Genomic DNA, 111,199 nt, shown 5'->3' with positions numbered 1-111,199 from the left:
CGTCGCCATGGCCCGGCTCTCCGGCCTGGTGCCGCTGGTGGGCGTCGTCTCCGGTCGCTGCTTCGCCGGCAACGCCGCGTTGCTGGGCTGCTGCGACGTGATCATCGCCACCCGCAACGCCAGCATCGGCATGGCCGGCCCGGCGATGATCGAGGGCGGCGGCCTGGGCAGCTTCAAGGCCGAGGACGTCGGCCCCACCTCGGTGCAGGGCCCCAACGGCGTGATCGACGTGCTGGTGGAGGACGAAGCCGAAGCGGTGGCCGTGGCCAAGCGCTACCTGGCCTACTTCCAGGGCACGGCCAGCGATTGGCGATGCGCCGACCAGCGCGAACTGCGCCATGCCATCCCCGAGAACCGCCTGCGCGTCTACGACATCCGCACGGTGATCGGCCTGCTGGCGGACGAAGGCTCGGTGCTGGAGCTGCGCCGCCAGTTCGCCCCGGGGATGATCACCGCCTTCGTCCGCATCGAGGGCAAGCCCTTCGGCCTGCTGGCCAACAACCCCATGCACCTGGGTGGCGCCATCGACGCCCAGGCCGGCGACAAGGCCGCGCGCTTCATGCAGCTGTGCGACGCCTTCGACATCCCCATGCTCTCGCTCTGCGACACCCCCGGCTTCATGGTCGGCCCGGAGTCGGAGAAACAGGCCACGGTGCGCCATGTCTCGCGCATGTTCGTCGCCGCCGCCAGCCTCTCGGTGCCCTTCTTCACCGTGGTGCTGCGCAAGGGCTACGGCCTCGGCGCCCAGGCCATGGCGGCGGGCAGCTTCCACTCGCCGATGTTCACCATCGCCTGGCCCAGCGGCGAGTTCGGCGCCATGGGCCTGGAGGGCGCGGTACGCCTGGGTTTTGCCAAGGAACTGGCCGCCGTGGAAGACCTCGGAGAGCGGCAGAAGCTGTTCGACAAGATGGTCGCCAAGGCCTACCAGAACGGCAAAGCCATCAACATGGCCAGCTTCCTGGAGATCGACGCCGTCATCGACCCGGAGCAGACCCGCGCCTGGCTCCTGCGCGGCCTCAACGCCGCGCCGAAACCCGCCCCCCGGGAAGGCCGCAAGCGCCCGTTCGTGGATACCTGGTAGGCCGCGCCAACCCATCGCGAATGAATTCGCTCCCACAGATACGCACCGCCTTTTGTGGGAGCGGATTCATCCGCGAAAAGCCCTCACACGCGGCCCCAAATGCAGCCGTAGGATGGCGTAGAGCGAAGCGAAACCCATCGATTCGAGGCTCCGACCTGACACCGGTGTCGCCCCCAGCATGGTTTCGCACGGCTCGCGGAACGCCGCCCGCCCCATCCAACGTGTCACCGCGATCCCTCGATCGCGAATGAATTGGCTCTGTCTGCGTTAAAGGTTGCTAGAAGAGTTGAGCCCAGCTGATTGCCGAGCTTTGCTGATGCTTTTGGTTTCGCCCACCCGGGCGAGTCCCTTTTCCAGTCGTTGAAAAGGAACCAAAAAACTTGCCCCTCCATACGGGTCTGGCTTCGCCAGACTTCCCTCGCTCCATCATCGTTTCAGGGGTACGCCGCGAAGGGCCATCCCTGGCCCATCGCGGCTCTCGCGACATCCATGTCGCTCAACCCCTGAAACGACGATTGCGCTCGGCCTCCTGAAAGGGGCGTTTGGCGGCTGCTCCAACTTTCTTCGTTCGAATCCTCACATTGATGTACGCACCGCCCCAGCGCGCACGTGGCGGGGCTTTCGTAGGATGGCGTAGAGCGAAGCGAAACCCATCGATTCGAGGCTCCGACCTGACGCTGGCGCCGGACCGGCAGCATGGGTTTCGCGGAGCTCTACCCATCCTACGGGCGCCCCACGTGCCGCGCGGAAATTTCCCAAACCCGCCGCAACCCCTTGTTCGCCTCCCACCCGCTCCCTAAGTTCGCCCGGTCGCGGTCAATCCCGCGGCCGGGTTTGACGACCTGAATCATGCGCGCGCTATGCCTACGGTGCCGGCGGGAAACGACGGACGCTTCCCGTGGCACCGGTCTAGCGTGCAGTTTCTTAAACTGCACGCCCTCTATGGCAGACCGCGCGGGGAGACCTTAGCGGTCTGCCGGTGCATGATCCGGTTCGTCAACCCCGTTGCGGTCTGCCACCCCTTCGAATGACGACGAAGCCGGCAGCTCCCTGACCAACTACGGGAGTTACACATCATGCATGACGCACTCACCCCCACCTTCTTCCACCGCCACGGCCGCCCGCTGCGCGGCGTGATGATCGACGACCAACCCTGGTTCTGCGCCTACGACTTCGCCCGCCTGCTGGGGCTGCACCACCCCCAGGCGCTGCACCGTCGCCTGCGTCCCTATCAGGTTCGCAAGGCCCGCTTCACCTACGCCACGGGCAGCGAGGAGGAGGTCCAGCTCGTCAGCGAAGGGGGCCTGTACCAGGCCATGCTCCGCTTCGGCCATCCCGAGCTCCGGCACCTGGAGGAATGGCTCGCCCGCGACGTGATCCCCACCCTGCGCGACCAGTACATCAGCGCGCGCCAGCAGCCACGGCGGGTGATGCTCGATTGGCAGTCCCGCTGCCTGGTGCTGCTGGATTGGCAAGGCGAGCTGTGGATGCAGTGGGAAAAGGTGCCGCGCTACCGGGGGCTCTGAAACACCCGGGCAGGGTGCCGCCCCCAGCATGGGTTTCGCTTCGCTCTACACCATCCTACGAAAACCGCCAGCCGCGGCGTTCACCCGGTGGTGATGCGCACATCAATGTGAAGTCGTGAGCCTCGACGTTGGAGCAGCCGCCAAACGCCCCTTTCAGGAGGCCGAGCGCAATCGTCGTTTCAGGGGTTGAGCGACATGGATGTCGCGAAAGGCGTACCGGGCCATGGATGGCCCGTTACGCCGTGCCCCTGAAATGATGATGGAGCGAGGGAAGTCTGGCGAAGCCAGACCCGTATGGAGGGGCAAGCGCTTTTGGTTACTTTTCTGGCGATTGAGAAAAGTGACTCGCCCGGCAAGGCGAAACAGAAACCATCAGCAAAACTCGGCAATCAACCGGGCTACAAATCTGCTAGCAACACTTAACGCCAACAGAGCCAATTAATTCGCTCCCACGTCCTGCGGCTCGGTCAACCCGCCGCGACCTCGACCTTGTGCACGCGGGTGTCGGCGGCGCTGACGGGGCGGCCATTGGCGTCGCGGACTTCCAGCCGTGCCAGGGGCTGGCCAGCGGGATCGAGCAGCTCGGAGTGCACCTCGCCGGGGGCGAAGCAATGCGCCTCGCCCCATTGGCGCAGGCTGACGATCAGGGTGAACAGGTCGCGCCCCTTGGCCGTCAGGGCGTAGGCCTGGTAGGCGCTGCCGTCGGCGGCCGGCTCGATGCACAGGATGCCCTCGGCCACCAGCCGGCGCAGGCGGTCGCTGAGGATGTTCTTGGCCACGCCGAGGCTCTTCTGCAACTCGCCGAAGCGCTGCAGGCCGTCGAACAGGTCGCGCACGATCATCAGTGACCAGCGGTCACCCACGAGCTCCAGCGCCCGGGCCACCGGGCAGTGCTCGACGGTTGCGTCGTGGTTCATCACTCCTCTCCCCATCGCGAAAACTGGTTGCAGTTTAAAACCACCGCCATTAGCCTTCAAATGGTTTCATTTTGAAACCAGAAGGATCGCACCATGCCCACCAAAGGTTCCCTGTCACCAGCCCGGGTCTGGCTGCTGGCCGTCGCCTGCGGCCTCAGCGTCGCCAATGTCTACTACGCCCACCCGCTGCTGGATGCGATGGCCAGCGACCTGGGCATCAGCCGTGCCGCCATCGGCGGGGTGATCAGCGTGACCCAGGCGGGCAGCGCCCTGGCCCTCCTCGTGCTGGTGCCGCTGGGCGACCTGCTGGAGCGGCGCCGGCTGATGGCCACGCAGTTGCTCCTGCTGGTCGGCTCGCTGCTGCTGGTCGCCCTCGCCCGCCAGCCGTGGCTGATCCTGCTGGGCATGCTCGGCCTCGGCCTGCTCGGCACGGCCATGACCCAGGGCCTCTTGGCCTTCGCCGCCAGCCTGGCCGGCGATGCGGAGCGCGGGCGCGTGCTGGGGACGGTGCAGGGGGGCGTGGTGGTCGGCCTGCTGCTGGCGCGCAGCCTGTCCGGGGCGATGGCGGACCTGGGCGGCTGGCGCGCGGTGTACCTGCTCTCGGCGCTGCTGATGGCGGCGTTGCTGCCGGTGCTCTGGCGGTGCCTGCCGGCGCTGCGCAGCGACGCCGGCCTGGGCTACCCGGCGCTGCTGCGCTCGATGTTCGTGCTGCTGCGCGAGGACCGCGTGCTGCAGGTGCGCGGCGTGCTGGCCCTGTTGCTGTTCACGGTGTTCAACCTGTTCTGGGCCGCGTTGGTGATGCCGCTGAGCGCTCCGCCCCTGTCGCTGAGCCCCGGGGCCATCGGCGCCTTCGGCCTGGTCGGGGCGGTGGGCGCGCTGGCGGCGGCACGCGCCGGGCGCTGGGCCGATCGCGGCCAGGCGCAGCGTGCCAGCGGCCTGGCCCTGGCGCTGCTGGCGCTGGCCTGGGTGCCGCTGGCCTTCACCGGGCAATCGCTCTGGGCGCTGCTGCTCGGCATCCTCCTGCTGGACGCCGCCGGCCAGGCGCTGCACGTGCTCAACCAGAGCCTGGTGCTGGGCGGCGGCAACCCCGCCCACGCCCGCCTGATCAGCCTCTACATGCTGTTCTACGCCGCCGGCAGCGCCCTCGGCGGGTTCGCCGCCACCTACCTCCATGCCCGGGCCGGCTGGCACGGCGTGTGCCTGGCCGGCGGGGCGCTCAGCCTGCTCGCCCTGGCCTTCTGGTGGGCGACCCTGCCGGGCCGCAACGGCATCCGACACCATGTCTTGGGCAGGCAAAGCGGCATCAGGTAAACTGCCGCATCTTTTTGCACCCATAACGACTAGCCTGATGCCCACGACGTTCCACGAGATTCCCCGCGAGCGCCCGCTCACGCCCCTGCTCGACCGCGCGACGACGCCGGACGAGCTGCGCCGGCTGGGCGAAGCCGAGCTGGAAACCCTGGCCGACGAACTGCGCCAGTACCTGCTCTATACCGTCGGCCAGACCGGCGGGCATTTCGGCGCCGGTCTGGGCGTGGTCGAGCTGACCATCGCCCTGCACTACGTCTTCGATACGCCCGATGACCGGCTGGTCTGGGACGTGGGCCACCAGGCCTACCCGCACAAGATCCTCACCGGTCGCCGCGAGCAGATGAGCAGCCTGCGCCAGAAGGACGGCGTCGCCGCCTTCCCGCGCCGCAGCGAGAGCGAGTACGACACCTTCGGCGTCGGCCACTCCAGCACCTCCATCAGCGCCGCGCTGGGCATGGCCATCGCCGCCCGCATGCAGGGCTCGGGGCGCAAGTCCATCGCCGTGATCGGCGACGGCGCGCTCACCGCAGGCATGGCCTTCGAGGCGCTGAACCACGCCTCCGACGTGCAGGCCGACATGCTGGTGATCCTCAACGACAACGACATGTCGATCTCGCGCAACGTCGGGGGCCTGTCCAACTACCTGGCCAAGATCCTCTCCAGCCGCACCTACGCGAGCATGCGCGAGGGCAGCAAGAAGGTGCTCTCGCGCCTGCCCGGCGCCTGGGAGATCGCCCGTCGCACCGAGGAGTACGCCAAGGGCATGCTGGTTCCCGGCACCCTGTTCGAGGAACTCGGCTGGAACTACATCGGCCCCATCGACGGCCACGACCTGCCCACCCTGGTCGCCACCCTGCGCAACATGCGCGACCTCAAGGGCCCGCAGTTCCTCCACGTGGTGACCAAGAAGGGCAAGGGCTTCGCCCCGGCCGAGGCCGACCCCATCGGCTACCACGCCATCACCAAGCTGGAGCCGATCAACGCGCCGGCCGCGCCGAAGAAAGCCTCCGGGCCCAAGTACTCCAACGTCTTCGGCCAGTGGCTGTGCGACATGGCGTCCCAGGACCCGCGCCTGGTGGGCATCACCCCGGCGATGAAGGAAGGCTCGGACCTGGTGGCCTTCGCCGAGCGCTTCCCCGATCGCTACTTCGACGTCGCCATCGCCGAGCAGCACGCCGTGACCCTGGCGGCCGGCATGGCCTGCGACGGCGCCAAGCCGGTGGTGGCGATCTACTCCACCTTCCTCCAGCGCGGTTATGACCAGCTGATCCACGATGTCGCGGTGCAGAACCTCGACGTGCTGTTCGCCATCGACCGCGCCGGCCTGGTGGGCGAGGACGGCCCGACCCACGCGGGCAGCTTCGACCTCTCCTACCTGCGCTGCATCCCCGGCATGCTGGTGATGACCCCGAGCGACGAGAACGAACTGCGTCTGCTGCTGACCACCGGGCACCACTTCCCGGGCCCGGCGGCGGTGCGCTACCCGCGCGGCAGCGGCCCCAACGCCAGCATCGACAAGGAGCTGGTGCCGGTGGAGATCGGCAAGGCCGTGGTTCGCCGCCAGGGTGCCCGCGTCGCCATCCTCGCCTTCGGCGTGCAGCTGGCCGAGGCCCTGCAGGTGGGCGAGACGCTGGGCGCCACCGTGGTCGACATGCGCTTCGTCAAGCCGCTGGACGAGGCCCTGGTGCGTGAACTGGCCGGCAGCCACACGCTGCTGGTGACGGTCGAGGAGAACAGCGTGATGGGTGGTGCCGGCGCCGCCGTCAGCGAGTTCCTCGCCCGCGAGAACATCCTGCTGCCCGTGCTGCACCTGGGCCTGCCGGATTACTACGTCGAGCACGCCAAGCCGGCGCAGATGCTCGCCGAGTGCGGCCTGGATGCCAGCGGCATCGAAGCCTCGATCCGCGAACGCCTGGCCTTGCTGGATCGCAACGCCGGCTAGACTGCCAGAAGTGTTTCGCCGCGCCACCGGGCGCGGCGCTTGTTAGCCCGAGACACCCGGGCCCGGTCCCAGGCCGCCGCAGAGCGACCAGGCGAGCCCACCACGGGGAGCCCGCGACAGGCGGTGCCGGCTCCCGGCCCCAGGTGCAGGATGTCGTCGAACGGCCCGAGAGTCGTCGACGCGGTGCGGGGCTGCGTGGCAACGGTGTCTCGTCGTACGACGTGTGTTGCGGAGGGGCTGCACCGTCAAGCACAGGCGATCACCGGTCGCGCAGTCGTTCTTGTCCCGCCCTTCTCGAAAGTCATGGATCTTTTGAGGAGACATCGATCATGCGTTCCCGTCTGGCCCTGGCCATCGCCATGGCTCCCTGCCTCGCGGCAGCCGAAGAAATCCCCCTGGACAGCCTCGACGCGCTGAAGAGCCCCTATGTGGTGGCCACTTCGGGCAACGCGCTGGAGCCCCGCTCCCAGGCCACCGCCGCCACCAGCATCTTCACCCGCAAGGACATCTCCCGGCTGAAGGTAAAGAGCGTGCCGGACCTGCTGGCCCGCGTGCCGGGCATGTCGGTCGAGCAGAGCGGCGGGCGCGGCAGCTCTGCCAACCTCTACCTGCGCGGCAGCAATGCCAACCAGACGCTGGTGCTGATCGACGGCGTGCGCATCGGCTCGCTGGTGGACGGCCTGCCACGCCTGCAATACCTGGGCATGGAGCAGATCGAGCGGGTCGAGGTCACCCGGGGCGGGCGCTCCAGCCTGTACGGCTCGGGCGCGATGGGCGGCGTCATCCAGGTCTTCACCCGCCGTGGCGAGGGCGCCGGCCTGGAGCCGCGCTTCGACTTCAGCCTCGGCGACAGCGACACCAACGAGAACAGCGTGGGCCTGTCCGGCGGTGACGAACGCACCCGCTTCGACCTCAACGCCAGCCTCGAAGAGCTGCGCATGGATCGCAGCGACGACATCGACGGCGCCAACACCGACGACGACACCTACCGCAACCGCGGCCTGAGCATGAGCCTGGAGCACCGCATCACCGAGCAGTGGCGCACCGGCCTCAACGTGCTCGACCAGCGCGGCAAGAGCGACATGGACGGCGACTCCGTCTGGTTCCCCGGCCAGCCCACCGACGAGTTCACCCTGAGCAGCACCTCCGCCTACCTGGAGGCGGAGCTCGACCCGCGCTGGACCAGCCGCCTGCAGGCCGGCCACGCCGAGGAAAAGAGCCACCTCGACACCGTCTACAACTTCATCACCGCCCTTGAGGAATACGCCACCTACCGCGACTCCCTGGAGTGGCAGAACACCCTGCGCCTGGACGAGCACCAGCAGGTGCTGCTGGGCGCCGAATGGTACGAGGAACGCCTGCGCGCCAACGTGCCCTTCGAGGAAACCGAGCGCCGCAACCAGGCCTGGTTCGCCCAGCATCGCTTCCGCGCCGCGCCCTTCGGCACCGAGCTGGGCTGGCGCCACGACAAGAACGAGCAATACGGCAGCGAGGACAGCCTCAACGCTGCCCTGGACTTCGACCTGCCGCTGAACACCCAACTGGTGCTGAGCTACGCCGAAGGCTTCCGCGTACCCACCTTCACCGAGCTCTATGTGCCGGACATGTTCTTCCCCAGCGGCAACCCGAACCTCGAACCCGAGCATTCCAAGACCTGGGAAGCCCAGCTGCGCGGTGCGCACTACGACACCGACTGGAGCTTCGGCGTCTACCGCACCGATGTGCAAGACCTGATCACCGACGTGATGGAGTTCGACCCCGTCTTCGTCCACGAGATGCGCAACGTCGGCAAGGCCCGCATCAATGGCCTGGACCTCAGCGCCTCGCGGGACTTCATGGGCTGGACCACCCGCCTCAACCTGGGCCTGGTCGACCCGCGCGACCGCGACACCGGCCACACCCTGCCTGGCCGCTCGCGGCGCAACCTGGCCCTGGACGTGGACAAGCAGTTCGGTGACTACAGCTTCGGCTTCAGCTGGCTGGGCGTCTCCAGCCGCTACGTGGACGCCGCCAATACCCAGAAATCACCGGGCTACGGGCGCATCGACATCCGCGCCGGCTGGGGCTTCCTCAAGGGCCTGAAGGTGGAGACGCGGGTGGAGAACATCGCCAACAAGCAGTACTCGCAGAAGTACTACGGCAGCGGCTCCAGCTTCTCCTCCAACCCCTTCGGCGACGGAGTCCCTTACGTCGACAACGACGTGGACATCCCCGACCCGACCATCGAGGAGAACACCGGCTTCCAGGAAGAAGGCCGCAAGGTGGTGATGACCCTCAAGTGGTCGCCGCAGTTCTAGTCAGGCCGCCTCGCCCGCACTCACCCGCAGGCTGCCCTCCCGGCGCGCCGCCACCAGGCGGGTCGCGCCGGGGGACGCCAGCAGGCACTCGGCCAGCGCCGGCTCCAGCAGCACCCGCACGCGCCGCCCCAGGTCACGGGCGCCGTAGCGCGGGTCATGGCCGAGGCAGAGCAGCTCGCGGGCGCTCTCGTCCAGCACCAGCGTCCGCCCCTGGCGTGCCAGGCGCTGGTTGAGGCGCGCCAGTTCGATGTCGAGCAAGGCCTCCAGGTGGTCCTCGCCGATGCGCTCGAAGCAGACGACGCGGTCCAGCCGGTTGAGGAACTCCGGGTCGAAGTGGCGTTGCAACGCCGCCTCCAGCACCCGCGCCTCATTGCGCGGGGAGACCCCGAACAGGCGCCGCCAGCTACGCGAATAGCGCTCGCGGAACTGCCAGGCCTCCTGGGCGCCGATATTGCTGGTGAGGAAGATCAGGCTGTTGCGGAAGTCGATGCGCCGGCTGCCGGCGCTCAAGGTCAGCTGGCCGTTCTCCAGCACGCCGAGCAGGCTGCGCACCACCTCCTTGCCGGCTTTCTCCAGCTCATCGAAGAGCACGATGCCGGGGCGGCCGAAGCTGCCCTGGATGGCCTCGGCGTCGAACAGCGTGGCGCCCTCCTTGCTGCCCACGTAGCCCGGCGGCGCGCCGGTGAGCGCGGCGGCGTAGTGTTCCTGGGCCAGGGTCTGCATGTCGATGCGGCAGAAGGCGTCGGCGCGGCCGTGGATGGCCAGCGCCAGCAGGCGCACCAGCTCGGTCTTGCCGACGCCGGTGGGGCCCATGAACAGGTTCACCGCCAGGGGCCGCTCGCGGTCGCCGATGTCCGCCTTGACCACCTTGAGCAGGGCCTCCACCGCCTCCAGCGCGGCGTCCTGGCCGACGATGCGCGTGCGCAGGAGGGCCATGACGGTGTCGGGCTCGAAGAGAAAGCGCGACTGCAAGCGCGCCACCGGCACCTCGCCGCGCCCCAGGTGCTCGCGGTTGTGCTCGATCAGGTCGTTGACGAAGGGCATCCGGGCTCCTCGGTTCAGGGAATCACGGTCGGTGGGCCGCCCCGCTCACGGAGCGCCGTCGCGCTAGCCCGCGACCTGCTCGCGCCCGCCGTGGGGCAACTCGCCCACCGGGCAGTCGGCGACACCGATGGTGCGGCGGGTGATCTTTTCCACATCGTCCCGGGCCTTCTCCGCATCCAGCACCCAGGTGCGGTAGAACTCGAAGGGGCAATCGGCCACGCCACGGTCGCCATCGCCGGAGTTGTAGACGCCGGTGTAGCCCCGGTGCAGCAGCTTGAACAGGTGGTTCTGCGACTGGTCGTTGGCCCGTGCGTCGCGGATCTGCGAGACCGACAGCTGGGCGTACTGGATGCCCATCTCCTCTTCGCCGCATTCGCCCAGGGTGCGGCCGTCGAAGCCGATGATCGCGGAGTGGCCGAAGTAGCTGTAGACGCCATCGAATCCGGCGGCGTTGGCCACCGCCACGTAGCAGTTGTTGGCCCAGGCCATGGTCTTGGCCATCAGCACCTGCTGTTCCTTGGCCGGGTACATGTAGCCCTGGCAGCGCACGATCAGCTCGGCGCCCTTCATCGCGCAGTCGCGCCAGATCTCGGGGTAGTTGCCGTCGTCGCAGATGATCAGGCTGATCTTCAGGCCCTTGGGCCCTTCGCTGACGTAGGTGCGGTCACCCGGGTACCAGCCCTCGATGGGGCACCAGGGGATGCACTTGCGGTACTTCTGCACGATCTCGCCACGGTCGTCGATCAGCACCAGGGTGTTGTAGGGCGCCTTGTGCGGGTGTTCCTCGTGGCGCTCGCCGGTGAGGGAGAAGATGCCCCAGGTCCCGGCCTCGCGGCAGGCGGCGGAGAAGATCGCCGTCTCCTCGCCGGGGATGGTGGCGGCGGTGGCCATCATCTCGTCGTGGTCGTACATGATCCCCATGGTGCTGTACTCGGGGAACACCACCAGGTCCATGCCGGGCAGGCCGAGCTTCATGCCCTTGATCATCTCGGCGATGCGCCGGGCGTTGTCGAGCACCTCGGCCTTGCTGTGCAGGCGCGGCATCCTGTAGTTGACGACGGCGACGCCGACGGTATCCGGGCTGCTGGAAATATCACCGTGACGCATGGGCTTCTCCTTCCGTTCAGTGGCTGATCATCCAGGGCCGCGCGCCGGGCTTGGTCTTCAGCGCGTGGGGGTTGGCCCTGGTCGGTGCCAGGGGCTTGTTCGGCGTGCAGCAACCGCAGCCTTTCGGGTGCTTGCGGTTCTCGCGGTACTCCTCGACGGTCTGCGGGGCGTTGGCGCTGCGCTCGTTGGCCGCGATGGCGCGGCGCTGGCTGCCGGCCAGGGTGGCCAGGCCGGGGGCGGAGAGGATGACCCTCGGCGCCGGCTCGTCGCACAGCGGGCAGGCGCAGGGGGCCTCGCGCTCGGCCATGGGGCGCAGGGCGGTGAAGTCGCCGCAGGTGGCGCAGTCGTATTCGTAGATGGGCATGCTGGGCTCCTCGTCTTCGCTCGATGTCCGCCGTCCCGGCGGGAGGTACGCCGTCCAGAGCAACCTCCCGCCGGGGCGGTGGAACTCACTTGTCCGGCGCGATGGGCAGGTCGACGCTGCCATCGAGGAAGCGGGTCGGGCCGGAGGCGTTGGGGTTGATGTCGAAGTCGAAGATTTCCGTCGGCAGCCACAGCGTGGCGCAGGCGTTGGGGATGTCCACCACCCCGCTGATGTGCCCCTGCACCGGCGCCGAGCCGAGCAGCGCGTAGCCCTGGGCGGGCGAGTAGCCGAACTTGGTCAGGTAGTTGATGGCGTTGAGGCAGGCCTGCTTGTAGGCGATGTTGACGTCCAGGTAGTGCTGCTTGCCGGACTCGTCCACCGAGATGCCTTCGAAGATCAGGTAGTTCTTGTAGTTGGGCACGATGGGGCTGGGCTTGAACACCGGGTTCCTGATGCCGTACTTGGCCATGCCGCCCTTGATCAGCTCGACCTTCATGTGCACCCAGCCGGCCATCTCGATGGCGCCGCAGAAGGTGATCTCGCCGTCGCCCTGGCTGAAGTGCAGGTCGCCCACCGAGAGGCCGGCGCCGTCGACGTAGACCGGGAAGAAGATCTTCGAGCCGCGGGACAGGTCCTTGATGTCGCAGTTGCCGCCGTGCTCGCGCGGCGGCACGGTGCGCGCGCCGGTCATGGCCGCCTTGTCGCGGGCCTCGCCGCGCAGCTTGCCCATGTGCGCGGTGGGCGCCATGGGCGGGTTGGCCAGGGGCGGCACGCGGGTCGGGTTGGTGTCGATCAGCGCCTGCTCGCGGCTGTTCCAGTCGGCGAGCATCTTGTGGTCCGGCAGGCAGCCGATCAGCCCGGGGTGGATCAGCCCGGCGAACTGCACGCCGGGGATGTGCCGGGAGCTGGTGAACATGCCGTGGAAGTCCCAGATGGCCTTCTGCGCCATGGGGAAGTGGTCGGTGAGGAAGCCGCCGCCGTTCTGCCGCGAGAAGAAGCCGTTGAAGCCCCACAGGGAATCTGGCTTGGCGCCGATGTCCAGCAGGTCCACCACCAGCAGGTCGCCCGGCTCGGCGCCCTTCACGCCCACCGGGCCGGAGAGGTAGTGCACGGTGGAGAGGTCGACGTCGCGCACGTCCGAGGCGTCGTCGTCGTTCTTGATCGCGCCGGCGGTCCAGTCGTAGGTCTCGAGGATGAAGTCGTCGCCCGGGTTGACCCAGCAGGCCATGGGGATGTCGGGATGCCAGCGGTTGTGGATCTGTTCGTTCTCGGTGGCGGCCTGGTTGAGGTCGACCTTGATCAGCGTTTCGGTCATGACGGTGCTCCTTGGCTCCTGGTGTTGGACGGGCGGTCTGGGCCGCGCTGGGAGCTAGTCTTGGCCGCCTGGCCGGGATCGGGAATACGTCGAATTACGTAGGTGGGAAGCGGCCGGGCGGGCGCGCGAAAGCCGTCGCCCGTGCGCGGGCACGGGGACGGCGTGGCGGGGACTCCCGGGCTGGAATCCGACGAGCCAGGTGATGGGTTTCGCTGCGCTCTACCCATCCTACGGGTGCCCTGGACTACACCGAGAGGTAGCGGCTGATGGTGGCCTCGTCGACCCGGTCGCGGGTTTCCTCGATCACGAAGCGGCCCTTCTCGATCACCAGGAAGCGGTCGGCGATCTCCATGGTGAAGGACAGCACCTGCTCGGAGACGACGATGGTCAGGTCGCGCAGGTTGCGGATCTCCTTCAGGCTGCGGGCGATGTCCTTGATGATCGACGGCTGGATGCCCTCGGTGGGTTCGTCCAGCAGCAGCACCTTGGGGTTGGTGGCCAGGGCGCGGGCGATGGCCAGCTGTTGCTGCTGGCCGCCGGAGAGGTTGCCGCCCTTGCGCGCGCGCATTTCGTGGAGCACCGGGAACAGGGCGTAGAGATCGTCCGGAACCTGGCCGTTGGCCGAGGCCGGCAGGCCGGTCTGGATGTTCTCCAGCACCGTCATGTGGGAGAAGATCATCCGCCCCTGGGGCACGTAGGCGATGCCGCGCTCGACGCGCTGGTGGGTCTCCAGGGCCGACACGTCCTGGCCGTCGACGCGCACCTCGCCGCCCCATTGCGGGAGGATGCCCATCAGGCTCTTGAACAGGGTGGTCTTGCCCATGCCGTTGCGCCCCATGACGGCGACGATCTCCTGCCTGGCCACGTTCAGGTCGAGGTCGTGGAGGATCTGGCTCTGGCCGTAGCCCGAGGTGAGCTTGCTGATCTGGAACATGCTGGACTCCTGATTGATGGCGAGGCCCGGGGCTCAATGCCCCAGGTACACCTCGATCACCTTCGGGTTGCTCTGCACCGCCTCCATGCTGCCTTCGGCCAGGACCTTGCCCTGGTGCAGCACGGTGACCTTGTGGGCGATGCTCTTGACGAACTCCATGTCGTGCTCGATGACCAGCACCGAGCGCCCCTGGCTGATGCGCTTGAGCAGCTCGGCGGTCTGCGCGCGCTCGCTGACGCTCATGCCCGCCACCGGCTCGTCGAGCATCAGCAGCTCCGGGTCCTGCATCAGCAGCATGCCGATCTCCAGCCACTGCTTCTGCCCATGGGAGAGCAGGTCGGCCTGGCGGTGCAGGTGCTCGCTGAGGAAGATTTCCCCGGCCACCTCCTCGACCCGGGCGATGACCTCGGCACTGCGCTTGAAGAACAGCGCGCCGAGCACCTTGCGCCCGGCCGGGTAGGACATCTCCAGGTTCTCGAACACGGTGAGGTTCTCGTAGATGGAGGGGTTCTGGAACTTGCGCCCGACGCCGGCGCGGACGATGTCGTACTCGCGCATGCGGGTCAGTTCGCGGCCGTCGAACTGGATGCTGCCGGCGGTGGCGCGGGTCTTGCCGCAGATCAGGTCGAGCACCGTGGTCTTGCCGGCGCCGTTGGGGCCGATCACCACCCGCACCTCGTTGCGGTCCAGGTAGAGGTTGAGGTCGTTGACCGCCTTGAAGCCGTCGAAGGACACCGTCAGGCCCTCGATGGCCAGCACCGGCTTGGGGCTTTCGAATCCGCTCGGGCTCATGGTGTGCGCTCCAGTTCACGGGTGTGGCTCGGGGCCGGGCTGGCGCTCGCCGCAGGCTTGGCGACAGGGGCTGCGGGCGCCTTGGCACGCTTGGCCAGCAGGCGCTCCAGGCGCGGGCGGCCGTGGCTCTGCCAGAGCCCGGCGAGGCCGTTGGGGAAGTACATGACCACGGCGATGAACAGGCCGCCCATCAGGTACAGCCACAGCTCGGGGAAGCTCTCGGAGAAGTAGGTCTTGCCGTAGTTCACCAGCAGCGCGCCGTACACCGCGCCGAGCAGCGACATGCGCCCGCCGACGGCGGCGAAGATGACCATCTCGATGGACGGCACGATGCCGACGAAGCTCGGCGACATGAAGCCCACCTGCAGGGCGAACATGGCCCCGCCTATGGCCGAGAAGCCGGCGGCCACGCAGAACACGAATATCTTGAAGCTGGCCACGTCGTAGCCGGAGAAGCGCACCCGTTCCTCCTTGTCGCGCATGGCCATGAGCAGGCGGCCGAGCTTGGAGGCGAGGATGAACTTGCCGATGACGATGCAGCCCAGCAGCAGGAAGGCGCTGATGAAGTAGAGGATCAGCTTGGCGCCGTCGGTGCGGATGTCCCAGCCCATCAGGGTCTTCAGGTCGGTGATGCCGTTGACCCCGCCGGTGAGTCCCTGCTGGCCGATGATCAGCACCGTGAGGATCATCGCGATGGCCTGGGTGACGATGGAGAAGTACACGTCGCCCACGCGCCGCTTGAACATCGCCAGGCCGATCACCGCCGCCAGCAGCATGGGCACCGCCAGCACCGCGACGAGGGTGAAGCCGAAGCTGTGGAAGGGCTGCCAGAGCAGCGGCAGCTCGGTGATCTGGTTCCAGTCCATGAAGTCCGGGATGCCGGGGGTGGACTGGATCCTGGTGCTCTCCGGGTCGGAGGCCTCCAGCTTGAGGAACATCGCCATGCAGTAGCCGCCGAGGCCGAAGAACACCCCCTGGCCGAGGCTGAGGATGCCGCCGTAGCCCCAGCACAGCACCAGGCCGACGGCGACGAAGGCGTAGGTGAGGTACTTGCCGACCATGTTCAGGCGGAAGGCATCCAGCACCAGCGGGAACACCACCAGGATCAGCGCGGCGAGGATCAGCAGGCCGATGGTGCCCTGCCGCCCGCCGAGGAGTTTGTCGATTGCGTTCATCTGCCGCCCCTCATTTACGGACTTTGATGGAGAAGAGCCCCTGGGGGCGCAGCATCAGGATCAGGATCACCGCCGACAGGGTCAGCACCTTGGCCATCGAGCCGCTCATGAAGAACTCGGAGATGGACTGCGTCTGGGCGATGGTGAAGGCCGAGGCGATGGTGCCGAACAGGCTCTGCGCGCCGCCGAAGACCACCACCAGGAAGGTGTCGACGATGTACAGCGAGCCGGCCGTCGGGCCGGTGGAGCCGATGGTGGTGAAGGCCGCGCCAGCCACCCCGGCGACACCGCAGCCGAGGGCGAAGGTCATGCGGTCGACCCTTTTGGTGTTGATGCCCACCGCGCGGCTCATCACCCGGTTGAGCATGGTGGCGCGCACCTGCAGGCCCCAGCGCGAGCGGTAGAGCATGAGGAAGAGCGTGGCGGTGAGCAGCACCGTGAGGCCCATGACGAACAGGCCGTTGCGCGGGATGTCGATGCTCTCGGTGGGGTTGAACGAGCCCATCAGCCATTCCGGCAGGGTGGCGCTGACCTCGCGCGCGCCGAAGATCGAGCGGAACGCCTGCTGCATCACCAGGGACAGGCCCCAGGTGGCCAGCAGCGTATCCAGCGGACGCTGGTAGAGCTTGCTGATCATCGCCCACTCCACCAGCCAGCCGATGGCCCCGGCGATGAAGAACGACAGCACGATGGCGAAGAAGAAGTAATAGGGCTGCATCGCCGGCGCGTAGTGGGTGGTCAGTGCCGACAGCAGGTAGGTGGTGTAGGCACCGATGGTGAGGAACTCGCCGTGGGCCATGTTGATCACGCCCATCTGGCCGAAGATGATCGCCAGCCCCAGGGCCATCAGCAGCAGGACGCAGAACACCGACAGCCCGTTGAAGCCCTGCATGGCCGCAATGGCGCCGAACTCAGATAGCCATTCCATAAGGTTCTCCGGAAGCGGGCGACGGCCTTCGCCGCCCGCCGGGGTTTGGGTTCAGGGTGAGGCGTGCCCCCGTATCCGGGGGCCCTTCAGGCTTCAAGCTTCAAGCTGCTTCTCGCTTGCCTCTTGCAGCTTGAAGCTTGCCGCTTGCAGCTCCCCGCTCACTGATACCCCTTGGGGAAGGGATTGGGTTCGATCAGGCCGGACTCGTAGACCACCTTGAACTGGCCGTCGGCCTGGACCTCGCCGATGCGGGTCTTGCTCCACAGGTGGTGGTTGTCGTGGACCTTCACGTAGCCTTCCGGCGCGGTGGTCAGCTCGATGCCCGGGGAGGCGGCGACCACCTTGTCGACATCGAAGCTGCCGGCCTTCTCCACGGCGGCCTTCCACAGCCAGGGGCCGAGGTAGGCGGCCTGGGTCACGTCGCCGATCACCGCGTCCTTGCCGTACTTGGCCTTGAAGGCTTCGACGAAGGCCTTGTTGTTGGGGTTGTCCAGGCTCTGGAAGTACTTCATGGAGGCGTAGAAGCCGGCCATGTTCTCGCCACCGATGCCGAGCAGTTCATCCTCGGTCACCGAGAGGGTCAGCAGGGTCTGCTTGGCGGCGGTGACGCCGGCGGCCTTCATCTGCTTGTAGAAGGCGACGTTGGAGCCCCCGACCACGGCGGCGAAGACCACGTCGGGCTTCTTCAGCTTGACCTTGTTGATCAGCGAGCCGAACTGGGTGTTGCCCAGCGGGTAGTACTCCTCGCCCACCACCTTGCCGCCGAGCACGTTCTCGATGTGCTTGCGGGCGATCTTCATCGAGGTGCGCGGCCAGATGTAGTCCGAGCCGATCAGGTAGAAGGTCTTGGCGCCCTTCTCCTTGGCCACCCAGTCCAGGCCCGCGAGGATCTGCTGGGTCGCCTCCTGGCCGGTGTAGATGACGTTCTTCGACTGCTCCAGGCCTTCGTAGAAGGTCGGGTAGTAGAGCAGGCCGTTCTCCTTCTCGAACACCGGCAGCACGGCCTTGCGCGAGGCCGAGGTCCAGCAGCCGAAGACGGTGGCGACCTTGTCGTTCACCAGCAGCTTCTTGGCCTTCTCGGCGAAGGTCGGCCAGTCGGAGGCGCCGTCTTCCTGGATGATCTTGATCTGCCGCCCGAGGATGCCGCCGGAGGCGTTGATCTGCTCGATGGCCAGGCGCTCGGCCTGGATCGAGCCGGTCTCGGAGATGGCCATGGTGCCGGTGGCCGAGTGCAGCTGGCCCACGGTCACTTCGGTGTCGGTCACGGCCAGGCCGGTGGTGTTGGCGTCGGCGGCCACCGCCAGTTGGCCGAATACCGCTGCGGCCATCAGCGACAGCGCGGCGGCGCCCAGCGCCAGCCGGCGCGGAAGAAAGCGTTTCGCACCCGTCATCAAGCTTGAATCCATGGTCCTGCTCCTCTGGTGGTTGGCGTGGTCGGCTCGCCTTGCGGGTACCGGCCTCGGTTCGGGGCAAGGATGCGTTCGGCCAGGGGGCGGGGGTATACGCACATTGACGTAGCGGCATACGTCATCTGACGTAGTGGCCGCTGCGCCAGCTTGGGGCATGCTGCGCTCGCAGACAGGCGCAAGGACGCGCGCGACCGCCCGGGAAGGCCGTGCCAGAGCGGTGCGCCCCCGGGGCCGGGGCGGGGCATGGAAGTTGCTGCACACGCCCATCGCCGCCCAGGAGCGCCGCCGTGCAACAGACCGGTACGCAACGCATCGCCAAGATCCGCCGCGACTACAACAGCTGGGTCGCCGACGAGACGCTGGAGGACTACGCGCTGCGCTATACGCCGCGCTCCTTCCGCAAATGGTCGGAACTGCGCATCGCCAACACCGCCCTCGGCGCCGTGTCCTTCCTCGCCCTGGAAGCCATCGGCGGCGCCCTGGCCATCAGCTACGGCTTCACCAACACCCTGTGGGCGGTGCTGGCGGTGAGCCTGGTGATCTTCCTCACCGGCCTGCCCATCAGCTACTACGCCGCACGCTACGGCGTGGACATGGACCTGCTCACCCGGGGCGCCGGCTTCGGCTACATCGGCTCGACCATCACCTCGCTGATCTACGCCAGCTTCACCTTCCTGTTCTTCGCCCTGGAGGCGGCGATCATGGCGCTGGCCCTGGAGCTGTACTTCGGCATCCCGCTGGCGCTGGCCTACGTCATCTGCTCGGTGATCATCATTCCCCTGGTGGCCTTCGGCATCACCCTGATCAACCGCCTGCAGATGTGGACGCAGCCGGTGTGGCTGGTGCTGCTGTTGCTGCCCTACGTCTTCGTCATCGCCAGGAATCCCGGGGCGCTCGGCGACCTGGCCAGCTTCGCCGGGCGCGACGGCGAGGCTGGTGTCTTCAACCCGCTGCACTTCGGCGCCGCCTGCACCGTGGCCCTGGCGCTGGTGACGCAGATCGGCGAGCAGGTGGACTACCTGCGCTTCCTGCCACAGAAGACCCGCGCCAACCGCAAGCGCTGGTGGGCGGCGATGCTCCTGGCCGGCCCCGGCTGGATCATCCCCGGCGCGCTGAAGATGCTCGGCGGCGCCTTCCTCGCCTTCCTCGCCCTGCAGCACGAGATCCCCCTGGATCGCGCCGCCGAGCCGACGCAGATGTACCTGGTGGCCTTCAACTACGTGTTCGCCTCGCCGCAGTGGGCGCTCGGCGCGATGGTGCTGTTCGTCATCGTCAGCCAGGTGAAGATCAACGTCACCAACGCCTACGCCGGCTCCCTGGCCTGGTCGAACTTCTTCGCCCGCATCACCCACAGCCACCCCGGCCGCGTGGTCTGGCTGGTGTTCAACGTGGCCATCGCGCTGATGCTGATGGAGCTGGGGGTGTTCGAGGCCATCGAGCAGGTGCTGGGGCTCTACGCCAACATCGCCATCGCCTGGATCGGCGCCCTGGTGGCGGACCTGGTGATCAACAAGCCGCTGGGCCTGTCGCCGCGCCACATCGAGTTCAAGCGCGCGCACCTCTACGACATCAACCCGGTGGGCGTCGGCGCCATGCTGATCGCCTCGCTGCTCTCGGTGCTGGCCCATGCCGGGCTGCTCGGCAGCATCGCCCAGGCGGCCTCGCCCATGGTGGCGCTGGTCTCGGCGATGGCGGTGGCGCCGCTGCTGGCCTGGCTCACCGGCGGGCGCTACTACATCGCCCGGGAAAGCGACCCGGCGCTGCTGCATCCGCTGCGGGAGAAGGTCGCCTGCACCCTGTGCAGCAACGATTTCGAGCGCGAGGACACCGCCTTCTGCCCGGCCTACGGCGCGCCCATCTGCTCCCTGTGCTGCTCGCTGGACGCCCGCTGCGGCGATGCCTGCAAGCCCCGGGCGCGGCTCTCGGAGCAGTTCGACGACCTGGTGCGCTGGCTGCTGCCCAACGCCTCGGTGCCACGCCTGCACACGCGCCTGGCCCATTACCTGGGGGTGCTGGCGGTGATCGTGATCCTGCTGTTCTGCGCCCTGGCGCTGATCTACAGCCAGGTTTCCCAGGGCCTTGAACACGCCCCGGCGGACGCCGCGCAAACGCTCTACCAGGCCTTCCTCAAGGCCTTCCTGACCCTCTCGCTGTTCGCCGCGATACTCGCCTGGTGGGTGGTGCTGACCCGCGAGAGCCGCCATGTGGCGCTGGAGGAGTCGAACCGCCAGACCACCCTGCTGATGCAGGAGATCGAGGCCCACCGCAAGACCGACGAGGCGCTGCAGAAGGCCAAGGAAGCCTCGGAGGCGGCCAACGCGGCGAAGAGCCGCTACGTCACCGGGCTTTCCCACGAGTTGCGCACGCCGCTCAACAGCATCCTCGGCTACACCCAGATCCTGCAGCGCGACGGCCTCACCCCGGAGCCGCACAAGGAGGCCCTGGCGACCATCTTCCGCAGCGGCTCGCACCTGTTGTCGCTGATCGACGGGCTGCTCGACGTGGCCAAGATCGAGGCCGGCAAGCTGCAACTGGAGCCGAGCGAGATCCCCTTCCCCGAATTCCTCCAGCAGTTGCAGCACATGTTCAGCCCGCAGGCCGAGGAGAAGGGCCTGGCCTTCCGCTACGAGCCCAGCGGGCGCCTGCCGGTGGTGGTGCGCGGCGACGAGAAGCGCATCCGCCAGATCCTCATCAACCTGCTGGGCAATGCCGTGCGCTTCACCGACAGCGGCGAGGTGCGGCTGCGGGTCAGCTACCTGCGCGAGACCGCCACCTTCGAGATCATCGACACCGGCATCGGCATCGCGCCGGACCAGATCGAGCGCATCTTCCAGCCCTTCGAACGGGGCGACCCGCTGCGCCAGGACAACGGCGTCGGGCTCGGCCTGACCATCACCCGCATGCTCATCGCGCTGATGGGCGGCGACATCCGCGTGCAAAGCCGGCCGGGCCAGGGCACCTCGTTCCAGGTGCGCCTGTTCCTGTCCGAGGTGCGCGTGCCGCAGGCGGTGGTGCACGTCGAGCACGACATCATCGGCTACCAGGGCGCGCGCCGCCGCGTGCTGCTGGTGGACGACCATATCGAGCACCGCCGGGTGCTGGCCGGCATGCTGGAGCCGCTGGGCTTCGAGATCGTCCAGGCCGCCGATGGCCAGGAGGCGGTGCGCCAGGTGGCCCTGCTGCACCCGGACCTGATCCTCATGGACCTGTCGATGCCGCACATGGACGGCTGGGAGACCAGCCGCCTGATCCGCCGCAACGTGCAATCGTGGGCGCCGATCATCGTCATTTCCGCCAACGCCTTCGCCGACGACCGCGAGCGCAGCGTGGCCGCCGGCTGCAACGACTACCTGGCCAAGCCGGTGCACACCCCGGCCCTGCTGGAGAAGATCAAGGAGCACCTGGGCCTGGAATGGCTCAAGCGCCCGCTCGAGGACACCCGCGCCGAACGGGACGGCGAGCGGCCCTCGCCCGCCGCCCTGGAGGCGCTGCGCGAGCTGAGCGAGCTGGGCCACGTGAAGGGCATCCTCGAACGCCTGGACGCCATCGAGCGCGAGGAACCTCGCAGCGCCGCCTTCCTCGCCGGCCTGCGCCAGCGCGCGCGGCGCTTCCAGCTCAACGAGTTCAATGCGCTGCTGAAAGCGGCCGGCAGCCCCACCCCCCGCGTCGACCTGGCGCGCGAATAGACAGGAGGAGACCATGCACAGCCCGAGCCGTGACAGCGCCGTGGTGCTGATCGTCGACGACACCCCGGACAACCTCGCCCTGCTCAGCGATGCCCTCGACGCCGCCGGCTACATGGTGCTGGTGGCGCTGGACGGCGCCAGCGCCCTGGAGCGTGCCCAGCGCAGCCAGCCGGACGTGATCCTGCTGGACGCGATGATGCCGGGCATGGACGGCTTCGAGACCTGCCGCCGGCTCAAGGCCAGCGGCGAGACGGCGGACATCCCGGTGCTGTTCATGACCGCGCTGACCGAGAGCGAGCACGTGGTGGAAGGCTTCGCTGCCGGCGGCATCGACTACGTGACCAAGCCGATCAAGCCCGACGAGGTGCTCGCCCGCGTCGCCGCCCACCTGCGCACCGCCCGCGCCCTGCAGGCCGTGCGCAACGCCCCGGCGCCACGCCCGGCCCTGGACGACGAGCAGACCCAGGAGGCGCTGGCCTCGCGCTTCCAGCTCACCGGCAGGGAAATGGAGGTGCTGCACTGGGTGGCCTGCGGCAAGACCAACCGCGACATCGGCGACATCCTCGGCCTCAGCCCGCGCACGGTGAACAAGCACCTGGAGCACGTCTACGTGAAGCTGGGCGTCGAAACCCGCACCGCCGCGGCGGCGGTGGCGATGTCGGCGGGACGTTGATGCTCCTTTTGAAGCCAGGCGATGCAAGGGTGGGTGACGCTCTTTTCATCCGCCATCGAGGTGCCGACCAGCCTCGGTGCCAAACCCATCGATCCCTGCCTGCCCATGGTGGATGGGTGAAGCGTCATCCACCCTACAGCCCGCTGGGTGCTCGCTGCGGATGGCGTCGTTCGTAGGCTGCGTCGGGCGGCGCTCAACGAGCGCTGGCGAGGCGCTCGCAGAGCTTCCGGGTGGCGTCGAGCATCTGGAAGCTGGGGCGCTCCAGGCCGCGGTCGGGCACCGGCCACACCTGGCCGGCGGCGACGGCGGGGATCTGCGGCCAGGCCTGCCAGGCGGCGGCCTGGGCCGGTTCGCTGACGAGGATGACGCGGGGCTGGCGCTGCAGGACGGATTCGATGCTGACCTGGGGCGCGGGCAGGCGCTGGTCGGCGAAGACGTTCTCGGCGCCGCAGATGCGCAGGGCATCGCTGACGATCTGCCGCCCGCCGAGGGTGTACAGCGGTTTGTCCCACACCTGGTAGAACACCGGCAGCGGCACGTCGCGGCGGTACGTACCGCGCAGCTCGGCGAGCCCGGCGGCGAAGCGCCGGCTGAGCTCCCGGCCGCGTTCGGCTCGCCCTACCCGCTCGCCGACTTCGGCGAACAGCCCGGCGAGTTCGTCGAGTTCGCGCGGTTCCACCTGCAACTGTGCGATGGGGGTGCGGCGCAACTGTTCACGCCCGGCGGCACCGACGCTGTCGGGCCACAGCAGCACGAGGTCGGGCTCGAGTGCCAGCAGGCTTTCGATCTCCAGCTGGCCGTAGCGGCCGACGCTGGGCAGGTCGGCCAGCAAGGCCGGACGCTCGCCGCCATCGAGCACGCCCACCAGCAGGTCGCCGGCGTCGAGTTCGAGCATGATTTCGGTCAGGGAGGGGGCGAGGCTGACGATGCGCAGCTGCGCCGTCGCCGACAAGGCCAGGCACAGCAGCAAAGCACCGAGCAGGCCGCGCATCAGGCCAGTTGGCGGGGTATGCGGTAGAGGCTGAAGATCACCACGCTGCCGAGGGCCAGCAGCACCAGGGCCACGGCGTTGAGGCCGGCGAACACGGCCACCGCACCGATCCAGGCCGGCAGGCCGGCGCCGAGGAAGGCGACGCGACGGGCGCTGGCCAGGGCAATCCAGGCGGCGGGCTCTTCTTCGCTGTCGAGGGCTTCCTCGGTGGCGATCAGGGCGCGCTTGTAGCCGCGGAACAGCGGCAGGCTGATGAACATGGAGATCATCGCCGCCAGGAACAACGGCATCTCCAGGGCGGGGAACACCGGCTCGCCGGAGCCGAACAGCAGGTTGAGCACGAACAGCGGGGCCAGGGCGATGGCGAGGTAGGCCCACCATTCCAGGCCCAGCTTGCGGCGCACCTGGTTGCGGGTCATAGCTCGACTTCACCCTGGTGCAGGCTGCCGAGCATGTGGCCGAGCTTGCCGGCCTTGGTCGCCAGGTACTTCTTGTTGTGCGGGTTGAGGCCGGTCTGCAGCGGCACGCGTTCGGCGACGCGGATGCCGAAGCCTTCCAGAGCCTTCACCTTGCGCGGGTTGTTGGTCATCAGCTTGATACCGGAGATGCCCAGGTGGTCGAGCATCGGCAGGCAGATGGCGTAGTCGCGCTGGTCGGCACCGAAGCCCAGGCGCTCGTTGGCTTCGACCGTGTCGGCGCCGCCGTCCTGCAGTTCGTAGGCGCGGATCTTGTTCAGGAGGCCGATGCCACGGCCTTCCTGGCGCAGGTAGAGCAGCACGCCACGGCCTTCCTCGGCGATGGCGCGTAGGGCGGCCTCGAGCTGGAAGCCGCAGTCGCAGCGCAGGCTGAACAGGGCGTCGCCGGTCAGGCATTCGGAATGCAGGCGGCCGAGCACCGGGGCGCCGTCGGCGAATTCGCCCATGGTCAGGGCGACGTGTTCCTTGCCGCTGGCCTGGTCGAGGAAGCCGTGCATGGTGAACAGGCCGAAGGGCGTGGGCAGTTGGGAGGCGGCGACGAAGACGACGGACACCACGGATCTCCTGGGGTTTCGAAAGGCCGGCATTGTATCAGCAGCATTAACCGGCCGGTCAGACTGAATAGTTGGGGATAAGGATCGAAACGCTAGGACCATCGCGCCCGCGAGGCCCGCCGAACCTCACCTAGATCTTCGATTCCAGCAGCAGCACGCCCTGGTCCTCGCGCCAGCGCACGCGGTTGAGGAAGCTCATGCCCAGCAGCACGTCGACGGGCGCGTCGCCCTCGACCACGGCGCCTTCGACGCCGAGCACTTCCAGCGGCCCGACCTTGACCCGGTCGAAGACCACCCGCCAGGCACGCACGGTGCCGGAGGCGGTGCTGGCGGTCATCGGCTTGCCGGTGACGCGGTAGTCGATGCCGAGGATGCGCGCCTGGTTCTCGCTCATGGCGACGGTGGAGGCACCGGTGTCGACCATGAACTGCACGGGATGGCCTTCGATGGCGCCGGCCACCATGAAGTGGCCGTTGTTGCCACGGGCGATGCTCATCTGGGTCTTCTGCGGGGCGCTGGCGCCGGCCTGGTTGTACTCGCGGGACAGTTCGTAGGTGCGCTCGATGCCGCCGACGCGCAACACGGCGCCACGGCTGCTGGCGCTGACCACCTCGACGCCGCCGGGGCCGGTCTGGCCGACCTTCACCAGCTTGCGCTGGCCGTCGACGCTGATCACCGCGGCGTTGGGGAAGAGGCCGACCACCTGCACCTGGGGTTCGGCGTGGAGGGCGCCGCAGTACGCCAGCAGCAGGCCGGCGCAGAGCAGATCAGGGCGACGCATGGGTGTTCTCCGGTTCCGGGTCGAAGGGATAGGGCTGGCCCCAGTGGGCGAATACGGCGCGCAGTTCGCCGCTGTGCACCAGGCGCGCCATGCGCTCGTCGAACAGCGCGGCGAACTCGCGCCCCCGGGCCGTGTCGCCGAAGCCGACGTACAGCTTGAGCTGGGTCAGGTAGGTGACGCGGTACTTATCGGGGGTCGAGCTCTGGCGCAGTACATCGTCGATCTCGGTGCGCGCGTCGATGTAGTAGTCGGCGTGACCGAGGTCGAGCATCGAAAGGATACCGCCCCGGCGCTCGATTTCCTTGAAGTGGGTCAGGTTCGGCAGATAGCGCTCGTATCCGTAGCCACGCATCCATACCAGGCGGTACTGCCCGAGCCCGGCCAGGTTCGGCAACGGCGAGCCGCGCAGGGCCAGTGCGCTGATGCGATCGGCATCGTAGTTCCAGCGGGGGTAGAGGGCCCAGGGCACTTCGTCGCGGTAGGAGCCGACCCAGGCGTCCGCCTCGCCACGCTTCACCAGGCCGATGGAGCGGGTATAGGGCACGGAGCGGATGCGCAGGCGCACGCCGACCGGCTCGAAGACCTTGCGCAAGACGTCCCAGCCGAGCCCGGTACCGTCGGAGTCGGTGTGCGCGGCCCAGACCTCCGCGGCGATGACCACTTCCGCCGGGCCCGCCCCGGGCACATCGCCCGGCCCGTCCGTGGCAAGCACCCAGGGCGCCGCCATCATCGCCAGCAGACCGATCAACCAGCCGCGCATCATCACTCCCGCTCCGCTCCTGCCAAATGCCCGCCTGGCCGGACTAGCCCAGGCCCCAGACGATCAGTTGCATCGCCAGCCAGGCGAAGACGCCGGCCAGCACGTCGTCGAGCATGATGCCGACGCCGCCATGGACATGCCGGTCGATCCAGCGGATCGGCCAGGGTTTGAGGATGTCCATGAACCTGAATACCAGGAAGCCTAGCAGCAGCCACTGCCATCCCTCGGGCACCAGCCAGAGGGTGATCCACATGCCGACCATCTCGTCCCAGACGATGCCCTCGTGGTCGTGCACGCGCAGGTCGTCGGCGACCTTGCCGCACAGCCAGAAGCCGAACAGCATGGTCAGCCCGAGCATCAGCCAGTAGCCCCAGTCGGGCAGCATCTGCCAGAGCGGAATGAACGGCAGCGCCACCAGCGAGCCCCAGGTGCCGGGGGCCTTGGGCAGGGTCCCGGAGCCGAAGCCGAAGGCGAGGAAATGCCAGGGGTTGCGCCAGACCGAGGGCGGGACCGGCTGGGCCGGCGCTTGCTGCGGATGATCAGTCACCTTGACTCCCGAAGTGTTGAAAGCCCCGTGCCGGCGGCAGGATTTCCCCACCGTCGGCATCGAGCAGGTGCACGCCCACGCCCGTTTCGACGCGGCCGATGACGGTTACGCCGGGCCAGGCGGCCTGCAGGCTCGCCAGGTGTTGCGGCGGCAGGGTGAAGACCAGGCGGTAGTCGTCGCCGCCGGCCAGTGCATGGTTCAGGGCGGGCTCGCGCGGGTAGAGCGCGCGCAGCCCGGCAGATAGCGGCAGGCGCTCGCGCTCCACCATCAGCGCGACAGCGGAGGCGACGGCGATGTGCCCGCAATCGGCGAGCAGGCCATCGGAAATGTCCAGCGCCGCGCTGGCCTTGCCGCGCAGGGCGAGGCCGAGGCCGATCTGCGGCGGTGGCGACCAGTAGTGAGCGAGCAGCGCACGGGCCTCGTGGCTGTCGTCGTCGCGCTCGCCGAGCACCAGGGGCAAGGCGCCGGCGCCGTCGCCCAGGCTGCCGCCGACGCAGAGCAGGTCGCCGGGACGGGCGCCGGCACGGGTCAGGGCCTGGCCGGCGGGCACGCGGCCGAACACGGTGAGGGTCAGGCTCAGCGGTCCACGGGTGGTGTCGCCGCCGATCAGGGCGATGGCGCAGTCGCGGGCCATGGCGTCGAGGCCACGGGCGAGCCCCTGCAGCCAGTCCGCATCGGCGGTCGGCAGGGTCAGGGCGAGGGTGAAGCCGACGGGCGTGGCGCCCATCGCGGCCAGATCGCTGACGGAAACCGCCAGGGCGCGCTGGCCGAGCAGGAAAGGGTCGCAGTCCAGGGGGAAGTGCACCCCGGCGACCAATGTATCGGTGGAGACCGCCAGTTGCTCACCGGCTGGGAGTTGCAACAGGGCGCAGTCGTCGCCGATGCCGAGCGCGATGCCCTCGCCAGCCGCTGCGCAGGCAGCGGTGGCGAAGTAGCGACGGATCAGCTCGAACTCACCCATTCATCGAGGGCGCGGGCGCTCAGCGCTTGGCGCCACGGACCTCGGCGGCACGCAGCAGCGGTGCCAGCTTGTCCAGCACGCCATTGACGAACTTGTGCCCGTCGGTGGCGCCGAACACCTTGGCCAACTCGATACCTTCGTTGATCACCACGCGGTAGGGCACGTCGATGCGGTTGCGCAGCTCGTAGGTGGAGAGGCGCAGCACGGCGAGCTCGACCGGATCGACCTCCGCCAGGGGCCGGTCCAGGCAAGGCGTGAAGACCTCGTCGATCTCGGTCACCTGGCGCGGTACGCCGTGGAGGATCTCGTGGAAGTAGGCACCGTCGACGGCCGCGAAATCGTTGTCGACGCGGAACTGCGCCTCGATCTCGTTGAGCGGCTGGCGGGCGATGTGCCACTGGTACAGGGCCTGGACGGCCAGGCTGCGGGCCTGGCGACGGGCCGCGGTCTTGCCCTTGGCTACGGGCTTCTTGCCTTCGTCCGGGTTGTCGATGTCGCTGTTGAAACTCACTTGGCCTCCAAGGCCGCCAGCAGGCTGACCATTTCGAGGGCGGACAGGGCGGCTTCGGCGCCCTTGTTGCCGGCCTTGGTGCCGGAGCGTTCGATGGCCTGCTCGATGGAGTCGACCGTCAGCACGCCGAAGGCGACCGGTACGCCGAACTCCATGGACACCTGGGCCAGGCCCTTGGTGCACTCACCGGCGACGTATTCGAAGTGCGGGGTGCCGCCACGGATCACGGCGCCGAGGGCGATGATCGCTGCGTATTCGCCGCGCTGGGCGACTTTCTGCGCCACCAGCGGGATCTCGAAGGCACCCGGTGCACGGATGATGGTGATGTCGCTTTCATTCACGCCGTGGCGTACCAGGGCGTCTACGGCGCCGCTCACCAGGCTTTCTACGACGAAGCTGTTGAAGCGGCCGACCACCAGGGCGAAGCGGCCTTTGGGGGCGATGAAGGTACCTTCGATGGTCTTCAGGGTCATGGCGAGTTCTCGTTCATTAAAGAGCGAGGGCGCGTTCACGGCAGGTGACGCGCCCTACGGGTCATTCAGCGGGCAGGTATTCTACAACTTCCAGGTCGAAACCGGATATCGCATTGAACTTCATCGGCGAACTCATCAGGCGCATCTTGCGCACACCGAGATCGCGAAGAATCTGCGAGCCGGCCCCGACGGTGCTGTAGGTCGCGGGGTTGGTGACCTTGGCATCGCTGCCCAGCTGGCGTTCCAGGTGCGCCAGCAGCTGCGGGCCGGTCAGCGGGTTGCCCAGCAGCAGCACGACGCCGCTGCCGGCCTTGGCCACTTCCTTCATCGCCGCGCGCAGGCTCCAGCGACCTTCCTGGTTGACCATGAACAGGTCGCGCAGCGGGTCCATGTTGTGCACGCGCACCAGGGTCGGCTCTTCCGGGCTGATGGTGCCCAGGGTCAGGGCCATGTGCACGTCGCCTTCGACGGCGTCGCGGTAGGTCACCAGGTTGAACTGGCCCAGCTCGCTGTCCAGCGGCTGCTCGGCGATGCGCTCGACGGTGCGTTCGTGGATGAGGCGGTAGTGGATGAGGTCGGCGATGGTGCCGATCTTGATCCCGTGCTCGGCGGCGAAGGCCTCCAGCTCGGGACGACGGGACATGGTGCCGTCGTCGTTCATCACCTCGCAGATCACCCCGGACGGCTCGAAGCCGGCCATGCGCGCCAGGTCGCAGGCCGCCTCGGTGTGGCCGGCGCGGGCCAGCACGCCGCCGGGCTGGGCCATCAGCGGGAAGATGTGGCCTGGGCTGACGATGTCGTCGGCCTTGGCGTTCTTGGCGGCGGCGGCCTGCACGGTGCGCGCGCGGTCGGCGGCGGAGATGCCGGTGGTGACGCCCTCGGCGGCCTCGATGGAGACGGTGAACTTGGTACCGAAGCCGGAGCCGTTGCGCGGCGCCATTAGCGGCAGCTTGAGGGTCTCGCAGCGTTCGCGGGTCATGGGCATGCAGATCAGGCCACGGGCGAAGCGCGCCATGAAGTTGATGTGCTCGGCCTGCACGCACTCGGAGGCCATGATCAGGTCGCCTTCGTTCTCGCGGTCCTCGTCATCCATGAGGATGACCATCTTGCCCTGGCGGATGTCTTCGATCAGTTCGTCAACGGTATTGAGAGCCATGGGCCCTCCTTAATGGATTCAGTGTTTGAGGTAGCCGTGTTCGGCGAGGAAGCTTTCGGTCAGGCCCGAGGCGGCGGGCTCGGCGGCCTTGTCGCCGAGCAGCAGGCGTTCCAGGTAGCGCGCCAGGAGGTCGACCTCGAGGTTGACCTGCCGACCCGGCCGGTAGTCGGCCATGATGGTCTCGTCCAGGGTGTGCGGGACGATGGTCAGCTCGAATTCGGCGCCATTGACCGCGTTCACCGTCAGGCTCGTGCCGTCGACGGTGATCGACCCCTTCAGGGCTATGTATTTCGCCAGTTCACGCGGTGCACGGATCCGAAATTGCACGGCACGGGCGTTGTCTTCCCGTGCCACGACCTCGCCAACGCCATCGACATGACCGCTGACCAGGTGCCCGCCGAGGCGGCTGGTGGGGGTCAGGGCCTTCTCGAGGTTGACCTTGCTGCCGGTCTTCAGGTCGATGAAGGCGGTGCGGGCCAGGGTCTCGCGGCTCACATCGGCCCAGAAGCCGTCGCCGGGCAGCTCCACCGCGGTGAGGCAGACGCCGTTGACCGCGATGCTGTCGCCGAGCTTGACGTCACCCAGGTCGAGCTTGCCGGTGGCCACGTAGACGCGCACGTCACCGCCCTTCGGGGTGAGCGCACGGATGCTGCCGATCGCTTCGATTATGCCGGTGAACATGGGACCTCCACTGCAGGGGAACGGCCGGGGCACGAGGCCCGGGAACGCATTATAGGCACCCGGAAAACCGCCGCGGACATCCACGCAGACGATGCTGCGAGCGCCGGGAGAAAGGTATGGGACATCGTTGGACTCCTGTTTATGGAAAAACAGGGCACGTTGGATCGAAAGGGACTTCGCAGGCGTGCAGGCGCACGCCCAGGCAGGCAATCCCGTTCTCTCTTCATCCGGACTATGACCGTCGGCCCCGGGATCACACCGGGTCTGCTGACCTCATCCGGGACTATCCGCTGCTGGCAGTCGGCTGTCCGGATGAGCGCTCGCGGGCTATGCGCAACGCGCAATTACCGCCGGTGGGGACTTTCACCCCGCCCTGAGAACGATTCGGCCACTTGCGTGGCCGAGGCGAGTTTTTAACACAAGGAGGGGAAAGGGGAAAGCTGCAAGCTGCAAGCTGCAAGCTGCAAGCTGCAAGCTGCAAGCGACAAGTGTGCCGGCTTCTAGCTTCTAGCTTCTAGCTTGAAGCTTGCCGCTGCCTTCACAAAGGCACCGCAATGATCCGCCAGTCATCCCCGACCGGGCGAATGCCGAGGATCTTCAACTGCGGCGCCTCGGCCATCCGCGCCAGGGGCCAGTCCAGCAAGGGCCTGGCGCTGGAGCCGAGGAAGCGGCCGGCCATGAAGATCTGGTACTCGTCCACCAGCCCGGCACGGGCGAAGGCGCCCGCCAGGCGGGGGCCGGCTTCGACCAGTACCTCGTTGGCGCCGCGCGCGGCCAGCTCGCCCAGCAGGCGCTTGAGGTCGACGTGGCCGTTGCTGCCCGGCACCGCCACCAGTTCGTGGCCGTCGTCTTGGAAGCGGTCGCGCGCGGCGGCAGCGGCACAGGTGGCCACCAGCGCCGGCCCGGCCTGGAAGAAGGGGGCGGACAGCGGCACGCGCAGGCGGCCGTCGACCAGCACGCGCAGCGGCGGGCGGTCCAGCGCCAGCGCGGTGAGTTCGGCATTCAGGCCCAGTTCGTCGGGGCGCACGGTAAGGCGCGCATCGTCGGCGAGCACGGTATCGGCACCGGTCAGCACCACGCTGGCACGTGCGCGCAGGCGCTGCACGGCGGCGCGGGCGGCAGGGCCGGTGATCCACTGGCTCTCGCCGCTGGCCATGGCGGTGCGACCGTCCAGGCTCATCGCCAGCTTGACCCGGACGAAGGGCAGCCCCTGCTCCATGCGCTTGATGAAGCCGGCATTGAGTTCACGCGCCTCGACCTCCAGCACGCCGCTCTGCACGGCGATGCCGGCCTGCATCAGGCGCAGCAGGCCACGGCCGGAGACTTCGGGGTTGGGGTCCTGCATGGCGGCCACCACACGGGCCAGCCCGGCATTCACCAGGGCGTCGGCACAGGGCGGGGTGCGGCCGTGGTGGCTGCAGGGTTCGAGGGTGACGTAGGCGGTGGCGCCGCGGGCCTTGTCGCCGGCCTGGCGCAGGGCATGGACCTCGGCGTGGGGCTCGCCGGCACGAGCGTGCCAGCCCTCGCCGACGATGCGCCCGTCCCGGACGATCACGCAGCCGACACGAGGGTTGGGGTGCGTGGAGTACAGGCCCTTGCGGGCCAGCTCGAGTGCGCGGGCCATGAAGGCCTGATCGTTCTGGGTCATGCCTTAGTCTTTCGAGGGCTCTCGGGCCAGGCGTTCGATCTCCTCGCGGAACTCGTTGAGGTCCTGGAATCGACGGTAGACCGAGGCGAATCGGATATAGGCCACTTCGTCGAGCTTCTGCAGCTCGAGCATCACCAGCTCGCCGAGCACGCGGGACTTCACCTCGCGCTCGCCGGTGGCGCGCAGCTTGTGCTTGATATGGGCGATGGCTTCTTCGAGGCGCTCGATGCTCACCGGGCGCTTCTCCAGCGCTCGCTGCATGCCGGCGCGAAGCTTCTCCTCGTCGAAGGGCTGGCGGCTGCCGTCCTGCTTGATCAGCCGGGGCATGACCAGTTCGGCGGTCTCGAAGGTGGTGAAGCGTTCCTCGCACGCCAGGCATTCGCGGCGGCGGCGGACCTGATCGCCTTCAGCGACCAGTCGCGAATCGATCACCTTGGTGTCATGGGCGCCACAGAAGGGACAGTGCATGGTGGGGAGGTGACTGCGGAAAAAGAAGGCCACATGGTAGCGCATCTCCCCGGCAAGACAAGCCGCGGGCTTTGCGTTATAAGGCCGCCCAGAGCCCTCCGCAACAAGGCCAGGAGTCACCGATGCGCGCCCTTTCCGTCCTTTTCCTCGCAGCCCTGCTGGCCGCCTGCTCCAGCGAACCGCCCGCCGAGCCCAAGCCCGCCCCCAGGCCGGCACAGCAGCGGGTCCAGGTCGAGGAGCCGACACCCGCGCACCTGCGCGAGCTCAAGGGCCAGTTGCTCGGGGCCCCGGCCGGCAGCGAAGTGGAGATGGCGCTGCTGGTGATCGACGGCCGCGACCGCCCACAACGCCTGCTCGGCAGCGTGCGCCTCGCGGGCACGGGCCAGGCGCTGCCGTTCAAGCTGACCTTCAACCCCGAGGTGTTCCCCCAGGGCGAGCGCGTGGAGCTGCGCGCCCGCGTCAGCCAGTCCGGCCAACTGGTGCAGCGCCTGGCGCCGCGACGCATCCTCCAGCCCGAGAGCCAGGCCCTTGGCCAGCTGCAGCTGGAACGCGCGCCGTGAAGGCGCCCGCAGCGCTGCAACGCGCCCTCGGCCAACTGCTCGGCGACGCCCGCCTGAACGCCGAGACACTGCCCGGCACCGACCTGCGCCTGTGGCTGATCGACGGCGGCAACATGGATCGCGCCTTCGACCCCGATGAGACCCGCCGCATCCTCGAGGAGCCGCCCTACTGGTGCTTCTGCTGGGCCAGCGGCCTGGCCCTGGCGCGCTGGTTCGCCGAGCGCCCGGAATGGGTGGCCGGCAAGCGCGTGCTGGATTTCGGCGCGGGCTCGGGCGTGGCCGCCATCGCTGCGGCCAGGGCGGGCGCCGCGGAAGTGGTGGCCTGCGACCTCGACCCGCTGGCCCTGGAGTCCTGCCGCGCCAACGCCGAGCTCAATGGCGTGGAGCTGGGCTACTCCGGGGACTTCTTCGCCGAAGCCGACCGCTTCGACCTGGTCGTGGTCGCCGACGTGCTCTACGACCGCGCCAACCTGCCCCTGCTCGACCACTTCCTCAGCCGTGGCCGCGAAGCCCTGGTGGCCGACTCCCGCGTCCGCGACTTCGCCCACCCACAATACCGCCGCCTGGCGATGCTCGAAGCCTGCACCTGGCCGGACCTGGCCGAGCCCGAGCAATTCCGCCACGTGAGCCTGTACCACGCAGCGAGATAACGGCGGGCCCCGGTAGGCGGCTGCATGCGGCGGCCGTATCATTCGCCCATCCCTTGCGCACTCGAGAACCTCCGATGAGCGACACGCCCTACATCTTCGATACCACCGCCGCCGACTTCGATCAGGCGGTGATCCAGAACTCCTTCCACAAGCCGGTCCTGGTGGACTTCTGGGCCGAGTGGTGCGCGCCGTGCAAGGCGCTGATGCCGCTGCTGGCGCAGATCGCCGAGTCCTACCGCGGCGAGCTGCTGCTGGCCAAGGTCAACTGCGACATCGAGCAGGACATCGTGATGCGCTTCGGCATCCGCAGCCTGCCCACCGTGGTGCTGTTCAAGGACGGCCAGCCGGTGGACGGCTTCGCCGGCGCGCAGCCCGAGTCGCAGATCCGCGCCATGCTCGAACCCCATGTGCAGCAGCCCGCGCCGGCCGCCGCCGACCCGCTGGAAACCGCCCAGGCGCTGTTCGCCGATGGCCGCATCGGCGATGCCGAGGCCCTGCTCAAGGACGTGCTGACCGAGGACAACGGCAACGCCGCCGCGCTGATCCTCTATGCGCGCTGCCTGGCCGAACGCGGTGAACTGGGCGAAGCCCAGGCGGTACTGGATGCGGTGAAGAGCGACGAGCACAAGCAGGCCCTGGCCGGCGCCCGCGCGCAGCTGACCTTCCTGCGCCAGGCCGCCGACCTGCCGGAAGCCGCCGACCTGAAGTCACGCCTGGCGCAGAACGCCGAGGACGACGAGGCCAGCTACCAGCTCTGCATCCAGCAACTGGCCCGCCAGCAGTACGAGCCGGCGCTGGAGGGCCTGCTCAAGCTCTTCGTGCGCAACCGCAGCTACGCCGAGGGCATCGCCCACAAGACCCTGCTGCAGGTGTTCGACCTGCTGGGCAACGACCACCCGCTGGTCACCACCTACCGCCGCAAGCTCTACCAGGCGATCTACTGATCGCGCAAAAGCTCCCGTAGGTTGGCGCCGAGCGTAGCGAGGCCCAACGATGCAATGCCCAACAGGGTCACGTTGGGCTTCGTACCTCAGCCCAACCTACGGACCTGCGCCGCTCACCCCTTCCAGACATAGACGGGCGCATCGCCCCCCATCTCCAGCTGCACCCGCTCGCTATGGCGCAAGCGCACCAGCAGGCGCTTGCCGGCCGCCGCTCCGCCAGCGAGGGCTTCCAGTTCGCCCAGCAGGCGCGGCCCCTCGATACGCCCGGCGTTGCGCAGCAGCTCCAGCGCGGTATCCCACAGGGCATCGCTGCGCTTAGGAGCCTTGGCGGGAGCGGCGAGCGGCGCGGCTGGCGCCTCGACACCGACCTGCAGCTGCGCGCCCAGGCGCTGCCAGTCCTCCTCGTCCATCTCCACCGTCAGGTCGACCGGCCAATCGCCGATCCGTCCACGAATACGCAGCATGTCCAGCTCCCCAGGTTGAATCGGGCCATGCTCCCACGTGCCTCGACCAGGCGCCAGGCGACACTGGCGAGGCGATCTGAAAGTTGTTATAACGTAACACCTCATTTCACCCGACTCCGGAGTGCCTCATGCGCCGCCTGCTGCTCGCCCTGCCCTTCGCCCTGCTGCCCCTGGCCGCCGCCCAGGCCCACGACCACGAACACGAGGAGCACGGCAGCCTCGGCGCCCATGAGCACGGCGTGGCGCGGATGAACGTCGCCCTGGACGGCAACAGCCTGGAACTGGAGCTGGAAAGCCCGGCCATGAACCTGGTCGGCTTCGAGCACGCCGCCAGCAGCGACGCCGACAAGGCCAAGGTCGCCGCCGCCCGCGCCCTGCTGGAGAAGCCGCTGGACCTGTTCGCCCTGCCCCTGGTCGCCGGTTGCAAGGTCACCGGCCAGGAGCTGGAAAGCCCGCTGTTCGGCAACGCCCCGGCGGACCACGAGCATGAGCACGAAGACGCCGACCACGACGAAGAGAAAGGCCACGAGCACCACCACGAGCACAGCGAGGTCCACGCCCACTACCAGCTGGAATGCGCCAAGCCCGGTGACCTCAAGACCCTGGACCTCAAGGAGCTGTTCGAGCGCTTCCCCGCCACCCAGAAAATTCAGGTACAACTGATCGGCCCGCAGGGCCAGCAGGGCGCCGAGCTGACCCCTGCCAACCCCTCCCTGAGCTTCTGAATCCGATGAACCGGCCGGGGCAACCCGGTCGGCACCCCATGAGCCAGACACTGATCGAAATCTCCGAGCTGGGCTTCGCCTGGCCGGGCCACGCCGAACTGCTCGACATCCCCGCCTTCGCCCTGCAAAGCGGGGAAACCCTCTTCCTCAAGGGCCCCAGCGGCAGTGGCAAGACCACCCTGCTGGGCCTGCTCGGTGGCGTGCAGACGCCAGGCCGGGGCAGCGTCAGCCTGCTGGGCCGCGACCTGGGCAAGATGGCCTCGGGCGCCCGCGACCGCTTCCGCGTCGACCACACCGGCTACATCTTCCAGCAGTTCAACCTGCTGCCCTTCCTTTCCGTGCGTGAGAACGTCGAGCTGCCCTGCCACTTCTCGCACCTGCGCGCCCAGCGCGCCCGGCAGCGCCATGGCAGCGTGGCCCAGGCCGCGACCACCCTGCTCGGCCACCTGGGCCTGGCCGCCGGGCTGCTGGAGCGCCGCGCCGACGCGCTGTCCATCGGCCAGCAGCAGCGCGTCGCCGCCGCCCGCGCGCTGATCGGCCAGCCGGAACTGGTGATCGCCGACGAACCCACCTCGGCCCTGGACGCCGACGCCCGGGAAAGCTTCCTCCAGCTGCTCTTCGGCGAATGCCGCGAGGCGGGTGCCAGCCTGCTGTTCGTCAGCCACGACCAGAGCCTGGCAGCGCTCTTCGATCGCAGCCTGTCGCTGCTTGAACTGAACCGCGCCGCGCGCCCGCAGGAGGCCTGAGATGTACCTGTTCCGCCTGGCCCTGGCGAGCCTCGCCAACCGCCGCTTCACCGCCCTGCTCACCGTCTTCGCCATCGCCCTCTCGGTCTGCCTGCTGCTGGCGGTCGAGCGGGTGCGCACCGAGGCACGCGCCAGTTTCGCCAGCACCATCAGCGGCACCGACCTGATCGTCGGCGCCCGCTCCGGCTCGGTGAACCTGCTGCTGTATTCGGTGTTCCGCATCGGCAACGCCACCAACAACATCCGCTGGGACAGCTTCGAAACCCTCGCCCACAACCCCAAGGTGAAATGGGCCATCCCCATCTCCCTGGGTGATTCGCACAAGGGCTACCGGGTAATGGGCACCAGCGAGGCCTATTTCGAGCACTACCGCTACGGCCGCGCCCAGGCGCTGAAGCTGGCCGAGGGCAAGCCCTTCGCCGACATGTTCGACGTGGTGCTCGGTGCCGAGGTGGCCGAGGCGCTGAAGTACAAGCTGGGTGACAAGGTGGTGCTGTCCCACGGCGTCGCCACCGTCAGCCTGGTGCAGCACGACGACAAGCCCTTCACCGTGGTCGGCATCCTCGAACGCACCGGTACGCCGGTGGACCGCACCCTGCACATCTCCCTCGCGGGGATGGAGGCACTGCACGTCGACTGGCAGAACGGCGTGCCCGCGCGCGGTGCCGGCAAGGTCAACGCCGACCAGGCCCGGGCCATGGACCTGCAACCCAAGGCCATCACCGCCTTCATGCTCGGCCTCAACAGCAAGATCGCCACCTTCGCCGTGCAGCGGGAGATCAACGAGTACCGAGGCGAACCGCTGCTGGCGATCCTCCCCGGCGTCGCCCTGCAGGAGCTCTGGAGCCTGATGGGCACGGCCGAGAAGGCGCTGTTCGTGGTTTCGCTGTTCGTCGTGCTCACCGGGCTGATCGGCATGCTCACCGCCATCCTCACCAGCCTCAACGAGCGCCGTCGCGAAATGGCCATCCTGCGCTCGGTGGGCGCGCGGCCCTGGCATATCGCCAGCCTGCTGGTGCTGGAGGCCTTCGCCCTGGCACTGGCCGGCGCGGTGCTCGGGCTGGTGCTGCTGTACCTCGGCATCGCCCTCGCCCAGGGCTACGTGCAGGCCAACTACGGCCTCTACCTGCCGCTGGCACTACCGAGCCGCTATGAGTGGACGCTGCTGGGCGGTATCCTGGCCGCCGCCCTGCTGATGGGCGCCGTGCCGGCCTGGCGCGCTTATCGGCAGTCCCTGGCCGACGGCCTGTCCATTCGCCTGTGAGCCCACGATGAAACGCGCCCTGCTGGCCCTTCCGGCCCTGATCCTGCTGACCGCCACCGGCCTCTGGGCCGGTGAGGTCCGCGAACTGACCTGGTCCGAGCTGATCCCCGCCGACGCTCCGCCGCCCCCGCCTCCCGCGCCCATCCACGACCTTTCGCAGCTGGCCGACTCGCTCGCCGCCGAAGCGGGTCCCGCCGCCAGCCAGCAGTCGCCGGCGGCGCCGGTGGTGCAGGGCCTGGACGGCCAGGAAGTGAAGCTGCCGGGCTACATCGTGCCGCTAGACGTGACCGAGGAAGGCCGGGTGACCGACTTCCTCCTGGTCCCCTACTTCGGCGCCTGCATCCACGTGCCACCGCCCCCCTCGAACCAGATCGTCCACGTCACCAGCGAGCTGGGCGTGCTGATGGACGCGCTCTACCAGCCGTTCTGGATCGAAGGGCCGCTGCAGGTGAAGTCCAGCACCAGCGAACTGGCCGAGGCCGGCTACCAGATGGAAGCCAGCAAGATCTACCCCTACGAGACGCCCGAGAGCTGACAAGAAAGCCTGCTAACGAACTCGCCGCGGCATTGAGCTAGATCAAGGTGCCGCGTTTCGTGCTCCCCGAAACTGAGCCCAGCCAACACAAGCTCAAGACCTCGGAGCCATTAAATGAAAACGCAGTTCCTAGCCGCCTCCCTCCTCGCTCTCGCTGTGGCCGCCCCGATGGCCCATGCCCACCAGGCGGGTGACATCCTCGTCCGTGCCGGTGCCATCACCGTCAACCCGAAAGCCGACAGCTCTTCCGTCAAGGTAGACCGCGGCCCCCTGGCCGGCGCCGACCTGGGCGGCAAGGCGACCATGGACAGCGACACCCAGCTGGGCCTGAACTTCGCCTACATGCTGACCGACCACTTCGGCCTGGAACTGCTGGCCGCCACCCCCTTCGAGCACGAAGTGAAGATCAAGGGCACCGCCCTCGACGCCGCCAACGGCAGCCTGGGCTCGCTGAAACACCTGCCGCCGACCCTGAGCGTCGTGTACTACCCGCTGGAATCCCAGTCGGCCTTCCAGCCCTACCTGGGCGCCGGCATCAACTACACCTGGATCTACGACGAGCACGTGGGTAGCGGCGCGACCGCGGCCGGCTTCGACAACTTCCGCGTGAAGAACTCCTGGGGCCTGGCCTGGCAGGTCGGCGCCGACTACATGCTGACCGACAGCATCATGCTCAACGCCCAGGTGCGCTACATCGACATCGACACCCGCGCCTACGTCGACAACACCGCCCTGGGCGTACGCGCCAAGGTGGACGTGGACGTCGACCCGTGGGTCTACATGGTCGGCCTGGGCTACAAGTTCTAAGCCCGCCGCAACGAGAAAAGGCGCCTTCGGGCGCCTTTTTCATTGGCATCACGGGATGGGAGCGGGATGCAAAAAGGCGCCCGAAGGCGCCTTTCCTGTCGTCACTCAGCGGCCCAGCAAGCGGGCCAGGCCGACCGCCAGGGGAGTCGGCTCGGGGAAGTCGAAACGCTCCAGCAGACGGCTGTTGTCCGCCAGGGAATGACGGATATCGCCCGAGCGCGCCTCGGCGTAGCTGATGGCCGGCAGTTCGCCCACCACGCTGCCGATGGCGGCGAGCAGCTCCTTCAGGCTGGTGGAGCGCTGCAGGCCGACGTTCACCGGGCCGGCCTCGACGCCAGGGTTCTCCAGCGCCTGCACCAGCACCTGCACCAGGTCGCCGACATAGACGAAGTCACGGGTCTGCTCGCCATCACCGAAGATGGTGATGGGCGTGCCGGCCAGCGCACGCTCGGTGAAGATGCTGATCACCCCGGAATAGGGCGAGGACGGGTCCTGCCGCGGCCCGAAGATGTTGAAGAAGCGGAACACCGCCGGCTCCAGGCCATGCTGGCGGCGGTAGAAGTCCAGGTACTGCTCGCTGGCCAGCTTGTCCACCGCGTAGGGGGTGAGCGGCGCGACGGGGGTGTTCTCGTCGATGGCCTGGCCTTCGCCGTTCTGCCCGTAGACCGAGGCGCTGGAGGCGAACGTCACGCGCTTCACGCCGTGCTGGCGCATGGCCTCGCAGACGTTGAGGGTGCCGACGAAGTTGGCCTGGTGGGTCGACACCGGGTCATCCACCGAAGCCGGCACCGAGGCCACGGCGGCCAGGTGCGCCACCGCCTTGCAGCCGGCCATGGCGCGAGCCACCCGCGCGGCGTCGGCGACATTGCCTTCGATGAATTCGACGCGCGGGTTCTCCAGCGGCAGGTTGCTGCGCTTGCCGGTGGAAAGATCGTCGAGCACGCGCACGGCGTGCCCGCGCGCCAGCAGCGCATCGACCAGGTTGGAGCCGATGAAGCCGGCGCCGCCGGTAACGAGGATGGGGGAATCAGCCATGGCGGTAGTAACGGTCCAGGAGTGCGGGCAACGCCGCGCGCCAGGCGCGGGGCTTGATGCCGAATGTATGGAGGATCTTCTTGCAGGCCAGCACCGCGTGCTGGGGCTCGTCCGCCGCATCGGGACGGGCGGCGTGGGCCTGGGGGGTGATTTCCTGCACCTTCAGCGCGCGCAGGTTGCGGGCCTCGGTGAGCACCGCCTGGCCAAGCGCCAGGGTGGTGGTCGCCTCATGGCCGCCGTAGTGGTAGGTGCCCCAGAGCGGCGCGGCGCAGTCCAGCTGCTTGAGCACGGCGAGCATCACCCGCGCGGCGTCGTCCACCGGCGTCGGGTTGCCGCGGCGGTCATCGGCCAGCATCAGCTCGGCGTCCCGCTCGGCACGGGCGAGGAAGCGCCCGAGGATGCCCTCGTTGCTGTCGTCCAGCAGCCAGCCGAAGCGCAGCAGCACATGCTTGGGGCACATGGCACGCACGCTCTGCTCGATGCGCCACAGGGACTGCCCGCGAAGGCTCAGGGGAATGGTCTCGTCCTTCTCGTTGTAGGCCGTCGCCCGGGCACCATCGAAGACGCGGTAGCTGGAAGGCTGCAGCAGGACGATGCCATGGTGCTGGCAGAGCTCGGCGAGGCGCTCGACCGCGCGTTCCTGCGCGGCGAAACGGGCCGGGCTGGCCTCCTCGGCCTGGAACCAGTCGAAGTAGTAGGCGAGGTTGATCACCGCATCGGGGCGGGTGTCGTCGAGCAGCTGGGTCAGGCTGGCGGCATCCCAGCCCTGTTCGGGCGGGCGCGGGGCGAGGAACCCTACATCATCCTCGGCCCCCAGGCGGATAAGCGCCTGGCCAAGGGCATTGCCACCGCCCAGGAGCATCAAGCGCATACGCATAGACAGAAGGTCGCTTAAAGCCAGTGGGTGTTATCGATCAGGCCATGACCCCGCACCGGCGCCATCCCTGTGACCAGGAGGTTCGCCAAGACGGGGCATCAGGCACGCAAGCCGGCGGTCGTTTCCGACCGGGGAACACGCATTCTGCTTATTTCCCGGCGCTGCGTCACTAGCGGCGCGCCATGCGGCACGCCGCATCAGTCGTCGTCCCCCCCTGCGGGGCGATAGAGATGGGCGTGATCGGGGTGATAGAGCGAGGAGTCGGTGAAGCCTTCGGCGGCCAGCACGCGCCCCACGAGGATCAGCGCGGTGCGGCGGAAGTCCTTGCCCGCCACACGCTCGACGATGTCCGCCAGCGTGCCGGTCACCCAGTCCTGGTCGGGCCAGCTGGCGCGATGCACCACGGCCACCGGGCAGTCGGCGCCGTAGTGCGGCAGCAGTTCTTGGACGATGCGCGGCAGGTGGCTGACGCCCAGGTGCACCGCCAGGGTCGCGCGGTGCTGCGCCAGCTCCGCCAGGGACTCGCCCTCGGGCATGCGCGTGCGGGTGGCGAAGCGGGTGAGGATCAGCGTCTGCGAGATGTCCGGCAGGGTCAGCTCGGTACCCAGCAACGCGGCGCAGGCAGCGGTGGCGGTGACGCCGGGCACCACCTCGTAGGGAATGCCCAGCGCGCGCAGGTGGCGGATCTGCTCGCCGATGGCGCCGTACAGCGACGGGTCGCCGGAGTGCACGCGGGCCACGTCCTGGCCGCGCCCGTGGGCCTCGGCCAGCAGGCGGATGATCTCGTCCAGGTGCAGTTCGGCGGTGTTCACCACCTGCTCGGCGCGATGCCCGTCGAGCACCGCCTCCGGCACCAGGGAACCGGCGTAGAGGATCACCGCGCAGCTGCGGATCAACCGCTGGCCCTTGACCGTGATGAGCTCCGGGTCGCCGGGGCCGGCGCCGATGAAATAGACCGTCATGGGTTATCCACATCCTCGGGAATGCAGGCCAGCGCACAGGTGGCGCGGGCACTGCGGCGCTTTTCCACCAGCAATCGCGCAGGCCGGCCGGCCAGGGTTTCGGCATGCAGCAGGGCGGCGGCTTCGGCGATGCCGGGGCTGCCGGTTTCCCGCAGGGCGATGGCCGAGGCGCCGGACAGCCGCCCCTCGCAGGTCGCCAACTCGGTGGCCGGCAGTAGCGCCAGGGGCAGCTGAAGGGACAGCGCCAGTGCCCGCAGCCCGGGCTCGTCGGCCTTGCTGTCGACGCTGGCCAGGGCACTCAGGTCGCCGACCGCCAGGCCGCGCTCGGCCAGGGTGGTGACCAGCAGCTCGCGCAGTTCGTGTTCCGGACAGCCGCGCCGGCAGCCGAGGCCGGCCACGCGGATCATCGGCCAGCCCTGTAAAGCAAGACCCCGCGAAGGGCCGGGCCCTGCGCGGGGTCGATCGACGACACGGCCCGGCTCACGCCAGGTCTTGGCTCGCGGAACGCTGGTACAGCCAGGCGGCGGCCCAGCCCAGGGCGCCCCAGAACAGCGCATTGGTGATCAGCGAGGCGGCGATGAACTCGTGCTCCAGGGCTTCCGGCGCCAGGCTCGAATGCACCTCGGGCTGCGGAGCACCCACCACGTGGGGGATCACCAGCAGCGCCAGCCCGACGAGGCGCAGCACCCAGTTGCGGCCGAAGGCGATCAGCGCCAGGCCGGCAGCGGTGGAGGCGGCGGTGCCGACCCACCAGACCTGGCGCTGGGCCAGGTCGGCGGCCGCGGTGCCCGGCAACTCCGGCGGCAGGCCGAGGGACGGCGCCAGGGCGAAGGTGGCGAAACCGGCCAGCCCCCAGAGCAGGCCCTGCCAGGCGCGGGTCGGGCCGCGCAGGCTGAACAGTGCGGCCAGGAGCAGGGCGAAGCCCACCGCGACCACCAGGTTGGCGCCACCGGTGGACAGCGTGCGCTGCCAGCCATCGGCGGGCGCCCAGGCCTCGGCGTCGTGTTCATGGGCGGGCGTGCCGGCGGCGTGCTCGTGGCTGTGCTCGGCCTGCTCGGCCGGTGCCGAGCTCTCGAACGTCTCCGCGTGGAGGATCAGCGGGGTGACCCACAGGCTCTGCAGCAGGGTCAGCACGATGGCGGCGAACAGGCCGGCGAACCCGGCGGTCTGGGCGATGCGCTTGATCACGGTCGCGCCCCTCAGTGGCAGGGGAAGGCGGAGCTGTGGCGGGTGTCGTGGGCAGCGTTGTGCACCGCCTCGATGTGCGAGAAGCCGGCGAAGTACACGAGCGACAGGCCCAGGAGGCTGGCACCGATGGCGATGGCCAGGCGTTTGGACAGGGGGACGGCGGCGGCCGAATGGCTCAGGGTGCTGCTGGACATGGTGCTTCCTCTGCGTGCGGGTGAGTCGGCAAGAGGAACGCGTGCGAAGAAAGCGGCCGCTACGGCACCGCATTTCCGGCGTGCGCCCGCCCACCGCGGGTTGCCAAAAAGTGATCAGGCCGGTCTCCGGGCTTGCGACGCCAGCCATGGCTGGTCGGGTTTGCCTTCCCATGTCCGCCGGACACAGTGGCCTACAGATCCCTACGTGCGCTTACCGTTGCGGGGGCAGCGTCGGACTCGCCCTGGGGCACACCGACTTCCCGTTTCACCTCGCGCGCGACGGCGCGAGACACCTGAAAAAACCGCACAAGGACATCACGAGTCCGATCGGCCGTCAACCGCCGCGATTGACCGCCGCCCCCGGCCTGCGTAGCCTTCGGCCCTTCGAGGTTCTGCGGCCGCGCGCCGCAGCTAAGAGGGAACACGGCCAAGCCGTGGCTGCCCCCGCAACTGTGAACAGCTGAGGTCCTATCCACAGCCACTGCCCGACGGGCGGGAAGGCGGAGGGACGGCGCATCGCGCCAGGCTGTGAGCCAGGAGACCTGCCTCGGCGAATTTCCAGACAACCGGGCGGGGTGATCCGGTGGCGAATCGGGCCTTTCGTGCCCTCGTCCCGCGCGCCCGCCGATCCGATCGACTCCCAGCGAAGGGCTGCCGCGCATGAAAACCCTGGCCAAACTCCCCGTCACCATCGTCACCGGCTTCCTCGGTGCCGGTAAGACCACCCTGCTCCGCCACATGCTCGACAACGCCGAAGGCCGCCGCATCGCGGTGATCGTCAACGAGTTCGGCGAACTGGGCATCGACGGCGAGATCCTCAAGCAATGCTCCATCGGCTGCACCGAGGAAGAGGCCGTGGGCCGCGTCTTCGAACTGGCCAACGGCTGCCTGTGCTGCACCGTGCAGGAGGAGTTCTTCCCGGTGATGCGCGAACTGGTGGCCCGCCGTGGCGACCTTGACCAGATCCTCATCGAAACCTCCGGCCTGGCCCTGCCCAAGCCCCTGGTACAGGCCTTCCAGTGGCCCGAGATCCGCAGCGCCTGCACGGTGGACGCGGTGATCACCGTGGTCGACAGCCCGGCCGTGGCCGCCGGCACCTTCGCCGCCCACCCCGAGCAGGTGGACGAGCAGCGCAAGCAGGACCCGAACCTCGACCACGAGTCGCCCCTGCACGAACTCTTCGAAGACCAGCTGGCCAGCGCCGACCTGGTGATCCTCAACAAGGCCGACCTGCTCGATGCCGACGCCCTCGCCGCCGTGCGCGCCGAAGTGGCCGAAGAGCTGCCGCCGGCGGTGAAGATCGTCGAAGCCAGCGCCGGCAAGCTGCCGCTCTCCGTGCTGCTGGGCCTGAACGCCGAGGCCGAGGCGCACATCGACAGCCGCCCCACCCACCACGACCACGAAGGGCACGAGGACCACGACCACGACGAGTTCGACTCCTTCCACGTCGACCTGCCGGAAGTGGAGGAAGCCGCGCTGCTGGCCGCCCTCGGCCAACTGGTGGAACGCCACGAGGTGCTGCGCATCAAGGGCTTCGCCGCCATCCCCGGCAAGCCCATGCGCCTCCTGGTGCAGGGCGTCGGCAAGCGCTTCGACAAGCACTTCGACCGCAAGTGGCTGGCCGGCGAGACCCGCGCCACCCGCCTGGTGGTGATCGGCCAGGAGCTGGACCAGGCCACCATCGCCAACGAACTGCGCACCGCCCTGGCGTAACCGCCGAACCGGCTCCTCTCCCAACCGGGAGAGGGCCGCTCCCCCCTGCCAAGGTCCGAGCCATGCACCTGTTGCGCACCCAGCCCGGCGGCTTCGTCCCCGACGACGGCATCGCCCACCTGGCCCAGACGCCCGCCGAACTGGTGATCCTCTGCAGCGGTGATTCGCACCTGGCGCTGCTGGCCGAGGCCGCCCGCGAGCTGCCGCAGGACTACCCCAGCCTGCGCCTGGCCAACCCCATGCAGCTGCAGAACCACGCCTCGGTGGACCTTTACGTCGACGAGGTGCTGCAGCACGCCAGGGTCATCCTCATCTCCGTGCACGGCGGCGTCGGCTACTGGCGCTACGGCATCGAGCAACTGGTGGCCCTGGCCGAGCGCGGCACGCAGCTGATCCTGGTGCCCGGCGACGACCGTCCCGACCCGGAGCTGGCCCGCCTGTGCACGGTCCCGGCGGAGGACGCCGAGCGCTACTGGCAGTACCTGCGCCAGGGCGGCCTGGACAACGCCCGGCAACTGTTCGCCTGCCTCGCCAGCCGCTGCCTGGGGCGCGACTACCCCTGGCAGGCGCCCAGCGCCCTGCCCCGGGTCGCGGTGCACCACCCGCGCCAGCGCCCCGCCCGCCTCGAGCAGTGGCGCGCCGACTGGCGGGACGGCCAGCCGGTGGTGGCACTGCTCTTCTACCGCACCCATCTGCAGGCGGCGAACACCGCCTTCATCGACGCCTTCTGCGAGCGCCTGGCCGCCGTCGGCATCAACCCGCTGCCCATCGCGGTGGCCAGCCTCAAGGAAGCCGAATGCCTGGCCGTGGTCGAGGACTGGCTGGACGCCGTCGATGCCGAGCTGATCATCAACACCACCGGCTTCGCCCAGTCCAACCCCGACACGCCCGGCCAGCGCCCCTTCCGCCGCGACGTGCCGGTGCTGCAGGCCATCTGCTCGCTGGACAACCAGCCGCTCTGGGAAGAGAACCCGCAAGGCCTCGGCCCGCGCGACCTGGCCATGCACATCGCCTTGCCGGAACTGGACGGGCGCATCATCACCCGCCCCATCAGCTTCAAGGGCCTGGCCTGGCGCAGCGAGCGCAGCCAGAGCGACGTGGTCTGCTACCTGCCCCACCTCGAACGCATGGACTTCGTCGCCGAGCTGGCGCGCCGCTGGCTGCTGCTGGCGCGCAAGGCCAACGCCGACAAGCGCGTGGCGCTGATCCTCGCCAACTACCCCACCCGCGACGGCCGCATCGGCAATGGCGTGGGCCTGGACACCCCGGCCGCCGCGCTGAACATCCTCCGCGCCCTGGAAGCCGAGGGGTACCCGCTGGCCGGCCTGCCGGAGAACGGCACGGCACTTATCCACAGCCTGCTGGGCGGCGTCAGCAACGACCTCGACAGCCTCGACGCGCGCCCCTGCGCCCAGAGCCTGGCGCTGGACGACTACCTCGCCTGCTTCACGCGCCTGCCCGAAGCCAACCAGCGGGCCGTGCGCGAGCGCTGGGGCGAGCCGCAGCAGGACCCGATGTTCCGCTCAGGGCGCATGATGATCGCCGGCCTGCGCCTCGGCCTCGCCTTCGTCGGCATCCAGCCGGCGCGCGGCTACCAGCTGGACCCGGCCGCCATCTACCACGATGCGGCGCTGGTGCCGCCCCACGGCTACCTGGCCTTCTATTTCTGGCTGCGCGAGGTGTTCGGCGCCGACGCGCTGGTGCACGTCGGCAAGCACGGCAACCTCGAATGGCTGCCGGGCAAGGGCGTCGGCCTTTGCGCCGAATGCTGGCCGGACGCGGTCATGGGCCCGCTGCCGAACATCTACCCCTTCATCGTCAACGACCCCGGCGAAGGCGCCCAGGCCAAGCGCCGCGCCCAGGCGGTGATCATCGACCACCTGATGCCGCCGCTGACCCGCGCCGAGAACTACGGCCCACTGCGCGACCTCGAACGCCTGGCCGACGAGTACTACGACGCCTCCCTGCTGGACCCCCGCCGCGCCGTGCAGCTTCGGGGCGAGATCCTGGAACTGGTGAAGGCCACCGCACTGGACCGCGAGCTGAACCTCGTCATCAGCGACGACCCGGAAAGCTGGCTGCCGCAACTGGACGCCTACCTCTGCGACCTCAAGGAATCGCAGATCCGCGATGGCCTCCACGTGTTCGGCGAATCCCCCGCCGGCAGCCTGCGCGACGACACCCTGCTGTCCCTGGTGCGCATCCCCCGGGGCGATGGCAGGGGCGCCAACGCCAGCCTGCTGCGTGCGCTCGCCGCCGACCTCGAGCTGGGGCGCGACCCGCTGGACTGCAACTGGGCCGAGCCCTGGGAAGGCCCGCGCCCGGCAATGCTGGAAGCGGTCAGCATCGATCCCTGGCGCAGCAATGGCGACACCCGCGAGCGCCTGGAGCTGCTGGCCCTGGCGATGATCCGGGCGACCGATCACCCGTCGGTGGGCCCCGCCAGCGACCTGGTCATCCACAGCCTGCGCCAGGTGGTCGCCCCGACCCTGGATGCCTGCGGTCCCGCCGAGATCGGCGGCGTGCTGGCCGCCCTGGAAAGCCGCTTCGTGCTGCCCGGCCCCAGCGGCGCACCCAGTCGCGGGCGCCTCGACACCCTGCCCACCGGGCGCAACTTCTTCACCCTGGACGTGCGCAACCTGCCCACGCCCACCGCCTGGCGCCTGGGCTTCCAGTCCGCCAGCCTGCTGCTGGAGCGCTACCTGCAGGATCACGGCGACCACCTGCGCCAGCTCGGCCTTTCCGTCTGGGGCACCGCCACCATGCGCACCGGTGGCGACGACATCGCCCAGGCCCTGGCACTGATGGGCGTGCGCCCGGTGTGGCAGGCCGGCAGCCAGCGCGTGGAAGACTTCGAGATCCTGCCCCTGTCCCTGCTCGACCGTCCCCGGGTGGACGTGACGCTGCGGGTATCGGGCTTCTTCCGCGACGCCTTCGCCAACCTCATCCGCCTGTTCGACGCCGCCGTGCAGGCGGTCGCCGAACTGGACGAGCCGGAGGACATGAACCCCCTGGCCGCCCGGGTGAAGCTGGAAAGCGCCCGCCTGGCCGCCGAGGAGCTGGGGGCGGACGATGCCCGGCTGCAGGCCGGCTGGCGCATCTTCGGCGCCCAGCCCGGTGCCTACGGTGCCGGCGTGCAGGGTGCCATCGAGGAGCGCCAGTGGCAGGACCGCGCCGAACTGGCCGAGGTGTACCTGAACTGGGGCGGCTACGCCTACGGCGCGCAGGATGCCGGCACGCCCGCGCGGGCCCGCTTCGCCCAGCGCCTTGAGCGTTTGCAGGCGGTGCTGCAGAACCAGGACAACCGCGAGCACGACATCCTCGACTCCAACGACTACTACCAGTTCCAGGGCGGCATGCTCGCCGCCGTCGAGACCCTGCGCGGCGACAGGGTCGCCAGCTACCACGGCGACCACAGCCAGCCGGACCTGCCGCGCATCCGCTCGCTGAAGGAAGAGCTGGGCCGCGTGGTGCGCTCGCGTGCCGCCAACCCCAAGTGGATCGCCGGCATGAAGCGCCACGGCTACAAGGGCGCCTTCGAACTGGCCGCGACGGTGGACTACCTGTTCGCCTTCGACGCCACCAGCGAGCTGGTCGACGACCACCAGTACCGGTTGCTGGCCGACGCCTACCTGCTGGACGCCGACACCCGCGAGTTCATCCGCCAGCACAACCCGGAGGCCCTGCGCGACATCGCCGAGCGCCTGGTCGAAGCCCAGCAACGGGGCCTCTGGGAACACCCCGGCGACTACCGCGAGGCCATCGAGAACCTGCTGCTGGATATCGAGGAGCAGTAGCCCCCGACGTGCGTGTGGGGTATTTCAACTACGCCCCGCCACCTTCGCGGATGAATCCGCTCCCACAAAAGCGCCCCCGGCTCTCCTGTAGGAGCGAGCTCTGCTCGCGAACAACCCCGGCACGAAGTCTCCCCCGTGGGAGCGAATTCATTCGCGATGCCGATCGCACCTGGCACACGCGGGTTTCACCCGCCCTACGCTCGAACCAGCGGGGCACCCCCCCGCCCGCCGATGATCACCCGCGCAACCGCGCCGCCGCCTCCCGCAGGATGCGCTCGGTGCCGTCCCAGCCCAGGCAACCGTCGGTGATGGACACCCCGTAGCGCAGCTCGCACGACAGCGACTGGGCACCGTCGAACAGGTGGCTCTCGATCATCACGCCGCGCAAGGCGTCCTGGCCGGCCAGGCGCTGGTCGATCACCTCCGCCAGCACCGCCGGCTGGCGCAGCGGGTCCTTGCCGCTGTTGGCGTGGCTGCAATCGACCATGATGCGCGGCGCGATGCCGAGCCTCTCCAGCCCCGCACGGGCGGCCGCGACGCTGGCCGCGTCATGGTTCGGGCCCTGGTGGCCGCCACGCAGCACCAGGTGCGTATCCGCATTGCCGGCGGTCTGCACCAGCGCCGGGCGGCCCAGGTCGTCGATGCCGAAATGCTGGTGCGCGTGGGCCGCCGAGCGCATCGCGTCGGTGGCGATGCCGAGGCTGCCGTCGGTGCCGTTCTTGAAGCCCACCGGCAGGTCGAGGCCGCTGACCAGTTCACGGTGTACCTGCGACTCGCTGGTGCGCGCACCGATGGCGGCCCAGCCCAGCAGGTCGTCGAAGTAGCCGGCGGCCAGGGGTTGCAGCAGCTCGGTGGCCACCGGCAAGCCCAGCTCGATCATCTGCAGCATCAGCCGGCGGCTGAGCGCCAGGCCGGCCGCCATGTTGCCGCTGCCATCCAGGTGCGGGTCGTAGACCAGCCCTTTCCAGCCCACCGTGGTGCGCGGCTTCTCGACGTAGGCGCGCATCACCAGCAGCAGCTGGTCGCTCACCTGCGGCGCCAGCGCGGCGAGGCGGCGGGCGTAGTCCAGGGCGGATTCGGGGTCGTGGATGGAACAGGGGCCGACCACCACCAGCAGGCGCGGGTCGTCGCCATCGAGCACCGCGCGCACGGCATCGCGCTGGGCGCGGACCTGGCGGGCCAGGGCGTCGTGCAGCGGCAGGCGCTGGCGCAGTTCGGCGGGGGTGGGCAGCGGCTGGGTGCTGCGCGAGGGGGACGCCAGGGTCTCCAGCGGCAGGGCATGGAGGGGCTGGGCGGCGATGGGCGATACGGAAACGGAATTCATGACGGGCATCCTCGGCCGGCGCGGTTCGGTCCGCGCGCGGCGCTCTAACTGGGTGTTCGATTCAGGGGTGTGAGTGCGGCGGCGAAGCGGCTAAATCGCCAGTCGGAGTTGCGGTAATAGGTGGCGTAGGTGCGGTAGCTGATCATGGTGCGATCCTCGGATTACGTGCGTTCGGTCTTGTGGACCCTGGAAAAACAAAAACCCCCGGTCGGGTTGCCGACCGGGGGTTTCGTGGAGCTTTGGTGGGCGACCCTGCTGGAGTGGGCCGCCTGATCAGGTATCAGGCCAGCCCGTGGCTAAACCAATACCCGTAGAAATAGCTGGCCGCAGCAGCCACGCGCGCACGTGCCGGGCCTTGGGCCTGGCAAGCGGTGAGCGGAGTGGAAGCGAGGTGCGGCATGACGATCTCCAAAGCGAATGCCGGCCAAATTACTGCATCGCCGGCCGCCGTTCAATCACTGATTTCTATCGGCGCGTTCGGCCTTTCGCTACCATGCCGCGATGCGTTTTCAGGAACCCGTCATGTCCGAGCTTCCCCACTTCCCCTTGAGCGCCGTGGTCGCCGCCGACGAGCTGAAGCTCGCGCTGTACCTGGCCGCCATCGATCCCGCCATCGGCGGCGTGCTGATCGAAGGCCCGCGCGGCATGGCCAAGTCCACCCTGGCCCGGGGCATCGCCGACCTGCTGCCGCAAGGCATCTTCGTCACCCTGCCGCTGGGCGCCAGCGAGGAGCGCATCGTCGGCACTCTCGACCTCGATGCCGCCCTGGGCGAGGGCCGTGCGCAGTTCTCCCCCGGCGTGCTGGCCAAGGCCCACGGCGGCGTGCTCTACGTCGACGAGGTGAACCTGTTGCCGGACCACCTGGTGGACCTGCTGCTGGACGTCGCCGCCAGCGGGGTCAACCTGGTGGAGCGCGACGGCCTCTCCCACCGCCACGCCGCGCGCTTCGTACTGATCGGCACCATGAACCCCGAGGAAGGCGAACTGCGCCCGCAACTGCTGGACCGCTTCGGCCTCAAGGTCAGCCTCGGCGGCCAGCCGCAACCGGCCGAACGCGCGGAGATCCTGCGTCGCCGCCTGGCCTTCGACGCCGATCCGCAGGGCTTCGTCGCCCAGTGGAGCGGCGAGCAGCAGGCCCTCGCCCGTCGTTGCCAGGACGCCCGCGAGCGCCTTCCCGCCATTCCCCTCGATGACGGTGCCCTGGACGCGATCGCCCAGCGTTGCTTCGACGCCGGTGTCGACGGCCTGCGCGCCGACCTGGTGTGGCTGCGCGCGGCTCGCGCCCATGCCGCCTGGCGTGGCGCGACGGCCATCGCGGACATCGATATCGACGCCGTCGAACACTTCGCCCTGGCCCATCGTCGAACCCAGGCGTCCTCCTCCACACAGCCCCCGCAGGCGTCCCCCAGTGGCGCGCAGCCCCAGGCGTCCGCAGGCGAAGGCCAGTGGGGCGAGCTGCCCGCCCAGCCGGTGCCCACCGACTCCCGACGCGAGCTGCCGGGCTGGCCAAAAAAGCCCTGAGCATCCGCCCGCGCCGGGTCATGGGCGCGGATGCCAGACCAGGCCCGGGAGAACTCGCCAACGGTCGCAGCGGCCCGAACCGCAGCGGCCGCGACGGCGCCATCCAGTGGCTCCCCACCCTGCTGCGCGGCCGCCCGCGCAAGGCCAGGGACCTGGTGCGCCGCCCCCGCAGCCAGCAACACGACCCGCTCTGGCTGGTGCTGGTGGATGCCTCCGCGTCCACCCGCCGCCATGGCGCCCTGTCCCGCGCCAAGGGCCTGCTGGCCGGGCTGTTCGAGGCCGCCTACCGCCAGCGCGCGCGCCTCGCCGTACTCCACGCCACCGGACGCGAACCCCGCTGGCTGTGGCAGGGCAGCAAGGCCTCGGCGCCGCTGCAGCAATGGCTCGATGGCCTCGGCGCCGGCGGCGGCACCCCGCTGGTCGAAGCCCTGCACCAGGCCCGTGACTGGTTGCAGCGTCGCCAGCGACAGAAGCCCTCGGAGCACCAGCGCGTGCTGATCCTCACCGACGGCCGCCTCAAGGACTGGCCCGCCCTGGAGCCACTGGGTTGCGACACGCTGCTGGTGGACATCGAAGGCGGCCCCATCCGCCTCAGCCGCGCCCGCCAATTGGCAGAGGAACTGGATGCGGACTACCGGGCGCTGTCGGACTGAGCCGGATGCGCTCGGAATAGGCACCGCCTGGTGGACATGAAGAGCGATGTCCACCCTACCCGCGGGGGAACCCCGTGAATGGCACGCGACTTTGTAGGGTGGACCACGCTTCACCGGTCCACCGGGCAGAGCTGAAGGTGTCCCCAAATGCGAGCCAACCTCGCGGATGCCCAATGAACTGAAGTTGCACATACCGGCCTCGCAACGTTGGGCCTCGCTGCGCTCGGCGCCAACCTACGCCCACGTCGAAGCTGAACCACCCGCGCCCTGGATCGTCCATCAACCAGATGGTCGAACGTCGCCCGCTCCGGGCACGTGTTAAGGTCCGCCCCTTTTCTTCCCGGAATGCCCGATGAACCAAGCCGTACCCTGCGCCGACAGCCCAGCCACCCGCCTCGCCACGCGCCTGGCGTTCTTCGTTTCCGGTTTCGGCATGGCCTGCTGGGCGCCGCTGGTGCCTTACGCCAAGGCCCGCCTGGGCATCGAGGAGGCAGTACTGGGCCTGTTGCTGCTGTGCCTGGGCGCGGGGTCGATGCTGTCGATGCCGCTGGCCGGCGGGCTGGCGGGCCGGATCGGCAGCCGCCCGGTGATCCTGGCCGGCGGCATCGGCCTGTGCTGCGCCATGCCGCTGCTGGCGGTGGCCGATTCGGGCCCGCTGCTGGCGTTCGCCCTGGCCTTGTTCGGCGCCTCACTTGGCGCCATGGACGTGGCGATGAGCGTGCACGCCGTGGAGGTGACGCGTGACGCACCGGTGCCGCTGATGTCCGGCTTCCACGGCATGTTCAGCGTCGGTGGCTTCGCCGGTTCCCTGGGCATGACCGCCCTGCTGGCGGCCGGCCTCGCGCCCCTGCCGGCGATCCTGGTGGCCGTGGCGATCGTCGTGCTGGGCCTGGTGCTCGCGGCGCCCCGCCTGCTGCGTACTCGCTCCGGGGGTGGTGGCGCCTTCTTCGTGCGGCCCCGAGGCATCGTCCTGCTGCTCGGGGCGCTGGCGTTCGCGATGTTCCTCGCCGAAGGCGCGATGCTCGACTGGGGCGCCATCCTGCTGGTGGAGGAGCGCGGCTTCGACCCGGCGCGCGCCGGTCTCGGCTATGCGCTGTTCTCCCTGGCGATGCTGGTGGGCCGCCTGAGCGGCGACAAGCTGATCGCCCGCCTGGGCGAGCGGCGCATCCTGGTGGGGGGCGGCCTCCTGGCCACCGCAGGCTTCGCGCTTCTGCTGCTGGCCCCCCACCCGCTGCTGGCCCTGCCGGGATTCCCGCTGGTGGGGCTGGGCGCGGCCAATGTCGTGCCGGTGCTGTTCACCGCTGCGGGCCGGCAGACGGCCATGCCGGCCAATCTCGCCGTCGCCGCCCTGACCACCATCGGCTACGCCGGCGTGCTCGCGGGGCCGGCGCTGGTGGGCTTCGTCGCCCAGGGCCTGGGGCTGGTGACTGCATTCGCGCTGCTGGGGCTGCTGATGCTCTCGGCGCCGCTGACGGCGGGGCGTTTCACACGGTGATCAGAAGCGGCGCACGCCATCGCTGAACACGCCGCGTTCGTCCACGTGCCGGTTGTAGGTTGCGATGGCTTCACGGTTGGCCGGAAGCCGGGCTTGTGCCCTGCTCATTCGAGTCGTATCGGCCCTGCTCCGGACACCTTCACGCTGTCATCACGTTTCATCGCTCTCCATCACAAAGCCGCGGGGCCGGTCAGCAACTCCGGCACCGCCCGCTCTTCGACTATCCGCTCCTGCACCCAGCGCAGCACCTCCGCCTCGTCGCGGATGCGGTACCACTCGCCTTCCGGGTAGAGGCTGGCGGTGGGGCCGAGGTCGCAGGGGAACTGGCACTGGGTGCGGGTGATGTGCACGCCGCCCTCGCACTCCAGCTTGCCGGCGGCCTTGAGGGTTTCCCGCAGTTTCTTCCACAGCGGCAGCGCACCACGGCGGGTGCAGCGAGGGCCGTTGCACAGCAGCAGGCGGCGGGCATGGGGCGGGATGCAGGACCAGGCGTGGCTGGCCGGCAGTTCCGGCACGCCGACGCAGGCGAGATGCAGCTCGTGGCGCTCGACGAGGGCACAGGCGGCGCCGGCCGGGTCGCTGTCGTACTGGCCCAGCAGGCTGGCGACGAAGAGTTCCCCGGGCGCGTCGAGGCGGCCCAGCTCGTCGCGCAGCCAGTCGAGGTGCTGCGGGCCCGACTGCGGGTCGAGGTCGATCACCAGCAGCGGGCGCGGGCTGGCCTGCACGGCGCGTGTCAGCGCATCGAAGCCGGCGCCGGTGTCGACGATATCGGCGAGCGCCGCTTCACCGCGCAGGGCGGCCAACTGGCGGCGGAACAGCTCGGCGAAGGCGCCTTCGCCGAGGTCGGGCCCGGCGAACAGGACGCGGGCATAGGCAGTGGGGGTCATGGTGTTTCCAGTTGAGGGGCGAGGGCCTGCCAGAGGCCGTCCACCGAGTCGAATTCGCGGGTGACAGGAGGCAGTTCGGGGCGCTTGAGGACCAGCACCGGCAGGCCGCGTTCGCGGGCGACCTGCAGCTTGGGCTCGGTGGACTGGCTGCCGCTGTTCTTGCTGACCAGCACATCGGTGCCGAGGCGATCGAACAGCGCACGCTCCTCGTCCAGGTCGAACGGCCCGCGAGAGCCGATGACCTCGAAACGCTCGCCCGGCGCGTGCCCCTGCAGGCAGCGCACGGTCCAGTGCTGGTGGGCAGGAATCTCGCCGAGGTGCTCCAGGGGTTCGCGACCCAGGGTGAAGAAGGGCCGGCGGAAGGCGCCCAGGGTCTCGACCAGCTCGGCCCAGCCGGCGACTTCGCGCCAGTCGTCACCGGGGCCGGCGCACCAGCCGGGGCGACGCAGGGCCCAGCAGGGAATGCCGGCGAGCCCGGCAGCGCGGGCGGCGTTGTGGCTGATCTGCGCGGCATAGGGGTGGGTGGCGTCGAGCAGCAGGCCGATACCGGCTTCGTCGATGTAGCGCGCCAGCCCTTCGGCACCGCCGTAGCCGCCGACGCGTACCTGGCAGTCAAGGTCGGCCGGCACCTTGCCGAGGCCGGCGAGGCTGTAGACGTGCTCGGGGCCGAGGCGCCGGGCCAGGGCCAGGGCCTCGGTGACGCCGCCCAGCAGGAGGATGCGCGTCATGGTCGCTCCAGCGCCTGGCCGACCAGGTTGCCCTGGCGATCGATGGCGAAGACTTCCAGGACCACGCCGGCCGGCACGGTGCGGCGGGCGAAGGCCAGGGCGCGGGCGCAGACCGCATCGCCCAGGGGCACCCCGGCGGCATGCGCCAGCGCCAGCGCCTGCTGGCTGGTGTTGGCGCCGCGCATGGCGTCCTGCAGGTCGGCATCGGCGCCCAGGCCGGCGGCCCATTCGGCGAGCAGGGGCAGGTCGATGCTGGAGCTGCGGCTGTGCAGGTCCATGTGCCCGGCGGCCAGCTTGCTGATCTTGCCGAAGCCGCCGCACAGGCTGAGTCTTTCCACCGGTGCCTTGCGCAGGTGCTTGAGCACGGCGCCGGCGAAGTCGCCCATCTCGATCAGGGCGGTGTCGTCGAAGCCGTAGCGCCGACGCATGGCGTCCTCGCTGGCATTGCCGGTGCAGGCGGCCAGGTGGGTGAAGCCGTTGGCGCGGGCGACGTCGATGCCCTGGTGGATGGAGGCAATGTAGGCCGCGCAGGAGAAGGGCCGGACGATACCCGTGGTACCGAGGATCGACAGGCCACCGAGGATGCCCAGGCGCGGGTTCATGGTCTTCAGCGCCAGCTCGGCGCCGCCCTGCACGCAGACGGTGACTTCGAAGCCACCGGGGTGGCCGTGCTCCAGCGCGAGTTGGGTGAGGTGCTCGGTCATCATCTGCCGCGGCACCGGGTTGATCGCCGGCTCGCCCACCGCCAGGGTCAGGCCCGGCCTGGTCACGGTGCCGACGCCGGGGCCGGCGTGGAAGCGCACCCCGGGCTCGTCGGCCAGGCGCACCTGGGCGTAGATCAGCGCACCGTGGGTCACGTCCGGGTCGTCGCCGGCATCCTTGAGCGTGCCGGCCTCGGCGCCGCCGTCGATCGAGCGGCAGAACTCCAGGCGCATCAGCACCTGCTGGCCCTTGGGCAGGACGATCTCCACCGCGTCGCTCGCCACCCCGCCCAGCAGCAGGCGCGCCGCTGCCAGGCTGGTGGCGGTGGCGCAGCTGCCGGTGGTGTAGCCGCTGCGCAGGGGCGCGGGTTGCTCGGGGGTTTCGTCACGCATGGCGGGCTCGCACAGGGCAAGGCTCGGCAGCGCTGGGCCCCGCTGCGCTCGGCACCCAGCTACGCATGCTTAACCACCTCGAGGAGGGTGATGGGCAATGCCGAGCGCCAGGTGTCGAAGCCACCCAGGGGCTGGGCCTGGGCGATGGCGATGCGGGTCAGCTCGCCACCATGGGCGTCGCGGAAGGCCACCAGCACCGCCTCGCTCTGCAGGGTCACGGCGTTGGCCACCAGGCGGCCGCCGGGCTTGAGCCGGCTCCAGCACTGCTCCAGCACGCCGGGCTCGGTGACGCCGCCGCCGATGAACACCGCATCGGGCGCGGGCAGGCCATCGAGTGCGGCGGGGGCCTGGCCGGCCACCAGTTGCAGGCCGGGCACGCCGAGGGCGTCGCGGTTGTGGCGGATATGCACCTGGCGGCCTTCGTCGGCCTCGACGGCGATGGCGCGGCAGCCCGGGTGGGCACGCATCCATTCGATGCCGATGGAGCCGCTGCCGGCGCCCACGTCCCAGAGCAGTTGCCCCGGTTGCGGCGCCAGGCGCGCGAGGGTGATGGCGCGCACGTCGCGCTTGGTCAGTTGGCCGTCGTGGCGGTAGGCGTCGTCCGGCAGGCCGCAGGTCAGCGGCAGGTGGCGGGCCTGCTCGCCGGCACGGCAGTCGATGGCGACCAGGTTGAGGGCCGCGACCCGGGTGGCGGACCATTCGCCGGCGATGCCGTCGATGCGCCGTTCAGCCAGGCCGCCCAGGTGTTCCAGCACGGTCATGGCGCTGGGCCCGAAGCCCCGCTCGTCCAGCAGCGCAGCGATGGCGGCGGGGCTGTCGCCGTCGTTGCTCAGCACCAACAGGCGGGCGCCGTCATGCAGATGCAGGTTGAGCGCCGCCAACGGACGCGCCACCAGGGAGACCAGCGTGGCGTCCTGCAACGGCCAGCCCAGGCGCGCGGCGGCGAGGGAGGCGGATGAGGGGGCCGGCAGCACGCGCAGCTCCTCGGCAGGCAGCTGCCGTGCAAGGCTGGCCCCCACGCCGAACAGCATCGGGTCGCCGCTGGCCAGCACGCACACCGGCGCGCCACGACGCTGCAGCAACGGCTCCAGGGAGAAGGGGCTGGGCCACGCGCTGCGCCGGGCGCGGATGCAGCGGGGCAGCAATTCCAGCTGGCGCGGCGCGCCCACCACCTCCTCGGCGGCCAGCAGGGCATGGCGCGCGGCCTTGCCCAGGCCGGCGTAGCCGTCCTCGCCTATCCCCACCAGCGTCAGCCAGGGCTGCATGCAGTTTTCCTCGTATCCGACCGTGCCGCGTCCATTGGGCATCCGACAACCAGCCGCATCCCACAGCCGCGCAAAGCGGGCATAATAGCGCCCTTCACCGGTTGCCGGAGCGCCCACTGCGCCCGGCCTAAGAGGGAACACGGTCAAAGCCGTGGCTGCCCCCGCAACTGTATGCAGCGAGTCCTCGCGATCCGTGCCACTGGGAAACCGGGAAGGCCGCGACGGATACCGACCTGCCAGCCAGGAGACCTGCCGGTGACACCAGTCGCGTGTGCACGCATCGAGCGGGGTGTCTCGGTGCCAGGGTTCCCTTGCGGGGGGACACGGTCGCCGCGGCAACTGACCCGGTGACCACGGTGAACCACGCTCCCTCCAGCGCTCCATCCGTCCGCCCCTCGGCCTGCCCGGGGCTGCTGCGCATCGTCCCGGCGAAGGACGGCGGCATCTGCCGCATCAAGCTGCCCTGCGGCCGTCTGCAAGCCGGTGCCGCCGAGGCCCTGGCGCTGGCCGCCCACGGGTATTCCGGCGGCGTGCTGGAGGCCACCAACCGCGCCAACCTGCAGATCCGTGGCGTGCATCCGGGCCGCGAACAGGCGCTGATCGCCGAGCTGCTGGCCATCGGCCTGGGCGCCGCGACGCCGGGTGCTGACGATGTGCGCAACCTGATGGTCAGCCCCGCCGCCGGGCTCGACCCGAGCGCGCTGCAGGACGTCCGCCCGCTGGCCACGCGCCTGTTGGCCCTGCTGGAGGACAACCCGCGCTTCCATGTGCTCTCGCCCAAGTTCGCCCTGCTGCTGGACGGCGGCGAGGCCCTGGCGATGCTCGACCACCCCAACGACATCTGGCTGGCCGCCATGGAGCCCGGCAAGGACGGCCTGTTCGCCTTCGGCCTGGCCGGCTGTCCGCCCCGCGAGGCCAGCGACGCACCCGCCCTGGCGGCGGTGCCCGGCGCCCTGGTGCCGGCCCTGGTGGAAGCGCTGCTCGAGCTCTTCCTCGAACGGGCCGCGCCGCAGCAGGCGCGCATGCGCGACCTGCTCGGCAGCCTCGGCGCCGATCAGCTGCTGGCCGAGCTGCGCCAGCGCCTGCCCTTCCCCCTGCAGGACGCCGGTGGCTGGCGCCGCGCCGCCACCGACCTGCGCCCCATCGGCGTGCTGCCGCAGGCGCAGGCCGGGCTGTGGCTGGTCGGCGCACTCCCGCCCCTGGGGCGCCTGCAGGCCGGCCAGTTGCTGGCCCTCGCCGAACTGGCCCGGCGCCACGGCGACGGCAACCTGCACATGACGCCCTGGCAATCCGTGCTGCTGCCCAACGTGCCGGAACGGGAAACCGCCCCGCTGCTGGCCGGGCTCGCCGCCCTGGGCCTGTGCACCGAGGCCGACGCGCCACTGGCGCGCCTCCAGGCCTGCACCGGGTCGGCCGGCTGCGCCAAGGGCCTGGCCGACACCAAGGCCGACGCCCTGACCCTCGCCGCCACACTGCCCGACGGCGCGCGGGTGCACCTGTGCGGCTGCCCGCGCTCCTGCGCCGCCGCCCATGTGGCGCCGCTGACCCTGCTGGCCACGGGCGACGGCAACTACGACCTCTATCGACGCGACGACGGCGCCGGTGGCTTCGGCCGCCTGCTGGCGCGCGACCTGGACATACACGCGGCGGCCGCCTGGCTGGCCGCCGCGCCTGACAGCTGGAGCTCCACCGAATGATCGATTACATCCGCGATGGTCAGGAGATCTATCGCCATTCCTTCTCCATCATCCGCGCCGAGGCGGACCTCTCCGCCATCCCGCCGGACCTGGAGAAGCTCGCCGTGCGCGTGATCCACGCCTGCGGCATGGTCGACGTGGTGCAGGACCTGCGCTTCTCCCCCGGCGCCGGTGCCGCCGGCCGCGCGGCCATCGCCGCCGGCGCACCGATCCTCTGCGACGCGCGCATGGTGGCCGAGGGCGTGACCCGTGCGCGCCTGCCGGCGAACAACGAGGTGATCTGCACCCTCAACGATGCCGGCGTGCCGGAGCTCGCCCGCACGCTGGGCAACACCCGCTCGGCGGTGGCCCTGGAACACTGGCGGGAACGCCTGGAAGGCAGCGTGGTGGTGATCGGCAACGCCCCCACCGCGCTCTTCTACCTGCTGGAGATGCTCGACGCCGGCGCGCCGAAGCCGGCGCTGATCCTCGGCTTCCCGGTGGGCTTCGTCGGCGCGGCGGAATCCAAGGACATGCTCGCCGCCGACAGCCGTGGCGTGCCCTACGTGATCGTGCGCGGGCGCCGTGGCGGCAGCGCGATGGCTGCAGCGGCGATCAACGCCCTGGCCACGGAGGTGGAGTGATGGGTGCACAGGAACGCGCCGGCAAGGGCCGCCTGATCGGCCTGGGCGTCGGCCCCGGCGACCCCGAGCTGATCACCCTCAAGGCCCTGCGCCTGCTGCAGTCGGCCCCGGTGGTCGGCTACTTCGTGGCCAAGGCGAAGGCCAACCTGGGCCAGGGCGGCAATGCCTTCGGCATCATCGAGCAGCACCTGGTGGAGTCGCAGCAGCGCATGCCGCTGGTCTACCCGGTGACCACCGAGAAGCTGGAGCCGCCGCTGTCCTACGAGGATGTGATCAGCGACTTCTACGACACCGCCGCCGAGCAGGTCGCCCAGCACCTGGAGGCCGGGCGCGACGTGGCGGTGATCTGCGAGGGCGACCCGTTCTTCTACGGCTCCTACATGTACCTGCACGACCGCCTGGCCGGGCGCTACGAAGCCGAGGTGGTGCCGGGCGTGTGCTCCATGCTGGGCAGCGCCGCGGTGCTCGGCCTGCCGCTGGTGTACCGCAACCAGAGCCTGTCGGTGCTCTCCGGCGTGCTGCCGGAGGATGAACTGAAGGCGCGCCTGGCGGACGCCGAGGCGGCGGTGGTGATGAAGCTCGGGCGCAACTTCGACAAGGTGCGCCGGGTGCTCGGCGAGCTGGGCCTGGACGGCCGCGCCCATTACGTGGAGCGCGCCACCATGAGCAACCAGCGCATCCTGCCGCTGCATGAGGTGGACCCGATGGCCTCGCCCTACTTCTCGATGATCCTGGTCCCCGGCCAGAAGTGGAGAGGCTGATGGACCCACGCAAGGCCCCGGCCATCCTGCTGCTCGGCAGCGGCGGCCTGCCCGTCGCCCGGCGCATCCAGGCGCTTTATCCACAGGCACGCGTGCTCGGCCTGGCCGGGCGCGTCGAGGGTGCCGACGCGACCTACGCCGAGTTCGGCGAGACCTTGCGCGGGCTCTACCGCGACGACAGGCCGATCATCGCCCTGTGCGCGGCCGGCATCCTCATCCGCGGCCTCGCCGCGCAGCTGGCCAGCAAGGGCGCCGAGCCGCCGGTGCTGGCGGTGGCCGAGGACGGCAGCGCCGTGGTGCCGCTGCTGGGCGGGCTCGGCGGGGTCAACCGCATGGCCCGCGAGATCGCCGCGCAGCTGGAAGTGGCCCCGGCCATCACCACCAGCGGCGAACTGCGCTTCGGCACCTGCCTGCTGGAACCGCCAGCGGGCTATGCCCTGGCCGATATCGAGCAGGGCAAGCGCTTCGTCTCCGACCTGCTGGGCGGCGAGTCCGTCCGCGTCGAGGGCGAGGCGCCCTGGCTGGAGGCGGCCAACCTGCCCCTGGCGGAACAGGCCCGGCGGGTCATCCATGTCACCGCCGAGCAACGCGTGGAGGCCCGCGACGAGCTGCTGATCCACCCCCGCGTGGTGGCCGCGCGCATCGACGGTGATGCGGATGCAGCCGGCGTGCGCCAGGCCCTGGCGACCGCCGGGCTGGCCAGTGGCGCCCTCGCCTGCCTGCTGGCCGCCCCCGCACGCATGACCGATGCCGCGCTGGCCAGCTGCGCCGACGAACTCGGCGTGCCGCTGCGCTTCCTGGTCGATGAGACGGCGCTGCCGCCCCTGCACCAGCACCTCTCGGGCATCCGCCTGTACCGCGCCGCGCAGCCGCTGGAGGTGGAGCGCATCGGCCGGCGCCGTGGCCGCCTGACGGTGGTGGGCCTGGGCCCGGGCGCCGCCGAGTTCATGGTCCCGGCCACCCGCCGCGCCCTGGACGAGGCCGAGGACCTGCTGGGCTACGAAACCTACATCCGCATGGCCGGGCCCTTCCGCCCGGAGCAGGTGCTGCACTGCACCGACAACCGCGAGGAACTGCAACGCGCCCGCCACGCCTTCGAGCTGGCCGCCAGCGGCCGCCGGGTGGTGGTGGTGTCCTCGGGCGACCCGGGCGTCTTCGCCATGGCCGCCGCCGTGCTCGAAGCCCTGGACGACAACCGTGACCCGCGCTGGCTGCAGGTGGAGCTGCAGGTGTTCCCCGGGGTCTCCGCCGCCCTGGCCACCGCCGCCAAGGCCGGCGCGCCCCTGGGCCACGATTTCTGCCTGATCTCGCTCTCGGACAACCTCAAGCCCTGGGAGGTAATCGAGCAGCGCCTGGACCACGCCGGCGCCGCCGACCTGGCCATGGCCTTCTACAACCCCATCTCCAGGGCCCGCCCCTGGCAGCTGGCGCGCGCCCTGGAAATCGTCGCGCGCCACCGCCGCCCGGAAACCGTGGTCGTGCTGGGCCGTGACATCGGTCGCCCGGCAGAAGCGCTGACCCTCACCAGCCTCGGCGAACTGCGCCCGGAGCAGGTGGACATGCGCACCCTGGTGATCATCGGCTCGTCCCTCACCCGGCGCATTCCCCGCCCAGACGGCCAGGACTGGGTGTACACGCCGCGCTGGTATCGCTGAGGCGACACCCGCGCCTGGCAGGGGCCTACGGGGACGGGCGGTTCGGCATGACCGGCCGCCCCTTTCCTGCACGCCGACGTTGCAAATCCCCGCGCGCATCAAGAAAATGCGACTAATTTTCATTTGCTACCGATTCTTCGGTGACCCCATGCCGTCGTCCCACCTCAGCGTGCAACGCCTCTACAGCGACCATCACGGCTGGCTGAAGAACTGGCTGCGCGGCCGCCTCGGCAACGCCGCCGATGCCGCCGACCTGGCCCAGGACACCTTCCTGCGCCTGCTCGCCCGCCGCGAGCAGCTGGAGATCGCCACCCCGCGCGCCTTCCTGCGCACCATCGCGCGGGGGCTGGTGATCGACCACTGGCGCCGCGAGGAGCTGGAGCGCGCCTACAGGGAGTCCCTCGCCCTGCTGCCCGAAGCGGCGACGCCGAGCCTGGAGGAGCGCGAGCTGATCCTCGAGCTGCTGGAGAACATCGCGCGCCTGCTCGATGGCCTGAAGCCGAAGGTGCGCACCGCCTTCCTGCTGGCCCAGTGCGAGGGCCTGACCCACGCCCAGGTGGCCGAGCGCATGGGCATTTCCCTGCGCTCGGTGGAACGCCATGTCGCCGATGCCCTGTTCCACTGCTACCAGCTGCGGTTCGCCGAATGAGCGCGTCACGCCAGGCCGATGCACAGGTGGTGCGCCAGGCCATCCACTGGCTGGTGCGCCTGCGTTCCGCCGCGGGCGATGCCGAGCTGCAGCGCGCCTGCGACCACTGGCGTGCCGCCCACCAGAACCACGAGCAGGCCTGGCAGCGCGTGCAGGCATTGGACGACGAGCTCTCCAGCACGCTGAAAGCGGTGCCCGGCGCCGGCACGGTGATGCAGACCCTGGAAACCTCGACGCAGCGCCTGCGTCGCCGCCAGGCCCTGAAGCTGCTGTCGGCGGCCATGGTCAGCGGTTCCGCCCTGTGGCTGGCCCGCGACCTGACGCCCTGGACGCACCTGACCGCCGACTACGGCACCGCCGTCGGCGAGCGCCACGCGGCGGCGCTCGCCGACGGCACGCGCCTGCACCTGAACACCGACAGCGCGGTGGACCTGCGCTTCGACCAGCGCCAGCGCCTGGTGCTCCTGGAGCGTGGCGAGATCCTCGTCGACGGCAGCCATGACGCCACGACGGGCGTCCCGCGCCCCCTGCGCGTGCGCACCCGCCACGGCCTGTTCGAGACCCTGGGCGGCCGCTTCGTGGTGCGCCAGGAGCAGGCCGCCACCCGCCTGAGCGTCGCCGAGGGCACGGTCAGCATCGCCCCGGTGGCCGGCACCGGCGCTGCGGTGGCCGGTGCCGGCCAGCGCTTCGAAGTCGGCGAATACGCCGCCCGAGCGCTGGAGGCGCCGGACATGGACGCGGCCGCCTGGGCCGACGGGTTGATCGTCACCCGAGGCATGCGCCTGGCCGACTTCCTCGCCGAGGTCTCGCGCTACCGCAACGGCCGCCTGGCCTGCAGCGCGGCCATCGCCGACCTGCGCCTCTCCGGCGTGTACCGCCTGGACGACACCGACAAGCTGCTGGAACTGCTGACCCGCACGCTGCCGGTGGAGGTGCACTACCGCACGCGCTGGTGGGTGACGGTGCAGGCCAGGGTTTGACTGCAAGCAGCCTGGTGCAAAAGCGGGCGAATGAATTCGCCCCTACAGGTGGCAGGCGCGCCGAGGGGCTCGAAACTTTTTTGGCGGGTTTTTCCGCAACGTCCGGCAAGGGGAATGAATCCCATTAACCTTTGCCTTTCACGGAAGCCTTCATGACCGCACCTCGCGCCTCCCGTCTCGCTCTTGCCGTTCGCGGCGCCCTGCTCTCCGCCGCACTGGCCGCCCCGCTGCTGGGCGCGCCGGCCTTCGCCGAGGAAGCCACGAGCGCCGCCAGCCGCAGCTATGCGATCCCCGCCGGGCCGCTGGACGAGGTGCTCAACCGCTTCGCCCGCGAAGCCGGGATCAACCTCTCCGCCACCCCGGAGCAGACCCGTGGCCTGCGATCCCCGGGCTTGAACGGCGCCTGGTCGGTGGACGGCGCGCTGGGCCGCCTGCTCGGCGACACGCCGTTGCAGGCCGAGAACCTGGGCGATGGCAGCTACGTGCTGCTTGAGGTGAAGACCCAGGGCGCGCTGGAGGTGCCCTCGACCCAGGTGTTCGCCCTGGGCAACGCGCTGGGCAGCGAGGAGGGCTACCTGGCCACCCACAGCCAGATCGCCACCAAGACCAGCAAGGCGCTGCTGGAAACCTCGCAGACCGTCTCGGTGGTGACCCGCGAGCAGATCGACGACCAGGGCTCCAAGAGCGTGCAGCAGGCGGTGCGCTACACGCCCGGCATCTTCACCGGCCAGGTGGGCGCCTCGAACCGCTACGACTACATCGTGATGCGCGGCTTCGCCGACAACAGCGTGGACAACGTCTTCCTGGACGGCCTGAAGACCATGGGCGACAGCGGCACCTACAGCTCGCTGCAGGTGGACCCGTACTTCCTCGAACGCATCGACGTGCTCAAGGGGCCGTCCTCGGTGCTCTACGGCCGCAGCCTGCCGGGCGGCCTGGTGGCGCTGACCAGCAAGAAGCCGCTCTACGAGGACTACCACCAGGTGCAGGCCAGCGTGGGCAACATGGGCCAGAAGGGCATGGGCTTCGATTTCAGCGGCCCGCTGGACGAGGACAAGCGCATCGCCTATCGCCTGGTGGGCCTGGGCGAGGGCTCCGACACCCAGTACGAGCACATCAAGGAGGAGCGCTATGCCATCGCGCCGACCCTGTCCATCGACTTCAGCGAAGACACCAGCCTGACCCTGCAGAGCTACCTGCAACACGACCCGAACGGCGGCTACCACGGCGGCGTACCGGCCGAGGGCACCCTGTACCAGCGTGGCGGCCAGCGCATCGGCCGCGACTTCTTCGACGGCGAACCGGGCCTGGAAGCCTTCGACCGCACCCAGCGCATGTTCGGCTACCAGTTGGAGCACCGCTTCGATGAGGTGTGGACCGCGCGGCAGAGCTTCCGCTACCTCAGTTCCGACGTGAGCATGCAGCAGGCGTACGCCTACGGCTGGGCCTCGCCCACCGAGCTGAACCGCTACTACACCGATGCCACCGAGGACCTGAAGGCCTACATCGTCGACAACATGGTCCAGGCCGAATTCGACACCGGCGCCCTGCGCCATACGCTGCTGATGGGCCTGGACTACCAGAAGCGCAAGACCGACGTGACCTGGGGCTCCGCCGCCCTCGCACCGATCGATGCCTTCAACCCGGTGTACGGCAACGATGCCCTGGTGGGCTACGGCCAGACGGAGCACGACCGCCGCCTGGAGCAGACCGGCCTCTACCTGCAGGACCTGGTCGACCTCGGCCAGTGGCGCTTCTCCATCGGCCTGCGCGAGGACTGGGTCGAGGTCTCGGACAAGAACCTGAGCGCCGGCAGCAAGTCGGACGAGCGCCGCAGCAAGTTCACCGGGCGCCTCGGCGCGCTGTACCTGTTCGACAACGGCGTGGCGCCGTACCTCAGCTATTCCGAATCCTTCAACCCCAACGCCTATTCGGACCAGGCCGGCAAGCCCCTGGAACCCACCGAGGGCAAGCAATGGGAGGCCGGGGTGAAGTTCCAGCCGGTGGGCAGCGACAGCCTGTACACCGCCTCGCTGTTCCATATCGTCCAGCAGAACGTCGCCTCCAAGCTGCCGCAGCAGGACTGGTACACCCCGGTGGGCGAAGTGCGCTCACAGGGCCTGGAGCTGGAGGCCAACACCCAGGCGACCCAGAACCTCAAGGTGCTGGCCAGCTACACCTTCACCGACATCACCTACTCCAGGTCGCTGGACGGCACCCAGGGCAACACGCCGAACCAGGCGCCGCGCCACATGGCGTCCATCTGGGGCGAGTACGGCTTCGACGCCGGCGCCCTGGACGGCCTGCGCACCGGCCTCGGCGCGCGCTACGTCGGCCAGAGCTGGGCGGACAGGGCCAACACCCTGCACGTGCCCTCCTACACCCTGATCGACGCGCTGGTCGGCTATGACCTGGGCAAGGTGGGGCTGGCGGGCATGGACATCAGCCTGAACGCCAACAACCTGCTGGACGAGGATTACATCGCCTCCTGCTACAGCCTGGATTTCTGCTACTTCGGCGAGCAGCGCAACGTCACCGCCACCCTCAGCTACCAGTTCTGACCGGTGCCTGGACGGGGCCGCCACCGGGGCGGCCCCGTTCATGTGCGCGACAGACTTATCCACAGGAATGCGCCCATGCGCCCCGTTATCGTCCTGCTGCACCGCTACCTCGGCCTGGCCACCGCGCTGTTCCTCGCCCTCGCCGGGCTCACCGGCAGCGTGCTGGCCTTCCAGCACGAGATCGACGAATGGCTGAACCCGGCCTTCTACCACGCGCCCGCGCAGGGGCCGCTGCTGTCGCCGGGCGAGCTGGTGCAGCGCATCGAGGGCGCCGAGCCACGCCTGCAGGTCTGGTACATGGAGGTGCCGGACGAAGCCGGCCACGCCGCGCTGATGGCGGCGGTGCCGCGTACCGACCCGGCCACCGGCGCGCCCTACGACCTGCACCACCGGGTGATCTACCTGGACCCGGTGAGCGGCGCCGAGCTGGGCATGCGCCAGTGGGGCGCCTGCTGCCTGCAGGCGCAGAACGTCATCCCCTTCCTGCTGGAGTTCCACTACACCCTGGCGCTGCCGGGCAACTGGGGGCTGATCCTGATGGGGCTGGTGGCGATCCTCTGGGTCATCGACTGCTTCGCCGGCGCCTGGCTGACCCTGCCCCGTGGGCGGCCCTTCCTGAAGAAATGGTGGACGGCCTGGACGCTGAAGCGCGGTGCCGGACGCTACCGGCGCGACCTCGACCTGCACCGCGCCGGCGGGCTCTGGCTATGGCTGCTGCTCCTGCCGGTGGCGGTGAGCAGCGTGGCGATGAACCTGCCGGAGCCGGTGTTCAAGCCGGTGGTGTCGCTGTTCTCCGAGGCGCCGCCGAGCACCTACCAGCAGCGCAGCCAGATGCCCCGCGAGGCACTGGGGGAGATGCGCCTGGACTACCAGCAGGTGTACCGGCTGGCGCAGGCGGAAGGCGCGCGGCAGGGCATCGAGGGGGGGATCGGCGAGCTGTACTACAGCGTCGAGTACAACTTCTTCGGGGCGGGGTTCGGCGGTCACGACGCCAACCCGCTGGACAAGTCCTGGCTGTTCTTCGATGGAACCGACGGCCGCCTGATCGGCGCGGAGGTCGCCGGGCGCGGCACGCCGGGTGAACGCTTCTACCGGCTGCAGGCACCCATCCACGGTGGGCGCATCGCGGGGTTGCCGGGGCGCATCGTGATCGCGCTGCTGGGGCTGGCCATCGCCGGGCTGAGCGTCACCGGCGTGGTCATCTGGTGGCGCAAGCGGCAGGCCCGGCGCGCCAGTGCGGCCCGCGCCCGCGAGGGGCGGCGAGCCGCTTTCGGTCAGAATTTGTAGCTCAGGCCGAGGGCCGTGCTTTCGTTGTTCTTGTCACGACCGGGCAGGTTGGAGTCCTTGTCCTTGTGCTCGTAGCTGACGGTCATCACCAGGTCCTTGGTGAGCTTGTGACCGAGGGTGACGACGTGCTTGGTCTCGTCCTCTTCCTTGCCGGAGGGGTCGTGCTGGAAGTCGGTGTGACGACGGCTGTAGGCGACGCTGGCGAAGCTGTCCCAGGGCAGCTTGCGGGCGTAGCTGATCTTCCAGCCTTGCTGCTCCTTGTCCTTGTTGCGCTTGTCGTTGTCTTCCACCTTGGGCGAGTAGCTGAGGTCGAAGCTGTCCTTGCCGGTGGGCTTGAAGCGGGTTCCGACCTTGAAGGTGTCGACGTCGATGTCCAGCGGGCTGTCGTTCTCCAGGCCACGGTTCTCGTAGTTGTAGCGGGTGTACAGCTCCAGCACGCGGTTCAGCTTGTGGCTGGCGCCCAGGGACCAGATGGTGCTGGAGAGGTCGTACCGGTGGTCCTTGTAGAGCTGCAGGTAGGTGACGGCGGCGTTGATCTTCAGGCGCCAGGCCGGGATGACGAAGGTGGGGCCGGTGGAGACCGCCCAGGTCTGCCGGTTGAGTTCGTCGCGGTCGTCCTGGCGGGCCTGGGCGATGTTGGCGCCGAGGTTCCAGCGGCTGCCACGGTCGTCGAAGCCGTAGCCGTAGCGCAGGCTGCCGGCTGCCTGCCAGCGGTTGTCGTGGACGGTGGACTTGGGCTTGGCGACCGGGGTGGGCGCGGTGTCGTCGTCTTCCTCGCCGTCGTCGGCCAGGTCGTCCTCGTCCAGGTCGATGTCATCGAGCAGGTCGTCGAGGCCATCGTCGTCCTCGAAGGCCATGTCGTCCATGTCCTCGTCTTCGTCGTCCTCGTCATCGAACGAGGGGTCCTGGGTCATGCCGGCGCTGGCGTTGGCGGTGTCGGTGTCATGCACCCGGGCCACGGCGACGCGGCCGCCGAAGGTGTGGGCCTTGAGCTTCTTGGCGATGCGCTTGGCCAGCTTGGCGCCTTCCCTGGCCTCCGCGGAGTCGGGGGCGTCCTGCTTGAGCCGCGCCAGTTCGGCCTTGGCGGCCGGGTAGTCGAGGGCGTCGGCATAGACCTTGGCCAGGGCCAGGCGCGCGCGGGGGTGGCTGGCGCTCAGGCTCGGGTCGGCGAGGATGGCGCGGTACTGCTCGGCGGCACTGCCGAGCAAACCCCAGCGGGCACTGCTTTCCGCGTCACGGGCGAGGGTCTGGTAGGGGCTGGCGATGCTGCACAGGGGCAGGCCGGCCAAAAGCAGAATGGCGGTCATTCCGTTGAGTTTCATGGTGGGTTCCGGGAGGACGGTCGATGGAATGGTGGGCAAGCCTATAGAGGCGGTTTGCCACCGTCCAGAGCCCGGCCCGAATGTGATTTTGCATTCACAAAGTCCCGCCCCACGCGGGCTGCAGGCGGGTTCGACAAGCTCAGGCCGGCTGCGGACGAGTGGGTAGCCGGGCGCTGTATTTCATCTCCCGGAAACGAAAAAGGCGCAGCCTGGGGCTGCGCCTTTGTCTGTGCCGGACGGCTCGGCTCAGAACGGGATGTCGTCGTCGAAGCTGTCGTAGTCCGGGGCCGGCTGGGCAGCGGGCTGGGGAGCCGGACGCTGTTCGCGCGGGGCGGACTGTTGCGGCTCGCGCTGCGGACGCGGGGCACGGGGAGCGGAATCGCCATCGTTGCCGGGACGGCCGCCAAGCAGCTGCATCTGGCCGTTGATGTCGACGACGATCTCGGTGGTGTAGCGCTTGACGCCGTCCTTCTCCCATTCGCGGGTGCGCAGGGTGCCTTCGACATAGACTTGCGAGCCCTTGCGCAGGTACTCGCCGGCGATCTCGGCGAGGCGGCCGAAGAACACCACGCGGTGCCATTCGGTACGCTCCTGTTGCTGGCCGGTCTGCTTGTCCTTCCAGCTTTCGCTGGTGGCCAGGGTGACGTTGGTCACGGCGTTGCCGTTGGGCATGTAGCGGACTTCGGGATCGCCGCCGACGTTGCCAACCAGAATGACTTTGTTAACCCCACGGGCCATAACGTTCTCCTAGGCTTCAGCACGTTCGGGCGCCGCATTGATCAGGCGCTCCAGGGACGTGCGGTCCAATTGTTCGGTATCCAACTTGATATAGATGGCGCCTTCTTCGGCCACCACTACGGCATCCGCCACTCCGGGCGTTGCCAGCAATCGCGCCACCAGACCGGCATCGCCGATGGCCGCTGCCGACAAGGGCAGGCGCAGGCTGGTGACATACGGAGGCTCGCGCATAGTAACAGCAATGGCGAGCCAAATCGCACAGATGGCAGCGCATCCGATGAACACGACGGACAGGCCGCCATGCTGGAACATGAAGCCGCCGAGGATGCCGCCAAGGGCCGCGCCGAGGAACTGGCTGGTGGAGTAGACGCCCATGGCGGTGCCCTTGCCGCCGGCCGGGGCGACCTTGCTGATCAGCGACGGCAGCGAGGCTTCCAGCAGGTTGAAGGCGGTGAAGAAGACGATGGTGCCGATGACCAGCGCCTGAAGGGTGTCGCCGAAGGCCCAGAAGAACAGTTCGCAGGCCAGCAGCACGCTGACGGCACCGAGCAGCACGTTCTTCATCCGGCGTTTTTTCTCGCCATAGATGATGAAGGGCACCATGCCGAAGAAGCCCACCAGCAGCGCGGTCAGGTAGACCCACCAGTGCTGCTCCTTGGGCAGGCCGGCCTTCTCCACCAGCGCCAGCGGCAGCGCGACGAAGCTGGCCATGAGCACGGCGTGCAACGCGAGGATGCCGAAGTCCAGGCGCAGCAGGTCGGGGTGCCTGAGGGTGGGCAGCAGCGCCTGCCGGGCGACGCCGGATTCGCGGTGCTGCAGCGGGTGGTCGGCACGCGGCACCACCAGGGCGATGATGACGATGCCCACCAGGGCCATCACGGCGGTCACCCAGAACAGCCCGGAGAGGCCGAAGGCGCGGGTGACCAGGGGGCCGACCACCATGGCGACGGCGAAGGACACGCCGATGCTCATGCCGATCATGGCCATGGCCTTGGTGCGGTGCTGCTCGCGGGTGAGATCGGAGAGCAGCGCCATGACGGCGGCGGAGATGGCACCGGCACCCTGCAACACGCGGCCGGCGATCACGCCCCAGATGGAGTCGGCGTTGGCGGCGAGCACCGCGCCGGCGGCGAAGATCAGCAGGCCGATATAGATGACGGGCAGGCGGCCGATGCGGTCGGAGACGATGCCGAAGGGGATCTGCAGCACCGCCTGGGTCAGGCCGTAGGCGCCGATGGCCAGGCCGATCAGCGCGGGCGTGGCGCCGGCCAGGTCCTGCCCGTAGGTGGCCAGGACCGGCAGCACCATGAACATGCCGAGCATGCGGAAGGCGAACACCAGGGCGAGGCCACTGGCCGCTCGGGTCTCGCGACCGCTCATGCGTTCGGAATGGGAGTCGTGCATAGATTCCTCATGGGAAACGGATACGGGGAAATGCGTCGTGCCCCTCGGCGGCGCACGCACCCGACCCTGGGTGCCCGGCCTGTGCCGGCGCCAAAAAATGTCGCGCATTCTAACAGCCCCGATGGTCTACAGCACAGCCGCGCGCCTTTGCCGCAGAGTGGGCGCGAGCCGTATAATCGCGGGTTTCCGCATGCCAAGCGAGGCTGCAGTGGACAAGATCCTGATCCGTGGGGCACGGACCCACAACCTGAAGAATGTCGATCTCACCCTGCCACGCGACAAGCTGATCGTGATCACCGGTCTGTCCGGTTCCGGCAAGTCGTCGCTGGCCTTCGACACGCTCTACGCCGAGGGCCAGCGCCGCTACGTGGAGTCGCTGTCGGCCTATGCCCGGCAGTTCCTGTCGATGATGGAAAAGCCCGATGTCGACACCATCGAGGGCCTGTCACCGGCCATCTCCATCGAGCAGAAGTCCACCTCGCACAACCCGCGCTCCACCGTGGGCACCATCACCGAGATCTACGACTACCTGCGCCTGCTCTATGCCCGCGCCGGTACGCCGCGCTGCCCGGACCACGACGTGCCGCTGGAGGCGCAGACCGTCAGCCAGATGGTCGACCAGGTGCTGGCGCTGCCCGAGGGCCGCAAGCTGATGCTCCTGGCGCCGGTGATCCGCGAGCGCAAGGGCGAACACCTTGCCGTGTTCGACGAGCTGCGCGCCCAGGGCTTCGTGCGGGCAAGGGTCAACGGCCGCATCTACGAGATGGACGAACTGCCCAAGCTGGACAAGCAGAAGAAGCACTCCATCGATGTGGTGGTGGACCGCTTCAAGGTCCGCGCTGACCTGCAGCAGCGCCTGGCGGAATCCTTCGAGACGGCGATCAACCTCGCCGACGGCATCGCCCTGGTGGCGCCGATGGACGACGAGCCGGGCGATGAGGTGATCTTCTCCGCACGCTTCGCCTGCCCCCATTGCGGCCACTCCATCAGCGAGCTGGAACCCAAGCTGTTCTCCTTCAACAACCCGGCTGGCGCCTGTCCCACCTGCGACGGCCTGGGCGTGAAGCAGTTCTTCGACGCCAAGCGCCTGGTCAATGGCGAGCTGACCCTGGCCGAGGGTGCGATCCGCGGCTGGGACCGGCGCAACGTCTATTACTTCCAGATGCTCGGCTCCCTGGCCGCGCACTACGGCTTCAGCCTGGAGAAGCCCTTCGACGAGCTGCCGGCCGAGGACCAGAAGGCGATCCTCTTCGGCAGCGGCCGCGAGGACGTGGACTTCCGCTACCTCAATGACCGTGGCGACATCGTCAAGCGCTCGCACCCGTTCGAGGGGATCATCCCCAACCTGGAGCGCCGCTACCGCGAGACCGAGTCGAACACCGTGCGCGAGGAGCTGGCCAAGTTCCTCAGCACCCAGCCCTGCCCGGATTGCCGGGGTACCCGCCTGCGCCGCGAGGCGCGCCACGTGTGGGTGGGCGAGAAGACGCTGCCGGCGGTGACCGGCCTGCCGGTGGGCGATGCCGCCGATTATTTCGGCGACCTGAGCCTGCCCGGGCGCAAGGGCGAGATCGCCGACAAGATCCTCAAGGAGATCCGCGAGCGCCTGCAGTTCCTGGTCAACGTCGGCCTGGACTACCTGACCCTGGACCGCAGCGCCGACACCCTCTCCGGTGGCGAGGCGCAGCGCATCCGCCTGGCCAGCCAGATCGGCGCCGGCCTGGTGGGGGTGATGTACATCCTCGACGAGCCCTCGATCGGCCTGCACCAGCGGGACAACGAGCGCCTGCTGGCCACCCTCACCCACCTGCGCAACATCGGCAATACGGTGATAGTGGTGGAGCACGACGAGGACGCCATCCGCCTCGCCGACTATGTGGTCGACATCGGCCCGGGCGCCGGCGTACATGGTGGCCGGATCGTCGCCGAAGGCACGCCGGACGAGGTGATGTCGCACCCCGACTCGCTGACCGGCAAGTACCTGTCGGGCCGGGTGAAGATCGCCGTGCCGGCCAAGCGCACCCCGCGCGACAAGAAGAAGTCGCTGCTGCTCAAGGGCGCGCGTGGCAACAACCTGCAGAACGTCAACCTGGAGATCCCGGTCGGGTTGCTGACCTGCATCACCGGCGTGTCGGGATCGGGCAAGTCGACGCTGATCAACAACACCCTGTTCCCCATCACCGCCACCGCGCTGAACGGTGCCACGACGCTGGAGGCGGCACCGCACGACAGCTTCGACGGGCTGCAGCACCTGGACAAGGTGGTGGACATCGACCAGAGCCCCATCGGTCGGACGCCGCGTTCCAACCCTGCGACCTATACCGGGCTGTTCACGCCGATCCGCGAGCTGTTCGCCGGCGTGGCGGAGTCGCGCTCCCGAGGCTACGGGCCGGGGCGCTTCTCCTTCAATGTGAAGGGGGGCCGCTGCGAGGCCTGCCAGGGCGACGGCGTGATCAAGGTGGAGATGCACTTCCTGCCGGACATCTACGTGCCCTGCGATGTGTGCAAGGGCAAGCGCTACAACCGCGAGACCCTGGAAGTCCGCTACAAGGGCAAGAGCATCACCGAGGTGCTGGACATGACGATCGAGGAGGCGCGCGAGTTCTTCGACGCCGTCCCGGCCATCGCCCGCAAGCTGCAGACGCTGATGGACGTGGGGCTCTCCTACATCCGCCTGGGGCAGTCGGCGACCACGCTGTCCGGTGGCGAGGCGCAGCGGGTGAAGCTGTCCCGCGAGCTGTCCAAGCGCGACACGGGCAAGACGCTGTACATCCTCGACGAGCCGACCACGGGCCTGCACTTCGCGGACATCCAGCAGCTGCTGGACGTGCTGCACCGCCTGCGCGACCACGGCAACACGGTGGTGGTGATCGAACACAACCTGGACGTGATCAAGACGGCCGACTGGCTGGTGGACCTTGGCCCCGAGGGCGGTTCCAAGGGGGGCCAGATCATCGCCACCGGCACGCCGGAAGACGTGGCGAAGATGAAGCAGTCCCACACGGGGCACTTCCTCAAGCCGCTGCTGGAGCGTGATCGCGCCTGAGGGTACGGCAGCAACGAAAGAGCCCCGGCACCGTGAAGGTGGCCGGGGCTTTTTCATGCCGGGATCAAGCGGGCCTGCGTATCGGAGGCCCGCCGTCGGTCAGCCGAGCTGGACGCCCAGCGCCTTGGCGATGCCTTCGCCGTAGGCCACGTCGGCCTTGAAGAAGTACTGCAGCTGGCGCTGCACCACATCCTCGCTGACGCCGGCCATCGCGCCGGCGATGTTGCTGATCAGCAACGCCTTCTGCTCGGCACTCATCAGGCGGAACAGCGCACCGGCATGGCTGTAGTAGTCGCTGTCCTCACGGTGGTCGTGACGGGCAGCGGCACCGCTCAGCGCCAACGGCGGCTCGGCATACTCGGGCGCCTGCTTGGGCGCATTCGCGTAGCTGTTGGGCTCGTAGTTGGGCGCCGCGCCACCGTTGCTGCCGAACGCCATGGCGCCATCGCGCTGGTAGCTGTTCACCGGCGAGCGCGGCGCGTTCACCGGCAGTTGCTGGTGGTTGGTGCCCACGCGGTAGCGGTGTGCATCGGCGTAGGCGAATACGCGCCCTTGCAGCATGCGGTCCGGCGACAGGCCGACGCCGGGCACCATGTTGCTCGGGCCGAAGGTGGCCTGCTCGACCTCGGCGAAGTAGTTGAGCGGGTTGCGGTTGAGCTCAAGCTCGCCCACTTCGATCAGCGGGTATTCCTTCTGCGACCAGGTCTTGGTGACGTCGAAGGGGTTCTCATGATGAGCCTCGGCCTGGGCCTCGCTCATGATCTGGACGCATACGCTCCACTTGGGGAACTCGCCACGCTCGATTGCGTTGAACAGGTCGCGCTGGGCGTAATCGGGGTCGGTACCGGCCAGGCGGGCCGCTTCGGCCGGCGCCAGGTTCTTGATGCCCTGCTTGGTCTTGTAGTGCCATTTGACCCAGTGACGCTCGCCCTGGGCGTTGATCAGGCTGTAGGTGTGGCTGCCGAAGCCGTGCATGTGACGGTAGCCGTCCGGAATGCCGCGGTCGGAGAACAGGATGGTGATCTGGTGCAGCGCCTCGGGTGAGTGCGACCAGAAGTCCCACATCATCTGCGCGCTCTTGAGGTTGCTTTGCGGGAGGCGCTTCTGGGTGTGGATGAAGTCGGGGAACTTCAGCGGATCGCGGATGAAGAACACCGGGGTGTTGTTGCCGACGATGTCCCAGTTGCCTTCCTCGGTGTAGAACTTCAGGGCGAAGCCGCGAGGGTCGCGTTCGGTATCCGCCGAGCCACGCTCGCCACCCACGGTCGAGAAGCGCAGGAAGGTCGGGGTCTGCTTGCCGACGGCCTCGAACAGCTTGGCGCGGGTGTAGCGGGTGATGTCGCGTGTAACGGTGAAGGTGCCATAGGCGCCGGAGCCCTTGGCGTGGACGCGACGCTCGGGGATGTTCTCGCGGTTGAAGTGGGCAAGCTTCTCGATCAGGTGGAAGTCGTCGAGCAGCAACGGGCCACGGGGGCCGGCGGAACGGGAATTCTGGTTATCGGCGACGGGGGCACCGGATGCGGTGGTCAGGTAGGTCTTCTTGTCCATCTATAACGTCCTCAACAGATAGTTTCGCGGCGAGCCAACGAGGGAGAGGATGAGGGACGAGGAAGAACAGAGCCAATGCATTAAAAGGAAACGGTCGATAGATAATATCTTTCGATCACGTAGGCCGGAAACGATGAAGTACCTGACGCTACCAGGTGACTCTCCCAGGACGAAAAACCACGGACTCCTGAACGAAAAAACCGGGCACTGGGCCCGGTTTCTTCTTGTAGCGTACGACTTACTCGGCAGCTTCTACCGCTGCGCCGCCGACCGGACGGTCGATCAGCTCAACGTAGGCCATCGGAGCGTTGTCGCCAGCGCGGAAGCCGCACTTCAGGATGCGGAGGTACCCGCCCTGACGGTTGGCGTAGCGCTTGCCCAGATCATTGAACAGTTTGCCAACGATGGCTTTCGAACGAGTACGGTCGAAGGCCAGACGACGGTTGGCGACGCTGTCTTCCTTGGCCAGGGTGATCAGCGGCTCGGCAACGCGGCGCAGTTCCTTGGCTTTCGGCAGGGTGGTTTTGATCAGTTCGTGCTCGAACAGCGATACCGCCATGTTCTGGAACATGGCCTTGCGGTGTGCGCTGGTGCGGCTGAGGTGACGGCCACTTTTACGATGACGCATGGTTCAATTCCTTACCAAACTCACGTTCGGTGATTACGACGATCAGGCAGTCGCCTTGTCGTCCTTCTTAAGACTTGCCGGCGGCCAGTTGTCGAGGCGCATGCCGAGGGACAGACCACGGGAGGCCAGGACGTCCTTGATCTCGGTCAGGGACTTCTTGCCCAGGTTCGGAGTCTTCAACAGTTCCACTTCGGTGCGCTGGATCAGATCACCGATGTAGTAAATGTTCTCCGCCTTCAGGCAGTTGGCCGAACGTACGGTCAGCTCAAGATCATCAACCGGGCGCAGCAGGATCGGATCGATCTCGTCTTCCTGCTCGACTACTACGGGCTCGCTGTCACCTTTGAGGTCGACGAACGCTGCCAGCTGCTGTTGCAGGATGGTAGCGGCACGACGGATGGCCTCTTCGGGGTCCAGGGTACCGTTGGTTTCCAGGTCAATAACCAGCTTGTCCAGGTTGGTACGCTGCTCGACACGGGCGTTTTCCACGACGTAGGCAACGCGACGGACCGGGCTGAACGAGGAGTCGAGCTGCAAGCGACCGATGCTGCGGCTCTCGTCTTCATCGCTCTGGCGCGCGTCAGCCGGCTCATAGCCGCGACCACGAGCCACCTTGAGCTTCATGTTCAGTGCACCGTTTTCCGCCAGGTTAGCGATCACGTGGTCGCCATTGACGATCTCGACATCATGATCCAGCTGAATATCGGCAGCAGTGACCACGCCCGAACCCTTCTTGACCAGGTTCAGCGTTACTTCGTCACGACCGTGCAGCTTGACAGCCAGACCTTTCAGGTTGAGCAGGATCTCGATGACATCTTCCTGAACACCTTCGATGGCGCTGTACTCATGGAGTACGCCATCGATTTCGGCCTCGACTACTGCACAGCCAGGCATGGAGGACAACAGGATGCGACGCAGCGCGTTGCCCAGGGTATGGCCAAAACCGCGCTCGAGAGGCTCGAGCGTGATCTTGGCGCGGGTCGGACTGACCACCTGCACATCAATGTGACGGGGGGTCAGGAACTCATTTACCGAACTCTGCATGGATGCACCTATTTTCTAGCCCTTACTTGGAGTAGAGCTCGACAATCAGGTTTTCGTTGATGTCGGCGGACAGATCAGTACGTGCCGGAACGCTTTTGAAAACGCCGGACTTCTTCTCGACGTCGACTTCAACCCACTCAACGCGACCGCGTTGGGCGCACAGTTCAAGGGCTTGAACGATACGCAGCTGATTCTTCGACTTCTCGCGGATGGCAACAACGTCACCAGCCTTGACTTGGAAAGACGGTACGTTGACGGTCTGACCATTCACGCTGATGGCTTTGTGCGATACCAGCTGGCGGGACTCGGAGCGGGTAGCACCGAAGCCCATGCGGTACACGACGTTGTCCAGGCGGCACTCGAGGAGTTGCAGCAGGTTCTCGCCGGTAGCGCCCTTACGGCTGGCAGCTTCTTTGTAGTAACCGCTGAACTGACGCTCCAGGACACCGTAGATACGGCGCACTTTCTGCTTCTCGCGCAGCTGGGTGCCGTAGTCGGACAGGCGACCACGACGAGCGCCGTGCTGGCCGGGAGCCGATTCGATGTTGCACTTGGATTCGAGCGCGCGAGCACCACTCTTCAGGAAGAGGTCGGTGCCTTCACGACGGGACAGTTTGCATTTGGGACCAATGTAACGAGCCATTTCTCACTGTCTCCTATTACACGCGACGCTTCTTCGGCGGACGGCACCCGTTATGCGGGATGGGCGTCACGTCGGTGATGCTGGCAATCTTGTAGCCGCAGGCGTTCAGAGCACGCACAGCGGATTCGCGACCCGGGCCCGGGCCCTTGACGTTGACGTCGAGGTTCTTCAGGCCGTATTCCAGGGCAGCTTGACCAGCACGCTCAGCAGCTACCTGGGCAGCGAACGGAGTGCTTTTACGGGAGCCGCGGAAACCGGAACCACCGGAGGTGGCCCAGGACAGGGCGTTACCTTGGCGGTCAGTGATGGTCACGATGGTGTTGTTGAAAGACGCGTGGATGTGGGCGATCCCATCAACCACTGTCTTTTTGACTTTCTTACGGGGACGAGCAGCAGGCTTAGCCATGACTTAGTTCCTGTCGATTCGCGGGCGCAATTACTTGCGGATCGGCTTACGCGGGCCCTTACGGGTACGCGCGTTGGTCTTGGTACGTTGGCCATGAACAGGCAGGCCACGACGATGACGCAGGCCGCGGTAGCAACCCAGGTCCATCAGACGCTTGATGTTCATGTTGATTTCGCGACGCAGGTCACCTTCAGTGGTGAGCTTCGCGACTTCGCCACGCAGCTGTTCGATCTGCTCGTCAGAGAGATCCTTGATCTTTGCCGCCGGGTTGACCCCGGTGGTTGCACAGATGTTCTGTGCAGTGGTGCGACCAACACCGTAGATGTAGGTCAGCGAGATAACAGTGTGCTTGTTATCTGGAATGTTGACGCCTGCAATACGGGCCATTCAGTGAAACTCCAGTTGACAGCTACCTACGCCCCGGAAGCCAAGAAATAGGGCGCGCGATATTAACGCTGTAGAAACGAATAATCAACCCGGCAGCGCACTAGCTGCCGGGCTCATAACGCGTGAATCACACTCAGCCTTGGCGCTGTTTGTGACGCGGCTCCGCGCTGCAGATCACGCGAACAACACCTTCGCGGCGAACGATCTTGCAGTTGCGGCACAGCTTTTTCACCGATGCACGAACTTTCATCAGTAACTCCTAGAACCTTACGGAACTGGGTCAGCGGAGCATTCCGCCGCCGTAGCCCTTCAGGTTGGCTTTCTTCATCAGGGATTCGTACTGGTGCGAAACGAGGTGGGATTGCACTTGGGCCATAAAGTCCATGACAACCACAACAACGATCAGCAACGAGGTCCCGCCAAGGTAGAACGGAACGTTGGCTGCGACCACAAGGAACTGCGGAAGCAGGCAAACAGCCGTCATGTACAGAGCACCGAACATGGTCAAGCGGGTCAGTACGCCATCGATATAGCGCGCGGACTGCTCACCAGGACGGATACCCGGAATAAAGGCACCGGACTTCTTCAGGTTTTCCGCCACGTCTTTCGGATTGAACATCAACGCTGTGTAGAAGAAGCAGAAGAAAACGATCCCTGCACTAAACAGCAGAATGTTCAAAGGCTGACCGGGGGCGATCGCCTGCGAAAGGTCCTGTAGCCAGCCCATTTTATCGGACTGACCGAACCATGCCCCCAGCGACGCCGGGAACAGCAGGATGCTGCTGGCGAAGATGGCCGGGATCACGCCCGCCATGTTCACCTTGAGCGGCAGGTGGCTGGTCTGCGCAGCGAAGACCTTGCGGCCCTGCTGACGCTTGGCGTAGTGCACCGCGATGCGACGCTGGCCACGCTCAATGAACACCACGAAACCGATGATCGCTACCGCCAGCAAACCGATGGCGACGAGGGCGAAGATGTTGATATCGCCCTGGCGTGCAGACTCGAAAGACTGCCCGATCGCTCTCGGAAGACCGGCAACGATGCCTGCAAAGATCAGCATCGAGATACCGTTGCCAACACCGCGCTCCGTGATCTGCTCGCCCAGCCACATCATGAACATCGCACCAGCCACGAAGGTGGTGACGGCCACGAAGTAGAAGCCGAAATCAGTCGAGAATGCGACGCCCTGACTGGCGAGGCCGACGGACATGCCGACTGCCTGCACCAGCGCCAGGACTACAGTGCCGTAGCGGGTGTACTGGCTGATCTTGCGACGGCCAGCTTCACCTTCCTTCTTCAACTGCTCCAGCTGCGGGCTGATAGCGGTCATGAGCTGCATGATGATCGACGCCGATATGTACGGCATGATCCCCAGTGCAAAAATGCTCATGCGCTCCAGCGCGCCGCCGGAAAACATGTTGAACAGGCTAAGAATGGTCCCCTCGTTCTGCCGGAACAGCTCGGCCAGCCGGTCTGGGTTTATCCCGGGCACTGGAATGTGCGCGCCAATCCGGTAGACGATGATCGCCAGGAACAGGAAACGCAGTCGAGCCCAGAGCTCGGATAACCCGCCATTGCTGAGCGCGGAGAGAGCACCTTGCTTAGCCATTTAGTCCTCGAACTTACCGCCAGCTGCTTCGATAGCCGCACGCGCACCCTTGGTGGCGGCGATACCTTTCAGGGTGACCGCGCGAGTAACGTCGCCCGACAGCATGATTTTCACACGCTGTACGTTCTGGTTAATCACGTTGGCATCCTTAAGCGACTGCAGAGTGACGACATCGCCTTCAACCTTGGCCAACTCGGAAGTGCGCACTTCTGCGCGATCCATGGCCTTCAGGGAAACGAAGCCGAACTTCGGCAGACGACGATGCAGCGGCTGCTGGCCGCCCTCGAAGCCCGGAGCGATGGTGCCACCGGAGCGGGAGGTCTGACCTTTGTGACCACGGCCACCAGTCTTGCCCAAGCCGCTGCCGATACCACGGCCCGGACGGTGCTTCTCGCGACGGGCACCCGGCGCGGAACGCAGATCGTTCAGTTTCATGGATTAACCCTCGACGCGCAGAAGGTAGTAAGCCTTGTTGATCATGCCGCGATTTTCAGGGGTGTCCTGAACTTCGACGGTGTGACCAATGCGACGCAGGCCGAGGCCCTTGACGCAAGCTTTGTGGTTAGCCAGACGGCCGTTAACGCTCTTGATCAGCGTTACTTTGACAGTTGCCATGATTAGAGAATCTCCTCGACGCTCTTACCACGCTTGGCTGCAACGGACTCCGGGGACTGCATGTTCTTCAGACCCTTGAAGGTGGCGTAAACCACGTTCACCGGATTGGTCGAGCCATAGCATTTGGCCAGAACGTTCTGCACACCAGCCACTTCCAGAACGGCACGCATGGCGCCGCCGGCGATGATACCGGTACCTTCGGAAGCCGGCTGCATGTACACCTTGGAGGCGCCATGGGCGGACTTGACGGGGTACTGCAGGGTCGAACCGTTCAGGTCTACCTGGATCATGTTGCGGCGAGCGGCTTCCATCGCTTTCTGGATAGCAGCCGGCACTTCGCGGGACTTGCCACGACCGAAACCAACACGACCTTTACCGTCACCCACCACGGTCAGCGCGGTGAAGGTGAAGATACGGCCGCCCTTTACGGTCTTGGCAACACGGTTAACCTGGACCAGCTTCTCGATGTAGCCTTCGTCGCGCTTTTGCTCGTTATTTGCCATAACTTAGAACTCCAGCCCGCCTTCACGAGCAGCATCAGCCAGCGCCTTGACGCGGCCGTGGTACTTGAAGCCAGAACGATCGAACGCCACCTGAGTGACACCAGCTGCTTTCGCACGCTCGGCAACCAGCTGACCAACCTTCTTGGCGGCGTCGACGTTGCCGGTGGCGCCGTCACGCAGTTCTTTGTCCAGGGTCGAGGCAGTGGCCAGAACCTTGGCGCCGTCGGCCGAAATGACCTGGGCGTAGATGTGCTGGGAAGAGCGATACACGCAGAGGCGTACGGTTTCCAGCTCGCGCATTTTCAGGCGTGCCTTGCGAGCGCGACGCAGACGAGTTTCTTTCTTTACGCTCATTTGCTATGCCCTACTTCTTCTTAGCTTCTTTACGACGGACGACTTCGTCGGCGTAACGCACACCCTTGCCTTTGTAAGGCTCCGGCGGACGGAAGTCGCGAATTTCGGCCGCCACCTGACCGACCAGCTGCTTGTCGATACCCTTGATCAGGATATCAGTCTGGCTGGGGGTTTCGGCGGTAACGCCTTGCGGCAGTTCGTAATCCACCGGGTGCGAGAAGCCGAGAGCCAGGGACAGCACTTGACCTTTGGCTTGCGCCTTGTAGCCAACGCCTACCAGCTGGAGCTTGCGCTCGAAGCCTTGGCTGACGCCAACTACCATGTTGTTGACCAGCGCACGGGTGGTACCGGCCATGGCACGGTTCTGCTGGTCGCCGTTGCGAGCAGCGAAACGCAGCTCACCAGCTTCCTGCAGCACTTCCACGGACGGGTGCACGTTCAGTTCGAGAGCGCCCTTGGCACCCTTCACCGAGAGCTGCTGACCGGCGATCTTGATTTCGACGCCAGCGGGCAGCTTGACGGGGTTCTTAGCAACGCGAGACATGCTTATCCCCCCTTAGAACACAGTGCAAAGCACTTCGCCACCAACGCCAGCAGCGCGAGCAGCACGATCAGTCATCACACCTTTGTTGGTGGAAACGATCGATACGCCCAGGCCGCCACGAACTTTCGGCAGCTGATCGACGGATTTGTACTGGCGCAGGCCAGGACGACTTACGCGCTTGAGTTCCTCGATGACCGGACGGCCTTCGAAGTACTTCAGCTCGATGGACAGCAGAGGTTTGATATCGCTGCTGATCTGGTATCCCGAGATGTAACCTTCGTTCTTGAGAACGCTGGCTACCGCCACCTTCAGTTTGGAGGACGGCATGCTTACGACAGACTTTTCAGCCATCTGGGCATTACGGATACGAGTTAGCATGTCCGCTAACGGGTCCTGCATACTCATGGGCTAGTTGCTCCTAAATACAAAAGAAATAGCCTTGCGACTAGAATCGCGACAGAGCTCAGGCGAATTGAGGCCCGACTCCGGCGAGCCGAATATTCTAGAGACGGATCAAAAACGAATCAAGCCCCAAAAGGGGCTTGATTTGATACCACTCGGCGGATGTCGGAGCTTGCGCCCCGACACCCACAGCGACATTACCAGCTGGCCTTGACCAGGCCGGGAACGTCACCACGCATGGCGGCTTCGCGCAGCTTGTTACGGCCGAGGCCGAACTTGCGGTACACACCGTGCGGACGACCGGTGATGCGGCAACGGTTACGCAGGCGCGAGGCGCTGGCGTCACGGGGCTGCTTCTGCAGAGCTACCTGAGCTTCCCAACGCGCTTCCGGAGTGGAGTTGGGGTTGGCAATGATAGCTTTCAGCTCAGCGCGCTTCTTAGCGAACTTAGCAACCGTTTGCTGACGCTTCAGCTCACGGTTTTTCATGCTCTGTTTGGCCATGTTCCTACTCCAATCAGTTGCGGAACGGGAAGTTGAAGGCGCGCAGCAGGGCACGACCTTCATCATCGTTACGGGCAGTGGTGGTCAGGGTGATATCCAGGCCACGCAGCGCATCGATCTTGTCGTAATCGATTTCCGGGAAGATGATCTGCTCTTTCACGCCCATGCTGTAGTTGCCACGACCATCGAAGGACTTGGCATTCAGACCGCGGAAGTCACGCACGCGGGGCAGGGAGATAGCCAGCAGGCGATCCAGGAACTCGTACATACGATCGCGACGCAGGGTCACCTTGACACCGATCGGCCAACCTTCACGGACTTTGAAGCCCGCTACGGATTTCTTGGCGTAGGTCACGACGACCTTCTGACCAGTGATCTTCTCAAGATCAGCTACAGCGTGCTCGATGACTTTCTTGTCACCGATCGCTTCGCCCAGACCCATGTTCAGGGTGATCTTGGTAATGCGCGGAACTTCCATCACGTTGGAAAGCTGAAGCTCTTCTTTCAGCTTGGGCGCGATTTCTTTCCGGTAAATCTCTTTTAGTCGTGCCATGGTCTTCTACCTAGCAGTGCTCAAGCATCAACCGCTTTTTGGGTCGACTTGAAGACACGAATTTTCTTACCGTCTTCGACTTTGAAACCAACGCGGTCAGCCTTGTTGGTTTCAGCATTGAAGATGGCGACGTTGGAGACGTGCAGAGGCGCCTCCTTCTCGACGATACCGCCCTGTACACCGGACATGGGGTTCGGCTTGGTGTGGCGCTTCACCAGGTTGATCCCACCAACGACCAGACGGTCGTCAGTGAGAACCTTGAGCACCTTGCCACGCTTGCCCTTGTCTTTGCCGGCGATGACGATGATCTCGTCGTCACGACGAATCTTTTGCATGACGGCTTCTCCTTACAGCACTTCGGGGGCGAGCGAGACGATCTTCATGAACTTCTCGGAACGAAGTTCACGGGTCACGGGCCCGAAGATGCGGGTACCGATCGGCTCTTGCTTGTTGTTCAGCAGAACAGCAGCGTTGCCATCGAAGCGGATGATCGAGCCATCAGGACGGCGAACGCCGTGCTTGGTACGGACCACGACAGCAGTCATTACCTGGCCTTTCTTCACTTTACCGCGCGGAATCGCTTCCTTGACGGTGACCTTGATGATGTCGCCGATACCGGCATAACGACGGTGCGAACCACCCAGGACCTTGATGCACATAACGCGACGAGCACCGCTGTTGTCAGCGACGTCGAGCATGGATTGAGTCTGAATCATATCTTTCTCCGACCCTTAGTCCTTAGACTTCCACGGCACGTTCTACGACTTCCACCAGCGCCCAGGACTTGGTCTTGGCCAGCGGACGAGTCTCGCGGATGGTGACCTTGTCGCCGATGCGGCACTGGTTGGTTTCGTCGTGAGCATGCAGCTTGGTCGAGCGCTTCACGTATTTACCGTAGATCGGGTGCTTTACGCGGCGCTCGATCAGGACGGTGATGGTTTTGTCCATCTTGTCGCTGACGACACGACCGGTCAGCGTACGGACAGTTTTCTGAGCTTCAGCCATGATTACTTACCTGCCTGCTGGTTCAGCACAGTCTTGACGCGAGCGATGTCGCGCTTCACTTGCGAGAGCAGGTGAGACTGCCCCAGCTGGCCAGTTGCTTTCTGCATACGCAGGTTGAACTGGTCGCGCAGCAGGCCGAGCAGTTGCTCGTTCAGCTGCTGTACGGATTTTTCACGAAGTTCATTCGCTTTCATCACATCACCGTCCGCTTAACAAAGGAGGTGGCGAGCGGCAGCTTTGCAGCAGCCAGGGCGAATGCCTCACGCGCCAGCTCTTCGGAAACACCCTCGATCTCGTACAGGACCTTGCCCGGCTGGATCTGGGCTACCCAGTACTCGACGCCGCCCTTCCCTTTACCCATACGAACTTCGAGGGGCTTCTTGGTGACAGGCTTGTCGGGGAACACACGGATCCAGATCTTGCCGCCACGCTTCACGTGACGAGTGAGGGCACGACGTGCAGCCTCGATCTGGCGAGCGGTGAGACGACCGCGAGCGACAGCTTTCAGGGCGAATTCGCCGAAGCTGACCTTGCTACCGCGCTGAGCCAGGCCACGGTTGTGACCAGTCATCTGCTTGCGGAATTTTGTACGCTTGGGTTGCAGCATTTTGCGTACTCCTTACTTAGCAGCTTTTTTACGAGGAGCGGGCGCTTGGGGCTTCAGCTCTTCCTGGCGGCCACCAATGACCTCGCCTTTGAAGATCCAAACCTTCACACCGATCACACCGTAGGTGGTGTGCGCTTCGTAGGTTGCATAGTCGATGTCGGCACGCAGGGTGTGCAGGGGCACACGACCTTCGCGGTACCATTCGGTACGGGCGATTTCAGCACCGCCAAGACGACCGCTTACCTGGATCTTGATGCCTTTGGCACCAATGCGCATGGCGTTCTGTACAGCGCGCTTCATGGCGCGGCGGAACATAACGCGACGCTCCAGCTGCTGAGCTACGCTCTGCGCAACCAGCATACCGTCGAGCTCCGGCTTGCGGATCTCTTCGATGTTGATGTGCACCGGCACACCCATTTGCTTGGTCAGGTCCTGACGCAGCTTCTCAACATCTTCACCTTTCTTGCCGATCACGATGCCGGGACGAGCGGTGTGGATGGTGATGCGTGCGGTTTGAGCCGGACGATGAATATCGATACGGCTTACGGACGCGCTTTTTAGTTTGTCTTGGAGGTACTCACGAACCTTCAGGTCGGCAAACAGATAATCGGCATAAGTGCGCTTATCTGCGTACCAGACGGAGGTGTGCTCCTTGACGATTCCCAGGCGAATGCCAGTGGGATGTACTTTCTGACCCATCTGATCGACTCCGTTACTTGTCCGCAACCTTGACAGTGATATGGCAAGACCGCTTGACGATGCGATCAGCACGGCCTTTGGCACGCGGCATGATGCGCTTCAGCGAACGCCCTTCGTTGACGAAAACGGTGGAGACCTTGAGATCATCCACGTCGGCGCCTTCGTTGTGCTCGGCGTTGGCCACGGCCGATTCGAGCACTTTTTTCATGATCTCAGCGGCTTTCTTGCTGCTGAAGGTCAACAGGTTGAGCGCTTCGCCCACCTTCTTCCCGCGGATCTGGTCGGCGACCAAGCGGGCTTTCTGGGCGGAGATTCGAGCGCCCGACAGCTTAGCGGCTACTTCCATCGTTCCTTACCCCTTAACGCTTGGCTTTCTTGTCAGCAGCATGCCCGCGGTAGGTGCGGGTAGCGGCGAACTCGCCCAGTTTGTGACCGACCATGTCTTCGTTCACGAGAACGGGGACGTGTTGACGACCATTGTGTACAGCGATGGTCAGACCGACCATCTGCGGCAGAACGATGGAACGGCGCGACCAGGTTTTCACCGGCTTGCGATCGTTCTTTTCCACCGCCACTTCGATCTTCTTCAGTAGGTGAAGATCGATAAAAGGACCTTTTTTCAGAGAACGCGGCACTGTCGTATCCTCGATTATTTACGGCGACGGACAATCATATTGTCGGTGCGTTTGTTCGCACGGGTCTTCGCGCCCTTGGTCGGGAAGCCCCACGGAGACACCGGATGACGACCACCAGAGGTACGACCTTCACCACCACCATGCGGGTGGTCGACCGGGTTCATGGCAACACCACGAACGGTCGGGCGAACGCCACGCCAGCGCTTGGCACCGGCTTTACCCAGCGAACGCAGGCTGTGCTCGGAGTTCGAGACTTCGCCCAGGGTCGCACGGCATTCAGCCAGTACTTTGCGCATTTCGCCGGAGCGAAGACGCAGGGTCACGTAGGCACCTTCACGAGCGACCAGCTGGGCGGAAGCACCAGCGGAACGAGCGATCTGAGCACCTTTGCCCGGCTTCAGCTCAACACCGTGAACGGTGCTACCAACCGGGATGTTGCGCAGCTGCAGAGCATTACCGGCCTTGATCGGAGCGTGAGCACCGGAAATCAGCTGGTCGCCAGCGCTCACGCCTTTCGGCGCGATGATGTAGCGACGTTCGCCGTCGGCATACTTCAGCAGAGCGATGTGAGCAGTGCGGTTCGGGTCGTATTCGATACGCTCGACGGTGGCAGGAATGCCATCCTTGTTGCGACGGAAATCGACCAGACGATAGTGCTGCTTGTGACCACCGCCGATGTGGCGAGTGGTGATGCGGCCGTTGTTGTTACGACCACCGGTCTTCGACTTCTTCTCAACCAGCGGCGCGTAGGGAGCACCCTTGTGCAGCTCCTGGTTGACGACCTTGACCACGAAACGGCGGCCAGCGGAAGTCGGTTTGCATTTAACGATTGCCATGATGCACCCCTTTACTCAGCGCTGCTGGCGAAATCGAGATCTTGACCCGGCTGGAGGGCGATGTACGCCTTTTTCCAGTCGTTGCGCTTGCCCAGGCCGCGAGCGGTACGCTTGGTCTTGCCCTGTACGTTGACAGTGCGGACGGCTTCTACCTTCACGCTGAACAGGCTTTCTACGGCCTTCTTGATTTCCAGCTTGGTTGCATCGGTGGCAACCTTGAAAACGAATTGGCTTTTGCCATCTGCCAGCACGGTAGCCTTCTCGGAGATGTGCGGGCCAACCAGCACCTTGAATACGCGTTCCTGGTTCATCCCAGCAGCTCCTCGAATTTCTTCACGGCGGACACGGTGATCAACACCTTGTCGTAGGCGATCAGGCTTACCGGGTCGGAACCTTGCACGTCACGGACGTCGACATGCGGCAGGTTGCGAGCAGCCAGGTATAGGTTCTGATCGACATCATCGGAAACGATGAGGACGTCGGTCAGGCCCAGGCCGTTCAGCTTGCCCAGCAGATCCTTGGTTTTCGGCGCCTCGACTGCGAAGTCGGCAACCACGACCAGACGATCCTGACGGACCAGCTCGGAGAGGATGGAGCGCAGAGCAGCGCGATACATCTTCTTGTTGAGCTTCTGGGAGTGATCCTGCGGCTTGGCGGCGAAAGTGGTACCACCGGAACGCCAGATGGGGCTACGGATGGTGCCAGCACGAGCACGACCGGTGCCCTTCTGACGCCAGGGCTTCTTGCCGCCACCGGATACTTCGGAGCGAGTCTTCTGCGCACGAGTGCCCTGACGACCGCCAGCCATGTAGGCGACGACAGCCTGGTGAACCAGGGTCTCGTTGAACTCGCCACCAAAGGTACGCTCGTCGACTTCGATAGCCTGAGCGCCATTTACATTCAATTGCATCTCAGCTTCCCCTCTTAACCACGAGCCTTGGCAGCCGGACGCACAACGACATCACCACCGGTAGCGCCGGGAACGGCACCTTTTACCAGCAGCAGATTACGTTCTGCATCGACACGCACAACTTCCAGGGACTGCACAGTCACTCGCTCAGCGCCGAGGTGACCGGACATTTTCTTGCCCTTGAAGACACGACCAGGAGTCTGGCACTGGCCAATGGAGCCCGGGGCGCGGTGGGAAACGGAGTTACCGTGGGTATTGTCTTGACCACGGAAATTCCAGCGCTTGATGGTGCCGGCGTAGCCTTTACCTTTCGACTGACCGGTAACGTCAACCAGCTGACCAGCCTGGAAAACCTCGGCAGTGATCTGATCGCCAGCCTGGTATTCGCCGTCTTCGAGACGGAATTCCCAGACGCTGCGACCAGCGGCAACGTTAGCCTTGGCGAAGTGACCAGCCTGAGCAGCTGTCACGCGCGAAGCACGACGCTCACCGACAGTGACCTGCACTGCACGATAGCCATCGCTTTCTTCAGTCTTGAACTGGGTGACGCGATTCGGCTCGATCTCAATGACCGTGACCGGAATGGAGACACCTTCTTCGGTGAAAATGCGGGTCATGCCGCACTTACGACCGACTACACCAATAGTCATGTTGTAAACCTCATGAGTGTACGGGGCTTTCACCCGCTATGGCCGCCCATTTCAGAGCGTTACACGACTAAGAACCCGAAGGTTATTAGCCGAGGCTGATCTGCACTTCCACGCCTGCCGCAAGGTCGAGCTTCATCAGCGCATCGACGGTTTTATCCGTCGGCTGGACGATGTCCAGGACACGCTTATGGGTACGGATTTCGTACTGATCGCGCGCGTCTTTGTTGACGTGCGGGGAGATCAGAACGGTGTACCGCTCTTTGCGAGTAGGCAGAGGAATAGGACCACGCACCTGAGCACCAGTACGTTTCGCGGTTTCCACGATTTCCTGGGTGGATTGATCGATCAGGCGATGGTCAAAAGCCTTCAACCGAATACGGATTTGTTGGTTTTGCATTTTGACCTCAGACTCTATCTCTGCTTTCCCCAACGGACGGACTACGCCCGTTAAAAGGAGGCGTGATTGTACGGATGCACCGGAAGGGTGTCAACTTTTGACCAACCAAAAGAGAAGGGGCCCTAAGGGCCCCTTCTCTCGTCAGGATCTTCGATTACTCGATGATCTTGGCAACCACGCCGGCACCAACGGTACGGCCGCCTTCGCGAATCGCGAAACGCAGACCGTCTTCCATGGCGATCGGAGCGATCAGGGTGACAACCATCTTGATGTTGTCGCCCGGCATTACCATCTCAACGCCTTCCGGCAGTTCGCAGTTACCGGTCACGTCGGTGGTACGGAAGTAGAACTGCGGACGGTAGCCCTTGAAGAACGGGGTGTGACGACCACCTTCTTCCTTGGACAGAACGTACACTTCGCACTCGAACTTGGTGTGCGGCTTGATGGTGCCCGGCTTGGCCAGAACCTGGCCACGCTCTACGTCGTCACGCTTGGTGCCGCGCAGCAGGATACCAACGTTCTCACCAGCACGACCTTCGTCGAGCAGCTTGCGGAACATTTCAACGCCGGTGCAGATGGTCTTGCTGGTATCACGGATACCAACGATTTCCACTTCTTCCTGGACCTTGACGATACCGCGCTCAACACGACCGGTAACCACGGTGCCGCGGCCGGAGATGGAGAACACGTCTTCGATCGGCATCAGGAACGGCTGGTCGATGGCACGAACCGGCTCCGGAATGTAGGAGTCCAGGGTCTCTACCAGCTTGCGAACAGCGGAGACGCCGATTTCGTTGTCGTCTTTGCCTTCCAGCGCCATCAGCGCGGAACCGATTACGATCGGAGTGTCGTCGCCCGGGAAGTCGTAGGTGTTCAGCAGATCGCGAACTTCCATTTCGACCAGTTCCAGCAGCTCGGCGTCGTCAACCATGTCGGCCTTGTTCAGGAACACGACGATGTAGGGAACGCCTACCTGACGGGACAGCAGGATGTGCTCGCGAGTCTGCGGCATGGGGCCGTCAGCAGCGGAGCAAACCAGGATAGCGCCGTCCATCTGAGCAGCACCGGTGATCATGTTCTTCACGTAGTCAGCGTGACCGGGGCAGTCAACGTGAGCGTAGTGACGAACAGCGGAGTCGTACTCAACGTGGGAGGTGTTGATGGTGATACCGCGAGCTTTCTCTTCCGGCGCGTTGTCGATCTGGTCGAAAGCGCGAGCAGAACCACCCCAGGTCTCGGAGCAGACTTTGGTCAGAGCAGCAGTCAGGGTGGTCTTGCCATGGTCTACGTGACCAATGGTGCCGACGTTGACGTGCGGTTTGTTACGTTCGAATTTTTCCTTAGCCACGACAGTAAACCTCTTACTTAAAGGGCTGAATCAACCTTGTTTTTTAACCAGCGCTTCGACGACGTTCGACGGAGCTTCGGCGTATTTTGCGAATTCCATGGAGTAGCTAGCGCGACCCTGAGACATGGAACGTACGTCGGTTGCATAACCGAACATCTCGCCCAGCGGAACTTCTGCACGGATAACCTTACCGGAAACCGAGTCTTCCATCCCCTGAATCAGGCCACGACGACGGTTCAGGTCACCCATCACGTCGCCCATGTAATCCTCAGGAGTTACCACCTCTACCTTCATGATCGGCTCAAGCACTTTACCGCCGCCCTTCTGGGCCAGCTGCTTGGTCGCCATGGAGGCAGCGATCTTGAACGCCATCTCGTTGGAGTCGACGTCGTGGTACGAACCATCGAACACGGAAGCCTTCAGGCCGATGAGCGGGTAGCCGGCGACAACGCCGTTCTTCATCTGCTCTTCGATGCCCTTCTGGATCGCCGGGATGTATTCCTTCGGAACCACACCACCCACGACTTCGTTGGTGAACACCAGACCTTCGGTGATGTTGCCCTTCTCGTCCACATCGGCAGCCGAGAAACGGATCCAGCAGTGACCGAACTGACCACGACCACCGGACTGACGAACGAACTTGCCTTCGATCTCGACGTTGTCCTTGGTGATGGTTTCACGATAGGAAACCTGCGGCTTGCCGATGTTGGCCTCGACGCCGAACTCGCGCTTCATGCGGTCGACGAGGATGTCCAGGTGCAGCTCACCCATACCGGAGATGATGGTCTGGCCGGTCTCTTCGTCGGTCTTGACGCGGAACGACGGGTCTTCCTGGGCCAGCTTGCCGAGGGCGATACCCATCTTTTCCTGGTCAGCCTTGGTCTTCGGCTCAACGGCCACCGAGATTACCGGCTCCGGGAAGTCCATGCGCTCGAGGATGATCGGCTTGTCGATGTCGCACAGGGTGTCACCGGTGGTGACGTCCTTCATGCCGATCAGGGCCGCGATGTCGCCAGCGCGCACTTCCTTGATCTCGTCACGCTGGTTGGCGTGCATCTGCACCATACGACCAACGCGCTCTTTCTTGCCTTTCACGGAGTTGATGACCGACTGGCCCGACTCCAGAACGCCCGAGTAGACGCGAACGAAGGTCAGGGTACCTACGAACGGGTCGGTAGCGATCTTGAACGCAAGAGCGGAGAACGGAGCGCCGTCGTCTGCAGGACGCTCGTCATGGATCTCGTTGTCATCGGTGCTGTCCGGATGCACACCCTTGATCGCAGGGATCTCGGTCGGAGCCGGCAGGAAGTCGATAACGGCGTCGAGAACCAGAGGCACACCCTTGTTCTTGAAGGAAGAACCGCAGACAGCCGGAACGATTTCGCAGGCGATAGTACGCTGACGCAGGCCGGCCTTGATCTCTTCGATCGTCAGCTCACCCTCTTCCAGGTACTTGTTCATCAGCTCTTCGTTGGCTTCGGCAGCAGCCTCGACCATGTTGTTGCGCCACTCGTTGGCCAGGTCGACCAGCTCCGCAGGAATGTCTTCCTCGCGGTAGGAGGTGCCCTTGTCGTCTTCGTTCCAGTAGATGGCCTTCATTTTCAGGAGGTCGATCTGACCCTGGAAGTCATCTTCAGCACCGATGGCCAGCTGAACCGGAACCGGGGTGTGACCCAGGCGGTTCTTGATCTGACCGACGACGCGCAGGAAGTTGGCACCAGCGCGGTCCATCTTGTTCACGTAGACGATACGCGGAACGCCGTACTTGTTGGCCTGGCGCCATACGGTTTCGGACTGCGGCTCAACACCGGAAGTGCCGCAGAACACCACGACAGCACCGTCCAGCACGCGCAGGGAGCGCTCAACTTCAATGGTGAAGTCTACGTGGCCGGGGGTGTCGATGACGTTTACGCGGTACTTGTCGTACTGACCACGGGAGCCTTCCCAGAAGGTGGTGATGGCAGCGGAGGTAATGGTGATACCACGCTCCTGCTCCTGCACCATCCAGTCGGTAGTGGCTGCACCGTCGTGCACCTCACCCATCTTGTGGCTGAGACCTGTGTAGAACAGGATCCGCTCGGTAGTGGTGGTCTTGCCCGCGTCTACGTGGGCACAGATACCAATGTTCCGGTAGCGGTTAATTGCTGTATTACGAGCCATAAAGCCCTCGCGAAAGAATGGATGCCGTAATTAGAAGCGGTAGTGCGAGAACGCCTTGTTGGCTTCGGCCATACGGTGCACGTCTTCACGCTTCTTGACAGCAGCGCCTTTGCCATCGAAGGCATCCAGCAGCTCGCCAGCGAGGCGCAGGGCCATGGACTTCTCGCCACGCTTGCGCGCGGAGTCCACCAGCCAGCGCATGGCCAGCGCATTGCGACGGGACGGACGAACTTCGACCGGAACCTGGTAGGTAGCACCGCCTACACGGCGGGACTTGACTTCGACCAGCGGAGCGATGGCGTCGAGAGCTTTCTCGAAGATCTCCAGGGGATCGGCGTTCTTGCGGGATTTGACAGTATCCAGGGCACCGTAAACGATGCGCTCGGCTACGGCCTTCTTGCCGCTTTCCATCACGTGGTTCATGAACTTGGCGAGGATCTGGCTTCCGTATTTCGGATCGTCCAGGATCTCACGCTTGGCTGCTACACGACGTCTTGGCATTGATAAGCCCTCAAACGGTCTTCAGGTTAGCCCGGAACCATAACCATTCGGTTACGCCCGACCTTACTCTTATCGACTCAATAAAATTGAAAATCAGTGAGCGGACCGAATTACTTCGGACGCTTGGTACCGTACTTGGAACGGCCCTGCTTACGGTCTTTGACACCAGTGGTGTCCAGAGAGCCACGAACGGTGTGGTAGCGAACACCCGGAAGGTCTTTTACACGACCGCCACGGATCAGCACTACGCTGTGCTCCTGCAGGTTGTGACCTTCACCACCGATGTAGGAGGTGACTTCAAAACCGTTGGTCAGGCGAACACGGCAAACCTTACGGAGTGCGGAGTTCGGTTTTTTCGGCGTGGTGGTGTACACGCGAGTGCACACGCCACGACGCTGCGGGCAGTTCTGCAGCGCAGGAACGTCGGATTTTTCGACGATACGCTTGCGCGGCTGACGTACCAGCTGGTTGATAGTTGCCATCTATAAGCTCCACTGTTGTCTTTCGACGCTATTGCCCTAAAGCAAAATGGCAGAGCGCATGCCCTGCCAAATTTAGGGGTGCATGAGTCTAAAGAGACTAATTCCCCCAGTCAAGACAAAGCCCCGGGCGACAGAAGTCGGCCGGGGCTTTGCACTCAATTGCCGCTGGAGTTCAGCGCTTCGGTCAGCGCCGCTTCCACTTCGCTCGCGCTCACACGGACCGGCTTGCCGGCTTCGCGCTGACGCTTGCGCTCGCTGTGGTAGGCCAGGCCGGTACCGGCCGGGATCAGACGACCCACCACGACGTTTTCCTTCAGGCCACGCAGGTAGTCGCGCTTGCCAGTGACCGCCGCCTCGGTAAGAACGCGAGTGGTCTCCTGGAAGGACGCTGCGGAGATGAACGACTCGGTCGACAGCGAAGCCTTGGTGATACCCAGCAGGACACGTTCGAACTTGGCGATGAAGCGATCTTCGGTCGCCAGACGCTCGTTCTCTTCCAGTACCTGGGTCAGCTCCATCTGGTCGCCCTTGATGAAGCTGGAGTCACCCGACTCGGCGATCTCGACCTTGCGCAGCATCTGACGCAGGATGGTCTCAATGTGCTTGTCGTTGATCTTCACGCCCTGGAGGCGGTACACGTCCTGGATCTCGTTGACGATGTACTTGGCCAGTGCGCTGACGCCCAGCAGACGCAGGATGTCGTGCGGGTTGCTCGGACCGTCGGAGATGACTTCGCCGCGGTTTACCTGTTCGCCTTCGAAGACGTTCAGGTGGCGCCACTTCGGAATCAGCTCTTCGTAGGGATCGCTGCCGTCGGTCGGGGTGATGACCAGGCGACGCTTGCCCTTGGTTTCCTTGCCGAAGGAGATCGTGCCGCTGATTTCCGCCAGGATCGACGGCTCTTTCGGACGACGCGCTTCGAACAGGTCGGCAACACGCGGCAGACCACCGGTGATGTCGCGGGTTTTCGAAGTCTCTTGCGGGATACGGGCGATAACGTCACCCACGCCCACTTGAGCACCGTCGGCAACGCCAACCAGGGCGTTCGCCGGCAGGAAGTACTGGGCCGGTACGTCGGTACCCGGCAGCAGCAGCTCCTTGCCATTGGCGTCGACCAGCTTCACGGCCGGACGAATGTCCTTGCCGGCTGCCGGGCGATCCTTCGGATCCAAGACTTCGATGTTCGTCAGGCCGGTCAGTTCGTCGGTCTGACGCTTGATGGTGATGCCCTCCTCCATGCCGACGAAGGTAACGGTACCCTTCATTTCGGTCACGATCGGGTGGGTGTGCGGGTCCCACTTGGCGACGATGGCGCCCGGATCGACCTTGTCACCTTCCTTGACGCTGATGACAGCACCATAGGGCAGCTTGTAACGCTCGCGCTCGCGACCGAAGTCGTCGGCAACGGCCAGCTCGCCGGAACGGGAAACGGCAACCAGATGGCCGTTGAGGTTCTCGACGTGCTTCAGGTTGTGCAGGCGGATGGTACCGCCGTTCTTGACCTGGACGTTGTCGGCTGCGGAAGTACGGCTGGCCGCACCACCGATGTGGAAGGTACGCATGGTCAGCTGGGTACCCGGCTCACCGATGGACTGGGCGGCGATGACGCCGACCGCTTCACCGATGTTCACCTGGTGACCACGGGCCAGATCGCGGCCGTAGCACTTGGCGCAGATGCCGTAGCGGGTTTCGCAGCTGATCGGCGAACGCACGATCACTTCGTCGATGCTGGCGCGCTCGATGAACTCGACCCACTGCTCGTCGACCAGGGTACCGGCCGGAACGATGACCTCGTCGGAGCCCGGCTTGAACACGTCACGGGCGATCACTCGACCCAGTACACGCTCACCCAGGGGCTCGACCACGTCGCCGCCTTCGATGTGCGGAGTCATCAGCAGGCCCTGTTCGGTGCCGCAGTCGATCTCGGTCACGACCAGGTCCTGGGCCACGTCGACGAGACGACGGGTCAGGTAACCGGAGTTCGCGGTCTTCAGTGCGGTGTCCGCCAGACCTTTACGAGCACCGTGAGTGGAGATGAAGTACTGGAGTACGTTCAGGCCTTCACGGAAGTTCGCGGTGATGGGGGTCTCGATGATGGAGCCGTCCGGCTTGGCCATCAGGCCACGCATGCCGGCGAGCTGACGGATCTGTGCCGCGGAGCCCCGCGCACCGGAGTCAGCCATCATGTACATGGAGTTGAAGGACTCCTGATCGACTTCCTTGCCCTCGCGATCGACCACTTTCTCTTTCGAGAGGTTGGCCATCATCGCCTTGGACACTTCATCGTTCGCCTTGGACCAGAGGTCGATCACCTTGTTGTACTTCTCGCCCTGGGTTACCAGGCCGGAGGCGTACTGGGACTCGATCTCCTTCACTTCCTCGGTGGCCGCGTCGATGATGCGGGCCTTCTCGTCCGGGATCACGAAGTCGTTAACACCGATCGAGACACCGGAGATGGTGGAGTAGGCGAAGCCGGTGTACATCAGCTGGTCGGCGAAGATGACGGTGTCCTTGAGGCCAACCACGCGATAGCACTGGTTGATCAGCTTGGAGATCGCCTTCTTCTTCATCGGCTGGTTGACCACGTCGAACGCGAGGCCAGCCGGAACCACCTGGAACAGCAGCGCACGGCCGACAGTGGTGTCGACGATACGGGTGTTCTTGGTGATGGAGCCGTCCTTGTCCTTCACGGTCTCGTTGATGCGGACTTTCACGCGGGCGTGCAGGGACGCTTCGCCGGCGCGGAATACGCGGTCGACTTCCTGCAGGTCGGCGAATACGCGACCTTCACCCTTGGCGTTCACCGCCTCACGGGTCATGTAGTACAGACCCAGTACCACGTCCTGCGACGGCACGATGATCGGCTCGCCGTTGGCGGGGGACAGGATGTTGTTGGTGGACATCATCAGCGCGCGCGCTTCCAGCTGGGCCTCGAGGGTCAGCGGGACGTGAACGGCCATCTGGTCACCGTCGAAGTCGGCGTTGTACGCCGCGCAGACCAGCGGGTGCAGCTGGATGGCCTTGCCTTCGATGAGCACCGGCTCGAATGCCTGGATACCCAGACGGTGGAGGGTCGGTGCGCGGTTGAGCAGTACGGGGTGTTCACGGATGACTTCGGCGAGAACGTCCCAGACCTCGGGCAGCTCGCGCTCGACCATCTTCTTGGCCGCCTTGATGGTGGTGGCCATGCCGCGGGCTTCGAGCTTGCCGAAGATGAACGGCTTGAACAGCTCGAGGGCCATCTTCTTCGGCAGACCGCACTGGTGCAGACGCAGGGTCGGACCCACGGTGATCACGGAACGACCGGAGTAGTCCACGCGCTTACCGAGCAGGTTCTGACGGAAGCGACCTTGCTTACCCTTGATCATGTCGGCCAGGGACTTCAGCGGGCGCTTGTTCGAGCCGGTGATGGCGCGACCACGACGACCGTTGTCCAGCAGAGCGTCGACAGCTTCCTGCAGCATGCGCTTTTCGTTGCGCACGATGATGTCCGGAGCGGCCAGGTCGAGCAGGCGCTTCAGGCGGTTGTTTCGGTTGATGACGCGGCGATACAGATCGTTGAGATCGGAGGTCGCGAAGCGGCCACCATCCAGCGGAACCAGCGGACGCAGGTCCGGCGGGAGCACCGGCAGGACGGTCAGCACCATCCACTCGGGATGGTTGCCGGAGCCCTGGAAGGCCTCCATCAGCTTCAGGCGCTTGGACAGCTTCTTGATCTTGGTTTCCGAGTTGGTCTGCGGAATCTCTTCGCGCAGGCGGCCGATCTCGTGTTCCAGGTCGATGGCGTTCAGCAGCTCGCGAACGGCCTCGGCACCCATGCGGGCATCGAAGTCGTCGCCGAACTCTTCGAGGGCTTCGAAGTACTGCTCGTCGTTGAGCAGTTGGCCCTTTTCCAGGGTGGTCATGCCCGGATCGATCACCACGTAGCTCTCGAAATAGAGCACGCGTTCGATGTCACGCAGGGTCATGTCCAGCAGCAGGCCGATACGGGACGGCAGGGACTTCAGGAACCAGATGTGGGCGACCGGCGAAGCCAGCTCGATGTGGCCCATGCGCTCACGGCGCACTTTGGCCAGGGCGACTTCGACACCGCACTTCTCGCAGATCACGCCGCGATGCTTGAGGCGCTTGTACTTACCGCACAGGCACTCGTAGTCCTTCACCGGGCCGAAGATCTTGGCGCAGAACAGGCCATCGCGCTCCGGCTTGAAGGTACGGTAGTTGATGGTCTCCGGCTTCTTCACTTCACCGAAGGACCAGGAACGGATCATCTCGGGCGAGGCCAGGCCAATACGGATGGCATCGAACTCTTCGATTTGACCCTGGTTTTTCAACAGATTCAGCAAGTCTTTCAAGGCCTTTCCTCCTCACGGACCCGCTGCGACCGGCCTTGACCAGCCGCAGCGTATGGGCGTCTCGTGTTATTCGGTTTCCAGTTCGATGTCGATGCCGAGCGACCGGATCTCTTTGATCAACACGTTGAAGGACTCGGGCATGCCAGCCTCCATGCGGTGATCCCCGTCCACGATGTTCTTGTACATCTTGGTACGGCCGTTCACGTCGTCCGACTTCACGGTCAGCATTTCCTGCAGGGTGTAGGCAGCGCCGTAGGCTTCCAGCGCCCAGACCTCCATCTCCCCGAAACGCTGGCCACCGAACTGCGCCTTACCACCCAGCGGCTGCTGGGTAACCAGGCTGTAAGAGCCGGTGGAACGTGCGTGCATCTTGTCGTCGACCAGGTGGTTCAGCTTCAGCATGTACATGTAGCCGACGGTGGTCGGACGCTCGAACATGTTGCCGGTACGACCGTCGAACAGGCGCATCTGACCACTTTCCGGCAGATCGGCCAGCTTCAGCATGGCCTTGATCTCGCGTTCCTTGGCACCGTCGAACACCGGGGTAGCCATCGGCACACCAGCACGCAGGTTCTTGGCCAGGTCGAGGATTTCCTGGTCGCCCAGTTCATCCAGGTTTTCCTGACGACCACCGATCTCGTTGTAGATCTCGTGGAGGAACTTGCGCAGCTCGGCGACCTTGCGCTGCTCTTCGAGCATGCGGTTGATCTTCTCGCCCAGGCCCTTGGCCGCGAGCCCCAGGTGGGTTTCGAGGATCTGGCCGACGTTCATACGCGACGGTACGCCCAGCGGGTTGAGGACGATGTCCACCGGGGTGCCATTGGCATCGTGGGGCATGTCTTCGACCGGCATGATCACGGAGACCACACCCTTGTTACCGTGGCGGCCCGCCATCTTGTCGCCCGGCTGGATGCGACGCTTGATGGCCAGGTAGACCTTGACGATCTTCAGTACGCCCGGAGCCAGGTCGTCGCCTTGCTGCAGCTTGCGCTTCTTGTCTTCGAACTTGTCGTCGAGCAGCTGGCGGCGATCGGAGAGATAGGCCTGGGCCTTTTCCAACTGCTCGTTCAGTGCGTCGTCAGACATGCGCAGCTTGAACCACTGACCATGGTCGAGGCCGTCGAGGAAGGCGTCATCGATCTCGGCACCTTTCTTCAGGCCAGCGCCGCCTTCGGCCTTGGCACCGACCAGGGCGGAGCGCAGACGTTCGAAGGTAGCGCCTTCGACGATGCGGAACTCTTCGTTCAGGTCCTTGCGGATCTCGTCGAGCTGCATCTTCTCGATGGCCAGCGCACGGCTATCGCGCTCCACGCCGTCACGGGTGAAGACCTGGACGTCGATGACGGTGCCCTTGGTGCCGGTCGGCACGCGCAGGGAGGTGTCCTTAACGTCGGAAGCCTTCTCACCGAAGATGGCGCGCAGCAGCTTCTCTTCCGGAGTCAGCTGGGTCTCGCCTTTCGGGGTGACCTTGCCGACCAGGATGTCGCCAGCACCGACTTCGGCACCCACGTAAACGATGCCCGCTTCGTCCAGCTTGTTCAGCGCTGCTTCACCCACGTTCGGGATGTCAGCGGTGATTTCTTCTGGGCCGAGCTTCGTGTCACGCGCCACACAGGTCAGTTCCTGGATGTGGATGGTGGTGAAGCGATCTTCCTGGACCACACGCTCGGAGAGGCAGATGGAGTCTTCGAAGTTGAAGCCGTTCCAGGGCATGAACGCAACGCGCATGTTCTGACCGAGAGCCAGTTCACCCATGTCGGTGGACGGACCGTCGGCGAGGATGTCGCTGCGGGAGACCTGGTCACCCTTCTGCACCAGCGGGCGCTGGTTGATGCAGGTGTTCTGGTTGGAACGGGTGTATTTGGTCAGGTTGTAGATGTCGACACCGGCTTCACCGGTTTCGACTTCGTCGTCATTGACGCGGACCACGATACGGCTGGCATCGACGGAGTCGATCACGCCGCCACGACGGGCCACGACGCAGACGCCGGAGTCACGGGCGACATTGCGCTCCATGCCGGTACCGACCAGGGGCTTGTCGGCACGCAGGGTCGGCACGGCCTGACGCTGCATGTTCGAACCCATGAGTGCACGGTTGGCGTCGTCGTGCTCGAGGAACGGAATCAGCGAGGCAGCGACGGAAACAACCTGCTTCGGCGAAACGTCCATGAGGGTGACGTCTTCCGGCGCCTTGACGGTGAACTCGTTCAGGTGACGCACGGCCACCAGTTCGTCGATCAGCTGGCCCTTCTCGTTCAGGGTCGCGGACGCCTGGGCGATGACGTGGTCGGCCTCTTCGATTGCGGAGAGGAAGACGATCTCGTCGGTCACCTGGGTGCCTTTTACAACACGGTACGGGCTTTCCAGGAAGCCGTACTGGTTGGTGCGGGCATAGGTGGCAAGGGAGTTGATCAGACCGATGTTCGGACCTTCAGGGGTCTCGATCGGGCACACGCGGCCGTAGTGGGTCGGGTGTACGTCGCGGACTTCGAAGCCGGCGCGCTCACGGGTCAGACCACCTGGGCCGAGTGCGGAGACACGGCGCTTGTGGGTGATTTCGGAGAGCGGGTTGTTCTGGTCCATGAACTGCGAGAGCTGGCTGGAACCGAAGAATTCCTTGATCGCGGCAGCCACCGGCTTGGCGTTGATCAGGTCTTGCGGCATCAGGCCTTCGCTTTCGGCCATCGACAGACGTTCCTTGACCGCACGCTCGACGCGCACGAGACCGACACGGAACTGGTTCTCGGCCATCTCGCCGACGCAACGTACGCGACGGTTACCCAGGTGGTCGATGTCGTCGACGATACCCTTGCCGTTACGGATGTCGACCAGGGTCTTGAGGACCTCGACGATGTCTTCCTTGCTCAGCACGCCCGAACCTTCGATCTCGGTGCGACCGATACGACGGTTGAACTTCATGCGGCCGACGGCGGACAGGTCGTAACGTTCGGCGCTGAAGAACAGGTTGTTGAACAGGGTCTCGGCGGCTTCCTTGGTCGGCGGCTCACCGGGACGCATCATGCGGTAGATCTCGACCAGGGCTTCCAGCTGGTTGCCGGTGGAGTCGATCTTCAGGGTGTCGGAGATGAACGGACCGCAGTCGATGTCGTTGGTATACAGGGTCTCGATGCGAACGACCTGAGCCTTGGCGATCTTCACCAGGACGTCGGTGGTCAGCTCGGTGTTGCACTCGGCGATGATCTCGCCGGTGGCCGGATGCACGATCGCCTTGGCGGTGGTGCGGCCGAGAACGTAGTCCAGCGGGACTTCCAGTTCCTTGATGCCGGCCTTTTCCAACTGGTTGATGTGGCGCGCGGTGATGCGGCGGCCTTGCTCAACGATGACCTTGCCGTTCTCGTCCTTGATGTCGAACACGGCGATTTCGCCGCGCAGACGGTGAGGCACGAGCTCCAGGTGCAGGATCTCGCCTTTCACGTGGAAAACGTTGGTCGCATAGAAGGCATCGAGCACTTCTTCAGTGCTGTAGCCGAGCGCGCGCAGCAGTACCGAAGCCGGCAGCTTGCGGCGACGGTCGATACGAACGAATACGCAGTCCTTCGGGTCGAACTCGAAGTCCAGCCAGGAGCCGCGGTAGGGGATGATGCGAGCGGAGTACAGCAGCTTGCCCGAGCTGTGGGTCTTGCCGCGGTCGTGGTCGAAGAACACGCCCGGAGACCGGTGCAGCTGGGAGACGATGACGCGCTCGGTACCGTTGATGATGAAGGTACCGTTCTCGGTCATCAGGGGGATTTCCCCCATGTAGACTTCCTGCTCCTTGATGTCCTTGATCGCCTTGTTCGACGACTCTTTGTCGAAAATGATCAGACGGACTTTGACTCGCAGCGGCACGGCGAAGGTTACGCCGCGCAGCACGCATTCCTTGACATCGAAAGCCGGCTCGCCCAGGCGATAGCCGACGTATTCCAGAGCGGCGTTACCGGAATAGCTGATAATCGGGAATACAGACTTGAAGGCCGCGTGCAGGCCGATATCACGAAACTGGTCCTTGCTCGCGCCCGCCTGCAGGAATTCGCGATACGAATCCAGCTGGATGGCCAGGAGGTAGGGTACATCCATGACGTCCGGCAACTTGCTAAAGTCTTTGCGGATACGTTTTTTCTCAGTGTATGAGTAAGCCATCAGCGTTCCCCAGCTTGGTCACCTGCTTGTTTGGCTCCCCCGACGGGAGTAGCCAGAAAATCGTGCAAACCCCTTGGTTTGCGCCACCTCTCGGGTGGTTTTTCACGTTCCGGTGGAGGCATGCGCCGGCCACCTAGAACGGAAAAAGGCCGGTGGCATAAGCCACCAGCCATCAGCCTCGCGCGAGTCGCTCGGGCTGTAGACGCAAAGTCGTCGCTTACTTGAGCTCGACTTTGGCGCCAGCTTCTTCCAGAGCCTTCTTGGCAGCTTCGGCTTCTTCTTTCGAAGCGCCTTCTTTGACAACGCCCGGGGCGCCGTCAACAACAGCCTTGGCTTCTTTCAGGCCCAGACCGGTCAGTTCGCGAACGACTTTGATGACGTTCACTTTCTTGTCGCCGGCTTCGGTCAGAACGATGTTGAACTCGGTTTGCTCTTCAGCAGCGGCAGCGGCAACAGCCGGGCCAGCAGCAACGGCAGCAGCGGCGGTAACGCCGAATTTCTCTTCCATTGCCTTGATCAGTTCAACAACTTGCATCACGGACATTTCGGATACGGCGTTGATGATGTCTTCGTTGGTCAGAGCCATGACTCTAATTCCTGTATAGATGGACAGCCTTTAACGGCCATCGAATTAAACGAGTTTACGTAGAAGAAGCAGCGCGCCTGGATCAGGCAGCAGCGCTTTCCTTCTGGTCGCGAATTGCCGCCAGGGTACGAGCCAGCTTGCTGGTAGCGCCTTGAATCACGCTCATCAGCTGCGATACGGCCTCGTCGTAGGTCGGCAGAGTTGCCAGTACGTCGATCTGGTTAGCTGCGATCAGCTTGCCTTCGAACGCGGCAGCCTTGATCTCGAACTTGTCCTGACCCTTCGAGAACTCCTTGAAGATACGAGCGGCAGCGCCCGGATGTTCGTTGGAGAACGCGATCAGGGTCGGGCCTTTGAACACGTCGCCGAGGACTTCGAAAGAAGTACCTTCAACGGCGCGACGAGCCAGGGTGTTACGCACGACTTTCACGTACACACCAGCCTCGCGGGCCTCTTTACGGAGTCCGGTCATGGCTCCCACGGTCACGCCACGGGCATCAGCCACGACAGCGGACAGGGCAGCTTTGGCAGCCTCGTTGACTTCAGCGACGATGGCCTTCTTGTCTTCGAGTTTAATTGCCACGGGTTCACTCCTGGATGTTACCGGTTCGTCCAGCCGGGGCCGGACGGCGTTTTGGTGTCTGATTCGGTAAACGAATCGGGAGCACCATCTGCGTAGGCTCGGGAAAGATTTCCCGGTTTGAGGCTTTCACCGCCTACGGTCTTGGATAGCCCCCGCCAGGCAGGGACCCCAATACCTGCGCAGCGGGCGTACCCGCTGCGACTTCATTCCTTAGGCTTCCAGGGAAGCCTGATCGATCTGCAGACCCGGGCCCATGGTGGTGCTCAGGGTCACGCGCTGAACGTACACACCCTTGGAGGTGGAGGGCTTCAGGCGCTTCAGGTCAACCAGCAGAGCTTCGACGTTCTGCTTCAGTTTGACCGGCTCGAAATCGATCTTGCCAACGGAGGCGTGGATGATGCCGTTCTTGTCGGTACGGAAACGCACCTGACCAGCCTTGGCATTCTTCACGGCGGTGGCCACGTCCGGAGTCACGGTACCAACCTTCGGGTTCGGCATCAGGCCGCGCGGACCGAGAATCTGGCCCAGCTGACCGACAACACGCATCGCGTCCGGGGAGGCGATGACGACGTCATAGTTCAGGTCGCCGCCCTTCATTTCGGCAGCCAGCTCGTCCATGCCTACGCGGTCAGCGCCGGCAGCCAGAGCAGCTTCAGCGCCCGGACCCTGGGTGAACACGGCAACGCGAACGCTTTTGCCGGTGCCGTTCGGCAGCACGGTAGCGCCACGTACGACCTGGTCGGATTTACGCGGATCAACGCCCAGGTTGATGGAGATATCAACGGACTCTTTGAACTTGATGGTCGACAGCTCAGCCAGCAGTTTGGCGGCGTCTTCGAAACCGTATTGTTTGCCGGCTTCGATTTTCTCGGCGATAGCCTTCTGGCGCTTGGTCAGCTTAGCCATTTACACACCCTCCACGTTCAGGCCCATGCTACGAGCGGAACCGGCGATGGTACGCACGGCCGCATCCAGGTCAGCTGCAGTCAGATCAGCCTGTTTTGCCTTGGCGATATCTTCCAGCTGAGCACGGGTAACGGTGCCGACTTTCTGGCTGTTCGGGCGAGCAGAGCCGCTGGTGATGCCAGCCGCTTTCTTCAGAAGCACGGAAGCCGGGGTGCTTTTGGTTTCGAAAGTGAAGCTGCGGTCGCTGTAGACAGTGATGATCACGGGAGTCGGCAGACCGGGCTCCATGCCCTGGGTCTTGGCGTTGAACGCCTTGCAGAATTCCATGATGTTCACGCCATGCTGACCCAGAGCCGGGCCGACCGGCGGGGACGGGTTGGCTTGAGCAGCCTTCACTTGCAGCTTGATATAAGCCTGAATCTTCTTAGCCATCTATAACTCCAATTGCGGGTTCGAACGCCCTGAGGCTCCCCGTTTGCTTGCGCGTTTATCCCAGTGACGACAAAACCCCGCAACCATTGGCTGCGGGGTATGGGATGCCTATTTTCAGCTATGCCTTCTCGACCTGGCTGAACTCCAACTCCACCGGCGTGGAGCGGCCGAAGATGAGCACGGCAACCTGAATCCGGCTCTTCTCGTAATTAACCTCTTCAACGACACCATTGAAGTCCGCGAACGGGCCATCAATGACACGAACCGTTTCGCCCGGCTCGAACAATGTCTTGGGCTTGGGCTTGTCGCCGCTATCAGCGACGCGACGCAGGATCGCCTCAGCCTCTTTGTCGGTGATAGGCGCCGGCTTGTCGGCGGTACCACCAATGAAACCCATTACACGAGGAGTGTCCTTGACCAAGTGCCAAGTCCCCTCGTTCATTTCCATCTGAACAAGCACGTAACCAGGGAAGAACTTGCGCTCACTTTTGCGCTTCTGGCCATTCCGCATCTCCACCACTTCTTCGGTAGGGACCAGAATCTCGCCAAAACCATCTTCCATGCCGGCAAGCTTGACGCGCTCCACCAGCGAACGCATTACATGCTTTTCATAACCGGAGTAGGCATGCACAACGTACCAACGCTTAGCCACGGCGCACCCTTAACCTACAATCATCGAAACAAGCCAACCGAGCAGGGAATCGAGCCCCCACAGCAGCAGCGCCATTACCAGAACAACAGCCACAACGATAAGCGTGGTCTGCGTGGTTTCCTGACGAGTCGGCCAAACGACCTTGCGGATCTCCGCACGCGCCTCTTTAGCCAGAACAAAGAATGCTTGCCCCTTGGCAGTCTGCAGCGCTACAAAGGCAGCACCCGCACCCAGAACAAGCAGAACAAGAACGCGATAGATGATCGGCTCAGCAGAAAAATACTGATTACCAACCACACCAACCGCGACGATAGCAGCCACAACGATCCACTTCAGAACGTCGAAGCGTGTTTCTTTGGCTTCAGCCTTGGCATTCATCAGCTAGGACCTTGTGAATATTTGCCAAACTTCCTTCTTGGAAATTTGGCAGGCCAGGAGGGAATCGAACCCCCAACCTGCGGTTTTGGAGACCGCCGCTCTGCCAATTGAGCTACTGGCCTGTAACGAAGTCAGGCCGACCATTATGCCGGCCTGACGGAGTTAGATCAACCGATTACTCGATGATCTTGGCAACCACGCCGGCACCAACGGTACGGCCGCCTTCGCGAATCGCGAAACGCAGACCGTCTTCCATGGCGATCGGAGCGATCAGGGTGACAACCATCTTGATGTTGTCGCCCGGCATTACCATCTCAACGCCTTCCGGCAGTTCGCAGTTACCGGTCACGTCGGTGGTACGGAAGTAGAACTGCGGACGGTAGCCCTTGAAGAACGGGGTGTGACGACCACCTTCTTCCTTGGACAGAACGTACACTTCGCACTCGAACTTGGTGTGCGGCTTGATGGTGCCCGGCTTGGCCAGAACCTGGCCACGCTCTACGTCGTCACGCTTGGTGCCGCGCAGCAGGATACCAACGTTCTCACCAGCACGACCTTCGTCGAGCAGCTTGCGGAACATTTCAACGCCGGTGCAGATGGTCTTGCTGGTATCACGGATACCAACGATTTCCACTTCTTCCTGGACCTTGACGATACCGCGCTCAACACGACCGGTAACCACGGTGCCGCGGCCGGAGATGGAGAACACGTCTTCGATCGGCATCAGGAACGGCTGGTCGATGGCACGAACCGGCTCCGGAATGTAGGAGTCCAGGGTCTCTACCAGCTTGCGAACAGCGGAGACGCCGATTTCGTTGTCGTCTTTGCCTTCCAGCGCCATCAGCGCGGAACCGATTACGATCGGAGTGTCGTCGCCCGGGAAGTCGTAGGTGTTCAGCAGATCGCGAACTTCCATTTCGACCAGTTCCAGCAGCTCGGCGTCGTCAACCATGTCGGCCTTGTTCAGGAACACGACGATGTAGGGAACGCCTACCTGACGGGACAGCAGGATGTGCTCGCGAGTCTGCGGCATGGGGCCGTCAGCAGCGGAGCAAACCAGGATAGCGCCGTCCATCTGAGCAGCACCGGTGATCATGTTCTTCACGTAGTCAGCGTGACCGGGGCAGTCAACGTGAGCGTAGTGACGAACAGCGGAGTCGTACTCAACGTGGGAGGTGTTGATGGTGATACCGCGAGCTTTCTCTTCCGGCGCGTTGTCGATCTGGTCGAAAGCGCGAGCAGAACCACCCCAGGTCTCGGAGCAGACTTTGGTCAGAGCAGCAGTCAGGGTGGTCTTGCCATGGTCTACGTGACCAATGGTGCCGACGTTGACGTGCGGTTTGTTACGTTCGAATTTTTCTTTAGCCATCGAGAACGTCTCCCATCAAAGAATTGAGCGAGTCACGCCACCATTAAAACAAAGGCAGATATTTACATATCTGCCTTTGTTGAGATGGAGCTCATGAGCGGAATCGAACCGCTGACCTCACCCTTACCAAGGGTGTGCTCTACCAGCTGAGCTACATGAGCCAAACACATTGCATGAACATCAAACCTGGAGCGGGTAGCGGGAATCGAACCCGCATCATCAGCTTGGAAGGCTGAGGTTCTACCACTGAACTATACCCGCGGAGCCCGGTGCTCACGCTTGAATCTGGTGGAGGGAGAAGGATTCGAACCTTCGAAGTCTATGACGTCAGATTTACAGTCTGATCCCTTTGGCCGCTCGGGAATCCCTCCAATCGGGAGGCGGCATTTTCATTCTCTGCCACCCTACTGTCAAGCATTTTCTCATTTAAATCTTGAGGTTAGCTTACTTTGACAGCAGCTCCGCAGTTCCACTTTTTCAGCCTAGCTGCGAAGCGGGCGCCATTCTATTCAAACTATCTGGAGGATGCAACGTTTTCGCACGGCATTATTTTATGTTGGAGCCCAGCGAAGTCCCGAGCCAGTTCCCCAAGCAACGCATCATCAGCTAGACGTCGGCTTTCCGGGGCGATGCGAACCCAGAAATCTCGATGAGAGCGCGCGAGTTCGCGCATGGAAGGTTCATAACCCGCATCCTTCAAACGCGCCATCACGCTTTCAGCGGAGTCCATCCGCGGAAAAATCCCCAGCGAAATGCCGTTCTGCAAGTCACCCTGACTGATGATGTAGCTGTCTATTTTCCGCGCCTGAAGCTCCTTGAGTTGACGCAACGATGCCTGCCGCGATGCCAGCGGAGCGAGATAGACCCAATAATCCACTCCGGCGGCCGCATCGACTTCTTGAACCTGCCCCTGAATATCAAGCGCGACCAGGCGCTGCTCAACCTCCCTTGCCTGGGCTTCCTGCTCAAAACTTCCAAGGTATAGGCATGCATTCTGCTCAGCCGTAGCCTGCTGCACCGATTGCTCTTCATGCCTGGGCCTGGCGTCTTTCGACTCACTCAGTAGCCGGATGTCCTGCTGCCCTCCTCTATATAAAGAGAGCGTTTCCACTTCTTTAGCGCGCAGAGGCGCCTGCTGTTGATGCCACACGTAATAGAAAAGATTGAGAACCAGCAAAAGCAGAAACATCCAACGCATGACAAACCTCAAGGTAACGGGCAGGCAATCGCCAATCCAACGAACACAAGATCCGGAAGGACTTTGGCCTGGGGAAACTCATCCTTCACCAGAAAGGCATCTCCACCTGTCAGATAGAGCTCGAAGCAACCTCCCAGCCAGTCCCTCGCCTGCACAACCTGGGTGTGCACAAAACCTTGCAACATCAACAGGCAGCCTCGCTCTACAGCCTCGACTGTTGAGCGCCCCGGCACCATTTCCTGCAGAGCTCGCTCTGCGGCGTCATCGCCATACCGGATACGTCGAGTATGCGTTCGCAACTGATTACGCATGAGCGGCATTCCTGGACAGATGAAGCCGCCAAGATGTTCCCCCGCTGCAGAAACGAAGTCGGAGGTAACCGCCGTACCAAGATCCAGGACCAGACATGCACTATTCGACAGATGATAAGCCCCAAGAACAGCAAGCCATCGATCAAGCCCCAGGCGCTGAAAATCGTCATAGCCGTTGCGCACCCCAGCCATCTCCCTGGAAGGCTGAGCACAAGCAGATTCGATAGCAAAGGCCGCGCGCAATTTATCCATGAGCCGATGGGTTTCATCGTCGGTACGCACGCTTACGAGGCGACACCAGCTCAGCTCAATCTTGGATGTCGAGAGCACCGCGATCAGCTCATCCTCGGAACCTACGATACCTCCGGCAAGAACTCGCATCTCGGTAGTAGAGATCACGCGCCACTTGATGAAGCTGTTACCGCAATCAAGCTCAAGAATCATTACGCAACCTCAAACTGAGCTCTCCGCCACTGAAAATCTTCTCGGAACCATCAACATCCATTCGCAGGGCACCACTATCGTCCACCCCCAGAATGACGCCATCGACACGCTGTTTGCCCGCAATCAGCGAGGCCTGCCTCCCGCGCCAGAGATGGTCAGCCTCCCACTCAGCCCGCAGGACCTTGAAGCCCTCGCGATGACATTGCGCCAGACAGTAATTCAGCTGCTCAAGAACATTTATGGCAAGCGCGGTTCGATCAAAAAAACCACCACTTTCGAGAACAATGGAGGTCCAGGGCTGACTTATCTCCGCGTTAGCCCCACGCATATTGACGTTGATGCCGATACCAATAATGACACTGCAGATGTCTGCGGGATCCCCAATCAACTCCAGAAGAATTCCCGCTATCTTGCGGTCATTGACCAGAATATCGTTGGGCCACTTGAGCCCAAGACCAGAGAGCCCGCTCAAACGTATTGCTCGCAGGACAGCCAGCCCTACTATGAGACTAAGGCCCTCTAGATGGCCCACGCCCCCCTCGACGCGCAAGCCCACGCTGCAGTAAAGATTCTGCCCATAGGGGCTGACCCATTCCCGACCGCGCCTGCCGCGACCGCCGGTCTGGTGCTCTGCCAGGACAGCAAAAGGAGTCTCGGCTCCAGCGGCGATACGCCGCATGACTTCAGCATTAGTGGAATCGACGGTTTCAACAACAGCACAGGAAAAGCCCGGCACGCCGTCATTCAGCCTTGCGGGATCAAGAAGACTCATCGGAGCTTCCAATCGGTAGCCTTTGCCACGCAGCTTATGAAACCGGACGTCGTAGTTCGCCTCGAGAGATTGCAATTGCTTCCAGACGGCACTTCGACTAACACCGAGCGCCCGCCCCAACTCCTCACCGGAGTGAAACTGGCCGTCCTGTAGGAGCTTCAATAAGGTAAGCATGCGCGCACCGTCTCAGAATGAGGCACGCATCATAGCCATGCATGCTGGGATTGCATAGAAAAGTACAGATTGGAATAGGCCATATAGTCGAAAGGACATTCGACAAATCTCGACGCTGTGGCCGATTTTCTTAAGCGCAAAGTCAAACCCCCGACCTTCTTGTGAAGATCGGGGGTTTGGTATAGGTGCTTGACGATGACCTACTCTCACATGGAGAAACTCCACACTACCATCGGCGATGCATCGTTTCACTACTGAGTTCGGGATGGGATCA

At 65.8% G+C, this 111,199-nt stretch carries 113 protein-coding genes, 4 tRNA genes, 1 rRNA gene and 4 riboswitches (1 of these 122 cut by a window edge); of the genes, 29 read left to right on the top strand and 89 right to left on the bottom strand.

Translation table 11 applies throughout. The features are described 5' to 3' along the window. Together WFQ67_RS06695 and WFQ67_RS06690 are read left to right on the top strand one after the other, a co-directional pair. On the top strand, positions 1 to 1,081 hold the final stretch of the coding sequence (locus WFQ67_RS06695) for a carboxyl transferase domain-containing protein (protein WP_337056431.1). It extends 2,189 nt beyond the left edge of the window; 1,081 of the gene's 3,270 nt are visible here — the last part of the coding sequence; its start codon lies beyond the left edge, outside the window; its stop codon occupies positions 1,079 to 1,081. A 1,076-nt stretch (positions 1,082 to 2,157) separates the two neighbouring features. After that, positions 2,158 to 2,607 carry a BRO-N domain-containing protein gene (locus WFQ67_RS06690; protein ID WP_337056430.1) on the top strand — a complete coding sequence of 150 codons (450 nt, stop codon included), beginning with the start codon at positions 2,158 to 2,160 and terminating at the stop codon, positions 2,605 to 2,607. A gap of 467 nt (positions 2,608 to 3,074) precedes the next feature. Here the strand turns inward: WFQ67_RS06690 and WFQ67_RS06685 are convergent, their stop codons facing one another. Continuing rightward, positions 3,075 to 3,524 (bottom strand): winged helix-turn-helix transcriptional regulator, encoded by a 450-nt coding sequence (locus WFQ67_RS06685; protein ID WP_337056429.1) that lies wholly within the window; start codon positions 3,522 to 3,524, stop codon positions 3,075 to 3,077. Positions 3,525 to 3,617: 93 nt separating this feature from the next. On the opposite strand from WFQ67_RS06685, the gene WFQ67_RS06680 reads away from it, so the two are divergent. The 3 genes from WFQ67_RS06680 (at position 3,618) to WFQ67_RS06670 (ending at position 9,074) form a co-directional block, all read left to right on the top strand. Then, entirely contained in the window at positions 3,618 to 4,835 is a 1,218-nt protein-coding gene (locus WFQ67_RS06680) for an MFS transporter (RefSeq protein WP_337056428.1), read from the top strand. A 37-nt stretch (positions 4,836 to 4,872) separates the two neighbouring features. After that, positions 4,873 to 6,777, top strand: coding sequence for a 1-deoxy-D-xylulose-5-phosphate synthase (gene dxs / locus WFQ67_RS06675; RefSeq protein ID WP_213628260.1), 1,905 nt, complete (start codon positions 4,873 to 4,875; stop codon positions 6,775 to 6,777). Between the two features lie 329 nt (positions 6,778 to 7,106). Next, positions 7,107 to 9,074 (top strand): TonB-dependent receptor plug domain-containing protein, encoded by a 1,968-nt coding sequence (locus tag WFQ67_RS06670; RefSeq protein ID WP_213628259.1) that lies wholly within the window; start codon positions 7,107 to 7,109, stop codon positions 9,072 to 9,074. Here the strand turns inward: WFQ67_RS06670 and WFQ67_RS06665 are convergent, their stop codons facing one another. From WFQ67_RS06665 to urtA, 9 genes are all read right to left on the bottom strand, one after another. Beyond that, positions 9,075 to 10,118 (bottom strand): AAA family ATPase, encoded by a 1,044-nt coding sequence (locus WFQ67_RS06665; RefSeq protein WP_337056427.1) that lies wholly within the window; start codon positions 10,116 to 10,118, stop codon positions 9,075 to 9,077. A gap of 63 nt (positions 10,119 to 10,181) precedes the next feature. After that, positions 10,182 to 11,225 (bottom strand): aliphatic amidase, encoded by a 1,044-nt coding sequence (locus WFQ67_RS06660; RefSeq protein ID WP_337056426.1) that lies wholly within the window; start codon positions 11,223 to 11,225, stop codon positions 10,182 to 10,184. 16 nt (positions 11,226 to 11,241) lie between these two features. After that, complete coding sequence (locus tag WFQ67_RS06655; protein ID WP_213628256.1) at positions 11,242 to 11,589, bottom strand: FmdB family zinc ribbon protein; 348 nt, start codon at positions 11,587 to 11,589, stop codon at positions 11,242 to 11,244. Between the two features lie 85 nt (positions 11,590 to 11,674). Beyond that, complete coding sequence (gene fmdA / locus WFQ67_RS06650) at positions 11,675 to 12,904, bottom strand: formamidase (RefSeq protein ID WP_213628255.1); 1,230 nt, start codon at positions 12,902 to 12,904, stop codon at positions 11,675 to 11,677. Positions 12,905 to 13,148: 244 nt separating this feature from the next. Further along, a complete protein-coding gene (urtE, locus tag WFQ67_RS06645) occupies positions 13,149 to 13,838 on the bottom strand; it encodes an urea ABC transporter ATP-binding subunit UrtE (protein WP_173178884.1) in 690 nt (229 codons plus the stop codon). Between the two features lie 33 nt (positions 13,839 to 13,871). Then, positions 13,872 to 14,630, bottom strand: a complete 759-nt coding sequence (gene urtD, locus WFQ67_RS06640) for an urea ABC transporter ATP-binding protein UrtD (RefSeq protein ID WP_173178883.1) — start codon at positions 14,628 to 14,630, stop codon at positions 13,872 to 13,874. Next, a complete protein-coding gene (gene urtC, locus WFQ67_RS06635; RefSeq protein ID WP_213628254.1) occupies positions 14,627 to 15,805 on the bottom strand; it encodes an urea ABC transporter permease subunit UrtC in 1,179 nt (392 codons plus the stop codon). The genes urtD and urtC overlap by 4 nt, the downstream gene beginning before the upstream one ends. A gap of 10 nt (positions 15,806 to 15,815) precedes the next feature. Further along, the gene (urtB, locus tag WFQ67_RS06630) at positions 15,816 to 16,733 is read right to left on the bottom strand and encodes an urea ABC transporter permease subunit UrtB (protein ID WP_111260688.1); all 918 of its coding nucleotides are present in this window, start codon (positions 16,731 to 16,733) and stop codon (positions 15,816 to 15,818) included. Between the two features lie 158 nt (positions 16,734 to 16,891). Beyond that, a complete protein-coding gene (gene urtA, locus WFQ67_RS06625) occupies positions 16,892 to 18,124 on the bottom strand; it encodes an urea ABC transporter substrate-binding protein (RefSeq protein WP_021219666.1) in 1,233 nt (410 codons plus the stop codon). A 305-nt stretch (positions 18,125 to 18,429) separates the two neighbouring features. On the opposite strand from urtA, the gene WFQ67_RS06620 reads away from it, so the two are divergent. Further along, the gene (locus WFQ67_RS06620; RefSeq protein WP_337056425.1) at positions 18,430 to 21,828 is read left to right on the top strand and encodes an ATP-binding protein; all 3,399 of its coding nucleotides are present in this window, start codon (positions 18,430 to 18,432) and stop codon (positions 21,826 to 21,828) included. Positions 21,829 to 21,841: 13 nt separating this feature from the next. Further along, on the top strand, positions 21,842 to 22,501 hold the full coding sequence (locus WFQ67_RS06615; RefSeq protein WP_213628252.1) for a response regulator: 660 nt from the start codon (positions 21,842 to 21,844) through the stop codon (positions 22,499 to 22,501). A gap of 193 nt (positions 22,502 to 22,694) precedes the next feature. Here WFQ67_RS06615 and WFQ67_RS06610 read toward each other — a convergent pair whose 3' ends face one another. The 13 genes from WFQ67_RS06610 to nrdR form a co-directional block, all read right to left on the bottom strand. Further along, complete coding sequence (locus WFQ67_RS06610; RefSeq protein WP_213628251.1) at positions 22,695 to 23,492, bottom strand: cobalamin-binding protein; 798 nt, start codon at positions 23,490 to 23,492, stop codon at positions 22,695 to 22,697. Then, entirely contained in the window at positions 23,492 to 23,911 is a 420-nt protein-coding gene (locus tag WFQ67_RS06605; RefSeq protein WP_173178878.1) for an MFS transporter, read from the bottom strand. Before WFQ67_RS06605 ends, WFQ67_RS06610 begins: the two co-directional genes overlap by 1 nt. After that, complete coding sequence (gene ribA, locus WFQ67_RS06600; RefSeq protein ID WP_021219661.1) at positions 23,908 to 24,522, bottom strand: GTP cyclohydrolase II; 615 nt, start codon at positions 24,520 to 24,522, stop codon at positions 23,908 to 23,910. Before ribA ends, WFQ67_RS06605 begins: the two co-directional genes overlap by 4 nt. Before the next feature lie 130 nt (positions 24,523 to 24,652). Further along, positions 24,653 to 25,303, bottom strand: a complete 651-nt coding sequence (locus WFQ67_RS06595; protein WP_337056424.1) for a retropepsin-like aspartic protease family protein — start codon at positions 25,301 to 25,303, stop codon at positions 24,653 to 24,655. Then, on the bottom strand, positions 25,290 to 26,066 hold the full coding sequence (locus tag WFQ67_RS06590; RefSeq protein ID WP_442969577.1) for a substrate-binding periplasmic protein: 777 nt from the start codon (positions 26,064 to 26,066) through the stop codon (positions 25,290 to 25,292). Before WFQ67_RS06590 ends, WFQ67_RS06595 begins: the two co-directional genes overlap by 14 nt. A 40-nt stretch (positions 26,067 to 26,106) precedes the next feature. After that, positions 26,107 to 26,610 (bottom strand): phosphatidylglycerophosphatase A family protein, encoded by a 504-nt coding sequence (locus tag WFQ67_RS06585; protein ID WP_173178875.1) that lies wholly within the window; start codon positions 26,608 to 26,610, stop codon positions 26,107 to 26,109. Further along, complete coding sequence (gene thiL, locus WFQ67_RS06580) at positions 26,603 to 27,571, bottom strand: thiamine-phosphate kinase (RefSeq protein WP_337056422.1); 969 nt, start codon at positions 27,569 to 27,571, stop codon at positions 26,603 to 26,605. Before thiL ends, WFQ67_RS06585 begins: the two co-directional genes overlap by 8 nt. Before the next feature lie 19 nt (positions 27,572 to 27,590). Next, the gene (gene nusB, locus WFQ67_RS06575; RefSeq protein WP_337056621.1) at positions 27,591 to 28,064 is read right to left on the bottom strand and encodes a transcription antitermination factor NusB; all 474 of its coding nucleotides are present in this window, start codon (positions 28,062 to 28,064) and stop codon (positions 27,591 to 27,593) included. Positions 28,065 to 28,078: 14 nt separating this feature from the next. After that, the gene (gene ribH / locus WFQ67_RS06570; RefSeq protein ID WP_111260678.1) at positions 28,079 to 28,555 is read right to left on the bottom strand and encodes a 6,7-dimethyl-8-ribityllumazine synthase; all 477 of its coding nucleotides are present in this window, start codon (positions 28,553 to 28,555) and stop codon (positions 28,079 to 28,081) included. Between the two features lie 61 nt (positions 28,556 to 28,616). Continuing rightward, the gene (gene ribBA, locus WFQ67_RS06565; RefSeq protein WP_173178872.1) at positions 28,617 to 29,711 is read right to left on the bottom strand and encodes a bifunctional 3,4-dihydroxy-2-butanone-4-phosphate synthase/GTP cyclohydrolase II; all 1,095 of its coding nucleotides are present in this window, start codon (positions 29,709 to 29,711) and stop codon (positions 28,617 to 28,619) included. 18 nt (positions 29,712 to 29,729) lie between these two features. Continuing rightward, complete coding sequence (locus tag WFQ67_RS06560; protein WP_173178871.1) at positions 29,730 to 30,392, bottom strand: riboflavin synthase; 663 nt, start codon at positions 30,390 to 30,392, stop codon at positions 29,730 to 29,732. Between the two features lie 210 nt (positions 30,393 to 30,602). Continuing rightward, positions 30,603 to 30,777: riboswitch (FMN riboswitch) on the bottom strand. Positions 30,778 to 30,930: 153 nt separating this feature from the next. Then, positions 30,931 to 32,040, bottom strand: coding sequence for a bifunctional diaminohydroxyphosphoribosylaminopyrimidine deaminase/5-amino-6-(5-phosphoribosylamino)uracil reductase RibD (ribD, locus tag WFQ67_RS06555; protein ID WP_337056421.1), 1,110 nt, complete (start codon positions 32,038 to 32,040; stop codon positions 30,931 to 30,933). Between the two features lie 3 nt (positions 32,041 to 32,043). Beyond that, positions 32,044 to 32,508, bottom strand: coding sequence for a transcriptional regulator NrdR (nrdR, locus tag WFQ67_RS06550; protein WP_031287756.1), 465 nt, complete (start codon positions 32,506 to 32,508; stop codon positions 32,044 to 32,046). A 122-nt stretch (positions 32,509 to 32,630) separates the two neighbouring features. On the opposite strand from nrdR, the gene WFQ67_RS06545 reads away from it, so the two are divergent. The 3 genes from WFQ67_RS06545 (at position 32,631) to trxA (ending at position 34,662) form a co-directional block, all read left to right on the top strand. Then, positions 32,631 to 33,068: a YbaY family lipoprotein gene (locus WFQ67_RS06545; protein WP_213628247.1), complete on the top strand. Its 438-nt coding sequence runs from the start codon at positions 32,631 to 32,633 to the stop codon at positions 33,066 to 33,068. After that, a complete protein-coding gene (locus tag WFQ67_RS06540; protein WP_213628246.1) occupies positions 33,065 to 33,718 on the top strand; it encodes a class I SAM-dependent methyltransferase in 654 nt (217 codons plus the stop codon). The genes WFQ67_RS06545 and WFQ67_RS06540 overlap by 4 nt, the downstream gene beginning before the upstream one ends. A gap of 74 nt (positions 33,719 to 33,792) precedes the next feature. Next, positions 33,793 to 34,662, top strand: a complete 870-nt coding sequence (gene trxA / locus WFQ67_RS06535; protein WP_213628245.1) for a thioredoxin — start codon at positions 33,793 to 33,795, stop codon at positions 34,660 to 34,662. 113 nt (positions 34,663 to 34,775) lie between these two features. Here the strand turns inward: trxA and WFQ67_RS06530 are convergent, their stop codons facing one another. After that, a complete protein-coding gene (locus WFQ67_RS06530) occupies positions 34,776 to 35,126 on the bottom strand; it encodes a hypothetical protein (RefSeq protein WP_213628244.1) in 351 nt (116 codons plus the stop codon). A gap of 128 nt (positions 35,127 to 35,254) precedes the next feature. On the opposite strand from WFQ67_RS06530, the gene WFQ67_RS06525 reads away from it, so the two are divergent. From WFQ67_RS06525 to WFQ67_RS06505, 5 genes are all read left to right on the top strand, one after another. Further along, positions 35,255 to 35,851, top strand: a complete 597-nt coding sequence (locus tag WFQ67_RS06525) for a DUF2796 domain-containing protein (protein ID WP_263152488.1) — start codon at positions 35,255 to 35,257, stop codon at positions 35,849 to 35,851. Between the two features lie 38 nt (positions 35,852 to 35,889). Further along, positions 35,890 to 36,597 (top strand): ABC transporter ATP-binding protein, encoded by a 708-nt coding sequence (locus WFQ67_RS06520; RefSeq protein WP_213628243.1) that lies wholly within the window; start codon positions 35,890 to 35,892, stop codon positions 36,595 to 36,597. A 1-nt stretch (position 36,598) separates the two neighbouring features. Next, positions 36,599 to 37,861, top strand: a complete 1,263-nt coding sequence (locus WFQ67_RS06515) for an ABC transporter permease (protein WP_213628242.1) — start codon at positions 36,599 to 36,601, stop codon at positions 37,859 to 37,861. A 7-nt stretch (positions 37,862 to 37,868) separates the two neighbouring features. Beyond that, positions 37,869 to 38,396: a DUF3299 domain-containing protein gene (locus tag WFQ67_RS06510; RefSeq protein ID WP_173178862.1), complete on the top strand. Its 528-nt coding sequence runs from the start codon at positions 37,869 to 37,871 to the stop codon at positions 38,394 to 38,396. Between the two features lie 114 nt (positions 38,397 to 38,510). Further along, positions 38,511 to 39,203 carry an OmpW/AlkL family protein gene (locus WFQ67_RS06505; RefSeq protein ID WP_213628241.1) on the top strand — a complete coding sequence of 231 codons (693 nt, stop codon included), beginning with the start codon at positions 38,511 to 38,513 and terminating at the stop codon, positions 39,201 to 39,203. 105 nt (positions 39,204 to 39,308) lie between these two features. On the opposite strand, the gene WFQ67_RS06500 is transcribed toward WFQ67_RS06505, so the two are convergent. The 6 genes from WFQ67_RS06500 to WFQ67_RS06475 form a co-directional block, all read right to left on the bottom strand. Beyond that, positions 39,309 to 40,238: an NAD-dependent epimerase/dehydratase family protein gene (locus WFQ67_RS06500; RefSeq protein ID WP_337056420.1), complete on the bottom strand. Its 930-nt coding sequence runs from the start codon at positions 40,236 to 40,238 to the stop codon at positions 39,309 to 39,311. Continuing rightward, on the bottom strand, positions 40,231 to 41,115 hold the full coding sequence (locus WFQ67_RS06495) for a sugar nucleotide-binding protein (RefSeq protein ID WP_173178859.1): 885 nt from the start codon (positions 41,113 to 41,115) through the stop codon (positions 40,231 to 40,233). Before WFQ67_RS06495 ends, WFQ67_RS06500 begins: the two co-directional genes overlap by 8 nt. Before the next feature lie 197 nt (positions 41,116 to 41,312). Next, positions 41,313 to 42,077, bottom strand: a complete 765-nt coding sequence (gene cobM / locus WFQ67_RS06490) for a precorrin-4 C(11)-methyltransferase (RefSeq protein ID WP_337056419.1) — start codon at positions 42,075 to 42,077, stop codon at positions 41,313 to 41,315. Continuing rightward, entirely contained in the window at positions 42,074 to 42,484 is a 411-nt protein-coding gene (locus tag WFQ67_RS06485; RefSeq protein ID WP_213628238.1) for a cobalamin biosynthesis protein, read from the bottom strand. The genes cobM and WFQ67_RS06485 overlap by 4 nt, the downstream gene beginning before the upstream one ends. 73 nt (positions 42,485 to 42,557) lie before the next feature. After that, positions 42,558 to 43,265, bottom strand: coding sequence for a CbtA family protein (locus tag WFQ67_RS06480; protein WP_271104913.1), 708 nt, complete (start codon positions 43,263 to 43,265; stop codon positions 42,558 to 42,560). Between the two features lie 11 nt (positions 43,266 to 43,276). Beyond that, the gene (locus WFQ67_RS06475) at positions 43,277 to 43,459 is read right to left on the bottom strand and encodes a CbtB domain-containing protein (protein WP_021219636.1); all 183 of its coding nucleotides are present in this window, start codon (positions 43,457 to 43,459) and stop codon (positions 43,277 to 43,279) included. A gap of 100 nt (positions 43,460 to 43,559) precedes the next feature. Beyond that, a riboswitch (cobalamin riboswitch) is annotated at positions 43,560 to 43,771 on the bottom strand. Positions 43,772 to 43,829: 58 nt separating this feature from the next. After that, positions 43,830 to 44,023: riboswitch (cobalamin riboswitch) on the top strand. Positions 44,024 to 44,119: 96 nt separating this feature from the next. Between WFQ67_RS06475 and cobW the strand changes: the two genes are divergently transcribed. Continuing rightward, the gene (gene cobW / locus WFQ67_RS06470; protein ID WP_213628236.1) at positions 44,120 to 45,172 is read left to right on the top strand and encodes a cobalamin biosynthesis protein CobW; all 1,053 of its coding nucleotides are present in this window, start codon (positions 44,120 to 44,122) and stop codon (positions 45,170 to 45,172) included. Between the two features lie 62 nt (positions 45,173 to 45,234). Continuing rightward, a complete protein-coding gene (gene cobN, locus WFQ67_RS06465; RefSeq protein WP_337056418.1) occupies positions 45,235 to 48,969 on the top strand; it encodes a cobaltochelatase subunit CobN in 3,735 nt (1,244 codons plus the stop codon). Between the two features lie 235 nt (positions 48,970 to 49,204). On the opposite strand, the gene WFQ67_RS06460 is transcribed toward cobN, so the two are convergent. After that, entirely contained in the window at positions 49,205 to 50,293 is a 1,089-nt protein-coding gene (locus WFQ67_RS06460) for a 3-deoxy-7-phosphoheptulonate synthase (RefSeq protein WP_337056417.1), read from the bottom strand. A 522-nt stretch (positions 50,294 to 50,815) separates the two neighbouring features. Between WFQ67_RS06460 and WFQ67_RS06455 the strand changes: the two genes are divergently transcribed. The 3 genes from WFQ67_RS06455 (at position 50,816) to WFQ67_RS06445 (ending at position 53,962) form a co-directional block, all read left to right on the top strand. Beyond that, the gene (locus WFQ67_RS06455) at positions 50,816 to 51,814 is read left to right on the top strand and encodes an ATP-binding protein (protein WP_213628233.1); all 999 of its coding nucleotides are present in this window, start codon (positions 50,816 to 50,818) and stop codon (positions 51,812 to 51,814) included. A gap of 20 nt (positions 51,815 to 51,834) precedes the next feature. After that, complete coding sequence (locus tag WFQ67_RS06450) at positions 51,835 to 52,467, top strand: vWA domain-containing protein (protein ID WP_337056416.1); 633 nt, start codon at positions 51,835 to 51,837, stop codon at positions 52,465 to 52,467. A gap of 352 nt (positions 52,468 to 52,819) precedes the next feature. Continuing rightward, positions 52,820 to 53,962: an MFS transporter gene (locus tag WFQ67_RS06445; RefSeq protein WP_213628231.1), complete on the top strand. Its 1,143-nt coding sequence runs from the start codon at positions 52,820 to 52,822 to the stop codon at positions 53,960 to 53,962. Here the strand turns inward: WFQ67_RS06445 and WFQ67_RS06440 are convergent, their stop codons facing one another. The 5 genes from WFQ67_RS06440 to cbiE all read right to left on the bottom strand — a co-directional run bounded on the left by WFQ67_RS06440 (position 53,963) and on the right by cbiE (position 57,936). Next, the gene (locus tag WFQ67_RS06440) at positions 53,963 to 54,070 is read right to left on the bottom strand and encodes a type II toxin-antitoxin system CcdA family antitoxin (protein ID WP_213628230.1); all 108 of its coding nucleotides are present in this window, start codon (positions 54,068 to 54,070) and stop codon (positions 53,963 to 53,965) included. Positions 54,071 to 54,132: 62 nt separating this feature from the next. Next, a complete protein-coding gene (locus WFQ67_RS06435) occupies positions 54,133 to 54,849 on the bottom strand; it encodes a (2Fe-2S) ferredoxin domain-containing protein (RefSeq protein ID WP_213628229.1) in 717 nt (238 codons plus the stop codon). After that, positions 54,846 to 55,577, bottom strand: coding sequence for a cobalt-precorrin-6A reductase (locus WFQ67_RS06430; protein WP_213628228.1), 732 nt, complete (start codon positions 55,575 to 55,577; stop codon positions 54,846 to 54,848). The genes WFQ67_RS06435 and WFQ67_RS06430 overlap by 4 nt, the downstream gene beginning before the upstream one ends. Further along, positions 55,574 to 56,671 (bottom strand): cobalt-precorrin-5B (C(1))-methyltransferase, encoded by a 1,098-nt coding sequence (locus WFQ67_RS06425; RefSeq protein ID WP_337056415.1) that lies wholly within the window; start codon positions 56,669 to 56,671, stop codon positions 55,574 to 55,576. The genes WFQ67_RS06430 and WFQ67_RS06425 overlap by 4 nt, the downstream gene beginning before the upstream one ends. A 59-nt stretch (positions 56,672 to 56,730) precedes the next feature. Next, on the bottom strand, positions 56,731 to 57,936 hold the full coding sequence (cbiE, locus tag WFQ67_RS06420; RefSeq protein ID WP_337056414.1) for a precorrin-6y C5,15-methyltransferase (decarboxylating) subunit CbiE: 1,206 nt from the start codon (positions 57,934 to 57,936) through the stop codon (positions 56,731 to 56,733). A gap of 81 nt (positions 57,937 to 58,017) precedes the next feature. Then, a riboswitch (cobalamin riboswitch) is annotated at positions 58,018 to 58,207 on the top strand. A 76-nt stretch (positions 58,208 to 58,283) separates the two neighbouring features. Here cbiE and cobG point away from each other — a divergent pair. The 8 genes from cobG (at position 58,284) to WFQ67_RS06380 (ending at position 68,149) form a co-directional block, all read left to right on the top strand. Next, positions 58,284 to 59,633 (top strand): precorrin-3B synthase, encoded by a 1,350-nt coding sequence (gene cobG / locus WFQ67_RS06415; RefSeq protein ID WP_442969576.1) that lies wholly within the window; start codon positions 58,284 to 58,286, stop codon positions 59,631 to 59,633. Continuing rightward, positions 59,630 to 60,256 (top strand): precorrin-8X methylmutase, encoded by a 627-nt coding sequence (locus WFQ67_RS06410; protein ID WP_213628224.1) that lies wholly within the window; start codon positions 59,630 to 59,632, stop codon positions 60,254 to 60,256. The genes cobG and WFQ67_RS06410 overlap by 4 nt, the downstream gene beginning before the upstream one ends. Beyond that, the gene (locus tag WFQ67_RS06405) at positions 60,256 to 61,017 is read left to right on the top strand and encodes a precorrin-2 C(20)-methyltransferase (protein ID WP_173178842.1); all 762 of its coding nucleotides are present in this window, start codon (positions 60,256 to 60,258) and stop codon (positions 61,015 to 61,017) included. Before WFQ67_RS06410 ends, WFQ67_RS06405 begins: the two co-directional genes overlap by 1 nt. After that, positions 61,017 to 62,672, top strand: coding sequence for a precorrin-3B C(17)-methyltransferase (cobJ, locus tag WFQ67_RS06400; RefSeq protein WP_213628222.1), 1,656 nt, complete (start codon positions 61,017 to 61,019; stop codon positions 62,670 to 62,672). Before WFQ67_RS06405 ends, cobJ begins: the two co-directional genes overlap by 1 nt. A 148-nt stretch (positions 62,673 to 62,820) precedes the next feature. Beyond that, entirely contained in the window at positions 62,821 to 63,321 is a 501-nt protein-coding gene (locus WFQ67_RS06395) for a sigma-70 family RNA polymerase sigma factor (RefSeq protein ID WP_337056412.1), read from the top strand. Beyond that, the gene (locus WFQ67_RS06390; RefSeq protein WP_337056411.1) at positions 63,318 to 64,301 is read left to right on the top strand and encodes a FecR family protein; all 984 of its coding nucleotides are present in this window, start codon (positions 63,318 to 63,320) and stop codon (positions 64,299 to 64,301) included. The genes WFQ67_RS06395 and WFQ67_RS06390 overlap by 4 nt, the downstream gene beginning before the upstream one ends. A gap of 152 nt (positions 64,302 to 64,453) precedes the next feature. Beyond that, positions 64,454 to 66,862 carry a TonB-dependent siderophore receptor gene (locus WFQ67_RS06385; RefSeq protein ID WP_337056410.1) on the top strand — a complete coding sequence of 803 codons (2,409 nt, stop codon included), beginning with the start codon at positions 64,454 to 64,456 and terminating at the stop codon, positions 66,860 to 66,862. Between the two features lie 75 nt (positions 66,863 to 66,937). Beyond that, positions 66,938 to 68,149 carry a PepSY-associated TM helix domain-containing protein gene (locus WFQ67_RS06380; RefSeq protein WP_337056409.1) on the top strand — a complete coding sequence of 404 codons (1,212 nt, stop codon included), beginning with the start codon at positions 66,938 to 66,940 and terminating at the stop codon, positions 68,147 to 68,149. On the opposite strand, the gene WFQ67_RS06375 is transcribed toward WFQ67_RS06380, so the two are convergent. From WFQ67_RS06375 to WFQ67_RS06365, 3 genes are all read right to left on the bottom strand, one after another. Beyond that, entirely contained in the window at positions 68,137 to 69,471 is a 1,335-nt protein-coding gene (locus tag WFQ67_RS06375) for a hypothetical protein (protein ID WP_337056408.1), read from the bottom strand. The two genes, WFQ67_RS06380 and WFQ67_RS06375, sit on opposite strands and share 13 nt — an antisense overlap. 246 nt (positions 69,472 to 69,717) lie before the next feature. After that, positions 69,718 to 70,209, bottom strand: a complete 492-nt coding sequence (locus WFQ67_RS06370; protein ID WP_173178835.1) for a single-stranded DNA-binding protein — start codon at positions 70,207 to 70,209, stop codon at positions 69,718 to 69,720. A gap of 9 nt (positions 70,210 to 70,218) precedes the next feature. Beyond that, a complete protein-coding gene (locus WFQ67_RS06365) occupies positions 70,219 to 71,613 on the bottom strand; it encodes an MFS transporter (protein WP_173178834.1) in 1,395 nt (464 codons plus the stop codon). Positions 71,614 to 71,821: 208 nt separating this feature from the next. On the opposite strand from WFQ67_RS06365, the gene uvrA reads away from it, so the two are divergent. After that, a complete protein-coding gene (uvrA, locus tag WFQ67_RS06360; protein WP_213628216.1) occupies positions 71,822 to 74,656 on the top strand; it encodes an excinuclease ABC subunit UvrA in 2,835 nt (944 codons plus the stop codon). A 99-nt stretch (positions 74,657 to 74,755) separates the two neighbouring features. Here the strand turns inward: uvrA and WFQ67_RS06355 are convergent, their stop codons facing one another. The 50 genes from WFQ67_RS06355 to rrf form a co-directional block, all read right to left on the bottom strand. After that, a complete protein-coding gene (locus WFQ67_RS06355; RefSeq protein ID WP_337056407.1) occupies positions 74,756 to 76,204 on the bottom strand; it encodes a catalase in 1,449 nt (482 codons plus the stop codon). A 238-nt stretch (positions 76,205 to 76,442) separates the two neighbouring features. After that, positions 76,443 to 76,832, bottom strand: coding sequence for a 50S ribosomal protein L17 (gene rplQ, locus WFQ67_RS06350; protein WP_021219611.1), 390 nt, complete (start codon positions 76,830 to 76,832; stop codon positions 76,443 to 76,445). Positions 76,833 to 76,874: 42 nt separating this feature from the next. Next, the gene (locus WFQ67_RS06345) at positions 76,875 to 77,876 is read right to left on the bottom strand and encodes a DNA-directed RNA polymerase subunit alpha (protein WP_021219610.1); all 1,002 of its coding nucleotides are present in this window, start codon (positions 77,874 to 77,876) and stop codon (positions 76,875 to 76,877) included. A gap of 22 nt (positions 77,877 to 77,898) precedes the next feature. Beyond that, complete coding sequence (gene rpsD, locus WFQ67_RS06340) at positions 77,899 to 78,519, bottom strand: 30S ribosomal protein S4 (protein ID WP_111261948.1); 621 nt, start codon at positions 78,517 to 78,519, stop codon at positions 77,899 to 77,901. A gap of 16 nt (positions 78,520 to 78,535) precedes the next feature. Beyond that, entirely contained in the window at positions 78,536 to 78,925 is a 390-nt protein-coding gene (gene rpsK, locus WFQ67_RS06335) for a 30S ribosomal protein S11 (protein ID WP_003093689.1), read from the bottom strand. 30 nt (positions 78,926 to 78,955) lie between these two features. Beyond that, the gene (rpsM, locus tag WFQ67_RS06330; RefSeq protein ID WP_111261949.1) at positions 78,956 to 79,312 is read right to left on the bottom strand and encodes a 30S ribosomal protein S13; all 357 of its coding nucleotides are present in this window, start codon (positions 79,310 to 79,312) and stop codon (positions 78,956 to 78,958) included. Positions 79,313 to 79,445: 133 nt separating this feature from the next. Continuing rightward, entirely contained in the window at positions 79,446 to 79,562 is a 117-nt protein-coding gene (gene rpmJ / locus WFQ67_RS06325) for a 50S ribosomal protein L36 (protein WP_014854209.1), read from the bottom strand. 30 nt (positions 79,563 to 79,592) lie between these two features. Next, positions 79,593 to 80,921, bottom strand: a complete 1,329-nt coding sequence (gene secY, locus WFQ67_RS06320; RefSeq protein ID WP_111261950.1) for a preprotein translocase subunit SecY — start codon at positions 80,919 to 80,921, stop codon at positions 79,593 to 79,595. Then, complete coding sequence (gene rplO, locus WFQ67_RS06315; protein WP_111261951.1) at positions 80,922 to 81,356, bottom strand: 50S ribosomal protein L15; 435 nt, start codon at positions 81,354 to 81,356, stop codon at positions 80,922 to 80,924. A gap of 3 nt (positions 81,357 to 81,359) precedes the next feature. Further along, positions 81,360 to 81,536, bottom strand: coding sequence for a 50S ribosomal protein L30 (rpmD, locus tag WFQ67_RS06310; protein WP_016490545.1), 177 nt, complete (start codon positions 81,534 to 81,536; stop codon positions 81,360 to 81,362). A gap of 2 nt (positions 81,537 to 81,538) precedes the next feature. Next, entirely contained in the window at positions 81,539 to 82,039 is a 501-nt protein-coding gene (rpsE, locus tag WFQ67_RS06305; RefSeq protein WP_111261952.1) for a 30S ribosomal protein S5, read from the bottom strand. 3 nt (positions 82,040 to 82,042) lie between these two features. Then, positions 82,043 to 82,393, bottom strand: coding sequence for a 50S ribosomal protein L18 (gene rplR / locus WFQ67_RS06300; protein WP_021219603.1), 351 nt, complete (start codon positions 82,391 to 82,393; stop codon positions 82,043 to 82,045). Between the two features lie 10 nt (positions 82,394 to 82,403). Continuing rightward, the gene (gene rplF, locus WFQ67_RS06295; RefSeq protein WP_021219602.1) at positions 82,404 to 82,937 is read right to left on the bottom strand and encodes a 50S ribosomal protein L6; all 534 of its coding nucleotides are present in this window, start codon (positions 82,935 to 82,937) and stop codon (positions 82,404 to 82,406) included. 12 nt (positions 82,938 to 82,949) lie between these two features. Then, positions 82,950 to 83,342 carry a 30S ribosomal protein S8 gene (gene rpsH / locus WFQ67_RS06290; protein ID WP_111261953.1) on the bottom strand — a complete coding sequence of 131 codons (393 nt, stop codon included), beginning with the start codon at positions 83,340 to 83,342 and terminating at the stop codon, positions 82,950 to 82,952. Between the two features lie 194 nt (positions 83,343 to 83,536). After that, entirely contained in the window at positions 83,537 to 83,842 is a 306-nt protein-coding gene (rpsN, locus tag WFQ67_RS06285; protein ID WP_111261954.1) for a 30S ribosomal protein S14, read from the bottom strand. A 13-nt stretch (positions 83,843 to 83,855) separates the two neighbouring features. After that, complete coding sequence (gene rplE / locus WFQ67_RS06280) at positions 83,856 to 84,395, bottom strand: 50S ribosomal protein L5 (protein WP_021219599.1); 540 nt, start codon at positions 84,393 to 84,395, stop codon at positions 83,856 to 83,858. A gap of 20 nt (positions 84,396 to 84,415) precedes the next feature. Then, positions 84,416 to 84,730 carry a 50S ribosomal protein L24 gene (rplX, locus tag WFQ67_RS06275; RefSeq protein ID WP_021219598.1) on the bottom strand — a complete coding sequence of 105 codons (315 nt, stop codon included), beginning with the start codon at positions 84,728 to 84,730 and terminating at the stop codon, positions 84,416 to 84,418. 12 nt (positions 84,731 to 84,742) lie between these two features. After that, positions 84,743 to 85,111, bottom strand: coding sequence for a 50S ribosomal protein L14 (gene rplN / locus WFQ67_RS06270; RefSeq protein ID WP_003448734.1), 369 nt, complete (start codon positions 85,109 to 85,111; stop codon positions 84,743 to 84,745). Positions 85,112 to 85,133: 22 nt separating this feature from the next. Next, the gene (rpsQ, locus tag WFQ67_RS06265) at positions 85,134 to 85,400 is read right to left on the bottom strand and encodes a 30S ribosomal protein S17 (protein WP_021219597.1); all 267 of its coding nucleotides are present in this window, start codon (positions 85,398 to 85,400) and stop codon (positions 85,134 to 85,136) included. A gap of 2 nt (positions 85,401 to 85,402) precedes the next feature. Continuing rightward, complete coding sequence (gene rpmC, locus WFQ67_RS06260) at positions 85,403 to 85,594, bottom strand: 50S ribosomal protein L29 (protein WP_016490538.1); 192 nt, start codon at positions 85,592 to 85,594, stop codon at positions 85,403 to 85,405. Continuing rightward, a complete protein-coding gene (gene rplP, locus WFQ67_RS06255) occupies positions 85,594 to 86,007 on the bottom strand; it encodes a 50S ribosomal protein L16 (RefSeq protein WP_111261956.1) in 414 nt (137 codons plus the stop codon). Before rplP ends, rpmC begins: the two co-directional genes overlap by 1 nt. A gap of 12 nt (positions 86,008 to 86,019) precedes the next feature. Next, positions 86,020 to 86,706 carry a 30S ribosomal protein S3 gene (gene rpsC, locus WFQ67_RS06250; RefSeq protein ID WP_016490536.1) on the bottom strand — a complete coding sequence of 229 codons (687 nt, stop codon included), beginning with the start codon at positions 86,704 to 86,706 and terminating at the stop codon, positions 86,020 to 86,022. Positions 86,707 to 86,719: 13 nt separating this feature from the next. After that, positions 86,720 to 87,052, bottom strand: a complete 333-nt coding sequence (rplV, locus tag WFQ67_RS06245) for a 50S ribosomal protein L22 (protein ID WP_007161246.1) — start codon at positions 87,050 to 87,052, stop codon at positions 86,720 to 86,722. A gap of 13 nt (positions 87,053 to 87,065) precedes the next feature. Then, positions 87,066 to 87,341 carry a 30S ribosomal protein S19 gene (rpsS, locus tag WFQ67_RS06240; RefSeq protein WP_016490535.1) on the bottom strand — a complete coding sequence of 92 codons (276 nt, stop codon included), beginning with the start codon at positions 87,339 to 87,341 and terminating at the stop codon, positions 87,066 to 87,068. Between the two features lie 14 nt (positions 87,342 to 87,355). Next, the gene (gene rplB, locus WFQ67_RS06235) at positions 87,356 to 88,177 is read right to left on the bottom strand and encodes a 50S ribosomal protein L2 (protein WP_111261957.1); all 822 of its coding nucleotides are present in this window, start codon (positions 88,175 to 88,177) and stop codon (positions 87,356 to 87,358) included. An 11-nt stretch (positions 88,178 to 88,188) separates the two neighbouring features. Further along, positions 88,189 to 88,488, bottom strand: a complete 300-nt coding sequence (rplW, locus tag WFQ67_RS06230) for a 50S ribosomal protein L23 (RefSeq protein ID WP_021219593.1) — start codon at positions 88,486 to 88,488, stop codon at positions 88,189 to 88,191. Then, the gene (rplD, locus tag WFQ67_RS06225) at positions 88,485 to 89,087 is read right to left on the bottom strand and encodes a 50S ribosomal protein L4 (RefSeq protein ID WP_111261958.1); all 603 of its coding nucleotides are present in this window, start codon (positions 89,085 to 89,087) and stop codon (positions 88,485 to 88,487) included. The genes rplW and rplD overlap by 4 nt, the downstream gene beginning before the upstream one ends. 14 nt (positions 89,088 to 89,101) lie before the next feature. After that, positions 89,102 to 89,737, bottom strand: coding sequence for a 50S ribosomal protein L3 (gene rplC / locus WFQ67_RS06220; RefSeq protein WP_021219591.1), 636 nt, complete (start codon positions 89,735 to 89,737; stop codon positions 89,102 to 89,104). An 85-nt stretch (positions 89,738 to 89,822) separates the two neighbouring features. Further along, positions 89,823 to 90,134, bottom strand: coding sequence for a 30S ribosomal protein S10 (rpsJ, locus tag WFQ67_RS06215; RefSeq protein ID WP_003243886.1), 312 nt, complete (start codon positions 90,132 to 90,134; stop codon positions 89,823 to 89,825). 154 nt (positions 90,135 to 90,288) lie between these two features. Then, positions 90,289 to 91,482: an elongation factor Tu gene (tuf, locus tag WFQ67_RS06210; protein WP_175384238.1), complete on the bottom strand. Its 1,194-nt coding sequence runs from the start codon at positions 91,480 to 91,482 to the stop codon at positions 90,289 to 90,291. A gap of 30 nt (positions 91,483 to 91,512) precedes the next feature. Continuing rightward, positions 91,513 to 93,642 carry an elongation factor G gene (gene fusA / locus WFQ67_RS06205; RefSeq protein ID WP_337056406.1) on the bottom strand — a complete coding sequence of 710 codons (2,130 nt, stop codon included), beginning with the start codon at positions 93,640 to 93,642 and terminating at the stop codon, positions 91,513 to 91,515. A 30-nt stretch (positions 93,643 to 93,672) separates the two neighbouring features. Next, complete coding sequence (rpsG, locus tag WFQ67_RS06200) at positions 93,673 to 94,143, bottom strand: 30S ribosomal protein S7 (protein ID WP_111261961.1); 471 nt, start codon at positions 94,141 to 94,143, stop codon at positions 93,673 to 93,675. A gap of 110 nt (positions 94,144 to 94,253) precedes the next feature. Further along, positions 94,254 to 94,625, bottom strand: a complete 372-nt coding sequence (gene rpsL / locus WFQ67_RS06195; protein WP_021217014.1) for a 30S ribosomal protein S12 — start codon at positions 94,623 to 94,625, stop codon at positions 94,254 to 94,256. Between the two features lie 155 nt (positions 94,626 to 94,780). Beyond that, positions 94,781 to 98,980 (bottom strand): DNA-directed RNA polymerase subunit beta', encoded by a 4,200-nt coding sequence (rpoC, locus tag WFQ67_RS06190; RefSeq protein ID WP_111261962.1) that lies wholly within the window; start codon positions 98,978 to 98,980, stop codon positions 94,781 to 94,783. Between the two features lie 66 nt (positions 98,981 to 99,046). Further along, positions 99,047 to 103,120 carry a DNA-directed RNA polymerase subunit beta gene (gene rpoB, locus WFQ67_RS06185; RefSeq protein ID WP_173180336.1) on the bottom strand — a complete coding sequence of 1,358 codons (4,074 nt, stop codon included), beginning with the start codon at positions 103,118 to 103,120 and terminating at the stop codon, positions 99,047 to 99,049. A 217-nt stretch (positions 103,121 to 103,337) separates the two neighbouring features. Continuing rightward, positions 103,338 to 103,706: a 50S ribosomal protein L7/L12 gene (rplL, locus tag WFQ67_RS06180; protein ID WP_111261964.1), complete on the bottom strand. Its 369-nt coding sequence runs from the start codon at positions 103,704 to 103,706 to the stop codon at positions 103,338 to 103,340. An 82-nt stretch (positions 103,707 to 103,788) separates the two neighbouring features. Then, positions 103,789 to 104,289 carry a 50S ribosomal protein L10 gene (rplJ, locus tag WFQ67_RS06175; RefSeq protein ID WP_021217010.1) on the bottom strand — a complete coding sequence of 167 codons (501 nt, stop codon included), beginning with the start codon at positions 104,287 to 104,289 and terminating at the stop codon, positions 103,789 to 103,791. Positions 104,290 to 104,499: 210 nt separating this feature from the next. Beyond that, on the bottom strand, positions 104,500 to 105,195 hold the full coding sequence (gene rplA / locus WFQ67_RS06170) for a 50S ribosomal protein L1 (RefSeq protein ID WP_111261965.1): 696 nt from the start codon (positions 105,193 to 105,195) through the stop codon (positions 104,500 to 104,502). After that, a complete protein-coding gene (gene rplK, locus WFQ67_RS06165; protein ID WP_173180337.1) occupies positions 105,196 to 105,627 on the bottom strand; it encodes a 50S ribosomal protein L11 in 432 nt (143 codons plus the stop codon). A 118-nt stretch (positions 105,628 to 105,745) separates the two neighbouring features. Continuing rightward, positions 105,746 to 106,279 (bottom strand): transcription termination/antitermination protein NusG, encoded by a 534-nt coding sequence (gene nusG / locus WFQ67_RS06160; protein WP_111261967.1) that lies wholly within the window; start codon positions 106,277 to 106,279, stop codon positions 105,746 to 105,748. A 9-nt stretch (positions 106,280 to 106,288) separates the two neighbouring features. Continuing rightward, positions 106,289 to 106,657 carry a preprotein translocase subunit SecE gene (gene secE / locus WFQ67_RS06155; protein WP_021217006.1) on the bottom strand — a complete coding sequence of 123 codons (369 nt, stop codon included), beginning with the start codon at positions 106,655 to 106,657 and terminating at the stop codon, positions 106,289 to 106,291. Positions 106,658 to 106,703: 46 nt separating this feature from the next. Next, positions 106,704 to 106,779 (bottom strand) — tRNA-Trp (locus WFQ67_RS06150). A gap of 53 nt (positions 106,780 to 106,832) precedes the next feature. Then, positions 106,833 to 108,026, bottom strand: coding sequence for an elongation factor Tu (gene tuf / locus WFQ67_RS06145; protein WP_175384238.1), 1,194 nt, complete (start codon positions 108,024 to 108,026; stop codon positions 106,833 to 106,835). An 85-nt stretch (positions 108,027 to 108,111) separates the two neighbouring features. Continuing rightward, a tRNA-Thr gene (locus WFQ67_RS06140) sits at positions 108,112 to 108,187 on the bottom strand. A 26-nt stretch (positions 108,188 to 108,213) separates the two neighbouring features. Beyond that, a tRNA-Gly gene (locus WFQ67_RS06135) sits at positions 108,214 to 108,287 on the bottom strand. Positions 108,288 to 108,312: 25 nt separating this feature from the next. Further along, a tRNA-Tyr gene (locus WFQ67_RS06130) sits at positions 108,313 to 108,397 on the bottom strand. A gap of 143 nt (positions 108,398 to 108,540) precedes the next feature. Further along, positions 108,541 to 109,224 (bottom strand): SPOR domain-containing protein, encoded by a 684-nt coding sequence (locus WFQ67_RS06125; protein ID WP_337056405.1) that lies wholly within the window; start codon positions 109,222 to 109,224, stop codon positions 108,541 to 108,543. Positions 109,225 to 109,232: 8 nt separating this feature from the next. Further along, positions 109,233 to 109,979, bottom strand: a complete 747-nt coding sequence (locus tag WFQ67_RS06120; RefSeq protein WP_213628209.1) for a pantothenate kinase — start codon at positions 109,977 to 109,979, stop codon at positions 109,233 to 109,235. Then, a complete protein-coding gene (birA, locus tag WFQ67_RS06115; protein ID WP_213628208.1) occupies positions 109,969 to 110,925 on the bottom strand; it encodes a bifunctional biotin--[acetyl-CoA-carboxylase] ligase/biotin operon repressor BirA in 957 nt (318 codons plus the stop codon). Before birA ends, WFQ67_RS06120 begins: the two co-directional genes overlap by 11 nt. Before the next feature lie 187 nt (positions 110,926 to 111,112). Beyond that, a 5S ribosomal RNA gene (gene rrf, locus WFQ67_RS30330) occupies positions 111,113 to 111,199 on the bottom strand; the annotation flags it as partial.

It is taken from the genome of Pseudomonas sp. USHLN015 (assembly GCF_037153275.1).
GTDB lineage: Bacteria > Pseudomonadota > Gammaproteobacteria > Pseudomonadales > Pseudomonadaceae > Metapseudomonas > Metapseudomonas tohonis.
The sequence above is the reverse complement of the archived record's forward strand: the minus strand, read 5'-3'. Positions and strand labels throughout refer to the sequence as shown.

Coding starts and splice junctions, on each gene's coding strand:
- WFQ67_RS06690 (WP_337056430.1), top strand. CDS start 2,158: ATGCATGACGCACTCACCCCCACCTTCTTCCACCGCCACGGCCGCCCG.
- WFQ67_RS06685 (WP_337056429.1), bottom strand. CDS start 3,524: ATGAACCACGACGCAACCGTCGAGCACTGCCCGGTGGCCCGGGCGCTG.
- WFQ67_RS06680 (WP_337056428.1), top strand. CDS start 3,618: ATGCCCACCAAAGGTTCCCTGTCACCAGCCCGGGTCTGGCTGCTGGCC.
- dxs (WP_213628260.1), top strand. CDS start 4,873: ATGCCCACGACGTTCCACGAGATTCCCCGCGAGCGCCCGCTCACGCCC.
- WFQ67_RS06670 (WP_213628259.1), top strand. CDS start 7,107: ATGCGTTCCCGTCTGGCCCTGGCCATCGCCATGGCTCCCTGCCTCGCG.
- WFQ67_RS06665 (WP_337056427.1), bottom strand. CDS start 10,118: ATGCCCTTCGTCAACGACCTGATCGAGCACAACCGCGAGCACCTGGGG.
- WFQ67_RS06660 (WP_337056426.1), bottom strand. CDS start 11,225: ATGCGTCACGGTGATATTTCCAGCAGCCCGGATACCGTCGGCGTCGCC.
- WFQ67_RS06655 (WP_213628256.1), bottom strand. CDS start 11,589: ATGCCCATCTACGAATACGACTGCGCCACCTGCGGCGACTTCACCGCC.
- fmdA (WP_213628255.1), bottom strand. CDS start 12,904: ATGACCGAAACGCTGATCAAGGTCGACCTCAACCAGGCCGCCACCGAG.
- urtE (WP_173178884.1), bottom strand. CDS start 13,838: ATGTTCCAGATCAGCAAGCTCACCTCGGGCTACGGCCAGAGCCAGATC.
- urtD (WP_173178883.1), bottom strand. CDS start 14,630: ATGAGCCCGAGCGGATTCGAAAGCCCCAAGCCGGTGCTGGCCATCGAG.
- urtC (WP_213628254.1), bottom strand. CDS start 15,805: ATGAACGCAATCGACAAACTCCTCGGCGGGCGGCAGGGCACCATCGGC.
- urtB (WP_111260688.1), bottom strand. CDS start 16,733: ATGGAATGGCTATCTGAGTTCGGCGCCATTGCGGCCATGCAGGGCTTC.
- urtA (WP_021219666.1), bottom strand. CDS start 18,124: ATGACGGGTGCGAAACGCTTTCTTCCGCGCCGGCTGGCGCTGGGCGCC.
- WFQ67_RS06615 (WP_213628252.1), top strand. CDS start 21,842: ATGCACAGCCCGAGCCGTGACAGCGCCGTGGTGCTGATCGTCGACGAC.
- WFQ67_RS06610 (WP_213628251.1), bottom strand. CDS start 23,492: ATGCGCGGCCTGCTCGGTGCTTTGCTGCTGTGCCTGGCCTTGTCGGCG.
- WFQ67_RS06605 (WP_173178878.1), bottom strand. CDS start 23,911: ATGACCCGCAACCAGGTGCGCCGCAAGCTGGGCCTGGAATGGTGGGCC.
- WFQ67_RS06595 (WP_337056424.1), bottom strand. CDS start 25,303: ATGCGTCGCCCTGATCTGCTCTGCGCCGGCCTGCTGCTGGCGTACTGC.
- WFQ67_RS06590 (WP_442969577.1), bottom strand. CDS start 26,066: ATGATGCGCGGCTGGTTGATCGGTCTGCTGGCGATGATGGCGGCGCCC.
- thiL (WP_337056422.1), bottom strand. CDS start 27,571: ATGGGTGAGTTCGAGCTGATCCGTCGCTACTTCGCCACCGCTGCCTGC.
- ribH (WP_111260678.1), bottom strand. CDS start 28,555: ATGACCCTGAAGACCATCGAAGGTACCTTCATCGCCCCCAAAGGCCGC.
- ribBA (WP_173178872.1), bottom strand. CDS start 29,711: ATGGCTCTCAATACCGTTGACGAACTGATCGAAGACATCCGCCAGGGC.
- WFQ67_RS06560 (WP_173178871.1), bottom strand. CDS start 30,392: ATGTTCACCGGCATAATCGAAGCGATCGGCAGCATCCGTGCGCTCACC.
- ribD (WP_337056421.1), bottom strand. CDS start 32,040: ATGACCCAGAACGATCAGGCCTTCATGGCCCGCGCACTCGAGCTGGCC.
- nrdR (WP_031287756.1), bottom strand. CDS start 32,508: ATGCACTGTCCCTTCTGTGGCGCCCATGACACCAAGGTGATCGATTCG.
- WFQ67_RS06545 (WP_213628247.1), top strand. CDS start 32,631: ATGCGCGCCCTTTCCGTCCTTTTCCTCGCAGCCCTGCTGGCCGCCTGC.
- trxA (WP_213628245.1), top strand. CDS start 33,793: ATGAGCGACACGCCCTACATCTTCGATACCACCGCCGCCGACTTCGAT.
- WFQ67_RS06530 (WP_213628244.1), bottom strand. CDS start 35,126: ATGCTGCGTATTCGTGGACGGATCGGCGATTGGCCGGTCGACCTGACG.
- WFQ67_RS06525 (WP_263152488.1), top strand. CDS start 35,255: ATGCGCCGCCTGCTGCTCGCCCTGCCCTTCGCCCTGCTGCCCCTGGCC.
- WFQ67_RS06520 (WP_213628243.1), top strand. CDS start 35,890: ATGAGCCAGACACTGATCGAAATCTCCGAGCTGGGCTTCGCCTGGCCG.
- WFQ67_RS06515 (WP_213628242.1), top strand. CDS start 36,599: ATGTACCTGTTCCGCCTGGCCCTGGCGAGCCTCGCCAACCGCCGCTTC.
- WFQ67_RS06510 (WP_173178862.1), top strand. CDS start 37,869: ATGAAACGCGCCCTGCTGGCCCTTCCGGCCCTGATCCTGCTGACCGCC.
- WFQ67_RS06505 (WP_213628241.1), top strand. CDS start 38,511: ATGAAAACGCAGTTCCTAGCCGCCTCCCTCCTCGCTCTCGCTGTGGCC.
- WFQ67_RS06500 (WP_337056420.1), bottom strand. CDS start 40,238: ATGGCTGATTCCCCCATCCTCGTTACCGGCGGCGCCGGCTTCATCGGC.
- WFQ67_RS06495 (WP_173178859.1), bottom strand. CDS start 41,115: ATGCGTATGCGCTTGATGCTCCTGGGCGGTGGCAATGCCCTTGGCCAG.
- cobM (WP_337056419.1), bottom strand. CDS start 42,077: ATGACGGTCTATTTCATCGGCGCCGGCCCCGGCGACCCGGAGCTCATC.
- WFQ67_RS06485 (WP_213628238.1), bottom strand. CDS start 42,484: ATGATCCGCGTGGCCGGCCTCGGCTGCCGGCGCGGCTGTCCGGAACAC.
- WFQ67_RS06475 (WP_021219636.1), bottom strand. CDS start 43,459: ATGTCCAGCAGCACCCTGAGCCATTCGGCCGCCGCCGTCCCCCTGTCC.
- cobW (WP_213628236.1), top strand. CDS start 44,120: ATGAAAACCCTGGCCAAACTCCCCGTCACCATCGTCACCGGCTTCCTC.
- cobN (WP_337056418.1), top strand. CDS start 45,235: ATGCACCTGTTGCGCACCCAGCCCGGCGGCTTCGTCCCCGACGACGGC.
- WFQ67_RS06460 (WP_337056417.1), bottom strand. CDS start 50,293: ATGAATTCCGTTTCCGTATCGCCCATCGCCGCCCAGCCCCTCCATGCC.
- WFQ67_RS06455 (WP_213628233.1), top strand. CDS start 50,816: ATGTCCGAGCTTCCCCACTTCCCCTTGAGCGCCGTGGTCGCCGCCGAC.
- WFQ67_RS06450 (WP_337056416.1), top strand. CDS start 51,835: ATGGGCGCGGATGCCAGACCAGGCCCGGGAGAACTCGCCAACGGTCGC.
- WFQ67_RS06445 (WP_213628231.1), top strand. CDS start 52,820: ATGAACCAAGCCGTACCCTGCGCCGACAGCCCAGCCACCCGCCTCGCC.
- WFQ67_RS06440 (WP_213628230.1), bottom strand. CDS start 54,070: ATGAGCAGGGCACAAGCCCGGCTTCCGGCCAACCGTGAAGCCATCGCA.
- WFQ67_RS06435 (WP_213628229.1), bottom strand. CDS start 54,849: ATGACCCCCACTGCCTATGCCCGCGTCCTGTTCGCCGGGCCCGACCTC.
- WFQ67_RS06430 (WP_213628228.1), bottom strand. CDS start 55,577: ATGACGCGCATCCTCCTGCTGGGCGGCGTCACCGAGGCCCTGGCCCTG.
- WFQ67_RS06425 (WP_337056415.1), bottom strand. CDS start 56,671: ATGCGTGACGAAACCCCCGAGCAACCCGCGCCCCTGCGCAGCGGCTAC.
- cbiE (WP_337056414.1), bottom strand. CDS start 57,936: ATGCAGCCCTGGCTGACGCTGGTGGGGATAGGCGAGGACGGCTACGCC.
- WFQ67_RS06410 (WP_213628224.1), top strand. CDS start 59,630: ATGATCGATTACATCCGCGATGGTCAGGAGATCTATCGCCATTCCTTC.
- WFQ67_RS06405 (WP_173178842.1), top strand. CDS start 60,256: ATGGGTGCACAGGAACGCGCCGGCAAGGGCCGCCTGATCGGCCTGGGC.
- cobJ (WP_213628222.1), top strand. CDS start 61,017: ATGGACCCACGCAAGGCCCCGGCCATCCTGCTGCTCGGCAGCGGCGGC.
- WFQ67_RS06395 (WP_337056412.1), top strand. CDS start 62,821: ATGCCGTCGTCCCACCTCAGCGTGCAACGCCTCTACAGCGACCATCAC.
- WFQ67_RS06390 (WP_337056411.1), top strand. CDS start 63,318: ATGAGCGCGTCACGCCAGGCCGATGCACAGGTGGTGCGCCAGGCCATC.
- WFQ67_RS06385 (WP_337056410.1), top strand. CDS start 64,454: ATGACCGCACCTCGCGCCTCCCGTCTCGCTCTTGCCGTTCGCGGCGCC.
- WFQ67_RS06380 (WP_337056409.1), top strand. CDS start 66,938: ATGCGCCCCGTTATCGTCCTGCTGCACCGCTACCTCGGCCTGGCCACC.
- WFQ67_RS06375 (WP_337056408.1), bottom strand. CDS start 69,471: ATGAAACTCAACGGAATGACCGCCATTCTGCTTTTGGCCGGCCTGCCC.
- WFQ67_RS06370 (WP_173178835.1), bottom strand. CDS start 70,209: ATGGCCCGTGGGGTTAACAAAGTCATTCTGGTTGGCAACGTCGGCGGC.
- WFQ67_RS06365 (WP_173178834.1), bottom strand. CDS start 71,613: ATGCACGACTCCCATTCCGAACGCATGAGCGGTCGCGAGACCCGAGCG.
- WFQ67_RS06355 (WP_337056407.1), bottom strand. CDS start 76,204: ATGGACAAGAAGACCTACCTGACCACCGCATCCGGTGCCCCCGTCGCC.
- rplQ (WP_021219611.1), bottom strand. CDS start 76,832: ATGCGTCATCGTAAAAGTGGCCGTCACCTCAGCCGCACCAGCGCACAC.
- WFQ67_RS06345 (WP_021219610.1), bottom strand. CDS start 77,876: ATGCAGAGTTCGGTAAATGAGTTCCTGACCCCCCGTCACATTGATGTG.
- rpsD (WP_111261948.1), bottom strand. CDS start 78,519: ATGGCTCGTTACATTGGTCCCAAATGCAAACTGTCCCGTCGTGAAGGC.
- rpsK (WP_003093689.1), bottom strand. CDS start 78,925: ATGGCTAAGCCTGCTGCTCGTCCCCGTAAGAAAGTCAAAAAGACAGTG.
- rpsM (WP_111261949.1), bottom strand. CDS start 79,312: ATGGCCCGTATTGCAGGCGTCAACATTCCAGATAACAAGCACACTGTT.
- rpmJ (WP_014854209.1), bottom strand. CDS start 79,562: ATGAAAGTTCGTGCATCGGTGAAAAAGCTGTGCCGCAACTGCAAGATC.
- secY (WP_111261950.1), bottom strand. CDS start 80,921: ATGGCTAAGCAAGGTGCTCTCTCCGCGCTCAGCAATGGCGGGTTATCC.
- rplO (WP_111261951.1), bottom strand. CDS start 81,356: ATGAAACTGAACGATCTGCGTTCCGCGCCGGGTGCCCGTCGCGAGAAG.
- rpmD (WP_016490545.1), bottom strand. CDS start 81,536: ATGGCAACTGTCAAAGTAACGCTGATCAAGAGCGTTAACGGCCGTCTG.
- rpsE (WP_111261952.1), bottom strand. CDS start 82,039: ATGGCAAATAACGAGCAAAAGCGCGACGAAGGCTACATCGAGAAGCTG.
- rplR (WP_021219603.1), bottom strand. CDS start 82,393: ATGAGCGTAAAGAAAGAAACTCGTCTGCGTCGCGCTCGCAAGGCACGC.
- rplF (WP_021219602.1), bottom strand. CDS start 82,937: ATGTCTCGCGTTGCTAAGAACCCCGTCAAGCTGCCCGCTGGCGTCGAA.
- rpsH (WP_111261953.1), bottom strand. CDS start 83,342: ATGAGTATGCAGGACCCGTTAGCGGACATGCTAACTCGTATCCGTAAT.
- rpsN (WP_111261954.1), bottom strand. CDS start 83,842: ATGGCCAAACAGAGCATGAAAAACCGTGAGCTGAAGCGTCAGCAAACG.
- rplE (WP_021219599.1), bottom strand. CDS start 84,395: ATGGCACGACTAAAAGAGATTTACCGGAAAGAAATCGCGCCCAAGCTG.
- rplX (WP_021219598.1), bottom strand. CDS start 84,730: ATGCAAAAGATTCGTCGTGACGACGAGATCATCGTCATCGCCGGCAAA.
- rplN (WP_003448734.1), bottom strand. CDS start 85,111: ATGATTCAGACTCAATCCATGCTCGACGTCGCTGACAACAGCGGTGCT.
- rpsQ (WP_021219597.1), bottom strand. CDS start 85,400: ATGGCTGAAGCTCAGAAAACTGTCCGTACGCTGACCGGTCGTGTCGTC.
- rpmC (WP_016490538.1), bottom strand. CDS start 85,594: ATGAAAGCGAATGAACTTCGTGAAAAATCCGTACAGCAGCTGAACGAG.
- rplP (WP_111261956.1), bottom strand. CDS start 86,007: ATGCTGCAACCCAAGCGTACAAAATTCCGCAAGCAGATGACTGGTCAC.
- rpsC (WP_016490536.1), bottom strand. CDS start 86,706: ATGGGTCAGAAAGTACATCCCACTGGCATTCGCCTGGGAATCGTCAAG.
- rplV (WP_007161246.1), bottom strand. CDS start 87,052: ATGGAAGTAGCCGCTAAGCTGTCGGGCGCTCGAATCTCCGCCCAGAAA.
- rplB (WP_111261957.1), bottom strand. CDS start 88,177: ATGGCAATCGTTAAATGCAAACCGACTTCCGCTGGCCGCCGTTTCGTG.
- rplW (WP_021219593.1), bottom strand. CDS start 88,488: ATGAACCAGGAACGCGTATTCAAGGTGCTGGTTGGCCCGCACATCTCC.
- rplD (WP_111261958.1), bottom strand. CDS start 89,087: ATGCAATTGAATGTAAATGGCGCTCAGGCTATCGAAGTCGACGAGCGT.
- rplC (WP_021219591.1), bottom strand. CDS start 89,737: ATGACTATTGGTGTAGTCGGTCGTAAGTGCGGCATGACCCGCATTTTC.
- rpsJ (WP_003243886.1), bottom strand. CDS start 90,134: ATGCAAAACCAACAAATCCGTATTCGGTTGAAGGCTTTTGACCATCGC.
- fusA (WP_337056406.1), bottom strand. CDS start 93,642: ATGGCTCGTAATACAGCAATTAACCGCTACCGGAACATTGGTATCTGT.
- rpsG (WP_111261961.1), bottom strand. CDS start 94,143: ATGCCAAGACGTCGTGTAGCAGCCAAGCGTGAGATCCTGGACGATCCG.
- rpsL (WP_021217014.1), bottom strand. CDS start 94,625: ATGGCAACTATCAACCAGCTGGTACGTCAGCCGCGCAAGCGTATCGTC.
- rpoB (WP_173180336.1), bottom strand. CDS start 103,120: ATGGCTTACTCATACACTGAGAAAAAACGTATCCGCAAAGACTTTAGC.
- rplL (WP_111261964.1), bottom strand. CDS start 103,706: ATGGCTCTGACCAACGAAGACATCATCAACGCCGTATCCGAAATGTCC.
- rplA (WP_111261965.1), bottom strand. CDS start 105,195: ATGGCTAAGCTGACCAAGCGCCAGAAGGCTATCGCCGAGAAAATCGAA.
- rplK (WP_173180337.1), bottom strand. CDS start 105,627: ATGGCTAAGAAGATTCAGGCTTATATCAAGCTGCAAGTGAAGGCTGCT.
- secE (WP_021217006.1), bottom strand. CDS start 106,657: ATGAATGCCAAGGCTGAAGCCAAAGAAACACGCTTCGACGTTCTGAAG.
- tuf (WP_175384238.1), bottom strand. CDS start 108,026: ATGGCTAAAGAAAAATTCGAACGTAACAAACCGCACGTCAACGTCGGC.
- WFQ67_RS06125 (WP_337056405.1), bottom strand. CDS start 109,224: ATGCGTTGGATGTTTCTGCTTTTGCTGGTTCTCAATCTTTTCTATTAC.
- WFQ67_RS06120 (WP_213628209.1), bottom strand. CDS start 109,979: ATGATTCTTGAGCTTGATTGCGGTAACAGCTTCATCAAGTGGCGCGTG.
- birA (WP_213628208.1), bottom strand. CDS start 110,925: ATGCTTACCTTATTGAAGCTCCTACAGGACGGCCAGTTTCACTCCGGT.